At 38.6% G+C, this 97,028-nt stretch carries 91 protein-coding genes and 1 pseudogene (1 of these 92 only partly in view); 44 read left to right on the forward strand and 48 right to left on the reverse strand.

Annotated elements, in window-relative coordinates:
* Positions 1-1,681 carry the 5' portion of an autotransporter assembly complex protein TamA gene (locus MKL62_RS09295; protein ID WP_005128376.1) on the reverse strand. 1,040 nt of this gene lie to the left of the window's left edge, so only the first 1,681 of its 2,721 coding nucleotides appear in the window; its start codon is at positions 1,679-1,681; the stop codon falls past the left edge of the window.
* 165 nt (positions 1,682-1,846) lie between these two features.
* Between MKL62_RS09295 and MKL62_RS09300 the strand changes: the two genes are divergently transcribed.
* Together MKL62_RS09300 and coq7 are read left to right on the forward strand one after the other, a co-directional pair.
* The gene (locus tag MKL62_RS09300) at positions 1,847-3,169 is read left to right on the forward strand and encodes an MFS transporter (protein WP_005128373.1); all 1,323 of its coding nucleotides are present in this window, start codon (positions 1,847-1,849) and stop codon (positions 3,167-3,169) included.
* A gap of 3 nt (positions 3,170-3,172) precedes the next feature.
* Positions 3,173-3,808 carry a 2-polyprenyl-3-methyl-6-methoxy-1,4-benzoquinone monooxygenase gene (gene coq7, locus MKL62_RS09305; protein WP_001216787.1) on the forward strand — a complete coding sequence of 212 codons (636 nt, stop codon included), beginning with the start codon at positions 3,173-3,175 and terminating at the stop codon, positions 3,806-3,808.
* A gap of 47 nt (positions 3,809-3,855) precedes the next feature.
* Here coq7 and MKL62_RS09310 read toward each other — a convergent pair whose 3' ends face one another.
* Positions 3,856-4,404: a DUF2799 domain-containing protein gene (locus MKL62_RS09310; RefSeq protein ID WP_002132149.1), complete on the reverse strand. Its 549-nt coding sequence runs from the start codon at positions 4,402-4,404 to the stop codon at positions 3,856-3,858.
* Positions 4,405-4,813: 409 nt separating this feature from the next.
* On the opposite strand from MKL62_RS09310, the gene MKL62_RS09315 reads away from it, so the two are divergent.
* Positions 4,814-6,238 (forward strand): glutamine synthetase family protein, encoded by a 1,425-nt coding sequence (locus tag MKL62_RS09315; protein WP_005128371.1) that lies wholly within the window; start codon positions 4,814-4,816, stop codon positions 6,236-6,238.
* 75 nt (positions 6,239-6,313) lie between these two features.
* Here the strand turns inward: MKL62_RS09315 and MKL62_RS09320 are convergent, their stop codons facing one another.
* From MKL62_RS09320 to MKL62_RS09360, 9 genes are all read right to left on the reverse strand, one after another.
* Positions 6,314-7,030 (reverse strand): response regulator, encoded by a 717-nt coding sequence (locus MKL62_RS09320; RefSeq protein ID WP_005128364.1) that lies wholly within the window; start codon positions 7,028-7,030, stop codon positions 6,314-6,316.
* An 11-nt stretch (positions 7,031-7,041) separates the two neighbouring features.
* Positions 7,042-9,696: an ATP-binding protein gene (locus tag MKL62_RS09325; protein WP_005128363.1), complete on the reverse strand. Its 2,655-nt coding sequence runs from the start codon at positions 9,694-9,696 to the stop codon at positions 7,042-7,044.
* 38 nt (positions 9,697-9,734) lie between these two features.
* On the reverse strand, positions 9,735-10,340 hold the full coding sequence (kdpC, locus tag MKL62_RS09330; protein ID WP_005128362.1) for a potassium-transporting ATPase subunit KdpC: 606 nt from the start codon (positions 10,338-10,340) through the stop codon (positions 9,735-9,737).
* Between the two features lie 13 nt (positions 10,341-10,353).
* Positions 10,354-12,387 carry a potassium-transporting ATPase subunit KdpB gene (gene kdpB / locus MKL62_RS09335; protein ID WP_005128361.1) on the reverse strand — a complete coding sequence of 678 codons (2,034 nt, stop codon included), beginning with the start codon at positions 12,385-12,387 and terminating at the stop codon, positions 10,354-10,356.
* Positions 12,388-12,402: 15 nt separating this feature from the next.
* Positions 12,403-14,112: a potassium-transporting ATPase subunit KdpA gene (gene kdpA, locus MKL62_RS09340; RefSeq protein ID WP_005128360.1), complete on the reverse strand. Its 1,710-nt coding sequence runs from the start codon at positions 14,110-14,112 to the stop codon at positions 12,403-12,405.
* Between the two features lie 258 nt (positions 14,113-14,370).
* Positions 14,371-14,808, reverse strand: coding sequence for a 2-amino-4-hydroxy-6-hydroxymethyldihydropteridine diphosphokinase (locus MKL62_RS09345; RefSeq protein ID WP_005128359.1), 438 nt, complete (start codon positions 14,806-14,808; stop codon positions 14,371-14,373).
* The gene (gene folB, locus MKL62_RS09350; RefSeq protein ID WP_000338779.1) at positions 14,765-15,145 is read right to left on the reverse strand and encodes a dihydroneopterin aldolase; all 381 of its coding nucleotides are present in this window, start codon (positions 15,143-15,145) and stop codon (positions 14,765-14,767) included. The genes MKL62_RS09345 and folB overlap by 44 nt, the downstream gene beginning before the upstream one ends.
* A 15-nt stretch (positions 15,146-15,160) precedes the next feature.
* Positions 15,161-16,459 (reverse strand): ABC1 kinase family protein, encoded by a 1,299-nt coding sequence (locus MKL62_RS09355; protein WP_000739367.1) that lies wholly within the window; start codon positions 16,457-16,459, stop codon positions 15,161-15,163.
* A gap of 58 nt (positions 16,460-16,517) precedes the next feature.
* The gene (locus tag MKL62_RS09360) at positions 16,518-17,294 is read right to left on the reverse strand and encodes a HesA/MoeB/ThiF family protein (RefSeq protein ID WP_000137898.1); all 777 of its coding nucleotides are present in this window, start codon (positions 17,292-17,294) and stop codon (positions 16,518-16,520) included.
* 168 nt (positions 17,295-17,462) lie between these two features.
* Between MKL62_RS09360 and MKL62_RS09365 the strand changes: the two genes are divergently transcribed.
* Positions 17,463-18,041 (forward strand): flavin reductase family protein, encoded by a 579-nt coding sequence (locus MKL62_RS09365; protein WP_000083683.1) that lies wholly within the window; start codon positions 17,463-17,465, stop codon positions 18,039-18,041.
* 44 nt (positions 18,042-18,085) lie between these two features.
* On the opposite strand, the gene MKL62_RS09370 is transcribed toward MKL62_RS09365, so the two are convergent.
* The 3 genes from MKL62_RS09370 to MKL62_RS09380 all read right to left on the reverse strand — a co-directional run bounded on the left by MKL62_RS09370 (position 18,086) and on the right by MKL62_RS09380 (position 21,875).
* Complete coding sequence (locus MKL62_RS09370) at positions 18,086-19,729, reverse strand: AMP-binding protein (protein ID WP_005128357.1); 1,644 nt, start codon at positions 19,727-19,729, stop codon at positions 18,086-18,088.
* 220 nt (positions 19,730-19,949) lie between these two features.
* Positions 19,950-21,086, reverse strand: coding sequence for an acyl-CoA dehydrogenase family protein (locus MKL62_RS09375; protein WP_000602463.1), 1,137 nt, complete (start codon positions 21,084-21,086; stop codon positions 19,950-19,952).
* A gap of 18 nt (positions 21,087-21,104) precedes the next feature.
* Entirely contained in the window at positions 21,105-21,875 is a 771-nt protein-coding gene (locus MKL62_RS09380) for a 3-hydroxyacyl-CoA dehydrogenase (protein WP_005128356.1), read from the reverse strand.
* Positions 21,876-22,040: 165 nt separating this feature from the next.
* Between MKL62_RS09380 and MKL62_RS09385 the strand changes: the two genes are divergently transcribed.
* Positions 22,041-23,069: an AraC family transcriptional regulator gene (locus MKL62_RS09385; RefSeq protein WP_000261455.1), complete on the forward strand. Its 1,029-nt coding sequence runs from the start codon at positions 22,041-22,043 to the stop codon at positions 23,067-23,069.
* A 7-nt stretch (positions 23,070-23,076) separates the two neighbouring features.
* On the opposite strand, the gene prmC is transcribed toward MKL62_RS09385, so the two are convergent.
* The 3 genes from prmC to MKL62_RS09400 all read right to left on the reverse strand — a co-directional run bounded on the left by prmC (position 23,077) and on the right by MKL62_RS09400 (position 26,016).
* Positions 23,077-23,898, reverse strand: a complete 822-nt coding sequence (prmC, locus tag MKL62_RS09390) for a peptide chain release factor N(5)-glutamine methyltransferase (RefSeq protein WP_005128355.1) — start codon at positions 23,896-23,898, stop codon at positions 23,077-23,079.
* The gene (prfA, locus tag MKL62_RS09395) at positions 23,898-24,986 is read right to left on the reverse strand and encodes a peptide chain release factor 1 (RefSeq protein WP_000648005.1); all 1,089 of its coding nucleotides are present in this window, start codon (positions 24,984-24,986) and stop codon (positions 23,898-23,900) included. The genes prmC and prfA overlap by 1 nt, the downstream gene beginning before the upstream one ends.
* Before the next feature lie 190 nt (positions 24,987-25,176).
* Positions 25,177-26,016, reverse strand: a complete 840-nt coding sequence (locus MKL62_RS09400; protein ID WP_005128354.1) for a type 1 glutamine amidotransferase domain-containing protein — start codon at positions 26,014-26,016, stop codon at positions 25,177-25,179.
* Between the two features lie 119 nt (positions 26,017-26,135).
* Here MKL62_RS09400 and MKL62_RS09405 point away from each other — a divergent pair, with 119 nt between their 5' ends.
* The 5 genes from MKL62_RS09405 (at position 26,136) to MKL62_RS09425 (ending at position 30,246) form a co-directional block, all read left to right on the forward strand.
* A complete protein-coding gene (locus MKL62_RS09405; protein WP_005128353.1) occupies positions 26,136-27,038 on the forward strand; it encodes a LysR family transcriptional regulator in 903 nt (300 codons plus the stop codon).
* A 197-nt stretch (positions 27,039-27,235) separates the two neighbouring features.
* Positions 27,236-27,658 (forward strand): glycine zipper domain-containing protein, encoded by a 423-nt coding sequence (locus MKL62_RS09410; RefSeq protein WP_000772607.1) that lies wholly within the window; start codon positions 27,236-27,238, stop codon positions 27,656-27,658.
* Positions 27,659-27,892: 234 nt separating this feature from the next.
* The gene (locus MKL62_RS09415; protein WP_000783724.1) at positions 27,893-28,396 is read left to right on the forward strand and encodes a hypothetical protein; all 504 of its coding nucleotides are present in this window, start codon (positions 27,893-27,895) and stop codon (positions 28,394-28,396) included.
* Between the two features lie 134 nt (positions 28,397-28,530).
* Complete coding sequence (locus tag MKL62_RS09420) at positions 28,531-29,535, forward strand: LLM class flavin-dependent oxidoreductase (RefSeq protein WP_001257204.1); 1,005 nt, start codon at positions 28,531-28,533, stop codon at positions 29,533-29,535.
* Between the two features lie 147 nt (positions 29,536-29,682).
* Positions 29,683-30,246, forward strand: coding sequence for an NAD(P)/FAD-dependent oxidoreductase (locus MKL62_RS09425; RefSeq protein WP_000020764.1), 564 nt, complete (start codon positions 29,683-29,685; stop codon positions 30,244-30,246).
* Positions 30,247-30,288: 42 nt separating this feature from the next.
* On the opposite strand, the gene pgaD is transcribed toward MKL62_RS09425, so the two are convergent.
* From pgaD to ppsR, 5 genes are all read right to left on the reverse strand, one after another.
* Positions 30,289-30,753 (reverse strand): poly-beta-1,6-N-acetyl-D-glucosamine biosynthesis protein PgaD, encoded by a 465-nt coding sequence (pgaD, locus tag MKL62_RS09430; RefSeq protein ID WP_000786639.1) that lies wholly within the window; start codon positions 30,751-30,753, stop codon positions 30,289-30,291.
* A complete protein-coding gene (gene pgaC / locus MKL62_RS09435) occupies positions 30,750-31,997 on the reverse strand; it encodes a poly-beta-1,6-N-acetyl-D-glucosamine synthase (protein WP_005128352.1) in 1,248 nt (415 codons plus the stop codon). Before pgaC ends, pgaD begins: the two co-directional genes overlap by 4 nt.
* Entirely contained in the window at positions 31,997-33,826 is a 1,830-nt protein-coding gene (pgaB, locus tag MKL62_RS09440) for a poly-beta-1,6-N-acetyl-D-glucosamine N-deacetylase PgaB (protein ID WP_005128350.1), read from the reverse strand. The genes pgaC and pgaB overlap by 1 nt, the downstream gene beginning before the upstream one ends.
* Positions 33,826-36,264 (reverse strand): poly-beta-1,6 N-acetyl-D-glucosamine exporter porin PgaA, encoded by a 2,439-nt coding sequence (gene pgaA / locus MKL62_RS09445; RefSeq protein WP_005128348.1) that lies wholly within the window; start codon positions 36,262-36,264, stop codon positions 33,826-33,828. The genes pgaB and pgaA overlap by 1 nt, the downstream gene beginning before the upstream one ends.
* A 385-nt stretch (positions 36,265-36,649) precedes the next feature.
* Entirely contained in the window at positions 36,650-37,486 is an 837-nt protein-coding gene (ppsR, locus tag MKL62_RS09450; RefSeq protein ID WP_000004354.1) for a posphoenolpyruvate synthetase regulatory kinase/phosphorylase PpsR, read from the reverse strand.
* Between the two features lie 146 nt (positions 37,487-37,632).
* On the opposite strand from ppsR, the gene ppsA reads away from it, so the two are divergent.
* The 12 genes from ppsA (at position 37,633) to alr (ending at position 50,058) form a co-directional block, all read left to right on the forward strand.
* Positions 37,633-40,020, forward strand: coding sequence for a phosphoenolpyruvate synthase (gene ppsA, locus MKL62_RS09455; RefSeq protein WP_000853480.1), 2,388 nt, complete (start codon positions 37,633-37,635; stop codon positions 40,018-40,020).
* Positions 40,021-40,084: 64 nt separating this feature from the next.
* Entirely contained in the window at positions 40,085-40,840 is a 756-nt protein-coding gene (locus MKL62_RS09460) for an RDD family protein (RefSeq protein WP_001167811.1), read from the forward strand.
* A 316-nt stretch (positions 40,841-41,156) separates the two neighbouring features.
* Complete coding sequence (gene cyoA, locus MKL62_RS09465) at positions 41,157-42,209, forward strand: ubiquinol oxidase subunit II (protein WP_001250044.1); 1,053 nt, start codon at positions 41,157-41,159, stop codon at positions 42,207-42,209.
* Positions 42,210-42,212: 3 nt separating this feature from the next.
* Positions 42,213-44,204, forward strand: coding sequence for a cytochrome o ubiquinol oxidase subunit I (cyoB, locus tag MKL62_RS09470; protein WP_000367186.1), 1,992 nt, complete (start codon positions 42,213-42,215; stop codon positions 44,202-44,204).
* Positions 44,205-44,208: 4 nt separating this feature from the next.
* A complete protein-coding gene (gene cyoC / locus MKL62_RS09475) occupies positions 44,209-44,829 on the forward strand; it encodes a cytochrome o ubiquinol oxidase subunit III (RefSeq protein WP_000852577.1) in 621 nt (206 codons plus the stop codon).
* Entirely contained in the window at positions 44,829-45,158 is a 330-nt protein-coding gene (locus MKL62_RS09480) for a cytochrome o ubiquinol oxidase subunit IV (protein ID WP_000094534.1), read from the forward strand. The genes cyoC and MKL62_RS09480 overlap by 1 nt, the downstream gene beginning before the upstream one ends.
* A gap of 10 nt (positions 45,159-45,168) precedes the next feature.
* A complete protein-coding gene (gene cyoE / locus MKL62_RS09485) occupies positions 45,169-46,047 on the forward strand; it encodes a heme o synthase (protein WP_000915319.1) in 879 nt (292 codons plus the stop codon).
* Positions 46,048-46,231: 184 nt separating this feature from the next.
* Positions 46,232-46,615 (forward strand): 30S ribosomal protein S6, encoded by a 384-nt coding sequence (gene rpsF, locus MKL62_RS09490; RefSeq protein WP_001216679.1) that lies wholly within the window; start codon positions 46,232-46,234, stop codon positions 46,613-46,615.
* A gap of 11 nt (positions 46,616-46,626) precedes the next feature.
* Entirely contained in the window at positions 46,627-46,854 is a 228-nt protein-coding gene (gene rpsR, locus MKL62_RS09495; RefSeq protein WP_000090661.1) for a 30S ribosomal protein S18, read from the forward strand.
* An 8-nt stretch (positions 46,855-46,862) separates the two neighbouring features.
* Positions 46,863-47,309, forward strand: a complete 447-nt coding sequence (rplI, locus tag MKL62_RS09500) for a 50S ribosomal protein L9 (RefSeq protein WP_000382591.1) — start codon at positions 46,863-46,865, stop codon at positions 47,307-47,309.
* Positions 47,310-47,509: 200 nt separating this feature from the next.
* The gene (gene dnaB / locus MKL62_RS09505) at positions 47,510-48,955 is read left to right on the forward strand and encodes a replicative DNA helicase (RefSeq protein WP_000075891.1); all 1,446 of its coding nucleotides are present in this window, start codon (positions 47,510-47,512) and stop codon (positions 48,953-48,955) included.
* Between the two features lie 32 nt (positions 48,956-48,987).
* Positions 48,988-50,058 (forward strand): alanine racemase, encoded by a 1,071-nt coding sequence (gene alr / locus MKL62_RS09510; protein WP_002070008.1) that lies wholly within the window; start codon positions 48,988-48,990, stop codon positions 50,056-50,058.
* Between the two features lie 52 nt (positions 50,059-50,110).
* Here the strand turns inward: alr and MKL62_RS09515 are convergent, their stop codons facing one another.
* Genes MKL62_RS09515 through MKL62_RS09530 form a run of 4 tightly spaced genes read right to left on the reverse strand, consistent with a single transcriptional unit; the run spans position 50,111 to position 53,813 of the window.
* A complete protein-coding gene (locus MKL62_RS09515) occupies positions 50,111-50,845 on the reverse strand; it encodes a proteasome-type protease (protein ID WP_000220477.1) in 735 nt (244 codons plus the stop codon).
* A gap of 16 nt (positions 50,846-50,861) precedes the next feature.
* On the reverse strand, positions 50,862-51,641 hold the full coding sequence (locus MKL62_RS09520; protein ID WP_000772586.1) for a transglutaminase family protein: 780 nt from the start codon (positions 51,639-51,641) through the stop codon (positions 50,862-50,864).
* 2 nt (positions 51,642-51,643) lie between these two features.
* Positions 51,644-52,240, reverse strand: coding sequence for an alpha-E domain-containing protein (locus MKL62_RS09525; protein WP_005128341.1), 597 nt, complete (start codon positions 52,238-52,240; stop codon positions 51,644-51,646).
* 22 nt (positions 52,241-52,262) lie between these two features.
* On the reverse strand, positions 52,263-53,813 hold the full coding sequence (locus MKL62_RS09530; protein WP_005128339.1) for a circularly permuted type 2 ATP-grasp protein: 1,551 nt from the start codon (positions 53,811-53,813) through the stop codon (positions 52,263-52,265).
* Between the two features lie 225 nt (positions 53,814-54,038).
* On the opposite strand from MKL62_RS09530, the gene MKL62_RS09535 reads away from it, so the two are divergent.
* Positions 54,039-55,046 (forward strand): helix-turn-helix transcriptional regulator, encoded by a 1,008-nt coding sequence (locus tag MKL62_RS09535; RefSeq protein ID WP_000117146.1) that lies wholly within the window; start codon positions 54,039-54,041, stop codon positions 55,044-55,046.
* A 386-nt stretch (positions 55,047-55,432) separates the two neighbouring features.
* Here MKL62_RS09535 and mnmG read toward each other — a convergent pair whose 3' ends face one another.
* Positions 55,433-57,313, reverse strand: a complete 1,881-nt coding sequence (gene mnmG / locus MKL62_RS09540; RefSeq protein WP_005128338.1) for a tRNA uridine-5-carboxymethylaminomethyl(34) synthesis enzyme MnmG — start codon at positions 57,311-57,313, stop codon at positions 55,433-55,435.
* 232 nt (positions 57,314-57,545) lie between these two features.
* Between mnmG and MKL62_RS09545 the strand changes: the two genes are divergently transcribed.
* The 11 genes from MKL62_RS09545 to MKL62_RS09595 all read left to right on the forward strand — a co-directional run bounded on the left by MKL62_RS09545 (position 57,546) and on the right by MKL62_RS09595 (position 67,774).
* The gene (locus MKL62_RS09545) at positions 57,546-57,776 is read left to right on the forward strand and encodes a hypothetical protein (protein WP_000859008.1); all 231 of its coding nucleotides are present in this window, start codon (positions 57,546-57,548) and stop codon (positions 57,774-57,776) included.
* Positions 57,777-57,932: 156 nt separating this feature from the next.
* On the forward strand, positions 57,933-58,838 hold the full coding sequence (prmA, locus tag MKL62_RS09550) for a 50S ribosomal protein L11 methyltransferase (protein WP_000871703.1): 906 nt from the start codon (positions 57,933-57,935) through the stop codon (positions 58,836-58,838).
* A gap of 13 nt (positions 58,839-58,851) precedes the next feature.
* Complete coding sequence (locus tag MKL62_RS09555; RefSeq protein ID WP_005128337.1) at positions 58,852-59,697, forward strand: zinc-ribbon and DUF3426 domain-containing protein; 846 nt, start codon at positions 58,852-58,854, stop codon at positions 59,695-59,697.
* Between the two features lie 376 nt (positions 59,698-60,073).
* A complete protein-coding gene (fis, locus tag MKL62_RS09560) occupies positions 60,074-60,343 on the forward strand; it encodes a DNA-binding transcriptional regulator Fis (protein WP_001086304.1) in 270 nt (89 codons plus the stop codon).
* 89 nt (positions 60,344-60,432) lie between these two features.
* Positions 60,433-62,007: a bifunctional phosphoribosylaminoimidazolecarboxamide formyltransferase/IMP cyclohydrolase gene (purH, locus tag MKL62_RS09565; protein ID WP_000153210.1), complete on the forward strand. Its 1,575-nt coding sequence runs from the start codon at positions 60,433-60,435 to the stop codon at positions 62,005-62,007.
* 125 nt (positions 62,008-62,132) lie between these two features.
* Positions 62,133-63,419 carry a phosphoribosylamine--glycine ligase gene (purD, locus tag MKL62_RS09570; RefSeq protein WP_001024112.1) on the forward strand — a complete coding sequence of 429 codons (1,287 nt, stop codon included), beginning with the start codon at positions 62,133-62,135 and terminating at the stop codon, positions 63,417-63,419.
* A 248-nt stretch (positions 63,420-63,667) separates the two neighbouring features.
* Positions 63,668-64,534, forward strand: coding sequence for a MetQ/NlpA family ABC transporter substrate-binding protein (locus MKL62_RS09575; RefSeq protein ID WP_005128334.1), 867 nt, complete (start codon positions 63,668-63,670; stop codon positions 64,532-64,534).
* Between the two features lie 75 nt (positions 64,535-64,609).
* Positions 64,610-65,635 (forward strand): methionine ABC transporter ATP-binding protein, encoded by a 1,026-nt coding sequence (locus tag MKL62_RS09580; protein WP_000614025.1) that lies wholly within the window; start codon positions 64,610-64,612, stop codon positions 65,633-65,635.
* Positions 65,632-66,327 carry a methionine ABC transporter permease gene (locus tag MKL62_RS09585; protein ID WP_001205190.1) on the forward strand — a complete coding sequence of 232 codons (696 nt, stop codon included), beginning with the start codon at positions 65,632-65,634 and terminating at the stop codon, positions 66,325-66,327. The genes MKL62_RS09580 and MKL62_RS09585 overlap by 4 nt, the downstream gene beginning before the upstream one ends.
* 157 nt (positions 66,328-66,484) lie before the next feature.
* A complete protein-coding gene (gene gloB / locus MKL62_RS09590; protein WP_001270568.1) occupies positions 66,485-67,216 on the forward strand; it encodes a hydroxyacylglutathione hydrolase in 732 nt (243 codons plus the stop codon).
* Between the two features lie 354 nt (positions 67,217-67,570).
* Complete coding sequence (locus MKL62_RS09595) at positions 67,571-67,774, forward strand: hypothetical protein (protein WP_000758190.1); 204 nt, start codon at positions 67,571-67,573, stop codon at positions 67,772-67,774.
* A 234-nt stretch (positions 67,775-68,008) separates the two neighbouring features.
* Here MKL62_RS09595 and MKL62_RS09600 read toward each other — a convergent pair whose 3' ends face one another.
* Positions 68,009-69,307: a dicarboxylate/amino acid:cation symporter gene (locus MKL62_RS09600; RefSeq protein WP_000347180.1), complete on the reverse strand. Its 1,299-nt coding sequence runs from the start codon at positions 69,305-69,307 to the stop codon at positions 68,009-68,011.
* A 428-nt stretch (positions 69,308-69,735) separates the two neighbouring features.
* Positions 69,736-70,302 carry a TetR/AcrR family transcriptional regulator gene (locus MKL62_RS09605; protein WP_005128333.1) on the reverse strand — a complete coding sequence of 189 codons (567 nt, stop codon included), beginning with the start codon at positions 70,300-70,302 and terminating at the stop codon, positions 69,736-69,738.
* A gap of 138 nt (positions 70,303-70,440) precedes the next feature.
* On the opposite strand from MKL62_RS09605, the gene MKL62_RS09610 reads away from it, so the two are divergent.
* A complete protein-coding gene (locus tag MKL62_RS09610) occupies positions 70,441-71,643 on the forward strand; it encodes an MFS transporter (protein WP_005128332.1) in 1,203 nt (400 codons plus the stop codon).
* Between the two features lie 57 nt (positions 71,644-71,700).
* Here the strand turns inward: MKL62_RS09610 and MKL62_RS09615 are convergent, their stop codons facing one another.
* Together MKL62_RS09615 and MKL62_RS09620 are read right to left on the reverse strand one after the other, a co-directional pair.
* The gene (locus tag MKL62_RS09615; protein WP_005128331.1) at positions 71,701-72,153 is read right to left on the reverse strand and encodes a GNAT family N-acetyltransferase; all 453 of its coding nucleotides are present in this window, start codon (positions 72,151-72,153) and stop codon (positions 71,701-71,703) included.
* 27 nt (positions 72,154-72,180) lie between these two features.
* A complete protein-coding gene (locus tag MKL62_RS09620) occupies positions 72,181-73,548 on the reverse strand; it encodes a PQQ-dependent sugar dehydrogenase (RefSeq protein WP_000957805.1) in 1,368 nt (455 codons plus the stop codon).
* A gap of 350 nt (positions 73,549-73,898) precedes the next feature.
* Here MKL62_RS09620 and yddG point away from each other — a divergent pair.
* Positions 73,899-74,809 (forward strand): annotated as a pseudogene (gene yddG / locus MKL62_RS09625) (aromatic amino acid DMT transporter YddG).
* Between the two features lie 14 nt (positions 74,810-74,823).
* Here the strand turns inward: yddG and MKL62_RS09630 are convergent.
* Positions 74,824-75,552, reverse strand: a complete 729-nt coding sequence (locus MKL62_RS09630; protein WP_000848617.1) for an aspartate/glutamate racemase family protein — start codon at positions 75,550-75,552, stop codon at positions 74,824-74,826.
* A gap of 137 nt (positions 75,553-75,689) precedes the next feature.
* Here MKL62_RS09630 and MKL62_RS09635 point away from each other — a divergent pair, with 137 nt between their 5' ends.
* The 4 genes from MKL62_RS09635 (at position 75,690) to MKL62_RS09650 (ending at position 78,098) form a co-directional block, all read left to right on the forward strand.
* Positions 75,690-76,196, forward strand: a complete 507-nt coding sequence (locus MKL62_RS09635) for a GNAT family N-acetyltransferase (RefSeq protein ID WP_000894329.1) — start codon at positions 75,690-75,692, stop codon at positions 76,194-76,196.
* A 155-nt stretch (positions 76,197-76,351) separates the two neighbouring features.
* On the forward strand, positions 76,352-76,924 hold the full coding sequence (locus tag MKL62_RS09640) for a nuclear transport factor 2 family protein (RefSeq protein ID WP_000692365.1): 573 nt from the start codon (positions 76,352-76,354) through the stop codon (positions 76,922-76,924).
* Complete coding sequence (locus tag MKL62_RS09645) at positions 76,891-77,385, forward strand: chalcone isomerase family protein (protein ID WP_000350280.1); 495 nt, start codon at positions 76,891-76,893, stop codon at positions 77,383-77,385. The genes MKL62_RS09640 and MKL62_RS09645 overlap by 34 nt, the downstream gene beginning before the upstream one ends.
* Before the next feature lie 17 nt (positions 77,386-77,402).
* On the forward strand, positions 77,403-78,098 hold the full coding sequence (locus MKL62_RS09650; protein WP_000526534.1) for a response regulator transcription factor: 696 nt from the start codon (positions 77,403-77,405) through the stop codon (positions 78,096-78,098).
* On the opposite strand, the gene MKL62_RS09655 is transcribed toward MKL62_RS09650, so the two are convergent.
* From MKL62_RS09655 to MKL62_RS09700, 10 genes are all read right to left on the reverse strand, one after another.
* Positions 78,095-79,423 carry a sensor histidine kinase gene (locus MKL62_RS09655; RefSeq protein ID WP_005128326.1) on the reverse strand — a complete coding sequence of 443 codons (1,329 nt, stop codon included), beginning with the start codon at positions 79,421-79,423 and terminating at the stop codon, positions 78,095-78,097. The genes MKL62_RS09650 and MKL62_RS09655 overlap by 4 nt on opposite strands.
* A gap of 32 nt (positions 79,424-79,455) precedes the next feature.
* Complete coding sequence (locus MKL62_RS09660; RefSeq protein WP_005128325.1) at positions 79,456-80,502, reverse strand: SAM-dependent methyltransferase; 1,047 nt, start codon at positions 80,500-80,502, stop codon at positions 79,456-79,458.
* Positions 80,503-80,510: 8 nt separating this feature from the next.
* Positions 80,511-81,290: a DUF1295 domain-containing protein gene (locus MKL62_RS09665; protein WP_005128324.1), complete on the reverse strand. Its 780-nt coding sequence runs from the start codon at positions 81,288-81,290 to the stop codon at positions 80,511-80,513.
* Positions 81,291-81,319: 29 nt separating this feature from the next.
* Complete coding sequence (locus MKL62_RS09670; protein WP_005123685.1) at positions 81,320-82,519, reverse strand: SAM-dependent methyltransferase; 1,200 nt, start codon at positions 82,517-82,519, stop codon at positions 81,320-81,322.
* Entirely contained in the window at positions 82,516-83,307 is a 792-nt protein-coding gene (locus MKL62_RS09675; RefSeq protein ID WP_005128322.1) for a DUF1365 domain-containing protein, read from the reverse strand. The genes MKL62_RS09670 and MKL62_RS09675 overlap by 4 nt, the downstream gene beginning before the upstream one ends.
* A gap of 21 nt (positions 83,308-83,328) precedes the next feature.
* The gene (locus tag MKL62_RS09680) at positions 83,329-84,591 is read right to left on the reverse strand and encodes an NAD(P)/FAD-dependent oxidoreductase (protein WP_005128320.1); all 1,263 of its coding nucleotides are present in this window, start codon (positions 84,589-84,591) and stop codon (positions 83,329-83,331) included.
* On the reverse strand, positions 84,588-85,559 hold the full coding sequence (locus tag MKL62_RS09685; RefSeq protein WP_005128317.1) for an acyl-CoA desaturase: 972 nt from the start codon (positions 85,557-85,559) through the stop codon (positions 84,588-84,590). The genes MKL62_RS09680 and MKL62_RS09685 overlap by 4 nt, the downstream gene beginning before the upstream one ends.
* 119 nt (positions 85,560-85,678) lie before the next feature.
* A complete protein-coding gene (locus MKL62_RS09690; RefSeq protein WP_005128315.1) occupies positions 85,679-86,242 on the reverse strand; it encodes a lipocalin family protein in 564 nt (187 codons plus the stop codon).
* A 96-nt stretch (positions 86,243-86,338) separates the two neighbouring features.
* The gene (locus tag MKL62_RS09695) at positions 86,339-87,742 is read right to left on the reverse strand and encodes a heavy metal sensor histidine kinase (RefSeq protein WP_005128313.1); all 1,404 of its coding nucleotides are present in this window, start codon (positions 87,740-87,742) and stop codon (positions 86,339-86,341) included.
* A complete protein-coding gene (locus MKL62_RS09700) occupies positions 87,739-88,410 on the reverse strand; it encodes a heavy metal response regulator transcription factor (RefSeq protein ID WP_001221364.1) in 672 nt (223 codons plus the stop codon). The genes MKL62_RS09695 and MKL62_RS09700 overlap by 4 nt, the downstream gene beginning before the upstream one ends.
* A 125-nt stretch (positions 88,411-88,535) precedes the next feature.
* Here MKL62_RS09700 and MKL62_RS09705 point away from each other — a divergent pair, with 125 nt between their 5' ends.
* Positions 88,536-89,003 (forward strand): GlcG/HbpS family heme-binding protein, encoded by a 468-nt coding sequence (locus MKL62_RS09705; RefSeq protein ID WP_085941192.1) that lies wholly within the window; start codon positions 88,536-88,538, stop codon positions 89,001-89,003.
* 10 nt (positions 89,004-89,013) lie between these two features.
* On the forward strand, positions 89,014-89,415 hold the full coding sequence (gene uraH, locus MKL62_RS09710) for a hydroxyisourate hydrolase (RefSeq protein ID WP_000167347.1): 402 nt from the start codon (positions 89,014-89,016) through the stop codon (positions 89,413-89,415).
* 58 nt (positions 89,416-89,473) lie between these two features.
* Here uraH and MKL62_RS09715 read toward each other — a convergent pair whose 3' ends face one another.
* The 6 genes from MKL62_RS09715 to MKL62_RS09740 form a co-directional block, all read right to left on the reverse strand.
* Positions 89,474-90,181, reverse strand: a complete 708-nt coding sequence (locus MKL62_RS09715; protein ID WP_005128310.1) for a PqiC family protein — start codon at positions 90,179-90,181, stop codon at positions 89,474-89,476.
* Positions 90,171-91,838: a PqiB family protein gene (locus tag MKL62_RS09720; RefSeq protein ID WP_002016783.1), complete on the reverse strand. Its 1,668-nt coding sequence runs from the start codon at positions 91,836-91,838 to the stop codon at positions 90,171-90,173. The genes MKL62_RS09715 and MKL62_RS09720 overlap by 11 nt, the downstream gene beginning before the upstream one ends.
* A gap of 7 nt (positions 91,839-91,845) precedes the next feature.
* Positions 91,846-92,652 carry a paraquat-inducible protein A gene (locus MKL62_RS09725; RefSeq protein WP_001062704.1) on the reverse strand — a complete coding sequence of 269 codons (807 nt, stop codon included), beginning with the start codon at positions 92,650-92,652 and terminating at the stop codon, positions 91,846-91,848.
* A complete protein-coding gene (locus MKL62_RS09730; RefSeq protein WP_000768113.1) occupies positions 92,640-93,257 on the reverse strand; it encodes a paraquat-inducible protein A in 618 nt (205 codons plus the stop codon). Before MKL62_RS09730 ends, MKL62_RS09725 begins: the two co-directional genes overlap by 13 nt.
* Before the next feature lie 232 nt (positions 93,258-93,489).
* Positions 93,490-94,380, reverse strand: a complete 891-nt coding sequence (locus MKL62_RS09735) for a DMT family transporter (protein ID WP_000340903.1) — start codon at positions 94,378-94,380, stop codon at positions 93,490-93,492.
* A 234-nt stretch (positions 94,381-94,614) separates the two neighbouring features.
* On the reverse strand, positions 94,615-95,169 hold the full coding sequence (locus tag MKL62_RS09740; RefSeq protein ID WP_005128308.1) for a TetR/AcrR family transcriptional regulator: 555 nt from the start codon (positions 95,167-95,169) through the stop codon (positions 94,615-94,617).
* Between the two features lie 443 nt (positions 95,170-95,612).
* Here MKL62_RS09740 and MKL62_RS09745 point away from each other — a divergent pair, with 443 nt between their 5' ends.
* Together MKL62_RS09745 and MKL62_RS09750 are read left to right on the forward strand one after the other, a co-directional pair.
* Positions 95,613-96,122 (forward strand): helix-turn-helix domain-containing protein, encoded by a 510-nt coding sequence (locus MKL62_RS09745; protein WP_001122273.1) that lies wholly within the window; start codon positions 95,613-95,615, stop codon positions 96,120-96,122.
* Between the two features lie 32 nt (positions 96,123-96,154).
* Positions 96,155-96,997, forward strand: a complete 843-nt coding sequence (locus MKL62_RS09750; protein WP_223673390.1) for an IS3 family transposase — start codon at positions 96,155-96,157, stop codon at positions 96,995-96,997.
* Positions 96,998-97,028 lie beyond the last annotated feature (31 nt).

Raw genomic sequence — 97,028 nt, forward strand, 5'->3', positions numbered from 1 at the left:
CTTCCCGAGCTTGAGCCTGTAAACGGTCTTGTTCAGACTCTTGTTCTTCATGCTGTACAGTTGCAGCTTTTAAAGATGCGGGTGCGGCTTGTACACTTTCAGTTCCGGCAAATTGTTTTTCATCTACCACATTTTGTGTCACTTCTTTACTTGAGGAAGCCAACTGGCGTGCTTTGGCAAGTTGTTGTTGCTCTAAAGGAAGCAGCTTCGATTCGTCAATATCAACATTCTGCTGATCGACCAACGCTTGTAAATCGGGTGGTAACTCAAGTGGTTTTTCAATTGGGTCGGGTTTAATTGAATCAACCAAGGTATAGTTAAAATAGCGTGAGTTAGTCAGGTTATTTGCTAAAACATTTACACGCCAAAAAGCATAGTCATCACCCTCTTTCCACGGTGCCATGCTTTCAAGAATATTCATATTTAAAGGTAATGGTTTTGATGGATCGCTCATGCGAAACTCAACCTTACCAAGCTTATAACGCTCACCCGTCTCATACTTGAGGTTAATATCTGCTTTATTTTCAGGTTGGCTCACTTTTACGTCATGTAAACGCCAATACGCATCAAAATAACCATTATTTGATGCAGCATCGACAATTCGGCTTTTAGTGGTTTCGTAAAGGCCATGATTAAAAATATCACCTACATCTTGGTCAGGAACTAAACGTATGACCTGAAATTGTGGCTGTTTTGCACCAGCACCAGTAAATTCAATGTTTTGTTCATTAATCCGTACTGGTTCATTTGGCGTTACATTAACGCGTACGCGACTGGCACTTAACTTTTCAAAACGAAACTCGGCATTGTAATAGCCTACAGCTTGAGCAGCTTGGTTACTTAAGCTCCTAAGTTGCGGTAGCGCTGCATTAAAATCTTCAAATGATTCTTGGGTAAATGTAGATAATTTACCTTTGATATTTTTAGCTAAATCATCTGGCGCACCCGTAACCTCAGCAGTAATACGGGGTATCTGCTCCATTGGAATTACCCGCGGTGGACGGATTTTATTGAATATACGTCTAAAGAAGCCTTTTTCTTCGGGTGGCTCTTCAACGGCAGCAGTAAGCTCAGGTAAAGTTTTTCCTGTTTCATTGGCTTCAACCACAATCTTACTATCAGATTGAATCTCATGCATGAGCTGGTCAATATTTACAGGGGCCTGATTAATTTCATGTAATTCTGCTTGTGATGCGTCATTCACCACCATTTCTGGTTGTTTTTGCGTACCATTTTGGAAGTTTTGAGCCTCGTTTTTTGCCTCTTCTGCTACCCGATAAATTTCATTTGCCATATTCTGGTCAACAGGCATAACAGGTAAGTCTTCAAGATTATCAAGCGTAATTGGCTTAAATTCTTCAATCTGATTCGGAAATTGTTCTTGTTGTTGCAATATAGCCAAGCTATCTTGTTGTTGCTGTGCTTGAGTTACAAGAGTAGCGACATCGGTAATTGGAACATCACTTGGGTTATTTGTATTAGTTTGTTGTACCAATGAATCTGTTACCGTCTGGTTTGCTTCTGGTGTAACGGTCTCAGCCGAACTTTGAGCATAACAAGGAGTAACACATAAACTTAATAATAAGCTGCTACAAATAAGTTTAGGTATACTCTGCATTTTTAAGATTAAATGCATAGAGTGAGAAAGAGTTGACTGTTTAAACTTAATTTTAGAAGGCATGAAAAACTCTAAACTTATTTTTTAATAAACGCACCAATATGAGGACAAAACTCACTCAAAACCATTGATTTTTCATTTAATCAAGCGTTAAAAATATCATACATGGTTTTAGATGCAAATTAACACTCCGTCACATTTTTTTATAAAACTCAATGAAGCTTGCACATGATGAAACAAGATGAATCCCTGATGACATCACGTCGGTTTGTACCGATGTTTTTTACCCAGTTTTTTGGCGCATTAAATGACAATGTTTATAAGCAAGCTTTATTGTTAGTCATTACTTATGGTTGGATTCAGCAACAATCTGCCCCAGTAAGCACACTCAATAATTTAGCAGCATTGTTGTTTATTTTGCCATATTTCTTTTTTTCAGCAACTGCCGGACAAATTGCTGATAAGTATGAACGTTCACAACTTGTCCGTGGCATAAAAATTTTAGAAATCATTATTATGCTCATCGGTTCTGCCGGTTTTTTATTGGGGCATTTATGGTTGCTTCTTTTAGCCCTATTTTTGATGGGCACACATTCAACTTTCTTTGGTCCCATTAAATATGCCATTTTGCCAGAAATCTTAAAACCACATGAACTCATGTCTGGCAATGCCCTGTTTCAGTCTGGTACATCCATGGCCATCTTATTCGGAATGATCTTGGGTGGTGCCGTAATTGCATCATCAGATGGAAACTTATTGTGGATTAGTATTACTGTAGTAGCGATTGCTTGCATAGGTTATTTATTCAGCCGTTTCATCTTGCCACAAAAAGTTGCCGCACCTGATTTAGATATTGACTGGAACTTTATTCGTACAAGCTTTCAAACTATTAAATATGCCAAAAGCTTACCGTTAGTGTTTACAATTTTGTTAGGTAATTCATGGTACTGGTTTTATGGAGCAACTTATTTAACCCAAATTCCGCAGTTGACTCAGCAAAACCTTCATGCATCGGAAAATGTGGTTAGCCTATTACTCACTTTCTTTTCAGTCGGTATTGGTGTGGGTTCTCTTCTTTGCCGCAAAATCGGTGGTTCAGAAATTAATATTAAAATGGTACCAATCGGTGCAGTTGGTCTTACTGTTTTTGCGCTTTACCTTGCTGCCAGTTTAGCTTTTGTACCAGAAAGAACTGGAGCATTACTGACTTTAAAAGATGTTTTTACCCAAGGCTGGGTTTACTACCATGTCATGATTGCTGTGACTTTATTGGGTATTAGTGGCGGTTTTTATATTGTTCCTCTATATGCCATGATGCAGGCTTACTCACCACGTTCACATCGTGCCCGAGTGGTTGCAGCAAATAACATCTTAAATGCCGTTTTTATGGTTTCTTCTGCAATTTTCTCAATCTTAATCTTAAGTGTTTTAAAAATTGATATTAAAATACTATTTATTATTACAGCTGTACTTAGTGCAATCTTTAGTAAATGGCTTCTTGCCCGACTAAAACCAATGCTTGCCACAGCACATCTTTCTTTGGAGGACTAATTTATGCGCCACTATACTGGAATTGATCAACTTATTAACTCTTTTGATCAAGCATTACGTAGTCTTGTTCCGGGTGCAACAGCAGCACAGCGCCAAAATCCAGCTGAAACAGTAGAAGCAAAACTTGGTGTAGAAGATGCTCGCCATGTTGCAGGTTTAATGCGTGTTAACCATAGTGGTGAAGTGTGTGCTCAAGCACTTTATCATGGGCAAGCATTGACAGCGAAATTGCCAAATGTACGCCGCGAAATGCAACAGGCAGCGATTGAAGAACAAGATCATTTAGCTTGGTGTGAAGACCGTTTAAAAGAGCTAAATAGTCATACAAGTTTATTGAACCCGATTTGGTATGGCCTTTCATATGGTATGGGTGCTCTTGCCGGTATTGCAGGTGATAAATATAGCTTAGGTTTTGTTGCTGAAACTGAACGTCAGGTTAGTCTACATTTACAAGATCACTTAAATCAGTTACCAGCACAAGATGAACGCTCGCGCAAAATTCTAGAGCAAATGAATGAAGATGAATTGCATCACCGTCATACTGCACTTGAAGCAGGTGGTGTTGAATTACCCTATGCAGTAAAAATCACAATGACTGCTATTTCAAAGTTAATGACAAAAACGAGTTATTATCTTTAAAAAAAACAAAGGATTGATCTCATTCAGATCAATCCTTTTTTAAAATATTATTTTAATCCATGATCATATTTAAAACGTTCGATATCTCGAATTGAGTTCCAATAGTTTCTGTTAATACGGTCACGATCAATTTGTAATTCTCTTAAAAGCTTACGATAACGTTCACGCTCTTCTGGCTTTAATTTTTCGTTGTAAGCATTATCGGAATACTGCTTAAACTTTTCGTCATAACGATCATATTCAGCTTTTGCATTGTAGTAATCGGAAGCTGCTCGATAATAAGGTCTTAAACGATTACGCTGCTCAACTGGGCATACATTAATATTGCCGTTACCCTCTAAAGCGTTATAAAAAATATTTGATGGCTGGCAATAATAACCTAGGCCTTCTTTATACCCACGTTCATATGACTTTTGATCTGGAACAATATTGGCTTTTCCACATGCTTTGTAATATTGATCTAAACGTGGTGAAGAACCTTTCGAACCATCTTTCTCACCCACTAATGACCAATTTGCAGTCTTACATTCTTCTACGCTCATTGCAGCACAACCTGAAAGGCTGATTGCTAAAATGGCTAAACCGATATTTTTCATATTAAGAGAACTCAAAAATAAAAATTAAAAAAAACGCAAAAAATAAAATTCCAGTACATACACTATATAAGTCTTGCTCAATTCAAGATTTATACATAAATGTTTAACTGGATAAGATTTTAAGTTTAAAGCAGTTTGACCATCTCACCAAATTTAAGGATCACAATTCCTAATTATGTTTAATTTTAAAAGCGAAATCATGAACGATCAGACAACTCTTTGATGGCCCTTATACGTTAATTTTACTTTAAAACCTTACCACAAAAACAACAATTAACTTATTGATTATTAATATAAAAAACTAAATTCACTTATAAATAAACTATTTATTATTTTACTGTTTTTTTACGGGATTAACGCCAAAGGCTACGGTAGGATTTGAGCTAAATAACCACCAAGGTTTTTTATAATGAGTACGCTTATTTACCCAAATTTAAACTTAAAAGATCCTCACTTTAAGGCATTTAAAATATCAGATGATTTTATTCCACCGACACAAGATCATACTTTCAACGCAGATCTTTTTTTAAAAGAAGTTGATGAATATTTAAGTTTATATCCTCACACTCAGCACATTGATATTTGTCTACATGACTTAAACGGGCATATTCGTGGCAAACGTATTGATGTTAAGAGTTTGAAAAATCTATCTAATGGTTGTTATTTTCCTCTTTCTGTTTATGCCATGAGCCTTGATGGAAAAGTGATTGAAGAAACAGGACTGGGAAAATATATTGGTGAACCAGATAGACTTTGCCTGCCCATTTTAGGCAGCTTGCAACCCAGTGCCTTATCCCCAGAATTAAATGCTCAGCTTTACCTATCCATGCAAGAAGAAGATGGTTCTGGCTGTCGCTATGAACCACGTAATATATTAAAAAAACTATTAAATCAGTTACATGCTAATAATTATTTCCCTGTCATGGCTGCCGAGCTAGAGTTTTATCTTTTCTCACCTCAGCATCAATTCGAGACATGTTCAGAAAACCAATGTTTTGATATAGATGCGCCAAATAACTATCAACAAGTCCTAGATGAAGTTGAGAAAGCAGCCCTACTTCAATCTATTGAAATTACCGCTATTGTTGCAGAGTCATCGCCTGGACAATACGAATTAAATCTTCAACACAGCCATGATATTTTAAAGCTCTGCGATCAAATTAATGCTTTAAAAAGAATTGTAAAACAAGTCGCAAGAAAGCATGACTTAACCGCTTGTTTCATGGCGAAACCAAACTTGGCAAAGGCTGGTAGTGGCATGCATTTTCATATGAGCATACTTAATCAATACCATAAAAATATATTTAGTTCAGAAGTAAAAAAAGATGAGCTTTCAGCCAAATTATTGAGCGCGATTAGTGGACTCATTGAGTTAATGCCTGCATCTATGGCGATTTTAGCTCCTAATATTAATTCTTATAGACGTTTTAAAATTGGTCATCACGTGCCATTAGAAGCCAATTGGGATACCAATAATCGTAATGTCGCAATCCGAATTCCATGCTCAGATGTACAAAATCAACGCTTAGAATATCGTGTTGCTGGAGCGGACTGTAATCCCTATCTAGTTACAGCGACTATTTTAGCAGGCGCGTCTTATGGCTTATCTCATAAGTTACCGCTACCAAAACCTGCCCATCTTTTAAAATTTCCAGACGAGCACATTTTATTAGCCAACAACCAACCAGAAGCCTTAAAAATATTTAAAGGAAGCCTTATTTTAAAAGGATATTTAGGAACTGACTTTGTAGAGCATTGGTACACAGTTAAACAGGCTGAATATCAAAGCATTTACACCCAAATGACTGAAGCAGAACAACATTGGGATATATAAATAAAAAAGCAAAAAAACTATAAACCACTTTGCAAACCCTTAGGGAGAAATACCCTAAGGTTTTTTTATATTTCATTAATTATTTTTCTGCTTAGCTAAAAAACGTAACCCAACACCAGGCTCAGTAGCAATATAACGTGGCTGAATCGCGTTATCTCCCAGTTTGCTTCGCAACTTACCCACCAAAATACGTAAATAGTGAGTATCTTCCTGATGAGTTGGCCCCCATAGTTCTTTTAAGAGCTGTGGCTGTGTTAAAAGCTGTCCTTGGTAGCGCATTAATAGCGTCAAAAGTTGAAACTCTTTTCGAGTTAAAGTAATTGGCTGCTGCTCGACCCAAACCAAACGTTGTGTGACATCGACTTTAAGATAACCATCGTCATAAACATGTGCTTCTTGCTGGATTGGTTGATTTCTTAAGATGACACGTATGCGTGCCAAAAGCTCTTGAACACTAAAAGGCTTGGTCATGTAGTCATTTGCACCAGCATCGAGCAAAGCAACTTTTTCGTATTCATCAGCACGTACAGATAGGACTATAACCGGCACATTTGACCAGCTACGTAATTCTTGAAGGACTTCTTTCCCATCTAAATCGGGTAAACCTAAGTCTAGAATAACTAAGTCAGCCCCTTGGGTTGCCAAAGCCTCTAGGCCTTTGTAACCCGTTTCGCAGAGCGTGGTTTTATATTTTTGAGTTCTTAAAGCAATATCTAAAAATTTACGAATTTGAGGCTCATCATCAATAATCACAATGCGTGTTTCTACAGGTGATGTTTCGGAACTTATCATGAATTTACAACTTATTCTTTTACGGGGTGAATGGGTAATCTGATTTGAATTAAAGTACCTTTATTTTGGCGCCCTGAAAATGCTTCTATTGTACCCATATGAGCACCAATAATCGCTTTTACGATTGTAAGCCCTAAACCAGTACCAAACTTTCCACGGTCTCCTCGTTCCATCGTGTAAAACATATCGAAAATACGATGTCTTTCGTCTTCAGGAATTCCCGCACCTCTATCTTCAATTTCAATTTTTACTTCATCTTCTGACGAAAGTTGAGCAAGAATCATGACAGGTTCATCTGGAGGTGAAAAGTTTGCGGCATTTTCTAAAACATTAAAAATAGCTTGCTCTACCAGTGCTGGGTGAACATACAAACTAATTGGTTGCTCAGGTAACTGAACGACCACTTGCGTATCTGGTTTATAACGCTTTAAACGGCGGGTTGCCGAACCAATTAACTCATCTACCCCAATCCAGTCTCTTTTTAAAGTTAGACCTTCGTGTCCCAAACGGGTCATATCAAGCAAGTTTTGAATATAACGGTCTAAGCGCTCACCTTCTAAATGAATTGTTTGAAGCAGATCTTGTTGGTCTTGTTCTGTCATTTCAGCTTTAAAATTGGCAAGTGTGTCTGCTGCCCCAATAATAGAAGCGAGTGGCGAGCGTAAATCATGCGATACCGAAGATAATAAAGCAGAACGTAAGCGCTCTGTTTCACTGGTGACTTTTGCTTGTTCAAGCTCATTTACCAATTGGGTTCGAAGTGCTGCCTGTGCAATGTACTCAATTACACTTTCAGTCAATTTTTTTTGCTCAAAATTTAAGGAAACCACTTCATCCTTAAAGTAAATTCCCACTATACCTAGGCTATTTTTCTGCTCTAAAAGAGGTAAAAACCACCAGTTTGATTGACTAAGTGTATCGGTAAAACGCCCGCACGGTTGTTGATGTTTTAAACACCATTCTGCGGCTACTTTTTCTTTATCGTTTAGCTCAATATCAGATGAAATTATTTTATCTCGAATAGAAATCCACACTTTAGTTTGAAGTTGTGTTTCTAAAGTCATACATCCTGTTTGCATGACTTCTTCAAGATTCACTGCACTAGAAAGCTTACGTGCCAAGTCTTGCATTACCGTAGTGTAGGCATTGGCAGCTTTTAAAGATAAAACTTGCTGGCGTAACTGAGAAGCCAAACGCCCAGCAATTAAAGCTGCTGCAAAAAAAGCAACAACGGTGACCACCCCTTGGTGTGCTGAAATCTGAAAGGTATAACGCGGGGCAATAAAGAAAAAATTATAGGCCAAGAAACATATTAAGGCTGCCACTACGGCAGCTAACATTCGGGTTTTCGTTGCAACAATTAAAACAGAAATAATAAAAATGACAGAGAAGTCTTCAATACCAAATAGAACTTCGGCGAAGTGAGCTATAAAAATGCTACCGCACGTCACAGCTAAAACAAAAATGCTTTCTTTTAATGATAAAAATGATGGCTTTTCAAGTTGAGTTGTCTTTTTAGTGCCTTGTTCTGGATGCAATATTGTTAAAGCAATCGAGTTTTCTTGATTTAATAATTGCTGAGCTAAATTTTTCTTAAATAACTTTAACCACCACGGTGAAATACTTTTGCCAATAACCAGATTTGAAATACCTCGATCAACGGCGGCATCCATTAACACTGATGCAACTCGCGGCCCATATAAAACTTCAGTTCGACCACCTAGTTGTCGAGCCAACTCAAACGCACGGTCAATCTCAATATATTCTTTTTTATAAGAACTCACTGAACTCTGTCCAAAGTCCAAACTTTTAGCAACATTTACTACAGTCCATGTAGCACCATTACGTTCTGCTAAACGACAGCCTGCTCGCACTAAATATTCAGAAGAGCCTTGCCCATCTATCGCAATCATCAATTCATTTTGCAACGAGATAGACTTCAAACCTTTAGAGGCATAGCTCTCTTTTAAATCTGAATCGACATGTTCAGCAACGCATTGCATTGCCAGTTCACGTAATGCCGTTAAATTTGAAATGCTAAAAAAGCCTTGTAATGCCAGATTTGCTTGCTCTGGCACATAGACTTTTCCTTGGTGGAGCCTTTCAATGAGCTCACTGACGGGTAAATCAATTAAGCGGATGTCTCGAATACGATCAAATACCCGATCTGGTACCGTTTCATTTACTCGAATGCCCGTAATCTGGTACACCACATCATTCAGGCTTTCTAAATGTTGAATATTTATGGTCGTAAATACATCAATACCTGCGTCTAGCAATTCATTGACGTCTTGCCACCGTCGTTCATGACGACTATTTGGGACGTTGCGATGAGCCAACTCATCAACCAAAACGATTTGCGGATGCCTAAGTAAAATAGCATCCAAGTCCATTTCTTCTAAAGTATGCCCCTGATATTGCATTTCCTTTCTAGCAATCTGAGGCAACCCTTCCAAAATTTTTAGAGTTTCGATTCTTCCGTGGGTTTCAACAATACCAACAACGACATCTGTGCCCTGTTGAAATAATTCTTTGGCGCGGGCGAGCATGGCATAAGTTTTTCCTACACCAGGTGCCGCACCAAGAAAGACCGTTAGTCGACCGGCTTGATATCTGTTGACATGATTTAATAAGGCCTCAGCCTGATTTTCGCGATTGCTTTGCACTTGATATCATCCGGTAAACTAACAACTTTATTTTTAAGTTAATGTGTAGATTGTAATTGATCTAAGGCAATATTTAGCTCTAATACATTAACACGAGCTTGCCCCAATACACCAAACTGCTTCGGTTCAACATACTTTTGCAAAAGCTCTTCCACAACCTTAGGGTCTAAATGACGCGCTTGAGCCACTCTAGCAACCTGTAACTGAGCAGATTCAGGACTAATATGCGGATCAATACCACTACCAGATTTAGTCACCAAATCACTTGGTATAGGTGTATTGCCCGTGTGATCTTGTTTTTTCACAGCAAGAATCTGAGCATCAATTTGTTGCTGTAGCTCAGGATTAGTACGCGCTAAGTTTGTACCTGCCATCGCCATCGGGTCATAAGCGACTGCTGAAGGACGTGGATGAAAATAAGCCTCTCCAACAAATGGCTGAGCAACTAATTTTGACCCTAAAACTTTATGGTCTATTTCAATCAAACTACCATTTGCTTGATTTTTGAATAACACCTGTCCCGCACCTGTAGCGATCGCACTATAAATAGCACCGCAACCCACCAGAGTAAAAATTAATAATCCCAAAGATGCTCTTAAGGTCTGACCCAAATTTGCTTCTGAATTTTGTGCATAAGTTTTCATTTCAAACTCCAGATTACAAACCAAATAATTGAACAATCACTACATCAATCGCTTTGATGGCAATAAATGGTAGAACCACACCACCCACTCCATAAATCAACATATTTCGACGTAGTAACTGAGTTGCAGTTGAAGGTTTAAATTTGACGCCTCGGAGTGCGATTGGAATTAATAGCGGGATAATAATCGCGTTAAAAATTAATGCAGATAAAATCGCGCTGTTTGGACTTGCTAAGTGCATCACATTCAATACTTGCATTTGTGGAATCGCAGCAGCGAACAATGCAGGCAAGATGGCAAAGTATTTAGAGACGTCGTTTGCTAACGAAAATGTTGTTAAAGCACCACGGGTAATCAGCTGTTGTTTCCCAATCTCAATGACAGCGAGTAGTTTGGTTGGATCTGAGTCTAAATCAACCATGTTGCCGGCTTCTTTTGCAGCTTGTGTACCCGAGTTCATGGCTAGACCAATATCAGCTTGTGCTAATGCCGGCGCATCGTTGGTTCCGTCACCGACCATTGCAACTAAACGACCTCGTTGTTGTTCGGTGCGAATACAAGCCAATTTGTCTTCTGGTTTTGCTTCGGCAATATAGTCATCTACCCCTGCTTCAGCAGCAATCGCGGCCGCAGTTAATGGGTTATCACCTGTAACCATGACAGTTTTAATACCCATTTCTCTTAAACGAGCAAAACGTTCTTTAATACCGTGTTTAATCACATCTGAAAGCTCAATCACACCCAACACATGATGTTGATTAGCGACGACTAAAGGTGTTGCTCCTTTTTTGGCAACTTGTTCAACACGTGCTTTTAACTCTAAATCTTGAGAATAATCTTCATCTACAAATTTCAAGATTGCATCTAAAGCACCTTTACGAATTTGGTCGCCATTCGGTAAATTCACGCCAGAAATTCGAGTCGAAGCACTAAAAGAGATAAATTCGGCTTGCTCTGGTTCTTGCTGTTTTAAGCCTTGCTCTTTTGCCAACTTAACAATTGATTTCCCTTCTGGTGTTGGGTCGGCAAGTGAACTTACCCAAGCAGCAGCTCTCAACTCTGACTCGGTTACCGAAGTTAAGGGATAAAATGAAGTCGCTTGACGGTCACCATGAGTAATGGTTCCTGTTTTATCGAGTAAAAGCACATCAATGTCACCCGCGACTTCTACAGCTTTACCTGATTTCGCCAAAACATTGGCCTTGAGTGCACGGTTCATCCCCGCAATACCAATCGCAGGTAACAAGCCCCCAATGGTTGTAGGAATCAAGCAGACCAATAACGCCACGAGCACAACTGGATCAAGTTCAATATGCAAATACTTGGCAATAAATGGCAAGCTAATCACGACAATTAAAAACGTGATTGTCATCACCATTAACAAGAAGCCAAGCGCAATCTCATTCGGAGTTTTCTGGCGATTTGAGCCTTCAACCAAAGCAATCATACGGTCTAAGAAACTTTGACCAGATTCAGCAGTCACTTGCACAACAATACAATCTGTAAGTACTTTGGTTCCACCAATAACACCTGAACGGTCTGTTCCAGCTTCACGTAGCACAGGTGCTGACTCACCTGTAACAGCCGATTCATTAATAGTTGCAAAGCCTTCTACAATCTCACCGTCGGCTGGAACAAGCTCACCTGCATGTACTTCAATAAAATCATTTAAATGAAGTTCGGTCGCTGCAACTTGAGTCGCTTGACGGTCTGTCAAAGAGTTGAGTCTTCGAGCTGTTAAATTTTCTCTTGCTGCACGTAGTGAAGATGCCTGCCCACGGCCTCTAGCCTCTGCAACTGCTTCGGCATAGTTAGCAAATAAAATGGTAATAAACAAAATTGCTGTAACCACTAAACCAAATAACAGCGTGGTGTAACCTAAGATTGTACTAATGCCTGTAACCACTGTTCCAAGCCATACAATTGCCATCACAGGGTTTTTAATTGCGTGCTGCGGTAGCAGTTTCACAAATGCATTTTTCCAAACTTCAAAATTTGGCACTGCCATGGTTTTTTTATGGCTATTTACATGAGTTTGTGTATTCATTTTTCACTCGCCTCCTTAGCCTTTAACCAACAAAAGTTGATCGGCAATTGGCCCAAGGACAAGAACTGGCATAAATTGTAATAAGGTAAGCAACACAACAATCGTAATCAGCGTTAAAGCAAAGGTTGGAGTTTCAACCTGAAGACTACCTGCTGTTTCGGGTGCTTTTCTTTTTGCTGCTAAACGTGTTGCGACCATTAATGGCAAAATTAAGGTCGGAAAACGTCCTAACAGTAGAGCAATACTACAAGTGACATTCCACCATACAGTGTTGTCTCCAAGACCTTCGAAACCTGAACCATTGTTGGCAAATGCAGAAACATATTCATAGAACACTTGGCTAATACCATGTGGTCCTGGATTACTAATTCCAGATATGCCTGGAACGCTGAGGCTTAATGCGGTAAATGCAAGAATAACAAGAGGTTGAATCAAGATAATAATCGCGAGCAACTTAATTTCTGCTGCTTCAATCTTGCGTCCAAACAACTCTGGAGTACGACCTGTCATTAAACCTGCAATAAATACTGCGAGTAACAGATAAATCATAAACTGTTGCAGACCACAGCCCACACCACCCCAAATGGCATTAATCAGCATGTTAATGAGTTCGACTAAACCGGTAAGCGGCGCAGAAGAATCATGCATCATATTGACCGAGCCGTTATTCACCTGTGTAGTGATAGCTGCCCAAACTGCTGATGCAGCTGGTCCAAATCGTTGTTCTTTACCTTCCATTACGGCAAGCTGAGATGCTGTCGATGACATACTCTCAGACCAGACAGCCGCTGCACCTGAAATAATCGACATGAAAAGCATGCTGCCAAACACAAAGTAGGCAAATTTTTTACGCTGAGTAAAATGCCCTACCATAAAAATGACTGTAATTGGAATAAGTAAGATCGCAATCATTTCTAGTAAATTAGAAAGTGGTGTTGGATTTTCTAAAGGCACAGAACTATTTGGACCGTACCAACCACCACCGTTACTACCTAATTGCTTAATCGCCACCATTGGCGCAACTGGCCCTAAAGGAATTTTTTGAGTTTCAACGCTATTGGCTTTATCAATAAGCTGTACTTCTGGCCCGCCTTGGAAAGTTGCTGGCACGCCTTGGCTGTTAAGCAATAATGACCAGACAAAACAGAGTGGAAGCAAAAAGCGAACTGTAGGACGAATTACATCTGCCCAATAATTACCAATTAAAATTTGATCTGGCTGCTCGGCAACATCGGCCGCAATATGACTTGGACGCTGATAAAAGAAAGCTCTTAATGTTGCAACAACCAAAGCCAGCCCCATCATGGGCGTAATGACTTGCAAACCTACAATACCTGTCATTTGCGATAAATAAGATAACTGAGCTTGCCCAGAATAATGCTGTTGATTGGTATTAGTTAAAAATGAAATAACCGTGTGTAACGCTAAATCCCAACTCATATTTGGTGCATGGTTAGGGTTTAATGGTAGCCATGCTTGCGTCATAAAAATAGCAAAAACGGCTACAGCTAAAAAAATACAGCTAACAACAAATGCTAAAGAATATTGTTTCCAGTTCATTTGTTGTTGGGGAGATATACCTAACAAGCGATATACAGGATTTTCAATCCAGCGAAATAATCCATCACCCCACATCGGCTGATTTGCCATCACTTTGGATAGATATTTACTGAGGCACCATGCTAGAAAAATAGCAATAAATAAAACAAGTATAAGTTCTAACATGGCTATTCTCCTCTATACCCCTTGGCTTGATTTGCCAAACTGGAAATAAGGAGAGATGGAGAAATATCATTTGTTTTAAGTCCGCATAAGACAATGCCAGACTGATGCAAGATGCGCATTTGAGAATTTATAAGCATCTTTATTGTCCTGAAATAACACTAATTTAGTGAATTTCAGTATCGATAAAATGCCCGTAAATTCTCTATTGAAGAAGTCAAAACCCGCGTAAAGTTTGCGTAAAATTTAGTTTGAAAGGCATTAAACTTTAAAATTAACGACTGGATAAAGCGGACTATCAACCTTTAAGGTTTCACAATCCCAAAGTTCATATAAAGGAATTTTTACATCGAGTGCTAACGGCAATTTTTTAGAATTAAATTGCATATGGTCCAGATCACTTCCCCATGCAATCAAATCTACATCTAAAGAAATATGATGCGACGGACGAACACGCCCAGAATCTGACTCAAGTTTCTTTAAAAAAGATTCAATTTGATCACACGATAAAGTGCTTTTTAATAGACATGCTGAATTCCAATAATCATCTCCAATACCATCTCGGCATGGAATTTGATAAACAGATGAAAACTGCACTTTCCCCAAAGTTGCCAATTGCGTATAAGCAAAAGTAAAGTGCTGATCTGCGTCTAAATTACTCGCTAGGGCGAGCGCAAAAATTGTTTCTGGTGCGTTCAAGACGAATTCCTACAGCATTTGCTTCTGCAATGATGGCTGGCTTACGGATGGTTATGGTAATTTTTTCAATTGTTGGAAAGGTTTCAAACAGACATTGCAGAACGAGATGTGCTGCATGCTCAATTAATTCAGGCTTGGCTTTCTGAATGGTTTGAGCCGATAATTCACAAATCTGGGCATAGTTGAGTGTGTCCTCAAGCTTGTCAGACGCTGCAGCTCGGCTCAAATCATTATGGATGGTTAAATCCAACATCAAAGGTTGAATGATTTGTCTTTCCCAGTTGAAACAGCCAATCACTGTCTCAACCTTCAAGCCTTCAATAATAATGGCATCCATAAATTTAAACTGACCTTAGTGCTTTAACAACGAAGCAGGTTCCATATTTTGAACCATTTTCAAACGTTGGTCTGCATAAATATCAGTATAAGGTGCGAGTACGCGCATAAAACGATCGAAATAAAGCATTTGCTTAAATAATAAGGCAAAATCTCGAGGGAATTTAATACCATGACGCTCACCAACAGCTACCATATCCATCATGATGTCGTTTAAATCGGCTGGATTAGAAGCCAAAATCTGCTGTGGATCGGCCATTAACACACCATTAAATAAACGCTCTAGGTCTTGTGCTAAAACCTGAACGTCAATTTTATTATGGGTCATACCCATTTTGAGCATGTTTTCAGCCATTGCCTGATAATCAGTTTTTTGTAAAGCATCCATAAAGGCAATACATGCTGTCCAAACTTCCGGCTTTAACTGCCCTACAATACCGAAATCAATAAAACCAACACGGCCATCTTCAAGCAGCATTAGATTTCCAGCATGTAAGTCCGCATGGAAGCTCTTGCATAGCATTAAGCTACCAAACCATGTGTTCATGGCAGTAATGAGTACTTGCGATGGATCTTTAGCATATTGTTTAACAACGCTAAAGTCTGTCAAAGGGACCCCATATAAACGCTGCATGGTCAAAACACGGCGCGTAGAAAACTGATGATAAACTTTAGGTGCAGTAGCAGCTTGGTTTTGAGAAATATTTAAATATTCCACAAAGTCATCTAAATTTTGTGCTTCTTCAATGAAATCGACTTCACGAACCATACGTGTTTTAATTTCATCAACAATGTCAGAAAGAGCGGCAAATTTAATTTTAGGTACCGCACGTTCAAGCAATTTAGCAGCCCAATGCACCACATTTAGGTCAGTGTACAAAATGGTTTCAACACCCGGTTTCTGTACTTTAATAACGACATCTTCACCAGTAGTTAATTTAGCCGCATGAACCTGAGCAATTGAGGCAGAAGCTAGTGGTGTTTCATCGATATAACTAAAAATCTGGCTTAAATCACGCCCTTCAAACTCAGACGCAAGTACACCTTGAATATAGCTAAAAGGTAAAGTTGGGGTCTGGTCTAAACAGCCTTGGAATTCTTCTACATACTCACGTGGGAATAGCGATGGGGTACTCGCGATAAACTGACCAAGCTTAATATATGTTGAACCAAGCGACTCAAAAGTCTCACGCATGAGTTTGGCATTACTTGGCTTATCAGTTGCATACTTAATACCGGCTTTAGCCGCAACTACTGCGGTTTCACCGATGCGGGCAACGGAGCGCAATCCATCAAATAAAATATTTTTTTTCATATTTCTTTAAAACCAGAATATTCAAATCAAGTGTAGCAAATTTTGGTTTATTTGCTGATTAGCTTGCCTGACAAAGTGGACAATTTATGTCTTTATCAAAATTAACAATACGTTGCATCATATTTAACCCATCCCAAAGTAACAGTTTTTGTTTTAGCGGCGTTCTGTTTAGTCCTAAATACAATAAAGTGTGATGTGCTTGTAATGACGCAATCATTACAGGTGTAGTCGCAAGCACACCAGATTCCGCACATCGCAGCCCTTCATTGGCATGTTGTTCTTTCGGGAACAAACATTCATAACAAGCTGAATCACCTTCAACCATAAACATTTGCGCCTGAAAACCAATTGCAGAAGCGCTGATTAATGCGACTTGATGCTTTTTACAAGCTGCATTCACTAAATAACGCGTTGTAAAGTTATCACAGCCATCTAAAACGACGTCTTGATGTTCAACTAGTTTATCAATGTTATGTTCGTCTAAACGTTCGTTAAAGTATTCAACACAGATATAAGGGTTAATTTTCTGTAACCGTTTAGCTAAAACTTCAGCTTTATAACGTCCAATATCTTCATGACCAAATGCGATTTGACGTTGTAAATTACTTATCTCAATGGTATCTGCATCAATGAGGGTAATTTTCCCGACTCCTGCTCGTGCAAGTAGTTCCGCGCTACTACAGCCTATTCCGCCAGCACCGACAATCAATACATTGGCCAGTTTAAGTTTTTCCTGAGCTTCAATATCCCATCCATCAAGTAAAATCTGACGGCTATAGAGATGCATTTCTTCATCACTTAACTCTACAAAATCGATATCTTGAAGCTCGGTCACACGTTAATCCTTTCACTTAGAAGCCAAATGATTTTATGACTAAGTCAATCATTATGAAAGCTATAAAATGGAAACAACTTTTTATTCGGTTAATACCCTATCACATTACTTCTCTCACACTTTCTGCAACAATAAAGCTATCTGTTTTCTGTATTACTTAGGCTAAATATGTCCCAATCATATATTGCACCAGTAGAGTTAGAAAAAGCTTATCGTTTGTTAAATCATGGTCCAACTGTACTAGTCTCTGCTCAGCATGGTGATGACCGTAACGTGATGGCTGCCGCATGGGCATGTGCCTTAGAGTTTAAACCTGCTAAAGTGACCGTCGTTTTAGATAAAAGTACTAAAACCCGACAGCTGGTTGAGCAAAGTGGTTATTTCACACTACAAGTTCCTTGCTATGCACAGCTCAATATGACCAAGCAACTTGGTACCATTAGCAAATTAGATGACCCACAAAAACTTGAACACTGCGGGGTTGAACTGTTTTATCAAAAAGATCTGACCAGTCCGCTTGTATCAGGTTGTATCGCATGGCTGGTATGTAAACTTATTCCTGAACCACATAATCAGTCAGCTCATGACCTATTTATTGGTTCTGTTGTAGGTGCATGGGCAGATAGTCGCGTTTTTAGAGATGGGCACTGGCATTTTCAGGATGCACCAAAAGAACTTCGTAGTCTGCACTATATTGCTGGTGGCACATTTTATTTAATTGGCGAGGAAGTGAAAGCCGATCTTTAATATAAAGAATAAAGGGAAATTCTAAATATTTCCCTTTGTTCAAATTAGCTTGCGTAGGCTTGCTGCATTTTTGCAATTTCTTGCTGCTTCAACAGTCCTCTTTGAATTTTTCCGCTCGTGGTTTTCGGTAGACTGTCCACAAACTCAATCTCTTTTGGATAAGCATGACGAGATAAACGGTTACGAACATATTGCTGTAACTTATCTTTTAATGTTTCACACGCTTGATAAGCAGGCTTAAGTACCACAAAAGCTTTGACTATTTCGGTTCGTTCCGGATCTGGCTTACCAATTACTGCTGACTCTAATACGGCCTCACACTCTAATAAAGTACTTTCAACATCAAATGGTCCAACTCGATAACCCGAAGTTGTAATGACATCGTCAGCACGACCCACAAAATCAATGCCCCCATGTTCATTTAAAGTGACCGTGTCACCAGTTAAATAATACTTACCAACAAACGATTTTCGATTATTGCCACCATAGCCTTTAAACCACATTAATGGCGATTGCTCCGAGTCCATTGCCAAAATACCAATACCACCAGTTGGCAATTCTTGATAATTTTGGTCTAACACCGCAAAACGATGCCCAGGAATTGCAAAACCAGCTGAACCTACTTTTAATGGATGCTCAAGCGCATGATGATTTGCAATCACCATCCCTAGCTCAGTTTGGCCATATTGATCAAAAATATTGACCTCTAAATCCTGCTTAAACCAGTTTACAACCTCAGGAGTTAATGGCTCACCTGCACTGCTCACTACGCGTAAATGTTGTTTAATTGAAGGGTCAAATTTTTCCTTAAAACCAAAGAACATGCGAAATGCTGTTGGAGATCCTGTTAAATTACTTACTTTATATTTTTTAATTAACTCAATTGCCTGATCTACATTAAATGAACGCTCATCCATAATAATGCCATGACCCAAGCTTAAAGGCCCGGTAATGCCATAATACAAACCATATGCCCAGCCCGGATCTGCCAGATTCCAGAACATATCCTCTTCACGCAAATCAACGGCATGGGTCATATAACCTTTAAATGCTAAAATTGCTTTTAGTGGAACAGGTACAGACTTCGCAAGTCCAGTTGTGCCTGAGGTAAACATCATTAAAAAGTCATCATCAAAGCTACGATTTACTGGCTCACATTGCTCAGAATATCGTTGTAAAGATTGCCAAAAATCAAAGTCATGCTCAGATAAAAGACCTGTTTGATGAACAGTGACAATAACCGGAACATTCAAGGTATTCAGTTTAGGGCGCTGTTCATCATTGGTCACAATCAATTTAGTTTGAGCAGTCGTAATTCGGTGATCAATCGATTTTGCTTCAAAGGCAGTAAATAAAGGCTGATAAATAGCGCCTATACGCCACGTTGCCAAAATTGTAATTAATAACTCAGGCGTTCTTGGTAGAAGTCCTGCAATACAATCTCCAGCTTGAATTCCTTGTGCTTTAAAGAAGTTAGCAAGTTTTCCAGAAAGTTCAGCAAGTTGTTCGAACGTATAGTGCTCTGCCTGCCCGTTTTTTCCTTCCCAGATAAGCGCTGTTTTATTTTTTCCTACATAACGCTCACAGCACTCAACATAAGCATTTATTGCTTGGGGATGCCCAACAAGTTGCTCTTCGATGAGCCTTGTAAGATCAAATTGCTGATAAGCTTCTGCCAAAGTTTTCATGATGCTCACCTTCATTCCGTTTGATGATTGATTTTGTGTAAGGCCACAAAATCTGTCCTGACTGTTATTGTTTTAGCTAAAGCTTGAAGAATATTTCTTCAACTTTTCCATCTATTTCAAACAAAACTAATAGCAAAAATGCATCATTTCAATTGCAAGAAACCGCACATAGTGTGCGGCTTCTTGCAGTTTTAAGTTTAAAAACTCAATACTTTATGATCTAAACTTGAGCCACTTCACGAGCAATCACCAAGCGCTGAATATCAGAAGCACCTTCATAAATCTGGCTTACACGAACATCCCGATAAATTCTCTCAACAGGGAAATCACTGACGTATCCATAACCGCCATGAATCTGGATTGCATCCGAACATACTCGCTCAGCCATAGTTGATGCAAAGAGTTTCGCCATTGAGGCCTCTTTTAAACAAGGTAGTCCCGCATCTTTTAAAGTTGCAGCATGCAAAACTAGCTGATGTGCCGCTTCAATCTGAGTCGCCATATCAGCTAAGCGAAAACCAACCGCCTGATGCTGAACCAGCTCTACACCGAAGGCCTTACGTTCATTTGCGTATTGGACAGCAGCATCAAAAGCAGCTCTTGCCATACCAACAGACTGAGCAGCAATACCAATACGTCCAGCCGCTAAATTAGATAACGCAATTTTATAACCCTCACCCTCTTGCCCTACCAAATTTTCTAAAGGAATTCGGCAGTCCTCTAACGTAATGGTTGCGGTGTCCGAAGCATGTTGACCCATTTTGTCTTCAATACGAGTCACCAAGTAACCTGGTGTATTGGTCGGTACAAGAAAGCACGAAATGCCTTTTTTGCCAGCCTGTTTATCTGTAACCGCAAATACCAAAGCCACTTGAGCATTTTTACCACTGGTAATAAATTGCTTTACGCCATTGAGAACCCAATGGTCGCCATCTCGCTCGGCTTTACATAAAATCGCGCTCGCATCGGAACCGACATGTGGCTCAGTTAAACAAAAGCATCCTAGCCATTCACCAGAGGCAAATTTTGGCAAATAGGTTTGTTTTTGCTGCTCTGAACCGTATGCCAGTGTAATACCGCAAATCAAAGAGTTTTGTACGCTTACGATTGTCGAAATAGCACCATCGCCTGCGGCAATTTCCTCAATTGCGAGTACCAAAGATACATAATCCATTCCGGCACCGCCCCATTCATCGGGCACAGTCATCCCCATAGCGCCTAGGGCGCCTAAGTCTTTTAATTCCTGAGCCGGAAATTCATGGGTCTTATCGCGATGTGCAGCAGTTGGTTTTAACTGATTTTGCGCATAGTTACGCATCATCTCCTGAACCATACTTTGTTCAGCATTTAGAATCATTTCAACATCCTTATTTTATTATTTTGCTGCCATGCGAATTGCACCATCTAGACGGATGACTTCACCATTTAAGTAAGAGTTTTCAGCAATATGGGCAACCAAACGAGCAAACTCTTCTGGTTTTCCTAAACGAGATGGGTACGGCACCATTTGCCCCAAAGCATCTTGTACATTTTGTGGCATACCCTTAAGCATTGGAGTTTCCATAATTCCCGGTGCAATGGTCATAATACGAATGGCATGTCGTGCTAGCTCACGAGCAATCGGCAAAGTCATCGCCACAATAGCGCCTTTTGATGCAGAATAAGCTGCCTGTCCAATTTGACCGTCAAATGCCGCAACAGAAGCAGTGTTCACAATGATGCCACGGTCTTCTTCCCCTTCTTCAACCGTGTTTTTGCTCATTGCATCTGCTGCAAAACGCAACATGTTAAATGTACCTGTGACATTAATATTTAAAGTCTTTGCAAATAACCCCAAGTCATGAACGCCCTCACGGCCAACTACTTTTGCAGAAGGGCCAATACCGGCACAGTTCACCAAACCATGCAAATAACCATGTTTAACCAACACATCTTTAAAGAACTGCTCAGCAGCTGCTTCATCGGTTACATCAAGTTTTACAAAGTCAGCTTTTGGTCCTAGTTGTTTCGCCTGCTGCTCACCTGCTTCTACATTCATGTCTACTAATGTGACTGAGGCACCCTGCTTTACCAAATACTCAGCAGTTGCAGCCCCTAAGCCAGAGCCACCACCTGTAATCACAAAATGTTTTCCTTGAATTTTCATTATGTAACGTCCTATAGAAATGTTCTTTAACCTTAGTAGTGAGAGTAAAAGTTGTTTTTTTCCGATACAATTTCAAAAAACCTCAAAATGCTTGCAGCTTTTGATCAATCCAAATTTTGAATATGAAATATTTCACTTGAAATACGTAAAAAATGAGTCTTTGACATGGTTGTCCAATCTTCTTTAAGTAAAGGAACAATTTCGATTGCACTGGTACATGAAGCATTAAGTGCGGCTTATGCCAAAGGGCTCAATACTCAAATTATTTTGAATAAAGCTGGCATTCCTGCTGAATTACTTATGACACCTAAAGCGCGTGTTCCGGTAGCAACGTATGCACAATTATGGATAGAACTTGCCAATGCCATGGATGACGAGTTTTTTGGCATGGATAGTCACCCTATGCGCCGTGGTAGTTATAAATTACTTACAAAACTCGTCAGTACGGCTGAAACTTTAGAAAAAGCACTCTACGATATTTTGAAGTTTTTTAATTTTGTGCTTGACGATATACGAGGAGAACTCATTCGAGAACAAGAAAAAGCTTATTTGGTGATTCATGATCAAGAACAACCCAAACGTATGTTTACCTACGCAACCTTTTTAATGTTGGTACATGGGCTTATGTGTTGGTTAGTTGATCAAAGAATTAGTTTAAACAGTATTGCGGTACGTTGTCCAAAACCGAACGATATTCAAGATTATTTGGTACGCTTTTGTGAAGATATAGACTTTAATGCCGAGATAAATCAGATTGAATTTGATGCACACTATTTAGATATAAAAATTAAAAAAGATAAAAAAGCGCTTTACGATTTTTTAGAGCAAACTCCACAAAATCTTTTAGTTCGCTTTAAAAATGAAAATGCATTGAGTGTTGTTATTCGGCGTCATTTATTAAAACTTCACCCAGCCGAATGGCCTGAACTCAAAGATGTCGCACAGCAGCTCAATATTTCAGAAGCTACCGTTCAACGCCGACTCAAACATGAAGGAGTGAGTTATCAACAAATTAAAAATGAAATTCGCTGTGATATTGCAATTGAACGTTTAAGCAAAAGCAATGATTCAATACAAGATATTAGTGAAGACTTAAATTTCCATGACCCGAGTGCATTTCACCGTGCTTTTAAAAAATGGACAGGTGTTAGCCCCGGCGCTTATCGGGAAGCAACCCTTAACTCTACAGCTTAAGTTTTTCTTATTTTATTAATAATGATGCCAAAGTGACTCGATCATTTCGGCCATAGTCTTGAATAGTTTTTATCTCACTAAAACCATGCTCAGCAAATACATTTCGCACAGCTTGCCCCTGATCATAACCATGTTCCAGTGCAATCCAGCCTTGTGGTTTTAACCAGTTTTTGCCTTGGGCAATAATAATTTCAATATCGGCTAACCCATGATGGTCTGCAACCAACGCACGGCGCGGCTCTGTTGCCAAAGCTTGCATGTGTTCATCTTCAGGGTCAATGTAAGGCGGATTAGAAACAATTAAATCAAATTGTTGGGATTCCAGTGCTTCAAACCAAGCGCCACAAGCAAATCTCACATGATGCAAGCCATGTGCTCGTGCATTTTCTTTTGCGACTTCTAAAGTAGGCGCGTAAATATCAGTTGCTGTGACGAACCAGTCTGGACGTTCACTCGCTAATGCAAGCGCAATTGCACCTGTCCCCGTTCCCAAATCCACGATATTTGCATTCTTTGGCAAATTTAGATTTAAAACAGTTTCGACCAAAACTTCAGTATCTGGTCGTGGCACCAAAGTATCAGACGTTACTTTTAAATCGAGCGTCCAAAATGGTTGTGAACCTGTCACGTAAGCTAAAGGTTCACCATTTTGGATACGCTCAAGACCAGCCAAGTAGTCTTGCTCTTGTTGGGCTGTTAACTCTTGCTCAAGTCTGAACTTTAATTCGAGTGAATTGATTTTTAGAAAATGCTCAAGTAACCAAGCATTTTCCTGCCGTTCATAACTGTCAGGCTCACCACGAATTGCAAGCGCTTGAGCAATATTCATTAACCGCCATTTTCCTGTGCAAGCATCGCAAGCTGATCTGCCTGATATTCACGATGTAAACTATCGAGCAATTCCGTTAGATCACCTTCCATAATGGCATCCAACTTATATAAAGTTAGGTTAATACGGTGATCCGTCATGCGTCCTTGCGGGTAGTTATAAGTACGGATACGTTCAGAGCGGTCACCAGAACCGACCAAATCACGGCGCATTTCAGAAGTTGCCGCATCGGCTGCTGCACGTTTAGCATTTTCAAGACGTGATACTAACAATGCCATCGCCTTAGCTTTGTTTTTATGCTGTGAACGTTCTTCTTGGCACTCAACGACTGTACCGGTTGGAATGTGAGTAATACGCACTGCCGAATCGGTTTTGTTAATATGCTGACCACCCGCACCCGAAGCACGGTAAGTATCAATACGCAAATCTGCCGGGTTAATTTCAACGTTAGTATCAACGTCAATTTCAGGCAAGATTGCTACTGTACAAGCTGACGTATGCACACGACCTTGTGATTCAGTTGCTGGAACACGTTGTACACGATGCGCGCCACTTTCAAACTTTAAGCGGCCATACACACCATCACCATCTACACGGCAAATGACTTCTTTAAAACCACCATGCTCGCCTTCATTTTCAGAAAGGACTTCAATACGCCAACCTTGCGATTCGGCATATTTGCTATACATACGGAATAAATCGCCTGAGAAAATTGCAGCTTCATCACCGCCCGTCCCAGCACGAATTTCTAAATATGCAGCATTAGAGTCATTTGGATCTTTTGGAATCATCAAAATATTAAGCTGGCTTTCTAATTCTTCAAGCAATGCTTTATTTGCTTGAATTTCTTCTTCTGCCATATCTTTAAAGTCAGGGTCCGACTTCATCATTTCAGCAGTTTCAATATCTTCTTCTGCTTGACGGTATTTGCCCCAAACTTCGGTAATTTCAGTTAAATCACTATGTTCACGAGACAGTTTACGGAAACGTTTGTTATCGGAAATCACTTCTGCATCTGCAAGCAATGCAGTAAGTTCTTCATGACGATCACAGAGTTGATCAAGACGTAAACGGAGTGACGCTTTCATAAGAGGAAATATCTCAAAAGTCCAAAAAACTTATCTAGATAAATATAAGAAGATAAGCCAAATCATAAAAATAGCGCATAGTTTACAGTTTATGCCGATTAAATAACATATGTAATCCTTTAAAACGTTAACTTTCCAAATCCATATAATAAAAGAGACTTTATTTATAAAGTCTCTTTAACCTTTATAGTTATTTTAATTTTTCTAATAAAGTTTTACCGACAAGAACAGCCGAAGCTGGATTTTGTCCAGTAATAAGTTCACGATCCACCACTACATTTGGCGACCAAGCTTTCGTATTGCTTTGATATTTTGCTCCAAGTGACTCTAATGCAGTTTGTGGATAGAACTTCATCTCACCGCCTTTTAATAAGCCCTTCGCTTGCTCTTCTTCTTGATTGCTAATTACTGTCATCTGATAATTTTTATAAATCCATTCTCCAGTTTTAACTTTTTTACCTTGTTCAAGTTGCTTAACGGCTTCCGCAGCATGAGGTAAAGTTGACATCAGGGCTATAGGACCATGACAAACCAAAGCTGTAGGCTTTCCTGCATTATGAAAAGCCGTGAGAACTTTACCAAGCTGTTTATCTTTTAATAGGTCTTGCATAGGCGCGTGTCCGCCCGGAATATAAATAGCATCAAATTGATCTATACCAATTTGCTCAATACGCGCCAGACTTACAACAGGAGAATCTTGAGCAGAAGTTAACTTTAGATCATGTAATAAACCAGCATACTGCTTTAATGCTTTTTCATCTTGATTAAAATACATCACATTATTTGATGACTCATCTAACGTTGGAGCTTTCCCCTTTGGAGTGGCAAATGTTACGGTATGCCCTGCATCTAAAAGCATCTTTGTAGGCTGCATCAACTCATTAAGATAAAAACCCGTTTTAAAAACCTGCTTATTCTTTAGCTCTAACTGTCCTTCATCAGACAATACAACCAATACATGAGCGGCATTTGCACTTAATGCTGCCGAAGCTGCAATCATTGCAAACATTATTTGATTTAACTTCTTCATTATTCGACCTTCATTCCAAGCATTTGCTGGATTTATAACTGGGATGGATATATTCTATTTTTACCCCAGAGGTAGAAAAACAACTCATTTCACAAATCTTTTTTGCGTTTGAGGACAAAATGTCTCGCCAATTTGATCATCTTGCCGATGTTGAAGTGTTTTTAATTGTGGCCGAAAAGCTTTCTATTAGTGCAGCTGCAATTTATTTAGCAACAACTCCTTCAGTCATTAGTAGAACAATTACGCGGCTAGAGAAAAAACTTGGCATTCAGTTTTTTAGAAGAACAACTCGTCATTTGAGCCTGACTGAAGCTGGTCAACTTTATTATGAAAAGATGCAACATGCATTTCAGTTAATTGATCATGCAGAGCGTGCTATTCAAGGTAAGCAACTGCAAATTTCCGGCAAAATTAAATTAAGTGTGCCTACGACTTATGGGCACTATCGTCTACCACCCTTATTAGAAAAATTTCTTTTGAAATATCCGGACATTCAAATTGAAATTAGTATTTCTAATCGAAACGTTGACTTAATTGCTGAGGGTTTTGATTTAGCCATCCGTCAAGGACAACTTCCTAACAGCGCCCTTATTGCTAGACCTTTAGAGCAAGCACCTTTAAAACTTGTTGCCTCACCTGCTTATTTGAAACGCATGGGTATTCCAAAAAATTTGGAAGAATTAAAATATCATCAATGTATTGCCTTTGAATTGCCCAGTAGCGGCAAAATAACTCCATGGTTTTTAAAAAATGATAATGAGGAAATTCAATGGATACCAACAAATCGAATTTTAGTAAAAGAGGATATTGTTGGTCTGGTAACTCTTGCTGAAAGCGGGCTAGGTATATGTCAAAGTTACGACTTTATTGTTAATGAAAAAATTCAACAAGGAAAACTACAACCTATACTTACTACATATGCAGGTCATACACGTCCTTTTTCTTTGTTATATGCGCAGCATAAACACATGTCCTCTGCTACCCGAGCTTTAATTGATTTCTTATGTTCAAATGATGACTAGCTAAACTGAATATATGTAAATGGTATTTAATTTTTCTAGGTGAATAGTAAATATTCTATTTTAATAGAAAGCATACAAAGAAGACACTAAACTCCAATAATCGAGTGAAGGTTCTCCACATTTAAAGAGAAGTGTTTTGTTACATTTGCCGTAACGAAAGATATTAAGGTCCTGTAACTTGGGACACGGAGTAAATGATGAAATTAAATGCTTTATTATGTAGTGCTGTTTTAGCTACTTCTATGGTAACTGTAGCACATGCTGACAACACAACTCATGTAGCAGCAGCTTCTGCTTTAGGTAGTGTTGCTGGTACTGCAATTGGTAAAAGCATGGGTGGTACATCTGGCGCAACAATTGGTGCTGCTTTAGGTGGTGCTGGTGGTGCAGCAGTTGCAAGTGACCGTCGTCACCGTACAGAATCTGCAATTGGCGGTGGTTTAGGTGGCGGTGCAGGTTATACTGTTGGTAAAAGCATGGGTGGTACAAACGGTGGTTACATCGGTGCTGCTTTAGGTGCAGCAGGTGGTTCTGCTTTAGGTAATAAAATTTCTAAAGACCGTGATGCAGATCGTTCTTCTAAATATTGGAAGAAAAAACACCGTCATCATCGTCACTAATTACCGTGATGAAATCGGCTTAAAAACACCTTCGGGTGTTTTTTTATAACTAAAAATTTTGGTTTCCAAGATAGTTGCTCATAGTTTATCCATATATTAATAGAAACAATACAAAGCAGACACAAAACTATCGTATCCGCATGTGCCTTCTTCATAATTTTCTCGAAATTTTTAATTACATTTAGCTCAAGACATAAAGATTGCTCGTTATTGAAAAGAGCATGGAGTTCCACAATGAAAATGAATGTTTGGTTAGCAAGTGCATTAATCGCAACAACATCTATGGTTACAGTTGCTCATGCAGATAATGGTACCCGTGTAGCGGCAACTTCTGCTCTAGGTAGTGTAGTAGGAACAGCAATCGGTAAAAGTATCGGCGGTACATCAGGTGCAACAATTGGTGCAGCTTTAGGTGGTGCTGGTGGTGCTGCTGCAGCAAGCGACCGTCGTAACCGTACAGAAGCGGCTATTGGTGGTGCTTTAGGCGGTGGCGCAGGTTACACCGTTGGTAAAAACATGGGCGGTACAAATGGCGGATATATCGGTGCAGCAGTTGGTGCCGCTGGTGGTTCTGCTCTAGGTCGTAAAGTTGCCCAAGATCGTAACTATGATGACCGTTATGACCGTCGTTATGATCGTGATGACCGTAGATATTATGATGGTGATCGCCGCTATTACAGAGGTGGTAACTACCGTCATGACAACGGTTTACACCGTGGTTGGTACAAACATCGTTAATTTATATATCAATCTAAAAAAGCACCCTAGTGGTGCTTTTTTATTTTAGGAAGAAAGCCATATCGAAAAAAAACGATATACAATGGCTTCTTTATATCGTATTATTTCGATATAACGTTTTCCGAGAATATCGCATGCGATCACTTCAAGATACTAAATTTTCAATTTTGGAGCTTGCCCCTATACGTGATGATAAAACTATAGAGTTTTCATTACGTCATGCATTAGAGCTTGCCCAACATGCAGAAAAGTTAGGTTATGACCGTTTTTGGCTTGCAGAACATCATAATATGGATGGAATTGCGAGTTCGGCAACAGCTGTTTTACTTGGTTTTATCGCGGCTCATACCCAGCGCATTCGTTTAGGTTCAGGCGGGATCATGCTGCCAAACCATGCTCCGTTAGTGGTTGCAGAACAATTCGGTACATTAGCTACTTTATATCCAGACCGTATTGAGTTAGGTTTAGGCCGCGCTCCAGGTACAGATCAGGTCACTATGCGTGCCTTACGCCGCGGACATCAGGAAACAGAAGATCAATTCCCGAGAGATGTTGTAGAAATCTTGCAATATTTCAAAGCACCTCAAGTGGGCCAAAAGATTATTGCGACACCTGGACAAAATACTCATGTACCTGTCTGGTTGTTAGGTTCAAGCTTATTTAGTGCCCAGTTGGCTGCAAAACTTGGCTTACCCTACTCATTTGCATCACATTTTGCACCACGTATGCTTGGTCAAGCCATTGAACTTTATCGTGAGAATTTTGAGCCTTCTGAATATCTAGATAAACCTTACGTTTCAATGGGTGTTCCAGTTGTCGTTGCTAATACAGATGAAGAAGCACAGTTCTTGGCAACAAGTGCTTATCAACGTGTATTAGGATTAATTCGTGGGGAAAGTCTCAAACTGAAGCCACCAGTTACATCTATGCAGGGATTATGGAACACGGCAGAACAACTTTCTGTTGAAAACTTCTATACGATGGCACAAATCGGTTCAGTTGAAACAGTACGTTCGGGTCTGCAAAAACTTCTGGACACTTATGAAGTCGATGAGTTTATTTTTACTTGTGATGTATACGACACAGCTAAACGCTTAGATAGCTTCACCCAATTAATGCAAGTAAAATCAGGAAATTAATATATATGCAACATCTCATGTTTGAATCTATATCAAGCATGAGATAACCACCTATCTGAAAATACTTTACCCAGACTCCTTGCTTGGTTATTTATATTAAAACGATAAAAAATCATCATAAATGAAAACCAAAAGGACTTTTGGAAAATGAGTATTGACCTTAAAAATAATGTCGCTAAATCAGCTATTTTTCAAAATACAGTTGAGGATTTTGAAGCCTTCACTGGTCAAATTCTGCCATCAAATAAACTTAAAGAATTTGATTTTTCTCATTTAAATGTAGCCATTATTGGAACGGATCAGGAGACCGTAACGCATTTAGAAAAAATCTGCCAACAGGCAAAATTTGTAACGGTATTTCAAATTACGCCTCACTTTATTTTACCTCACAGTCAAATCGGTATACATCGATTAATTACCCATCCACTTATTGCCAAGAACCGGAGGTTATTTAACAATCGTGTTAAAAGCATCTTAGCTCTACGTTTTCTTGAAACCCAAGTAAATGAAACATGGCTTAAACGACTTTTGACGCCCAATACCGCACGGGCAAATAAAACATTTTTTAAATCGGATAGCTACTATACTGCACTGCAAAGAGCAAATTGCAAACTACAAACTTGGCCGATTGTAAAAGTTACCGATACAGCCATTTATAGTATGGATGGCACTCAACGACCCGTTGATATCATTATCAGAACCACACCTTAAAAATAAAAAAGCATGGTTGATAGACCATGCTTTTTTTCTCACTCATTTCAAATCATATCGAGTTAAATACCCCTGCTCATCATAATGTAAGATGATGCGCTGGGACTTTTGTAATTCTGATAATGATTCGGTACTGACCATAAATTGTGAGGCCAGCAACTCAACAGAGCTATTCGGGGCCTTGCTGCGACGATCATCTCCATGAAATCTAAGCCAGTTATAACTTGCCCATAAAATTAAAATGAGTGCGCTCAGACCTATTAACAGAAGTAAATGCAATAAAGTTTTCACTTCTGAAACATGATCTACCCACACATAGTCATAAATGAGGTGCCCTTCAAAAATCCATAAAAATAATGAAACGAGTGGAAAAAGCAGCCACATTAAACAAAACCAACCTATTGTTTGTAACGTATAGTTTGCGGTTTTATTTTTCACATATTCAGGCTGATCAATATATTCAGGTATATCTAAAACTTCTACGTCGATATTTGCATCATTTTTCATGAGTGATCTCCACGGAAGCCTCGATCAGGGCTTACCCAACGAGCACGTTTTTTTGTATTAAATATAGTCTTAGGTACAGCAACAACACTGGTAAATAATGTCAGTAACCAGAAAAATAATGGATACCAAATTACCCAAAAATAATTTCTAAAAAGCCGACCACGATCATAACGATGGTCTATCCATAAACTTACTAGAAATTGAACAAGACATGTTCCACCTAATATCACGCCATACCACTGCGGCATGAGTGAATTAATTTGAAATTGTTGCGGTAAATCCACAAATAATCCCACAAAAAATAGAATAAAAATCATAATCATCACATATGACCAAATAATACTGACTAACGCTTCGAGCATTACCGGCCACATACGGCGCAAGCGGAGTTTGAACATTTTAGGAATATATTCTAATAATACCTCTACCCCACCTTGTGCCCAGCGTAAACGCTGTTTCCAAAGGCCTTTAAAGGTTTCCGGCATATAGATATAACAAAGTGCTTGAGGAATATATTGAATGTCCCAATGGTCCATTTGGAGCTTCCAAGAGATATCAATATCTTCCGTAATTTTGTCATCAGACCAAAAGCCCACGCGAACCAAAGCGGTCTTTCTAAAAGCTGCAATAACGCCTGATACTGTAAAAATACGGCCATATGTTCTTTGTGCGCGCTTAATCAAGCCAATAATTGAAGAGAACTCGCCAACTTGTAATTTACCTAAAATACTTGAGCGATTTAAAATTCTAGGATTACCGGTTACAGCACCAATTCTTGGAAAATTTAAAAAAGGCTGCATAAGCCAAAGTACTGCATGAGGATGTAATAAAGCGTCTCCGTCAATACACACTAGATATTCGTATTTACTTACTAACACTCCCGATCTTAAAGCCACTGCCTTACCTTGGTTTTCTGCCAGGTGCACAACTCTTAATCGGGCGTCTTGAGCTGCCAGTTCATCAAGAATTTCTGCAGTGCTGTCACTACTTCCGTCATTTACAGCAATGACTTCAAAATTCGGATATTTTGTCTGTAAGGCATAACGAATCGTTTGTCGGACCTGAGCTTCTTCATTAAAGCAAGGAATAATAATACTGCACCCTTCACTTGATGGCTCAAGCAGTTGCTGCTCATGATATTCCCTTTTAAAGAAAAACCAGAGACCTCCTACCATCCATGTCCAAGCCATCAACAACGGATATAAAAAGGCAAAAGCAAATAATATATCGAGTAATACTTTCATTACTTTTTCCCCTCAGTCGCGAGACCTGCAAAGGGCTGATACATAACCGAACTCGAATTCAAGCTAATCGGGTTATATAAATATTCATGAACATTTTTTGAGTTTTCATTGGTATAGCCATCAATACCAAATTTCTGAATACCTATGCGCTGAATATTGAAAAGACCTTGTTTCACTTCTTGCCAGGCATTTTGCTGACTATTTTCGGGTAATGATAAAGTCAGCATAATGCGCTGTTTATATTTCGCATCAAGCGTATTTAAAATTGCTAATACGTGATTAAACTGTTTTTGCTTACCCACTATATTGAACTTAAGATTTACTAAATCATGTTGGGATAACAGCGTTTTTAAAAGCGTTGGTAAATTTTCAATATGTTCAAAATCAGGTGTAAGCAATAAACTAAACTGAGCCTGATTACTCATGTTTAAATAAGGCTTCACAGCCTTTTGAGTAAGCTGGCTCACATATGTAAGCTGTTTTAATTGGTCAGCACAGGCATTTTCTTTTATTGTTGTGCTTTGCATAGCACAATTTAAAGTGGTTCCAGCATTAAGTTGAATACCACTTAAATTACTATTGAAACGTGCGATATCCTTCGCTAAATCTGCCACCAAAAACGGTTTATTTTTTTGGGGATATACAGGCAACTCTAAAATAACCGACTGTCCGGCACGAGTTTGTGCCTGCCATAAAGTTCGGTTCAAAATATCTTGCTGGACGCTTAGTTGATTTGTTGGCAAATAAGCAATGTCATACTGCCCATCGCCATCTTGATCATCTAAAGGTTTCAATATCAATGTGTTATTTTTTAAGCTATAAAGCTTGGATAACAATAACCCTAGTTTCTCATCTGACTGAGTATTAGTTGAAGCAGCTAACTGTTTTAAGTCCATACTCACAAAGTGGCGAGGTTGCTTAAATAAATCTAATTCTTCAAAGTTGAGAATATTGATCATACCCTCTGTTAATTGCTCAGCTGTAGGATTATTAGTGACCAAACTACGTTTAAAAGTCGAGTCACTCACCCTATTCATTCCATCACGTCCTAAACTGAAAGAAAAAATAAAGCCGGCTTCTTGAGACAATTTTTCTAATTGCTCATTCACAGCGCCATAAGGCCAAATAATTGCCTTAGGTTCAACACCCACTTCTTTCTTTAAAACGGCGTATGATTTTTTTAAGTCCTGCAAAATACGTTGTTGATATTCTGCATCCGTTTCATAACGCTTTTGTGATTTTAAATACGCGTAAGAAGTCGCAGCAGGCTGTTCATTCCCTTGAGGATTAGCCAATACTCCATGATGCAAATCATCACTATGACTTGCAAACTCGGCTAAGCCCGAAGCTTGCATTTCTCGCACTTGCTTCCAATTGACTAGATTTCCTTGCCCATAAGCTTCATAGCCAGCTTGTGTATTCCCATTTAGCCAGCTGGTCGGAAGTGCAAATACTGCCGGAATCTGATATTGCTTAAGTAATGGAAATACACGGCTATAACTACTTAAAGCACCATCATCGAAAGTTAACAAAATAGAATTATGAGGTAATTCCTTACCTTGTTTACGCGCTTCTTCAATATCTTTTAAGCGAATGGGCTTCCAATCAGATTGACTTAACCAGTCAAAGAACTGTGCTAAATTTTTCGTTTGGATTGCATAAATATCCCGATCCCCTTCTTTTAAGACATCATCCCTGACATCATGAAAGGTTAAAGAAACCGTATGATTTTTTGGTAAATCTTTTTCTATCTGGGCATATGCAAATTGCAGAGGCAACAATGTTGAGACCAAGGCACAGCCCAACATTTTCGACAATAAATTATTCATTAAAAACGCCCTTCAAATCCAAAAATACCGTAGGTATGTTGTTCATCATGTCCATCGTAAGGATGGTATTGCCAACCAATTCCATAATTGAGCTGCCATGTCCGTGATAGCTGCCATTGATGTTGATATTGCAAAGAGTAAGTGGGTTTAGCAGAGTAATCGGCCTGTTTATAAAGGCCTACACCCGCTTCAAAATGCTGTTTAAATGAACGCTCATATTCACGCCAAGTCACCCAATCATGACTTAAGTTCATCTCAGCGCTGTAATGTGAACTTGGACTAAAATAAGCTGTTTGATCTTGGCTGTTAGTACCGTAGAAACCTCGAACAGTGCCATAAGTAATATGATGAGGTGCGTCGAATAGCCTTTCACGCCAAAATGTTGAAAATTCTTGTTGTTTGTTACCATCACTAATATCAGTTAAACCGTAACTCGCGCCAATCTGGCGAGATTCATCTTTTTGCCATGTAACAGCAGCTCGGTAAGATTGACCATCTTCCCCTGCATCAAGGGCTTGTAGAGGAATGTCAGCCTGACTGTTATATTGCAATTGATACTGCCAGTGGTCATTTAGCCATTGGGACCAATCAAGACGGACTCCTGCTTGTCCACCATCCGTACTTTGCGACACAATTGCCGCCAACGCCTTACGGTTCGCCTGCCATTCTGCTCCGACCCCATAACGCTGGTCATGCACATCGCCAAAACGGTACTCACCATAACGATCTTGATGCCAAGCGAATAAACGATAATTATCCTTAATCCAAGGGCTATTAAGACGCGTTTCCATTTCACGGTCTTTTAAACCATTCTGCCCACTTACAGTATCGCGACCGTCGGCCTTACTTTGCCCCCAAGTGGTTGAGTGTGAAATTGTGGCTCTATTACGATCTTCTAATTCTTTTCGACTTTTAATGACCCCACTATCATCAGGGTAATATTGCACTAAGTTTTGTGTGGTTTTTCGCCATGTCGGAATATCACCTAAAGCTTGAGCATTTTGCATTTCATTAATGCGGGTGTCTTTAGCAATCGGATCTATACCATTTAACCGGGAAATTGTTTTTTTTGCCTCTAGCGGTTTTTCTCTCCAACGTTCTACACGCGCAAGATTATTAATCAGGCTCTCATTCGCAGGCGCCTGCTCTACTTTTTTTTGAAAATGCTTTTCAGCTTGATCCAGATGATTAGCGTAGGCTAAATGCATTCCTTGTAAAGCAATATAATCATCACGATCAGGATGGCTGATTTTATCTACACCCTTAGCCTGACTATATTTATAAGTTGGAATAAGCCGATCAACTTCAGCGAGAAGTTGTTCAGCTTCCTTATATTTTTCTTGTTCAATATAAGAATAATACAGTCCCGTATAAACGGTCATATCCGGATAATTCTTTTCGGTTAAAAGCGTTTTATAAGCAAACTCGGCCTTTTTCGGTTTTTGCTCCGCCAAATAACTATCCGCAATTGCATGACGTACATATGCCGGTAATTTTTCGAGTGGAATATTCAACTGGGTGAAATTCTCTATAACTGCTTTTGAACGCCCTCTAAAATCTAATCCATATAAATAATCGTAATAAAATCGTAAGTAATTAGGATCGGAAGGATTCATTTGCTGATGCATTTTTTGTCCTTGCTCCAGCACTTTATCTAATTCAGCAAAGCTTTCGGCATCGGATAGACCTTCGCGATTTAAATATTTATATCGAGCAATTGCATTGTTGATATGTTGAGAAAACTCACTAACTTGTAAAGTCTGCAGCATTTGCACTGTTTGTTCAGTTTTTTCGCTCGCTTGCAGCAATTGCTGTGCCTTCTTATATGAGCCAATAGCAATTAGATCATAAACATATTCTTGTAAAACGGATGAAGATTTTGGTTGTTGTTGATAAGCATGCTCAACTGTAGCTAAAGCATCTACTGGTAAATTTATTAAACGATAAGCATATGCAACCCGTACCAACTGATCAGCAGTTAAACCTTTAATATCGATCTTCGACAACTGATCTTTAGCATTCGCCACATCTTGAGCTTCAGCATACAAAACCGATAATAAAATACGCCCATCAACTGACTTTTGAATATTGAACTTATTTGACCAGTCAATTGCAGTTTTAAAATGCTTAAAATCACGGAAATTTTGAATTAAAGGTAACTTTGCATATTCTGGAAAGTCTACATAATTAATATTTACCAAAAACCGTGAAAAATTCGTAAGATCCCTTTTTTCACTTGACATAATAAACAGATAATCAGCAAGCAGCTTTTGATCATGCGGGTATTTATTTAGCAATTGATCTAGTTGAGATACAGCTTGTTGAGTTTGTCCTGCTCTATAATTTTGAATAGCTTGCTCACGCAATACATCAACCTGAGCAGCGTATAAATGAATTGGCAAGAGATAGACCAATGAAAAAACACATTTCTTTAGCATTTTGAGAATCGAATAGTCCCATATCGAGATGGGAAAGTATAGTTAAAAATGTGACATACATCACAATAATCAAATAACTAGCACCTTTAATCACAAATAATAAATATGGAGAAAAAAAGTATTTGTTTTTTTAAAAGCCACCTAAAAACAAACATTTATAAAAATATAGATTATTCTTTTATATACATTTCTTTTCAAAATTATTCTTTTTGAATATATTTAATTTGCACAAAACACACTTAACATTAACCAATCAAAAACATTTTTATATAAATGGTTTTATATTTAAAACTTTTATTTTTAATTTGTTTTATATTTAAAACCATTCAATTTAATCATATTAATAAAGTTTAAATTGAATGGTTAAAATAAATAATTGACTTAATTAACCAATACGACGTTTTAAGCCTGTCATTTGTAAAATACGAGTAGAAATTTCTTCAATCGACATTTCGGTAACATTTAAGTATTTAATTCCCTCAGAAATATAAATACCTTCAATAGCTCGCAACTCCATCTGACACTGGCTAAAACTTGCATATCGGCTATTCGCTTTACGTTCACTTCGAATGGCAACCAAGCGCTCTGCATCAATCATCAAACCAAATAATTTACTGCGGTGCTCTCTTAAAACTGCCGGTAAACGATTATCATCTAAATCTTCTTCGGTTAAAGGATAGTTAGCAACACGGATACCAAATTGCAAAGATAGATAAATAGAAGTCGGTGTTTTACCGGAACGAGACACCCCAATTAAAATTAAATCAGCTTTGTCATAATGGCGGGTACGTGCTCCATCATCATTATCAAGCGCAAAATGAACAGCATCAATCCGGGCTTTGTAATACTCCGAATCGGTCACGGCATGAGTCTGTCCTACTAAAGTTGTAGGCGGGGTTCCAAGCTCCTGTTCCAGCTTACTAATTAACCCTTCAAACACATCCAGATTAACCGCTTTAGCCGTATTAATAATTTCTCGCACATGCGGATCGACCAAAGTATCAAATACTAATGGCAGGCAACCATCTCTGGTCTGACACTTGTTAATCTCGACCACCACTGCCATTGCGGCCTCTTCAGTGGTGATATAAGGCATGATGTGAATATCAAAATCTACGTTAGGAAATTGGGCTAATAACGAATGTCCAAGGGTCTCGGCAGTAATCGCAGTTCCATCAGAAATAAAAAAAACACTCCGCTTAAATTGTTTACTTTCTGACATTAAAATTCTCCTTAAACATTTGTCTTAGTGCTATATAATCTTTATAGTAAACTGATCTTACATGACTGTCGCTTAGTAAAATTCTCAACTAAGCACTTTATTTTTTAATTTCATGCCAAGATAGACATTAATACTGCAAAAGTGGAGTGAAAACTTTGGAAGCGCGCGTAATCGGTCTAGAAAAATTAGGGAAACACGATGTCGAACTCGTAGGTGGGAAAAACTCATCTTTGGGTGAAATGATCAGCCATTTATCAAATGCTGGTGTATCGGTACCTGGTGGTTTTGCAACAACTGCTGATGCCTATCGTGAGTTCTTAGACCAAAGCGGTCTTAACGCTCGAATTCAAGCAGAACTTGCAGAGCTTAACGTTGACGATGTAAATGCCTTAGCAGAAACTGGCGCTAAAATTCGTCAATGGATTGTAGAGACTCCACTTACACCTGGCTTAGAACAAGAAATTCGTGAAGCATTTGCTGCACTTTCAAATGGTAACCCAGATATTGCTGTTGCTGTTCGTTCGTCTGCTACTGCAGAAGACTTACCGGATGCATCGTTCGCCGGTCAGCAAGAAACTTTCTTGAATATTCGCGGTATTGATAACGTATTAATTGCTGTAAAAGAAGTATTTGCATCATTATTTAATGACCGTGCTATTGCATATCGCGTTCACCAAGGTTTTGAACACAGTCTAGTTGCGCTTTCTGCTGGTGTTCAACGTATGGTTCGCTCTGAAACTGGCGCTGCAGGCGTAATGTTTACCCTTGATACTGAGTCTGGCTTCCGTGATGTTGTATTTATTACTGCATCTTACGGTTTAGGTGAAATGGTTGTACAAGGTGCCGTTAACCCGGATGAATTCTATCTTTCTAAACCATTATTAAATGCAGGTAAACACGCGGTATTACGCCGTAACCTTGGTTCTAAGCACCAGAAAATGATTTATGGTGAAGAAGGTTCAGCGGGTAAATCTGTTGTAGTTGTAGACGTTGAAAAACAAGAACGTCAACAATTCGCGTTAAATGATCACGAGTTACAAGAGTTAGCGAAACAAGCGCTTATTATCGAAAAGCACTATGGCGCTCCAATGGATATCGAGTGGGCAAAAGATGGTGACGATGGTCAAATCTATATTGTTCAAGCTCGTCCTGAAACTGTAAAGAGCCGTCAAAATGTCGGCACAATGGAACGCTACCTACTCAAGCAAAAAGGTACTGTACTTTGTGAAGGCCGTTCAATCGGTCAACGTATTGGTTCTGGTAAAGTCCGTATTGTTAACTCAATTAAAGAAATGGACAAAGTACAAGACGGTGACGTACTTGTATCAGACATGACTGACCCAGATTGGGAACCAGTAATGAAACGTGCTGCTGCCATCATTACTAACCGTGGTGGCCGTACTTGTCACGCGGCAATTATTGCCCGTGAACTTGGCGTACCAGCAATCGTAGGTTGTGGTAACGCAACTGAAGTATTGACTGATGGTCAAGAAGTTACTGTTTCTTGTGCTGAAGGCGACACTGGTTTCATCTACGAAGGCGCGTTAGATTTTGAAGTTCAACGTAACTCTATCGAATCTATGCCTAAACTTTCATTCAAAATCATGATGAACGTAGGTAACCCTGACCGTGCCTTTGACTTTGCTCAAATTCCAAACGAAGGTATTGGACTTGCTCGTCTAGAGTTCATTATTAACCGTATGATCGGTGTTCACCCTAAAGCTCTTCTGAACATTGAAAGCTTGCCTCGCGAAACTCGTGCTGCGGTAATGACCCGTACAGCTGGTTATGCATCACCTGTAGAATTCTATGTTGAAAAACTAGTTGAAGGTATTGCTACACTTGCAGCAGCATTTGCTGATAAACCAGTTATTGTTCGTATGTCTGACTTTAAGTCAAATGAATATGCGAATCTTATTGGCGGTAAGTTATACGAGCCAGAAGAAGAAAACCCAATGCTTGGCTTCCGTGGCGCAAGCCGTTATGTTTCGGACAATTTCCGTGACTGTTTCGAACTTGAATGTCGCGCACTTAAAAAAGTTCGTGATGAAATGGGTTTAACTAACATCCAAATCATGATCCCATTCGTACGTACAGTGTCTGAAGCGAAACGCGTTATTGAGTTATTAGCTCAAAATGGCTTGAAGCGTGGTGAGAATGGCTTAAAAGTCATCATGATGTGTGAATTACCAACTAATGCATTGTTAGCTGAACAATTCCTTGAACACTTCGATGGCTTCTCTATCGGTTCTAACGACTTAACTCAGTTAACACTTGGTCTTGACCGTGACTCTGGTATTGTTTCTCACTTGTTCGATGAGCGTGATGCTGCTGTAAAAGCTCTCCTTTCTATGGCAATTCATGCTTGTCGTAAAGCGGGTAAATATGTCGGTATCTGTGGTCAAGGACCATCAGACCACCCAGACCTTGCAAAATGGTTAATGGAGCAAGGTATTGAATCAGTATCTCTTAACCCTGACTCGGTTTTAGACACATGGTTCTTCCTTGCTGAAGAAAAAATCAAGCAAATCTAATTTGTTATAAAAAAAGACCCATCCGTGGGTCTTTTTTCATCTTTAGAATAGAGAATTTTTACTTATGCAAATTTACTTGGCACGTAATAATCAACAAGCTGGGCCTTATACCTTAGAACAACTAAATCAAATGTTGGCAAGTCAACAAGTTTTGCTTACTGATTTAGCTTGGCATGAAGGCATGACAGAATGGAAAGCTTTAGGAGAATTAACCCAAGGTAAACTTGTATATCAACCTACTGGTTATTCTGCTTTTTCAGCAAATACAAATACGCCTTATAATGAGACCATTCAACACATTCGTGTAGAAACTAAAACACACGAGCTTGCTTCAATTTCGTCTCGTGCTCTTGCAAAAATTATTGACTTATTACTTTGGCTACCTATTGCAGCTATTCCGTCTTTTTTCTTTAATGAAGCTCAATATAAACAACTTTTTGAGTTACAAAAACAGATGCAATCTGCAGAAGTTGCATCAACTAAAGCAGCTGAACTTCAACAGCAGCTTTTTACCCTTATTCCTATAGAAGCTTGGCACACAATGCTACTTTATGTCGTGATAATGCTCGCTATTCAAGCATTTTTATTGACTAAGTTTGGGCAAAGTATTGGTAAAAAAATTGTCGGAATTAGAATTGTCGATGCCGAAACCAATGGTAAAGTTAATTTAACGCGTATCTTCCTTCTAAGAAGTGTCGTTTTCATTATATTAAACTTACTATTTATGCCTATTAGTACAATTATTGACTATGCTTTTGCATTAGGACAAAAGCGACAAGCTCTACATGACAAAATTGCAAGAACAAAAGTGATCAAATGATAGTAAATGACTCATTCATTTAATGTCTAAAAAAAAGGAGGCACCTCGCCTCCTTTTTTTCCATAGAGAGTTGATATTTAAATAAAAGCTCTGTTGAAATTAGATACCCTACAAAAAAAATCGGGTTTTAAAACAATTATTTCAGACGACTTTATGTGTAGCTTAGTTTGTCGATATGAGGCATAATGCCCTACAACGTAGCGGTGTCACATCATTGAGAAGTCTAATTTTTAAGACTAGCGTTCTCAATCATGCGACACTTTAATCGCTATCCCATATTTAATTAGGGAATGGGACTCTTCACCGAGGTTGTAAAATGAGACAAACGATTTTAGCTGTATTGTCTTTATCAACGCTTGCCGCACTTTTGACTGGGTGTGGTGGTGATATGGTACTTCTAAACTCTAAAGGTCCAGTTGGTCAAGGTCAAAGTGACCTTATGATGACTGCGATCTATTTAATGTTACTTGTGGTGATTCCTTCAATCATCATGGCATTATGGTTTGGTTGGAAATATCGTGCGTCAAATAAAGATGCAGACTATAAACCTACATGGGCACACTCAACTGCAATTGAAGTTGTAGTATGGGGTATTCCTGTCATTATTATTGGTATTTTAGCTTGGTTAACTTGGTGGGGTTCCCACAAGTATGACCCATACCGTCCTTTAGAATCAGATAAAGCACCTTTAACTATTCAGGTTATTGCTGAACAGTTCAAGTGGATTTTTATTTATCCTGAACAAAACATTGCGACTGTTAACGAAGTACGTTTCCCAGAGAAAACTCCGTTAAGTTTCAAAATCACTTCTAACTTCACGATGAACTCATTCTTCATTCCACAGTTAGGCGGTCAGATTTATGCAATGGCAGGTATGCAAACTCACCTTCATTTGTTAGCAAATGAAACTGGTGTATATCGTGGTTTCTCTTCTAACTACTCAGGCTATGGTTTCTCTCAAATGCGTTTCAAAGCGCATAGCGTTACAGAGCAACAATTCAACGAATGGGTAGCGGCTGTTAAAGCAGGTAATGGTACAACTATTAACCCAGAAGCAGTTCAAAAAACTACGCTTGACCAAGCTGAATTGGCAACCTTACGTGATGGCGATCGTTCTAAGCACCAAATCGAGCATTTAGTAAATCGTGCTAAAGCTGCTGGTGACCAAGAAGCGCTTGCTAAAGCAGAAGCGATGAAACCGTTCCCGACTAAGCCACACCCTGTGACTTATTACTCTTCAGTTGAACCAAAATTGTTTGAAACAATTATCAACCACTATATGAGTAACTATCATGGTGCTGACCACTCTGCTGCACATACAACAGCAGAAACTCATGTTGCAGCTGAACACGCTGCTCAAGGGGAATAAGACATGGATATGATTTTTGGTAAATTGGGTTGGGACTCTATCCCGACAGAGCCAATCGTACTTGTCACCATGGTCTTTATGGCACTTGGTGCAATTGCTGTGCTTGGCGGTATCACCTATTTCAAAAAATGGGGATATTTGTGGAAAGAATGGTTTACAACTGTAGACCATAAAAAGATTGGTATCATGTATATCATCGTATCTGTTGTCATGCTTTTGCGTGGTTTCGCCGATGCGATCATGATGCGTTTACAACTTTTCCTCGCTAAAGGCGGTGGTGAAGGTTATTTACATCCTGACCATTACGACCAGATCTTCACCGCTCACGGTGTAATCATGATCTTCTTCGTAGCAATGGGTCTAGTTGTAGGTATGATGAACATCTCTGTACCTTTACAGATCGGTGCTCGTGACGTTGCTTTCCCATTATTAAACTCTTTAAGCTTCTGGTTATTCGCTGGTGCTGCTGGTTTAATGATGCTTTCACTTGTATTAGGTGAATTTGCTGCGACTGGTTGGATGGCTTACCCTCCTCTGTCTGGTATTCAATATTCTCCTGGTGTAGGTGTTGACTACTATATCTGGGCACTTCAGGTTTCTGGTCTAGGTACGCTTTTATCTGGTGTTAACTTCTTCGTTACCATCATCAAAATGCGTGCGCCTGGCATGAAATTGATGGATATGCCTATTTTCACGTGGACTTCACTTTGTACGGCTGTATTAATCATTGCATCTTTCCCTGTATTAACAGGTACTCTTGCGATGCTTACATTAGACCGTTACTTCGGTTTCCATTTCTTCACAAATGAGCTTGGCGGTAGCCCAATGCTTTATGTGAACTTGATCTGGACATGGGGTCACCCTGAAGTATATATCTTGGTATTACCAGCATTTGGTTTATACTCAGAAATCGTTGCAACCTTCTCTCGTAAAGCGTTGTTCGGTTACAAGTCTATGGTATATGCAACAATTGCAATTACTGTATTAGCATTTGTTGTATGGCTTCACCACTTCTTCACCATGGGTGCTGGTGCGAACGTTAACGCGTTCTTCGGTATCATGACCATGGTTATTGCGATTCCTACTGGTGTGAAAATCTTCTCTTGGTTATTCACCATGTATAAAGGTCGCATCACCTTTACTACTCCAATGTTATGGACGCTTGGCTTCCTTGTAACATTCGGTATTGGTGGTTTAACTGGTGTACTTATGGCTGTTCCACCTGCGGACTTCCTTGTACACAACTCATTATTCTTGATCGCTCACTTCCATAACGTAATTATCGGTGGTGTGGTGTTTGGTATGTTTGCCGGCATCATTTACTACTGGCCAAAAATGTTTGGTTGGAAGCTCAATGAAGCATGGGGTAAAGCTGCATTCTGGTTCTGGTTCTTCGGTTTCTATTTTGCATTCATGCCACTTTATATCCTTGGTTTCATGGGTATGACTCGTCGTTTGAATACATATGACAACCCTGAATGGGACCCATACCTTGCGATTGCATTATTCGGTGCTGTTCTTGTTGCAATTGGTATTGCATGTTTCTTAATGCAAATCATCGTTGGTTTCTTACAACGTCACCAAAACATGGACTACACAGGCGATCCATGGGATGCTCGTACACTTGAATGGGCTACTTCTTCCCCTGCTCCATTCTATAACTTTGCTCATGAACCAGATGCAAGCGGTATTGACCGTTTCTGGACTGACAAAGAGAACGGTGTAGCATACGCACGTAATACTAAATATGAAGACATCCACATGCCGACTGACCGTGCTGCTGGTTTTGTCATTGCAATGTTCATTACTCTTCTTGGCTTTGCACTCATCTGGCATATTTGGTGGCTCGTTGTTGTTTCATTCGTTGCAGCTGTTGTTAGCTTGATCGTAAGCTCATTCACTAAGAATGTTGATTACTATGTTCCAGCTGCAGAAGTTGAGCGTATTGAAAACGAACGCTATGCTTTACTTGAAAAACACTTGAAGAAGGACTAAGGAAATGGCTGAAGTACTTCATCACGACAACCACGGCCATGATGGTCATCATGAACATGATGATACTGACTTAACGGTCTTTGGTTTCTGGACATACTTGATGAGTGACTTGATTCTTTTCGGATCACTCTTCATTGCGTTCGCTGTATTAAGCAGTCATGTTCCACCAGGAACTCCAAGTGCATATGACCTGTTCCATGAATCATTAGGCTACGTGTTAACTGAAACATTTGCCTTATTGATTTCATCGGTGACTTTCGGTTTTGCGGTACTTGCATCTTATAAAAAGAATGTAAATCAAGTGATCACTTGGTTATTTATTACATTCCTTTTTGGTGCAACCTTCATCGGGATGGAACTCTATGAATTCCATCACCTTGTAGAAGAAGGTCATGGTCCAACTCACAGTGCTTTCTTATCATCGTTCTTTACTTTGGTAGGTACGCACGGTATCCACGTAACTTCTGGTTTAGTGTGGATGTTGGTACTGATGTATCAAATCAAAACTAAAGGTTTGACTTTACCGAATACACGTCGTCTTGCTTGCTTAAGCTTGTTCTGGCACTTCCTTGACATCGTTTGGATCTGTGTATTCAGCGTCGTTTACTTACTGGGAGTTCTCTAATGAGTAGTCATGAGCATAATGCTGCTGGTGCGTCACACGGTAACTTTAAGCAATACACTGTTGGCTTTATTCTTTCTGTCATCCTTACCATCATCCCATTCGGGATGGTGATGGCGGGTGGTTTCAGCCGCGGTCTTTTGGTTACAGTGATTGCAATCACTGCCGTTGCTCAGGTTCTTGTACAACTTGTGTACTTCTTACACATGAATACATCATCTGAACAACGTTGGAATATGATTGCATTTATCTACACAATCCTATGTATCGCTGTACTTTTAATCGGTTCTGTGTGGATTATGAATTACCTTCACTACAATATGATGATCTAAACTGATTGTCATGTTGAAAAAGTATTTATTCCTGACTAAACCAGGAATTCTCTTCGGTAATTTCATTACCACCTTGGGCGGCTTCTTCTTAGCCGCCCAAGGCTCTATAGACATCTTATTATTATTGCTCACTCTCATTGGAACAACATTAGTTGTTGCTTCAGGTTGTGTGGTTAATAATGTTATAGATCAAGATATTGATACAAAGATGCAGCGCACTCAAAACCGTGCACTCGTTAAAAAAACCATCTCTCCTACTGTTGCGCTTGTATATGCTTTCGTACTCGGAGTAATGGGTTTTAGCATTTTGTGGTTTGGTGTAAATGGTTACGCATTTTTGTTTGCAATGATTGGTTTTATTGTCTATGTCGGTTTTTACAGTTTGTGGACTAAACGTACCTCAATCCATCAAACCGTCATTGGTAGTATCTCCGGAGCGAGCCCTCCTGTTATTGGTTATACAGCAGTAACTCATCAATTTGATGTGGCAGCCTTGCTTTTGTTTTTAGCATACGCTTTATGGCAAATGCCTCACTCTTGGGCAATTGCAATTTATCGTTTTGATGATTACAAAAATGCGGGAATTCCTATCTTGCCTGTAGCACGTTCCATTTATCGCACGAAAATTGAATGTGTAATCTATATCCTGTTGTTTGCAGCTGTTTTGAATGGGTTATATTGTTTTGGCTACACCAATGTATTTTTCTTGATTACCTTTAATGCTTTGACCGCATACTGGTTTTATTTATCAATTATTGGATTTAAAGCCGAAAACGACCAACTTTGGGCTAAACGCTTTTTCCTTTACTCAGTAATCTTAATTACTTTGCTAAGTTTAAGTTTTAGCTTTACCTATCAATCCCCTGCTCCAAATCTTCCTCTCTTTTAATTAAGGGAGGATTTCCTCCTCTCTCAAATAACTTTTATATTTCTCATCAAAAGATTTGTTTTTAGTCTAATTTTTACCTATAATTCAGCCTTCGCATTTTTTGCGACGTAGCTATTTATATTTTTAGCTATGACTCCTTGCTTCTAATTTTATTAGGGGCTGTTTAAACCGTAAGGAGCTGACAATGCGTCATTACGAAATCGTACTTTTGGTACACCCAGACCAAAGCGATCAAGTTGTAGGTATGGTTGAACGCTATATCTCTCAGATCAAAGAAGCTGATGGTCAAATTCACCGTTTAGAAGATTGGGGCCGTCGTCAATTGGCTTACCCAATTAACAAAATTCACAAAGCGCATTACATTCTTATGAATGTTGAATGTGGTCAATCTACGCTTGATGAGTTAGAAGAATTATTCCGTTATAACGACGCGATCATTCGTAACCTTATCATCCGTCGTGAACACGCAATCACTGAAGAGTCATTGCTTGCTAAGAGTGCTGAAGAAAAGCGTGCGCGTAAAGCTCAACGTGAAGAAGCACAGCAAGTTGCTCAAGAAGCTGAATAAGGAGAACATCAATGGCACGTTTTTACCGTCGTCGCAAGTTCTGCCGCTTTACAGCTGAGAATGTTGCGTACATCGACTACAAAGATATCGATACTTTAAAACAGTACATCACTGAAAACGGCAAGATTGTTCCTAGCCGTATCACTGGTACTAAAGCTCGTTATCAACGTCAATTAGCGCTTGCTATCAAACAAGCTCGCTACTTGTCTTTGATTCCGTACACTGACAACCATAAGTGAGGTGATCTGTGGACGTTATCTTATTACAACGCATTAAGAACCTTGGTAAATTAGGCGATAAAGTATCAGTTAAAGCTGGTTACGGCCGTAACTTCCTTATCCCTCAAGGTAAAGCAGTTGCAGCTACTGAAGCTAACACTGCTGCTTTCGAAGCTCGTCGTGCTGAACTTGAGAAGCAAGAAGCTGAAGTATTAGCTGCTGCTCAAGCACGTGCTGAACAATTGAACGAAGTTAACATCGTTATCACTGCTAAAGCTGGTGACGAAGGTAAACTCTTCGGTTCTATCGGTACTCGTGACATCGCTGACGCGTTAACGAATGCTGGTCTTACAGTTGACCGTGCAGAAGTTCGTTTACCAAACGGTGCGCTTCGTCACACTGGTGAATTCAACATCGCAATTCAATTGCACCATGATGTTGTTGCAGAAGTTCTCGTTACTATCGTATCTGAGTAATTTCTCATCAAAAAAAGAGCATGCTTACGCATGCTCTTTTTTTATCTCTTAAATTTAAGCAATAAAATTAGATATATTAATTCCTGATCAGTTCTTCAGTTTAATTGGTTTTTTAATTAGGTAGTTTATTTAGTTTTGTTTTAAGATAGTTCTCGGCTTAAAACCCTTTTTGTGTACACATTTTATCATCAGGTCTAATTATGTCTCAGGCGAATGCCACTTCTTTAACCCTTTCATCTCCAACAGAAAATAAGACGAGTGAATCAGGCCAACTTAAAGAGTTTCGCACTCCCCCACACAATTTAGCCATTGAGCAAGCTGTACTTGCTGCGCTGATGACCGTTGCTGAATCTTTTGAACAAGTCAGTGACTTACTCAAAGAAAATGATTTTTATGCTACTCGTCATAAATATATTTATCGTGCAATTGAAAAATTAGCACAGGAAAACTCACCGTATGATGCGGTTTTGGTCAACGACTGGCTTTTAAAACAAAATTTACTCGATGCGATTGGCGGTGAAGAATATTTGATGCAGCTTATGGCTGACTCACCTTCGAGTTTCTATAATCTTGAAACTTATGCGACTAAAATTAAAGAATTTTCTACACTACGCAGTATGATTAAGGTAAGTACTGAAATTTTACAAAATGCTTACGACACAAAAGGTCGAGGTGTAAGTGAAATTTTAGATTTAGCCGAAACGAGTATTTTCTCTTTAGCAGAACAACATAACAACAATAAAAAAGATTCTGGACCTAAAGCAATTAGTTCTGTAACTGCCGATGTAATTAGTAAACTTGATGAACTTTCAAAATTAGACGGAAATATTACTGGTTTAACGACTGGCTTCTTAGAGCTCGATAATAAAACTTCTGGTATGCAACCGGGTGATTTGATTATTGTCGCAGCACGTCCATCTATGGGTAAAACTACTTTCGCCATGAACTTGGTTGAAAGTGTTTTGCAATACAATAAACTCCCAGCTCTCGTATTCTCTATGGAGATGCCAGCAGACTCTATTGCGATGCGTCTAATTTCAGCTATGGGTAAAGTGCATCAAGGGCATTTACGTTCAGGTAATTTGGATGCTGATGAATGGACTAAAGTAACGGGTACCATTCTGCAACTTCAACAAATGCATTTGTATATTGATGATTCCTCTGCCCTACCACCTACTGAAGTTCGTGCCCGAGCTAGACGTATCGCAAAAATGCATGATGGTAAAATCGGCTGTATCATGGTCGACTATTTACAGTTGATGAAAGTTCCGGGCATGGGTGACAACCGTGTTGGTGAGATCTCGGAAATTTCACGTAGCTTAAAAGCTTTAGCTAAAGAAATGAACTGTCCTGTGATTGCACTATCTCAGCTTAACCGAAGTCTGGAAAACCGACCGAATAAACGCCCAGTAATGTCTGACTTACGTGAATCTGGTGCGATTGAGCAGGATGCCGACTTAATCATGTTTATTTACCGTGATGAAGTCTATAACAAAGAATCGAAAGAAGCAGGCACTGCAGAAATTATCATCGGTAAACAGCGTAATGGTCCAATTGGTACTGTTCGCCTTGCCTTTGAAGGCCAATATACTCGTTTTAGTAATCTCTCTCCTGAGTATTACAGCCAATATGATGATGAAGAATAAACTCTATCTCTAGCCCAAAGGAGTAAATGAGGGTGCGTCAAGCAACAGTTTATATTGATCGCCAAGCGCTTCAATATAATTTAAACCGTGTCAAACAACTCGCAGCAAATTCAAAAATCGTAAGTATGGTAAAGGCCAATGCATACGGACATGGAGTCAAAGACTGTTTAGCAGCCTTAAATGCCTCAGATGCCTTTGGTGTAGCCTGCCTACAAGAAGGATTAGAAATCCGTGAACTTGGTTTCGAGCAACCAGTTACTTTAATTGAAGGGGTATTTTCTGAAGATGAAATGCCCGTCGCAATTGAACAAAAATTTGAATGCGTCATTCACCATCAACAACAGTTTGAATGGTTAATTAAACACAAACAAGCATATATTGCCCAAGGCTTAAAAGCATGGGTTAAATTAAATAGCGGTATGAACCGTTTAGGTTTTAAAAACCCAGAAATTATTGAAGTGATTAAGACATTAAAGTCTGAAGGTTTTACATGTGTACTTGCTATGCATTTTGCAAATGCAGATGTAGACCACCCTTTAAATGAACAACAAAAACAGCAATTTTTGCATATTAAAGAAACTTGCGATCCAATTTTAGCATCATGCTGTAATTCAGCTGCCATCTTTAAATGGCCAGAACTAAATTTTGACTATGTACGTCCTGGTATTATGCTCTACGGCGCTTCACCTTTTGCAGATAAAACAGTGCATGATCTTGATTTGAAACCTGTCATGACTTTTACTGCAGAAATAATAGCGTTAAACCATATTGAAGCTGGTGAACACGTAGGTTATGGCTCTACTTTTTGTGCTCAACAGGCTATGGATATCGCCATTGTTTCTATTGGCTATGGTGATGGTTATCCAAGAGCTTATGTTAAGCAAAATTTTGTCGCTATTGATGGTAAACTTTGCCCAGTTGTGGGCCGTGTAAGTATGGATATGATTGCGATTGATGTGACAAATACTCAAGTAAAACTTGGCACCCAAGTTGAACTTTGGGGAAATTACCGTTTAGTTGATGATGTGGCTGAAGCAAATGGCACAATCGGCTATGAATTACTTTGCCGTCTAAGTTCTCGCCCAGTCCGTCAGGGTACTTAAAGTTCACTAAATAAAAAATCCAAGCACTGCTTGGATTTTTTTTGAATAAATTTTAGCGCCAATAATCATCTGTAGGTTTTGGCATTTCCTGTAAACCACGGCGTAACGTATCTGACCATTGACGACTAATTTGTGAAAAATATGGATCATCTTCAGTAATTCGCTTACCCATAGGGATCACAAAACTATCTTTACTATAAACCAATGCATCTAACGGCAAACCAACAGAGACATTAGAACGCAATGTAGAATCAAATGAAATTAAACTACAACGAAGAGCATCATCTAATGGCATCGCATAATATAAAGCTCGATCTAAAATAGGTTTGCCATATTTACTTTCGCCAATTTGAAAGTAAGGCGTATCTGTGGTGGCACAAATAAAATTGCCTTGCGGATAAACATTATAAAGCTGCATATCTCCGCCTTTGATTTGCCCACCCACTAAAATACTACAGGCATAATTCATTTGTTCTTGGGTATCTGAACTGATATCTTCTAAAACGCTTTTCAAGGTTTTACCGACTAGATCAGCCACCTCAAACATAGTATTAATGCTATATAAATTAGGCTCTTGTTGCAAAATAAGTGCATTTTGCAAATGCCCGATAACCGCTTGTGTAGTTGCTAAATTGCCTGCTGTTTGCAAGGCAATAAACCGCTCTCCCGTTACTCCAAAAGTATGCAGTTTACGGAACACAGAAATATGATCGACCCCGGCATTAGTTCGAGTGTCACTTATAAACACCAAACCCTGTTCCAATCTCAGCGCACAACAATAGGTCATTTCGTTCTCTTTACATTCAACAAGCCAGCACTTGAACCACAGACATCATATTTTCAGTACCACCTTTTTCTCGCACTCCCCTAATGGGCGCAACATCAAGATAGTCCCGACCAACAGCAAGATAAATATGATGCTTTGGTGTAAACAATTGATTGCTCACATCAAAACAATACCACTGATTATCTAAAAATACCTCCGCCCAAGCGTGACTGGCAAGGTGTGGAGAATTTTGATCAAATAGATAACCAGAGACATAACGTGCTGGTAATTGTAACGCACGGCACATAGCGATTAAAACATGTGCATGATCTTGACACACCCCCTGACCTGCCTGAAAGGCTTGCGTAGCCGTTGTATGAACAGATGTACTATCCGGTTGATATGGCATCTTTTGCAGAATATTTTCACTGAGCAAAGCAATATGTTGTCGGTCTTTGACAGTTACAATTCTCTGGGCAAAATCCAACATTTCAGCATCATATTTAGTGGCCTCTGTACTTTGGAGAAATAGATTTATTGGTATAGATACATCTACTCCTCCTATTTCTGTATTTAGAAGCTCTACAATGCCTTGTGCCATAAAAGTAAGGTGCTGATACTCATAACGCTGGCTAGCCGTTATCCAAATATTATTAAAAATATCTCTTTTGAGCGTCTTGTCACCAGGTACACTGATTGCCCAATTAATAACATGTTGATGCAGCGATGTTTGAGGCATCATCTTGATATACTGAATACTGTTTTTAGCAGTTTCAGTATAGTTATAATGCGTTTGATGATTAACCATCAATTTCATAATTATGCCTCGAACATATATTCCAACTGCTGGGTAAAATTATAATAAGCTTCCCAATTTGGATGATCTTTTAATAATTGCCATGGTTGAGTTAATTTATTCCACCCTAAGTCATTCAGCTGTTGAAGTAATTGTTCTAACTCCTGCAAGAGCTGTGTAAGGTCTTGCTGAAAACGTAGTTGTATATCAAATAATTCTATCTTTTGTCCTAAATGCAGAAATAACGCTATATCTTCATGTTCAGCATCAAGTATATGATTACATTTCGCTAAAGCCTGCTTTAATGAGTCAGGATGAGCTTGAACTCCCTTAATCGCATGATTTAATTCTGCATAGGCATTTGAAGATAATATTCCTCTTAACTCTTGAATATTATCTTTGGCAATAGCGAACTGATTCAGTAACGAATATGTTTGTTTCGTATCCAACATATAGCAATTCAGTAATTCTGCTTGATCAATGACTAGCCCAAATGCTGCTGCAAATTGGGCTGCTTTAGCATCATCTGTAAATGGCAAATGTGATACAGCAAATTGAATTCGCATTAAATAACGACCCAACCAATAAATGTGGTGCGCACTCGAATTGAGTAAAACCATAAATTTCCTCTTTAACCAACCATTAAGAATGTAGCGTTTCAACGACCCATGTATCTTTAATACCTCCTCCTTGTGAGGAGTTAACGACTAAAGAACCTGCCTGCATAGCTACTCGTGTTAAACCTCCGGGCACAATTTCGGTCCGATAAGGAGAACTGAGTACAAACGGGCGTAGGTCGATGTGGCGCTCAGCCACCCCTGCTGTAGTTAAAGTCGGTGCAACCGATAAAGCCAATGTTGGCTGGGCAATATATTCATGCGGTGTAGCAATCAGTTTTTGTCTAAATTCATCAATTTCACATGAGCTTGCTTTAGGACCAATTAACATGCCATATCCACCCGATCCTTGAGCTTCTTTAATGACCAATTGATCTAAATTAGCCAGTACATAGTCCAGATGTTCTTTCTCACGGCACTGGTAAGTAGGTACATTCTTCAAAATTGGTGTTTCACCCAAATAATATTGGATCATCTGATCAACATATGGATAAATCGATTTATCGTCAGCTACTCCAGTGCCGGGTGCATTGGCAATCACTACATTTTTCTGTAAATAAGCAGACATTAAACCTGCCACACCTAAAGCACTATCAGGTCTAAATGCAAGTGGGTCTAAAAAATCATCATCTAAACGGCGATAAATCACATCAACCTTTTGACGGCCGCGAATCGTTTTTACAAATACTTGATCATTTTCTACAAATAAATCTCGATTGGTGACCAGTGGCACATCCATTTCACGTGCTAAAAAAGCGTGTTCATAATAAGCACTGTTAAAACGTCCTGGCGTTAAGACCACAATAAAAGGCTGATCAATCTCAGAGTTTTCTTGAAGTATTTCTTTTAATAAGCTTGGATAGTGTTCAATACCTTGCAGATTGTTAGCAGCGCAGAGCTCAGGCATGAGTTGCTGACTAATATTCCTGCATTCAATCATATAAGATACGCCAGATGGTGTTCTTAAATTATCTTCAAGTACAAAAAACTCGCCTTCACTGTCACGAATAATATCTATTCCGCTAATTTGAGAATAAATTTTGCCTTTGAGTGTGTGTTTAAGCATATGGGGCTGAAAAGCCTCATGACAAATAATCTGACTTTCCGGAATTAATTGCTCTTTTAAAATATGTTGCCCATGATAGATGTCATCTAAAAAATAATTGAGCGCTTTAACTCGCTGTGCGCAGCCAGCTGCGATTTTTTCCCACTGTTTTTTTTCAATAACCCTTGGAATGAGATCAAAAGGTATCGTTCTCTCCACTCCTTCCTTATCACCGTATACGTTAAATGTAATGCCGTGATAGAGAAAATGTTGCTTAGCCTCCGCATTTAATTGTTTCAACTCATTCAAAGTACGAATGCTCAGCCATTGTTCAATTTTTTTAGAGGCCACACCGTTAGATGTTGCATCATCTAACATCTCATTAAAAAACTGTGATTTTAGTTGTTCAAATAGGTTCGTCTGTACGGAAAGATTTTCTATAAACGAAGTTTGGTTAAGTAATGCGTTGGTCGCCTGTTCCTGTAAAAAATAATCAATATCGGCTTGTAGGTCTTTCTCTTGTTCTGACATAGCAACCTCGTCTTATCATTTATCTATATTTCATTTTTAAATAAGCAATTTCAGTGCCACTTATATATCTATAATGCTTATTGAGTATCATTGTTATAACTTTCTTCTAAATTTTAGCATTGATTGTAAAAGCTGCTATAAACCGAATCTGACAAACTTGCTAAATCTGTAAAGTTTTTTTATTGTGTTGACACCAAAGCAATTGGATATAGATGTATTACGCTTATGTCTGTAACAGAAAAAGAAACTTCAAATAGTTTATATCGCCAATGGCAGATTCTATCTCGCCTTCCTACCGGTAAATGGATCGGAACTCGAGAATTGCAAGAAATGCTTGAGCGTGAAGGTATTGAAATCAGTTTAAGGACAATTCAGCGTGATTTAAACCAAATTGCTCAGCGTTTTCCAATTGAAAGTAATAAAGCTGTACCTCAAGGCTGGCGTTGGCAATCAGATGCACCAATTCAAAGCTTACCGCATATGACAAGCTCTCAGGCTGTAACCTTTATGATGGTTGAGGAACATCTCAAACATTTACTTCCACCCAGTCTACTTGATGAGATGGGGCCTTGGTTCGATTTGGCAAAACGTAGTCTATCTACACAAAATAATGTAAGACAGTGGATTAATCGTGTCCGTATTGTGCCAGCAAGCCAACCTCTTATTCCACCTGTAGTGGACCGTGCCGCTCAGCAGGCAATTTATGAAGGTCTACTACAAGACAAACAGATTGAGTGTGTCTATCGGGCCCGTGTAAATCAAGGCGAAGATAAAACTTATATTTTAAATCCTCTTGCTTTGGTCCAAAAAGGTGCTGTGATTTACTTAATTTGTACGCGCCATGATAAAACTGAAGTACAAACATTTGCCTTGCACCGATTCAAATCTGCTAAAGTTTTAGAAAGTCGGGCTTTACACCCTGTCAATTTCGATATTGACCATTATATTGACTCAGGGGCTTTAGGTTTCAGAGTAGATTACAACCAACCCACTGAATCTATTCAGCTTACTTTAACCATGACCGAGCAAACTGCTAAAACTTTTTATGAAAGTCAGTTAAGTAAAGATCAGACCATTACCCCAATTGAAGAAAATATTGTCGAAGTTACGGCGACCGTTCCATTTACGTCCCAACTCGTATGGTGGTTACGGAGTTTTGGTAAAAAACTGCTTCATATTGAGCCAGCCCAAGTACACAATGCTGTGCGAGAAATTGAGCCTGATAGCAAATAATCAGTAGATATAAAAAAGAGAACCATATGGTTCTCTTTAGATTTTGAATTGTAATTTTCTTAATTTTATATTGGCATTTATACTTTTATTTATTTTCAGATCAATATGTTTTCCCCCACCAAAAATGATCTGCTCTTTCTTTTGCGCTATGTTGAACATGAGCATTGGCATGCCATTTCATATCCATTGTAGCGAATTGATTTCATTGTCATGTTTAAAGCCCTCTTGTTTGAACGTGAATTTAATATAACTTTCGCTTTAAAACTTGTGAAATAAGAAAAAAAGGATGCAAAATCTCTTTTGATGCTTAGGAAAATTCCAGATATTTTTTGATCAGAAAATAAAAAAGCCCAGTCTTAACCGGGCTTTTTTACACGCTTAAATAATTAAGCCGTTTTTTTCGTCATATTATTTTTACGAATCGTGATCATTACAAGCTGAACAGCAGCTGGGGTAACACCAGGAATACGGCTCGCTTGAGCTAATGTTTCCGGGCGAACTGTTTTCAACTTCTGAGTAATTTCGCGAGATAAACCTGAAACGACGTCATAATCAAAATCAGCAGGAATTTTAGTTTCTTCAAGACGTTTTAATTGAGCCACATCTTCATGCTGACGGTTGATATAACCTTCATATTTAACAGCAATTTCAATTTGCTCACCGACTTGCTGTGATACTTCAGAACCTGTAAGTTCCGCAATTTGGCCAAAATTAATATTAGGACGTTTAAGCAAGTCAATCGCACTACATTCTTTACTTAAATCAACACCTGTCATTTCAACAAACTTTTTACCCATTGGGTTGTTAGGTGCCGCCCATAAATGTTGTAGACGAGATGTTTCGCGCTCAACAGCTTCCATTTTTTCGCAATAAGCTGCCCAACGAACATCATCAACCAAACCAAGCTCACGACCAATAGTTGTTAAACGTTGATCGGCATTATCTTCACGTAACATCAAACGATATTCCGCACGTGAAGTGAACATACGGTATGGCTCTTTCGTACCTAGGGTAATCAAGTCGTCAACCAATACACCCATATAAGCTTGGTCACGTTTAGGTGTCCATTCTTCTTGTTCCCATGCACGGCGTGCAGCATTCAAGCCTGCAAGTAAACCTTGGGCACCAGCTTCTTCATAACCGGTAGTACCATTAATTTGCCCTGCAAAATACAAGCCGTTAATTGCTTTAGTTTCTAGGGTAAATTTCAAAGCTTGCGGGTTGAAATAGTCATATTCGATTGCATAACCCGGACGTAAGATATGGGCATTTTCCATACCGCGAATCGAGCGCACAAGTTCAAACTGAACATCAAATGGTAATGAAGTCGAAATACCATTTGGATAAAGCTCATGTGTATCAAGGCCTTCTGGCTCTAAGAATACCTGATGCGAGTCTTTATCAGAGAAACGATGAATCTTATCTTCAATTGAAGGACAGTAACGTGGACCTACCCCTTCAATAACACCGGTATACATTGGTGAACGGTCTAAGCCACCACGAATAATGTCATGAGTTTTTTCGTTAGTATGCGTGATATAGCAATTCACTTGTTCTGGGTGCATAGACACATCACCCATGAACGACATTACCGGAGACGGGAAGTCGCCTGGTTGTGGTGTCATAACTGAAAAATCAACTGAACGTGCATCAATACGTGGAGGTGTACCTGTTTTTAAACGGCCTACCGGTAATTTCAATTCACGAAGACGCTGAGCAAGAGCAATAGAAGGAGGATCACCAGCACGACCGCCGCTTGATTTCTCTAAACCAACGTGAATAACACCGCCCAAGAATGTACCAGTAGTTAACACAACAGTTTTTGCATCAAAGCGGATACCCATTTGGGTCACAACACCCTTAACTGTATCGCCTTCAACAATCAGGTCATCAGCCGCTTGTTGGAAAATATCAAGATTTGCTTGGTTTTCTAAGGTCTCACGAATCGCAGCTTTATAGCGAACACGGTCAGCCTGAGCACGCGTTGCACGTACTGCTGCACCTTTACGCGAGTTTAAAATACGGAATTGAATACCGCCTTTATCGGCAGCTAAAGCCATTGCACCGCCAAGCGCATCAATTTCACGAACTAAGTGCGACTTACCAATGCCACCAATTGCTGGGTTACAGCTCATCTGACCCAAAGTCTCAATGTTATGGGTCAAAAGCAAAGTCTGTCGTCCCATACGCGCAGCAGCAAGCGCCGCTTCCGTACCTGCGTGACCGCCACCGATAACGATAACATCATAAACTTTAGGATAGTGCATGAGTACAAAAACACCAGAAAAAAAAGACGGAACATTATAGCAAAATTATCTGCTTATAGATGTACATAATTACAAAATTGTCGTGACATGATTTACGGTAAGCCACATGTTTTGACATTTTGTTTCATGAATTCAATACAAAGTGAATGTTTTTAAAACTTTTTCATTTTAGAATAAAAAACGTACAGCACTTCTATGACTTTAAAATTAACGCAACTAGAAGGAACACAAAATGAAAACGACCATGTTGAAAATCTTAACAGCATCTCTAATTTGTTTTTCAGGCGTAACTTTTACACACGCTGCTGACACGAGCAAAGCCGAAACTCAAAAACAAATTCGAGTGTGTGCAAAAAAACAGCAAGGTGAATGGGTTTCTTACAATCACAACGGTGTAACCTTTAATGGTACTTGCCAGCCGAACGAAAATGGCAAATTACAATTCAAGGCCCCTGCTCCTTAATACAGTTTTGACTTAAGATATAGAGAAATCGTTTTATATTCTCCTATATCACATCATCATTTTTTAAAAGCGGTCCATTAAAGATGGGCCGTTTTCTTTTTTAAACTACTCTAGTCGGCTACAATATGCCTTTAAATAAAATTTTAGGTCCTTTTCGTGAAGTGGTTACAAATACACATTACCGTTGATCAAGAACAAGTTGAATTCACAGAAACACTTTTAATGTCTCTAGGTGCGGTAAGCGTAACTTTGGATGATGCCGAAGATCAGGCTTTACTGGAACCATTACCAGGTGAAACACCACTCTGGAACAAAGTCATTGTTACTGGTATTTACCAACAAGACGAACAAGACCCAATTGATGTTGATACTTTAGAAGCTTTCTTAAAAGCACAACTTCCAGATGTGCCAATGCGTCATGAAGAACTTGAAGATCAAGTTTGGGAACGCGCATGGATGGATTATTATGAACCAATTCAGATTGGGGAAAAATTCTGGATTGTTCCTGAATGGTTAGAGCCACCAGAAGCAGATGCTACAAATATTAAGCTTGATCCAGGCCTTGCTTTTGGTACAGGTAATCATGCAAGTACTTTCTTATGCTTACAATGGTTAGGTAAAACTGATGTTAAAGATAAGATCGTGATTGATTATGGCTGTGGCTCAGGCATTTTAGGTGTTGCAGCTTTATTATTAGGCGCTAAGAAAGTCTATGCGACAGACATCGACCCACAAGCAGTTTTAGCAACTAAACAAAATGCAGAACTCAATGGTGTATTAGACCGTTTATATGTAGGTCTTCCTGAAGAGTTTGATCAAGAATTCAAACCTCAACAAGCAGATGTTTTAGTCGCAAATATTTTAGCGGGTCCTTTAATGGCACTTGCGCCAGAGTTTGCAAAATTACTTAAATCTGATGGTGATTTCGCACTTGCTGGTGTAATCGAAGAGCAAGTTGCTGATGTTTCAGGTGTTTATTCTGAATTTTTTGATATATTAGATGTCGAAAAGCGCGAAGAAAACTGGTGCCGCATTTCAGGAAAACGTAAAACAACAAATTGAGATGTTTTAACTCATGAATGAAAAACAAACCCGCTGCCCTAAGTGTCTAACAGTTTATAAAGTTTCTCTTACTCAGTTAACTGTTGCTCAGGGTATGGTTTGTTGCCCTAAATGTAATTTAAATTTTAATGCTCTGACTAATTTAGTAAATGTTGAGCAGCCGGAAACGGTAAACTCATCTGCTTTAGCTCATGGCTCTATGCAAACACGATATATGACCCATTCTCATGTGTTAGATATCTTTGATCAAAAGGTTGAAAACTCTAATATTGATCTTTTGACTTATTTGAATAATTTAAATTACTTCCATAATGAACCTATTAATGCTCTTCCTAATCTTAATTTGGCTGAGCAAGCAACCTCCTCTCCTGAGCAAGATAACGGTAAAAAGCATAGCTGGTTGTACTATACGCTTTGGAGTTCTGCAAATCTGATTCTGATTTTGGTTTTTACTTTTCAGATTCTTTGGTTTAACCCTAAACTCATGCAACAAAGCCCTGCGATTAGCCATGCATTTAATTATGTTTGTCAAATATTGCATTGCAACAAGTCAGCTGAACAATATCAACTTCTTTATATAGAAAAGGTAAAGCTACGTAAAATTGGTACAGAGCATACTCAACTTTCAGGTGTTCTTATAAATCAGAATAATAAAAGTATTGAGTTGCCCAACCTAAAACTCAGCTTTGGCAAAGAAACCGATCAAGAAGAAATCATTTTTACCCCTCAACAATACTTGGTCGAAAATTTACGTGGTATTCAACGCATTCCGACCAATACACCTTTTAGATTCCAAGTTGAACTAAATAAAAGCAAAAAAAGCCTAGTAAATTATCGATTAGAAATTGTCCACCCCTAATTTGTAAAAAAAGTGAAAAAAAATTAAAAAAAAATGCAGTTAATTTGCTCACTTTTTCCTAGACAATGGTATGATACGCGCCACGAAAGCTTTGACTCATATACTCCTCGCTCTCAATTCAAAAAATATACTGTTAAGCATGTGTGCTTTTCTACATTAAGCGCATAGCCTAACTTTTTTTGTTTTTGAGGGGGCTGTAACAAATATTTAATTATTGTTACGCTTATTTTTTACTCAATACGAAGAAATATGGCAAGCTAATTGTTCTTATGTTTTAGAGTCACTGTTTTAGGATCTAAAACAGGACTCCGTATTTTTAGACCACATTTATATACTACTTTACCCAAGCTAGTATTTGATTTTCGGATTAACTCGCATGAATAGCAAATCTCCTATTTTTACTGCACAATCTGATGTTGCTCTTCGCATCCACGTGGATCGCGCAGTTCGCCATTATTTTGCACAATTGCAAGGTGAGCAACCATCTCAGGTATATGACATGGTGCTAGCAGAAATGGAGAAACCTCTTTTATCTGTAGTTCTAGAATATACTCGTGGTAACCAAACACGTGCCGCAGAAATTCTTGGACTCAACCGTGGCACTTTACGTAAAAAGTTAAAAGCTCACGGTTTAATGAGTGAATAAATGATAAAATGCTCACGGCTTCGTGGGCATTTTTTTTGTGCTTCTAATTGGTTTTAATCCGTAGACTTGAAATTGTTGACTTGAACATCATGACTATTAAACGTGCTTTGATTTCTGTATCAGACAAAACAGGAATTGTCGAATTTGCTCAAAACCTTGCAGCTTTAGGGGTAGAATTATTATCTACAGGCGGCACATACAAGTTGCTTAAAGATAATAATATTGCTGTTGTTGAAGTATCTGAACATACCGGTTTCCCGGAAATGATGGATGGCCGTGTTAAAACACTACATCCAAAAATTCATGGCGGTATTTTGGCTCGTCGTGGTCTAGACGAAGCTGTTATGCAAGAACACAACATCGATCCAATCGATTTAGTTGTCGTTAACCTTTACCCATTTGCGGCTACAGTAGCTAAACCTAACTGTTCTCTTGCTGATGCTATCGAAAATATCGACATCGGTGGTCCAACAATGGTACGTGCTGCTGCTAAGAACCATGCATCTGTCGGTATTGTGGTAAATGCTTCAGATTACGATACAGTTATTAGCGAATTAAAAGCTTCTGGTTCACTTTCTTACGAAACACGCTTCGATTTAGCGGTTAAAGCATTTGAACATACAGCTCAATATGACGGCATGATTGCTTCTTACTTAGGCGCTCGCGTTGGTAAGGCCGAAGGTGAAGCAGATTTATTCCCTCGTACGTTCAATACCCAATTAAACAAAGCACAAGATTTACGTTACGGTGAAAATCCACACCAATCTGCTGCTTTCTATGTTGAAGCAAATGCAAAAGAAGCTTCTGTTTCTACTGCAAAACAATTACAAGGCAAAGAATTGTCTTATAACAACATTGCTGATACTGATGCTGCCCTTGAGTGCGTAAAATCATTTGCAAAACCAGCTTGTGTCATCGTAAAACATGCTAACCCTTGTGGTGTTGCCGTTTCTTTAGACGGTATTAAAGCTGCTTATGATTTAGCTTACGCAACAGATCCAGAATCTGCTTTCGGCGGTATTATTGCATTTAACCGTGAGTTAGATGTTGCTACTGCTCAAGCAATTGTAGATCGTCAATTCGTTGAAGTAATTATTGCTCCAAGTATTGCTGATGGTGTACTTGAAGTTACTGGAGCGAAGAAAAATGTTCGTGTTTTAGTATGTGGTGAATTACCTGCAATTGATGCACGTGCTCCACAACTTGACTATAAACGCGTTAACGGCGGTTTACTTGTTCAAGACCAAGACTTGGGCATGATTACTAAAGATGATCTTAAAGTTGTGACTAAACGTGCACCAACCGAACAAGAAATTGATGATCTTATTTTTGCATGGAAAGTTGCGAAATACGTAAAATCAAACGCTATTGTTTATGCGAAAAACCGTCAAACTATTGGTGTAGGTGCAGGCCAAATGAGCCGTGTTAACTCAGCACGTATCGCAGCAATTAAAGCTGAGCATGCTGGTCTGGTTGTTGAAGGCGCAGTTATGGCATCTGATGCATTCTTCCCGTTCCGTGACGGTATTGATAATGCAGCAAAAGCTGGCATTAAATGCATTATTCAACCGGGTGGTTCTATGCGCGATGAAGAAGTTATTGCAGCTGCTGATGAAGCAGGCATTGCAATGGTCTTCACTGGTATGCGCCATTTCCGCCACTAATTTAAATTTAGTCCTCCCTAACCCTCCTTTTATTCAGGAGGGTTTTCCACAATAATGGAACTATCTCTCCACCTTGAGAAATAGAGGGGGATGAAAAAGGATTAAAGTTAAGGAACAAATTAAAAATGAATATTTTAGTTTTAGGTAGTGGTGGTCGTGAGCATGCTTTAGCATGGAAAATCGCGCAAGATGCCAAAGTTACTCAAGTTTTCGTTGCGCCTGGTAACGCAGGAACTGCAACAGAACCAAAATGCGTTAACGTTCAGCTCGATATTTTAGACAACCCGGCAATTATTGCTTTTGCTAAAGAAAATAATGTTGAACTGATTGTTGTTGGCCCAGAAGCGCCATTAGTAAATGGTGTTGTTGATGCTGCGCGTGAAGCAGGCGTAAAAATTTGGGGACCTACTCAATATGCAGCACAGCTTGAAGGCTCAAAAGCATTTGCTAAGCACTTTTTAAAACGCCACAACATCCCAACTGCTTTTTATGAAGTATTTACGGAAGTTGATGCAGCAAAAGCTTATGTTGAAAAAAATGGTGCACCAATTGTAATTAAAGCTGACGGTCTTGCGGCTGGTAAAGGCGTTATCGTTGCAATGACCAATGAAGAAGCTTTTGCAGCAATTGATGACATGCTTGCAGGCAACAAATTTGGTGATGCAGGCTCACGTGTTGTAATTGAACAGTTCCTTGCTGGTGAAGAAGCTTCTTTCATTTGTATGATTGACGGTAAAAACATTTTACCAATGGCAACTTCACAAGATCACAAACGTATTTTTGAAGGTGACCAAGGTCCTAACACAGGTGGTATGGGTGCCTACTCTCCTGCTCCAGTTGTGACTCCAGACGTTTTTGAGCGTGTAATGAATGAAATTATGCGCCCAACTGTTGATGGTATGGCTGCTGATGGACATGTTTATACTGGCTTCTTATATGCTGGTTTAATGATTGATGAACAAGGTCAACCACGCGTAATTGAGTTTAACTGCCGTTTCGGTGATCCGGAAACTCAACCGATCATGATGCGTTTGAAGTCATCTCTTGTTGATTTGGTTGAAGCAGGTATCGCAGGTAACTTACCAAGCGAAGCAGAATGGGATGAGCGTAAGTCAATCGGTATTGTACTTGCAGCAGAAGGTTACCCAGACAGCGTGCGTAAAGGTGACGTTATCTCAGGTATCGGTCAATCACCAGAAGATACTAAAATCTTCCATGCAGGTACTGCTACTCGTGAAGACGGCCATATCGTTACTTCTGGCGGACGTGTACTTTGCGTGACTGCTCTAGGTGATAGCGTTCTTGAAGCACAAATCAATGCTTTAGAAGTATGTGGGCAAGTAACCTTCACAGGTATGCAATACCGCAGTGACATCGGTTACCGTGCTATTGCTCGTGAAAAAGCTGAATAAAAATTTAAATAATAAAAAAGCTCTCTTATGAGGGCTTTTTTATTTTGCTTATTCACTTATCACAAATATTCATATTAATCTTAATTTTTATTCAATTCTGATTAATAAGATCGAAACATGTCCACTATATTGAATATGTTTTTATTGTTATGATTGGTTAAACCGTTGGAACTTTCAACATCACCAATTTTCCCAGCTGAGAGCCAACCCGAATGGTTGAGATCTCTCATAATCAGGACTTTTTTTACATGAAAAAGCTGATCAGTCTTTTTTTAAGCGTGTCTGTAGTATTACTTGCAGCTTGCGGCAAACAGCAAAATGAACCACAAAATGGCAAAGACTCTGCTCAGTTACAAACTGTAGTCATTGCTTCAACTGGTTCTGACGCTGATATTTGGCGCTATATTGCAACTTTACCGGAAACTAAAGCTGCCGGTCTTAAACTTGAGGTGAAAAACTTCACTGATTATGTTGCAATGAATACAGCTACTGCAAACAAAGAAGTTGACCTAAATGCATTCCAATCTTATGCCTACCTTGTTGCATTTAATGCTTCAAATAAAGATAAGATTGCTCCTGTTGCTACAACTTATCTTGAACCAATGGGTATTTACTCGAGTAAATACAAAAAAGTTGATGAGTTCCCTCAAGGTGCAAGCATTGCTATTCCTAATGATGCAGCGAACGAAGCTCGTGCATTGTTATTGTTACAAAGCGCAGGTCTAATCAAGCTTAAAGCTGACTTTGATCCAGCGAAAGGCACTCCAAGCGATATTACTGACAACAGCAAGAAAATTGACATTAAACCAATTCAAATGGCAACTGCTGTTCGTGTAAAAGACGAAGTTGATGCAATTGTTTTAGGTAATACTTTAGCAATCGAAGGTGGTTTAAATGTGCTTAAAGATTCTATCTATTATGAGCCAGTTGACCAAAGTACAAAGTTGAATGTAAATATTCTTGCAACTGCTGAATCACGTAAAGATGACCCTGTTCTTCAGAAAGTTGGTCAGCTTTACCACACCGAAGCTGTTAAAAAATACGTTGAACAACACTTTGGTGGTACAAAAGTTGACGTGAATCAGCCAATCAGCTACCTCACGCAAGCTAAATAGTAATATAATAGCTGCAACGCGAAACAGGCAAAGACTCTTTGCCTGTTTTTTCTTTTTAGCATAGTTTTTGACGACATGATTCAATTTAAAAACATTTCAAAGCACTATCAGCTTAAAGGCCAAACTATACGTGCACTGGACCAAATTAATTTGGAAATTCCTGAAGGCAGTATTTTCGGCATTATTGGCTATAGTGGTGCAGGTAAAAGTACTTTAATCCGCCTGATTAACTTACTTGAACGACCAAATGAAGGTCAGGTTATCATTAATCAAAAGGACTTCACTGCTTTGGATGCGCGTTCATTACGTCAGGAACGTGCAAATATTGGTATGATTTTCCAGCACTTCAATTTGCTTCAAACCAAAACAGTTGCTGAAAATATTGAAATGCCAATGCGTCTGCTAAATTACAGCAAAGCAGAACGTGAAAAGCGTTTAAATGAGTTACTTGAGTTCATTGATCTTAAGCATAAAAAAGATGCTTATCCAGATGAATTATCTGGCGGTCAGAAACAACGTGTTGGTATCGCTCGTGCTTTAGCCAACCACCCTAAAATTCTTTTGTGTGATGAGGCCACCTCTGCCCTCGACCCACAAACGACAAAGTCGGTTTTAGAATTATTAAAGAAAATTAACCAAGAACAAAAAATCACAATCGTCATGGTAACTCATGAAATGGATGTGATTGAGACTGTATGTGACCATGTTGCTGTCATGGAAGCTGGTAAAGTGATTGAGCAAGGCTCAACCATTGATATCTTTAGTAATCCACAACATCCGACAACTAAAAACTTTATACAAACTGTTTTACATCAGCAGTTGCCTGTAAATATTTTAAATCAACTGGAAAACCAGCATCATCACAGCATTTATTGCTTACAGTTCTTAGGGCGTTCAGCACAAGAGCCTGTGATTCAGTCGCTTATTAAACAATTTGATATTAGTTTAAATATCTTATTTGCCAATATGACTGAAATTAACGGCACCGTCATTGGTCAGATGTTTGTACAGCTTTTAGGTGATCCACAGTTGATTCGTCAGGCGATTGAGTTTTTAGAGAAAAATGAAGTGAGTGTAGTTCAATCAGGAGATCAAGTATGAGAGATTTAATCGTACAGTGGTTAACTGAACTTACTCAACCTTTCTGGCACAGTTCTCTTTCAATTGACCAGTTTGTAACTGCGTTACAAGAAACCTTCCATATGGTGTTCTTTGCGCTTTTATTTGGTGGTATTTGGGGTTTTATCCAAGGGATTATTCTACTTGTAACCCGCCCAGAAGGCATTTTGCCAAATAAATTCATTTATCATTTACTCAACCCAATTGTAAATGCTTTACGTTCTCTGCCATTTATTATTTTACTTATTGCAGTTATTCCACTGACCAAATTATTGGTAGGAACTTCAATTGGTACATGGGCAGCGATCGTTCCTTTAACAATTTACGTTGGACCATATATGGGACGTCTTATTGAGACTTCCCTGCTTGAAGTAAATGAAGGAATTATCGAATCTGCTCAAGCTATGGGTGCAACTCCTTGGCAGATTATTTCGCGCTTTATCTTACCTGAAGCTCGTAGTTCGCTTATTTTGAACTTGACGACTGCTACGATTAGCCTTATTGGTGCAACCGCTATGGCTGGTGCAGTTGGTGCTGGTGGTATTGGTGACTTGGCAATTTCTTATGGCTATCAACGTTTTGATACAAGCGTCGTTATTTTAACGGTTATTGTATTATTACTTTTGGTACAAATCGTTCAAATGCTAGGAAATTGGCTCGCAAAAATGCGCTAATTGAACTCCTAAAAAAGCCCTCTTCCATGAGGGCTTTTTTATTTTAGAGAGTCTAATTTATAGAGCATTTTATTAGACAGGTTACTCAAGGTAATTTCTGTTATTATCAAAATTAGCCCGTAGATACTGCTTTTGGATTTAGTTTCAGGATAAAAAAATGCGTTATAGAATTCATTATATTGATGTGCAAAATGCCCTACAAAACTATATCTGGATTTTAGAAGATACTGAGACTCATGAAGCTGTTGCAGTTGATCCAACAGAGGCTGAGTTAGTCACCCACTTTTGCCAAGAACATCAATTAACTCTAAAACAGATTTGGCTTACCCATTGGCATAAAGACCATATCGGCGGTGTTGCTGATTTAACGGCTAACACGCCTATGGCGGTATATGGCCCAAGAGATGAACTAAGTAAAATCCCTGGCATTACTCATCCCTTACAACACGATGATCATCTAAAATTTAATGATTTAAAAGTAGAGATTATTGCAACACCAGGCCATACCTTAGGTCATATTGTATATTTTATTGAAGAGCTTAATACCCTCTTTTGTGGAGATACCTTATTTGCAATGGGATGCGGGCGACTATTTGAAGGTACAGCAGAACAGATGTACCACTCACTAAATCGTCTTGCTGCACTACCCACTGCAACAAAAGTGTATTGCACACATGAATATACACTTTCTAATGCGGAATTTGCCTTAAGTGTAGAACCTGAAAACCATGCACTGCAAGAACGTGCTGAACAAGTCCGCATGCTTCGTCAAGAAGGTAAAATTACCTTGCCAAGTAGTATTGAACTTGAACTAGCAACAAATCCCTTTTTACGTGCTGAAAGTGTAGATGAATTCGCTCACTTACGTAGCTTAAAAGACAATTTTTAAAATTATAAGCTTTCAACCAAGATACAGTTTAATTTTAAGAACTGTATCTTTTTGAATAAAGCATGTTGCATGAAATTATTTTTTACATTTATTGATTTTAGATTAATTTAAATTGATTAAATTTTAACCCAATATCATTATTTTAAAATCTATATAAAAAACAAAAACTTAAAATTTATAAATATCCAGATTAATTACATAAAAACTTAATAAATTTATAAAATGAAGGATATTGCTTTATCTATTTTACTTTTTTTACAAGATGCAAAATAAAACAAAGTTTTCCCCCTTTAAAAAATTCGAGTAAATCCCTATTAATAAATAGTGTAAGACACGGATAGAAGGAGTTCTCACGTGAAAAAGGTTGTTAAAGCGAAAAATTTAATTGCGTTCCGTATTTGGTTAGAAAAATTAGGGTATTCGGTTAAAAACCTTGCTGATGGAAAAGGTTTTACTTTCAGTTTTAAAAAAGAATATGGCTTAGTGACCTGTGATTTGGCAGGTAATGCTTTAGCAATGCAGTTAGGTGAAGAATTTGAGGATCACTTAAAAGCATAAACCTAAGCTAGTTTATATACTATTTTTATAGTGTAGATAACTCAAAAGTTCTGCTTTTTAAAAAGTAGTTCTATACGAAAATTTGCGAAATTTTTATAGTGGCTTTCCTTAATAACTATTAATGAGTAGATAGTTTTTAAATTATATTTTTTTGATCATTAAATAATAAAACCTGTAGCACAGCACCTCTCCCGATTTGCCAGTTGCTACAGGTTTTTATTTCGAATTAAAAAATTAATTCGTTTTCGATTTGCGTAAAGCTTTATCTAGAACGTCCTTGTCCAGAGCTTTGTCCCAACGGGCAACCACAATGGTTGCACATGCATTACCAATTAAATTGGTTAATGCACGACACTCCGACATAAAACGGTCAATACCTAAAATAAGCGCCATACCTGCCACTGGTACAGCAGGTACTACCGATAAAGTAGCTGCGAGTGTAATAAAGCCTGCGCCCGTTACCCCTGCCGCACCTTTAGAACTCACCATTGCCACTAAAAGCAATGCAACCTGCTCACCAATTGATAAATCAACATTACATGCTTGTGCAATAAATAAAGCCGCCATAGTCATATAGATGTTAGTTCCATCAAGGTTAAATGAGTAACCTGTCGGAATGACTAGACCTACTACAGATTTTTCACAACCTGCTTTTTGCATTTTATCCATTAAAGATGGTAAAGCAGCTTCAGAAGAGCTTGTACCTAAAACTAACCAGAGTTCGTCTTTGATGTAACGAATTAAATCAATAATTGAAAAGCCATTGTAGCGTGCTACAGCCCCTAAAATGATTAATACGAACAGCACTGCCGTGATATAGAAAGTCATAATCAATAGTAATAAATTACCGATTGATTCGATTCCATACGCACCGATAGTAAATGCCATAGCACCAAAAGCTCCAATTGGTGCAAGTTTCATTAACATGCCAACCAAATAGAAAACCGGAGCCGTGAGGTTATTTAAAAAATCAGTAATTGGACGTGCACGGTCACCCAAGGCAGCTAAAGAAATACCAAATAGGACTGCTACAAATAGAACCTGCAAAATTTCACCACCAGCAAGCGGACTCACTAATGTTTGCGGGATAATATTCATGAAAAAGTCAGTGATATTTGTAGCATGAGCCTTTTCAACGTAACTATTTACTTTATCGTTGACTAAGGTTGCCGGGTCAATATTTAGGCCTTTACCAGGTTGAATGATATTAGCCACAATCATACCAACCACAAGCGCAAGGCTAGAGAAAGTAAGGAAATATAGCATTGCCTTACCTGTCACTCGCCCAACTCGACTCATGTTTGTCATGCTGGCAATACCAGTAACCACTGTCAAAAAGATTACGGGAGCAATAATCATTTTGACGATTTTGATGAATGCATCACCAAGCGGTTTTAAGCTCTCGCCAAGTTCTGGGTAAAAATGACCAATTAAAATGCCCAAAATAATTGCAAAGATGACCTGTACATACAAAATTTGATGAAACTTTTGTTTTTTCTGTACCGTTTCTTGGTCAAGGGTATTGAAATCCATTATCTAAATACCTTTTCGATGGGGATAAAAAAATAAAATATAAAGCGTGCACCACAAGCTGCTTTAAATGAAGTGGAGCCATTGTAAAGAATAAAAAACACCCTGTGTCATAAATTTAAAAAATGTAAAATTTAAAAACCATGCATATTTTTGTATAGAAAATATTTATCTCAATAAGTTTCATAAAACTCAAAGTCTTTAAAAATTTACATAAATGCATGTTTATAAAATAATTTAATTAATTACATCATGCATTATCTATGTTTATTTTTGATTTTTAAATGAGCAGAACAAGTATTTCAAAAATAAATGATTAACTCATCCTCATATCAATCTTAAATTATGAGAATTTATTTTTTAAATAATAAGAAAGATTGATATATATTTATTTAATAAAAACAACGGACTAGTCTTTTTATAGATTTTATCTACTTATTTTTTATAAAAAGACGGTTTAAAAGGTCATATACATACTCAAGACTAAGATCATGATTGGTAAATAAAATTCGAAATAACATAGGTGCAATTACTGCCTCGATGATTTCCTGATTAGGTATAGTAAGCTCATTACGTAATTTTGCCCTGTTTTGAATAATATCGAGTTGCTGGATAATTAAAGTCTCACATTTACGGGCATTAGAATCCGAGTTTGATATATAGAGTACATCTCGCAATAAGTCTTGCCCAACCTCTGAAGCATATTCTTCAAAATATTGCTCAACCCATGCTGTAATATCTTGTTGGAACGAACCTAAATCTTTGGGTTCCATGTCAGGTTTGAGTTCATTTAAAGCTACATCTGAAAATAATTGATTGATGTCACCCCATCGACGGTAAATGGTTGAAGGCGTAACCCCTGCCTGCGCTGCAATCATAGGAATAGTAATTTGGCTCTGCTCAAAATCTTTTTGTAGTTCTTTTACAGCTTGATGTACCGCAGTTTGTATTCTTTCGCTGCGTCCACCAGGGCGTAATCCAGTAACAACTTTTGCCATTTATAAACTCTGTAAAGGGATCAAAAAAATTTATAAATATTTATAACTATATACAAAATACACTAAAGCTAAGGATTTGCTTTAGTGGAAAAATAATGTATAAAAGCTAAATATTTGCTTTTATGTTATTCATCTTATATGAACAATTCAAGTTCAAAACGGTCAAGAGCTGTTTTTCAATTAGATGCGGCAAGTGCTTTGACACTTAATACCATCACGCTCATGACATTCATGGCTGCATCTAGTGCGCCGACACCACTCTACCGTCTATACCAACAGCTTTGGCAATTTTCACCGGTTACATTGACTTTGATTTTTGCCACCTATGCTTTTACGCTGCTTGGCTCATTACTCATTATTGGTTCTTTGTCTGACTATATTGGACGCCGCCCAGTCATTATTGCAGCTATTTCTCTGCAAATTATTTCAATGAGCTTTTTCTTATTTGCTTCAGATGTTTCGATGTTATTCATTGCACGAGGCTTACAAGGAGTCGCAACAGGGCTTGCTGTTTCAGCTATAGGCGCAGCAATTTTAGATTTTAGTAAGCTTCATGGCTCACTGATTAATAGTATTGCACCAATGATAGGTATGGCTGTTGGGATTTTTCTGACTTGTTCTATTTTGCAATTCTCTGCCCACCCCTTACAGCTTGTTTTTGAGTTCTTATGCTTTCTTCTTATTTGTGAACTCATTTTAAGTTTTCTTACTCCAGAAACCACACAAAGAAGATCCGGTGCACTTGCTTCATTAAAACCCAATATGGCTATTCCCCCACAGACAAAAAGCGCTTTATTGAGTATTAGCCCGATTAACATTGCACTTTGGATGGTCAGTGGTTTCTTTCTATCGCTTATGCCATCTTTACTGGCAAAAATTTTCCACACGTCATCGGCATGGCTAAACGGGATTATGTTTATGGCGCTCGCCCTTTCCGGTGCGGTAGGTATATTAACGCTTAGGAAGTCGACAAATTTCCGTATTTTATTAACCGGTACGCTCTCGATTGCTATTGGTGCCATTGTCTTATTCATCGCCATTAACCTAACCAATGCAGTAGTTCTATTTTTAGGTTCTATTATTACTGGCGTTGGTTTTGGTACAGCATTTATGGGGGCCATTCGTAGTGTAATGCCATTGGCACTTCCCGAAGAACGTGCGGGTCTTATGGCTGCTTTTTTTGTTGAAAGCTATTTGGCTTTTAGTATTCCTGCAATTTTAGCTGGCTATTTTGTAGGTAAAATTGGGCTGATGAGTACGGCAAATAGTTATATTGGTTTTATTATCTTATTGTCACTGGTCGCCCTTCTAATGATTATTAAAAATTTTAAAAATAAATAAGCCATAAAAATAGCCTCACTAGAGGCTATTTTTTTAATAGATGCTCTTTAAGTTCTATTAAAAAGTATCTGCTACATACATACGTACCATCTCGCCTTCCTCATCCTTTACCGACGTTAAAAACCGCCAACCACATTTTTCATAAAACTCGGTATGGTCTGTTATTAAATAAAGTGTTTGGATGCCCTGATTACTCAAGTCTTCACGTACAAAATCTAAAATGTGTTTTGCAATGTTTTGGTTTCGATAGTTCTCTTCTACAAATAAAGCACATAAGTTTGGTGTTAAATCTTTACGCTCATGGAAGTCATTATCAATGACTCCTGCTCCAGCAATTAAATGCTTATCTTTATTTAAAACAATATACCACTGTGGAATAGCATGCTTTTGATCAATGGAAATCTGAATACTCTCAAGATAGGCTTCCACAGGGATTTGCCATTTTTCAGAAAACCACTGTGCAGCCATTTCTTTGTATTGAGGGTAATCAGATAACCGTAATATTTGCATAAAATAAACCTATTTTTTCCAACCTTTTTAAGGTTGAGTCACTGAACTACGAATGGATTGCTGGGTTGGACTCTCATAAGTTGTTTCAGCAACTGGTGAAACACGCCATATTGTATTACCAACATCATCTGCGACTAATACTGCACCCGAAAAATCAATTGCTACCCCGACAGGACGCCCATACGCTTTCCCTTTTTCACTTAAAAATCCTGTCAAAATATCTTGCGGTGGACCAGAGGGCTGACCACTTCTAAATGGCACAAAAATGACTTTATATCCACTATGTGGTTTACGGTTCCAAGAACCGTGCTGTCCAATAAATGCTCCGCCTCTAAATTGTGGCATGAGTTCGGCTGTATAAAATGCAAGACCTAACGAAGCAGTGTGGTTACCTAGAGCATAGTCTGGTTTAATTGCACGAGCCACCATGTCAGGATTTTGTGGTTTGACTCGTACATCTACATGTTGACCATAGTAACTATAAGGCCAGCCATAAAAAGCGCCATCTTGTACCGATGTCATATAGTCGGGCACTAAATCACTACCAATTTCATCGCGCTCATTTACAACTGTCCAAAGTTTGCCACTTTGAGGCTGCCAAGCCATACCATTTGGATTACGCAGTCCTGTTGCAAATGGACGTGACTGACCACTTGCAATATCAAACTCCATAATTTGTGCACGGCCTTTTTCTTGATCTAGACCATTTTCGGCCACATTACTATTGGAGCCAACGGTAATGTAGAGCTTTGTACCTTCACGATTGGCAATAACATTTTTGGTCCAATGATGGTTTAGAGGCCCACCCGGTAAGTCCAATACTTTAGTACCGGTTGAAGTAATATGGGTTTCACCTTCTTGGTAAGGAAAACGCATGAGTGAATCCGTATTGGCAACGTATAAATGATTACCTACCAGTGCCATACCAAACGGTGAGTTTAGGTTTTTAAGGAATACTGTTTTTTGGTCAGCTATACCATCGCCATTCGTATCACGGAGTAAACTAATTCGGTTTGCACTTGGATGAGATGACCCTGCCCGTCTCATTACGAAGGTCATAATCTTGCCTTTAATCCCTTTGCTGTCTTCAGGTTTAGGCGGAGCATCCGTTTCAGCCACCAGCACATCACCATTTGGTAACACATAAAGCCAACGTGGGTGCTCAAGTCCTTTAGCAAATGCTTTTACTTTTAAACCTTCTGCCGGAGTCGGCATAACACCACTTGGCCAACCTTGTGCCGGTGCTATATTTACGGTTGGAAATAAGCTTGTTTTCGGTTCAGGCAACTTTGGTTCCGGACCATAACTCTCGTTAATCGGATATTGAGAGGAAGAAGCACAGCCTGTAACTAAAACGGTAGTGCCCAAAATCGGCAGTAAAAAACGTGTAAGCATCTTTTATCTCCATTTATTATTTTTTCGCAATAAACACAGGGTAATGCTTTAGAAGAGAGACTTATAGTTGATTTATTTAACTGTACTGAGCATTACAGTCTATATTTTTAAAATTTTAATACATAACTGGGTGTTTTCTAGAGGTTTAGCTTACCCTAATGCTTAGCTATAAATTAATACCTGACATTTAGTTTAATTACCCAAAGTATTTATGTTGGCTGATAATACTTATTAAGTAATTTGGTTTATTGTGCCTATTTTTTAATTAAAAATTCCATTACCCTGACTTACCTTAATTATTTTTAACTTTCACTGTAGCTCAGGTGTTCAATTAAGTTCATTTATTTCTTATGTCAAAAAATTTAGCAACTTTGATTGGTTTAAGTGCCATCCTAATGTGGGCCTCTATGGTGGGTTTTGTAAAACATATTACGACCGCAATCGGTCCAGATGTTGGCATTACGCTGATCTATTCCTTAAGTGCTTTACTCCTGCTCATTATTTTTAGGGTGCCAAATTTTAAATTAATTTCTAAAAATACTTAATTTTAGGGGCAATTTTATTTATTGCTTATGAGCTTTGCTTTTCGTTTGCACTTGCCTATTCAAAGACGGCGCAACAAGCGATTGAAGTAAGTATTGTGAACTACCTTTGGCCAAGCCTGACTGTTTTAGCTTTTGTTATTTTTAGAGAGTTAAAATTTAATGTGTTTATTATTTTAGGATTACTCATTTCAATTTCCGGTATCATTTTTATTCAGACCGGGAACGGAGATTTTAGTTTAGGTCGTGTTGTCGATAATTTTCATAGTAATCCTTTAAGTTATGTTTTGGCCTTTATAGGTGCCATTATTTGGGCTTTTTACTGTGTGTTGACCAAGAAAATGGGTAAAGGACAAAACCCTATTTCTATTTTCTTTCTTGGTGTTGCCATAACCTTATGGCTAAAATTGCTTTTTAGCGGCCAAGTGAGTTTGCCTTCACTCGATTTAAATACAATTTTATCTTTAATCGTTGCTTCTGCTGCAATTGGCCTCGGTTATGCAGCATGGAATATTGGCATTATTCATGGCAACATTACCATGCTGGTGGTTGCTTCTTATTTTACCCCAATCATTTCATCTTTACTTGCCATGCTGGTTTTACAGACAGAGTTATCAATCAGTTTTTGGCAAGGTACAGCCATGGTCACGGCGGGTTCACTTATCTGCTGGCTTTCAACAAATTGGGCTGTGATACGTTCCTATTTCAGAATAAATTAAAAGCTGATGAGTATTTATACCGAACTAGCAGCAATAGAACGGGCTGCCGTTTTTTGCTCTAATGCAAAATTTACAGCTTCTTTCGCATGAATGGTGGTGGTATCAAATAGAGGCACAGAAAATTTGATATCACCAATCAACATACAAATTTCGGTACACCCCAAAATAATCCCCTCGGCACCCTGCTCAATCAACTCTTCAACAATGGTCATATACTTGTTTTGCGAATCGGGGTTGATCACACCTAAACAAAGCTCGTCATAGATAATGCTATGTACTATTTTCCGATTTGCATCATTTGGAATAATCACCTCAATTCCATGATCTTGTAATCTGGCTTTATAGAAGTCTTGCTCCATGGTGAAAGCGGTTCCCAACAGTGCAACTTTTCGGATATTTTGACTTAAAATTTCTTTTGCTGTGGCATCAGCAATATGTATAAATGGAACCGTAATGGCATCTTCAATTTGAGGTGCTACCTTATGCATGGTATTAGTACAGACTAAAATACAGTCTGCCCCTGCTTTTTCTAAATTTTGTGCTTGCTCAGCTAAGTAGGCTCCAGCTTCTTGCCACAAACCTTTCGATTGTAATACTGCTATTTCTTCAAAATCGACACTATTTAGAATGATTTTGGCTGAATGTAGTTTCCCTAACTTGTTCTGAACCATTCTATTAATTTGTTGATAGTAAAGTGCTGTAGACTCCCAGCTCATGCCGCCTAATAAGCCGATTGTTTTCATTATTGAATCCTTCTATTTATGCAAAACTTATCTATATCTCTTATGGGTAAAGCGCAGCTAGAATAAAATTGCTTTCTTTATTGAATTATTATTCATCTTATAAGCTATAATTTTTTAAACTATTTAATAAGAACTCTATGTTAGAAACAGAACGTTTAATTTTACGGCCATTCCTTGAAGAAAACTTACCTATTATGTTGGAGATGTTTCAAGACAAAGATTTTATGGCTTTTTCACCTCATGGTGCCTTATCAACTGAGGCAGCAACTGATCGTTTTTTAGAAATTTTGGAGCACTATAAAAATCATAATTTTGGCAAGATGGCTATCGTTTTAAAAGATACCCATAAAATTATTGGTTATTGTGGTTTTGAAACTTGTGAGGTTGATAGCAAGACAGAAGCTGAACTAGGTTTTAGACTTATTAAAACTGAGCGAAATAAAGGTTATATTGTTGAAGCTTCACTTAAGTTACTAGAAGACATGCAAAGTCGAAACTTTAAGCATGTGATCGCTTTTTCAGAAAAAGATAATTTACCTGCCCACAACCTATTAAATAAACTTGGTTTTGAAAAAACAAATTCATCTAGTTACATGAATATGGATGTTATCTTTTTCAAAAAAGACCTGTCATTTCTTCGATAAAAATAACGTATTACCTTAAAAAAACTTTAAGTGAATGAAGATCTATTGGTTTCAAGAAAACCACTATTAAACCCAAATCATAAAACATAAGAATTCACGCAAAATTCACGACCAGCTCTTTAATTTAATCTTATAAAGTTGGCTCGGATATAGACATGAAAATTATAACTACAGCCCTAGGGCTGATTACCTTGGCAGGTTTAACGGCGTGTAAAAGTGTGCCTAGCTACTCAGGTGACTATGGCAAAGCTGAACAAAAAATTACTGGTATAGAATTAGATGACCAACAGGCGCTAGATGTGGGCAATCGTTTTGTCGCTGCATTTAATACGCTCGGTACTCCTTCTTTTGTTAATAATGCTAGCAATCTTTACGCTGATCAGCTCTATATCAACGATACACTCTCGCAGTTCTCTCAAAAGAAAGATCTGATTAAGCATTTTGAAGGCATGAATGCCCGAGTGAATAATGTCACGGTAAAACTCATTAGTGCAACTCATCACCAAGATACAGCCTACATTCATTGGTACATGACCTATGACTTTAAAATGCTAGGTCGTTCAAAAACGATGGCTTCTTATGGAATTAGTCAAATTAAGATTAATGACCAACAAAAAATTATTTTCCAGCAAGATTATTGGGATCCAGCGAATGGCCTCTACCGTTCTTTACCCATATTTGGAGGAGTATATAAATGGATATTGCCGTTCAAAAAAGTCGAATCTTGATATTTCTAGGAATCTTAATCGTATCTCAAGCCAATGCGGCTGAATTGAAAAAATGCAGTTCAGCACCTTTAATGGTTACGAGTAAAAAGGTGGGAAATGTCAGTTACTTTGCTGAAGATTGCCAAAAAAATTGGCAAAGCCAAAGCATCAAAATGGACTTTAGCTATAACCGCGATATTCCCGAATGGGCATTTAAACGCGCAGCCACGCACTTTTTGAAGAAAAATGTTAGCGGCTTTGATGCTAAATCTCCGCTTAATCATATTAATGAACTATATAGGCCAATTAAGAGTGGAGATCTTTATAGTCTCTATTATCAACATGAAAATCAAAAACTAGAACTGAAATTAAACCAGAAGCTACTCGGTTCTTTGAACAATCCGAATGCAAATCAATATTTTAAAATCTGGTTTGGTAGTGAACCGTTTAATGCTAAATTAAAACAACAATTATTAAATTAATGGCTTAATAAAATCTCATGGGTAATCACTTTATCCTCATGGTTGAGGACCATTTTGAACTTGCAGCAACGGTCTGCGAATTTCTTGAAGTGCATGGTTATGTTGTCGATCATGCACGTAATTTAGAGGCTGCACGGACTTTTCTCAAATCTCAGCATTATCATCTTTTGTTGCTAGATATAAATTTGCCCGATGGCTCGGGTTATGACCTATGCAACTGGCTACGCACCGAACAAGGCGTTGATATTCCTGTTCTTATGCTCACAGCAAGAGATACTTTAGATGACAAACTTAAAGGTTTTACCGCTGGAACAGATGATTATTTGGTAAAACCTTTTGATTTTAATGAACTAGTGATGCGGATTCGTGCATTAATAAAAAGAGCAGCTGGCGAAGTCACTCACCATAAAATTCAAATTCACGACTTAATTCTTGATAGCGCAACTCAAACCGTGGTTCGTGCTGGAAATAATATCGAGTTACCCCCTATTCAATTCAAACTATTAAAAATTTTGATGCGCCAGTCTCCAAAAGTGGTGACCAAGCAAGAACTGATGATGGAATTATGGGGCGACGAAGAGCCTGAAAGTGATGCGTTACGCAGTCATATCTATAACTTAAGAAAAATGGTTGATAAACCTTTTGACCCAAAGCTATTACATACAGTGGCAGGTGTTGGTTTAAAAATTGCTTTGGAAGATTCCGCGACTTAACTTAAATAGACCACAACAATTAAGCCTGTGGTTGGCTCCAAATCGAGTTCAGGATGAGTGGTTAAATAATATTGTCGATCAAACAGCTCCACTCTCCATCCTAGTTGTTTGCAAAGCTTTTGTACCAATTGCAAACCAATGCCATGACCTTTAGCCTTTAAGGAAAGTTGCGAATCGCTGAGCTCTTGCACTTTCACATCGTTAGGTAAAGAAATTCCAATTCCATTATCAGCAATAATCAGGCTGTTTTTTTGTTGAATAATGTCGATTTGTGAGCTTTGAGAATAGTTCAGCGCATTACGTAAAATATTACCTAAAACCATTTGAGTCATAGAAGGATATAACCAACGCGGCTGTTCAGAAACATCAGGTTGAATATTAATCTGTATCCCTTTACCCGCGCTCACCGCTTCTAAACTTTCAACAAGATCTTTTACCGTTTTGGATAATAAATTTTTCTCAGATGGCAAGCTTTTTACCGTATTCCGAGCAATCGCCAGTAAGGTATCGACGAGCAACTGCATATCTTCAATTGTGTTATGAAGACGGACTAAAGATTTATCGTCTCCGAATTTCGCCTGACACAGTTGTACATTACCTTTCAAAATGGTGAGTGGAGTGCGTAACTCATGGCTCACATCTCCAGTAAATTCTCTTTCACGTCGAATAAAATCACTTAAAACCTGATGATATTTTTCTAAAGCTTGTTTGAGATATTCGGCTTCCATATTGCCATTGGTATTAATATCTCTAAAAGGAGATGCCTGAGTGTCTTGATGTGCCCAATCAATATTTTCTAAAGCATTTGCTAAACGCGTAATTGGGGAAAAATAGCGTCTTGCTCTTCGGTTTGACCACCACAAAAAACTATATAGAACAGATAAGCTGAACATGAGTGGAGCAAGACCAAATAACCAGATCAGCTTATTAACATTGCTTTCGCCAAATACCAATAGAACATGTTGACCATTACGCTCACCATAGACCGTCATTCGTTCTTTACCATCAACGAATACTCGGTGCACGCCACTTTCTAAATGCATGCCCCGAAAAGGTTGAGGCGCGACCTGTGTATTCCACCGATATCCATATAAATTTTTAGTATCTGGTAAATCAGCATTTGGGTTACGTTCTATACGTAACCAGTAATGCTCCATTTCCTGTTCTAAAGCGGTTTTAAGTAAAGAACCCTTAATCACCCAAGCACTACAAGCCAACCCGACCACGATCGATAATGCAATCAGACCAATTTGCAACCAGTAATATCGATTGAACATTTGGGCTAATGGATGACTCGTTTTGCCATCATGTCGAGTTCTAATCATATCTTTATCGTCGGGATAGGCTATAGAAATTACTATGATCGCTTTTTAAATAAAAAGTGACCAATGACCCATTCTTGTCCTTGCTCAAAACCGAATAGCTCAGCACAAGCCATGAAGAAAATACGCCAGCGTTGCCACCAAATATTGGCATCTTTTCCATAGATTTTTTTAAACAGTGGTTTCAGTTCGACTTCTTGGTTATCCATATTCTCAAGCCAAGCATTTGCCGTTCTCATATAGTGCTCACCCGACCATTGCCACTGTTGGGTCAACTCTAAATGCTCTTGAAAATGCAAAAAAGTCGAAGTCGAAGGCATTAAACCACCAGTAAAGAAATACTTGGACATCCAATCATAATCTGATTTCACTTCAAAAGGATAATGTAAAAAGCGATGGCAAAAAATATGACACCAAAGTAAGCCGTCTGCCTTTAACCAGCCCTGAATTTTTTCAAAAAGAAGTTGGTAATTACGAACATGTTCAAACATTTCGACCGATACAACACGATCAAACTTGTCTTGGTCCAAGTCGAGTACATTCACATCACAGGTAAGCACTTCAACATTGGTTAAACCTCTCAATTCTGCTTGCCGAAGAATATGCTTTTTCTGCGTTGCAGAATTTGAAACAGCAGTAATCTGTGAGCGTGGATAGTTTTCTGCCATCCACAAAGTTAAAGAACCCCAGCCACAGCCTAACTCTAAAATCTGTTGACCGTTTTTAAGTTGTGCTCTTTCACAATAAATCTGAAGAGCCAACTCTTCTGCCTGATCTAAAGTTGTCGTTTTAGTCGGGAAATAGCACGCACTATATTTGAGTCTTTTTCCAAGCACCGCCTGAAAAAACTCGGTCGGCAATTCATAGTGCTGCTCATTTGCCTTATCCGTTTCAACCGCGATTTCGCTCTTCTTCAGCATATTAAGCACATCCATGTAGCGCTGCGCCCCTTGTTCAGGGTCATAACGGCCTTCTTGGATTAAGCGCTTTTTACTTAAAGCACGAATTGCAGCTCGAATTGCATGATCTGGAATCACACCACTTTCAACAATTTTCAAAGACTGATGAACAATAAAATCCATATGCGCACCTATTTTTTGGGTTTTCGCGGAATAAACATTGACGTTTTTTGTTGATAATCAAGATAATTTTGACCGCGACTTTTAATTGCTTGTTTTTCACTAAATGGAATACCCGTGACGTAATATAAAAATAGCCACATCAGTAACGGATAAATCCACAATACATATTGGCCTGCTGCTAAACCAATAATTGGGTAGGCAAACCAATGTAACCATTCAAAAAAATAATTGGGGTGACGTGAATAACGCCATAAACCCTGATCCATCGTTTTGCCATGATGATCTGGATTTAATTTAAATCGGTATAACTGCTGATCAGCGAGCTGCTCTCCAATGAAAGCAATTGCCATGATGACAGCTGCAATTACTAAAGCAACTTTATATCCTCTACTCCATTCAGTTGCCTCTACATTGAGGAGCATCCACATCGGCAAAAAGAACAAAAGCACTAAAAGTGTTTGAAAGATAAAAAAGAATAAAAAGCCAATATGCTGAAACTTACCCATCGCTTTACGCATGCTCGCGTAACGGCCATCTTCTTTTTGTTCAGATTGATAACGTCTTAAAAGGTGCCAAAATAATCTTAAAAACCATAAGCCGCTAAAAATACCGATAAAAAGACGCACTTCAACTGGGGCAACTGAAATGAGTAAAGAAGACACAATAATGTTTACTGCCAGACAGAAACTCCATGCAGCATCTACTATTCCAGCTCGGCCATTTAGAGTGGCAAGTAGCCAGCTCAGCAACATGATCATTAAATCTAGAATCAGTAAATTCCAAAACATGAGCAGTCTCCTTACTTGAGCTGTTTGAGCTAGTAACTGGTACTTTCAAACAACAAGTGAACATTGCTTATCACGCCTTCTTTAAAACCGCCTTCGCAATAACATAAATAGAAATCCCACATCCGAATGAAGTTTTCATCGAAACCTAGAGCCAATACTTGTTCCCGCGCTGCTAAAAAACGCGCTCGCCAGTGATGAAGTGTTTGTGCATAACTTAAACCAATATCATTTAAATGCTTCAACCTTAAACCACTCTCAGAGGCGGTTTGAGTCAATACACTTATGCTAGGGATAAAGCTACCAGGAAAAATATAGCGCTTAATATAATCAACTGTATTTAGTGCTTTTTTATATCGGAAATCTTCAATGGTAATGGCTTGAATAAATGCCAAACCTTTCGGTTTTAAGAGTGCTTTACATTGATCAAAGTATGTCGATAAATATTGCGCACCAACCGCCTCAACCATTTCAATTGAAACCAGCTTATCGAACTTACCTTCGAGCAAACGGTAGTCTTTAAGTTGCACATCAATTCGATGTGCCAAGCCAGCTTCATTTACACGAGTAACGGCTTCATCATATTGAGCTTGTGAAATGGTAATGGTGGTTACTCTACAGCCATAATGTTGAGCTGCATAAATTGCAAAACCACCCCACCCACTTCCAATTTCAACCAAATGATCTAGTGGTTTTAAATCTAACTTTTTACAAATGATCTCTTTTTTTAAATCAGATGCTTCTTCGAGAGTCATGTTTTCATTTTCAAAAACAGCGCTCGAATACATTAAAGATGGATCTAAAAATAATTTAAAAAAGTCGTTGCTTAAGTCGTAGTGCTCGGCAATATTTTTACGGCTACCACTTATAGAGTTCTTTCGATTTTGATACCACGCTTTAAGAAAAAACTGGCTCGCTTGAGCAATAACATTCTGGTTGATTTGGTCCAATACAGCTCGATTACGTGCCAAGATCTGAATCAACTCGACAAGGTGCTCGCTGCTCCAGTCACCACGGATGTAGCCTTCTGCTGCTCCCAAAACACCATTTTTTAAAATCAGATCCATCAATAAAGGATTGTGAACTTCAATCACAGCATGTAAGTCTGAAACTTCACCGACCGTCCCATTCCATGCGCCCTGAAAAGTGATCTGTCCATGACGTAGTTTGAGAAGACTCTTGAGCAATAACGGTAGTGAGTCATCTTCACCATATAGAAATGTTTTTATCATGTCTTATCTACCTTGATCTTTTTAGGATGACGATAAAATGGAACTTTTTTTCGCCACAACTTAAATGCCTCTAAATATATTGAAAACAACATTTTAAAAGGTGCTAAGCTGTTCATAAGAGCATATCGATATTGCTGTGAAGGAAATGTGATGGGCACAAGCTCAAAGCGCATAGTGGCATCAAAGACTTGTTTTTGCTCTTCAAAAAGCTGCATGTGAATGACATTCTGCTGATCTGAAAAACTAAATCGCCAACGGTAAGTCAACTGCATGGGCATGAACGGCGAAACATGAAATGATTTTTCAAAGTTAAAATCAAAACTCTGATAATCACCCACCTGACTTTGTTGTTTTATACAGTCATGTGTATAGACTTTTCGTTCATTCCACGGGGTGTTGGTAATTTCACTAAGAATAAATAACGGTTTTCCGGCTTTATTTAAAACAAAATAAAATACGACCGAATTAAACCGAAAACCTAAACAACGAGGCAAAGCCAAGACTCGAATTTGCCAGTCTGGCCGAAGATGTAAGTGATTATTTTGCAGTATCGCTTTCTCTACTCTATCCCTTATAGAACCGTGATACATGTTTAAAAAATCATTTTTAGATAGCTTTAATACATTCCAATGATCCGTCGACCAGAGTGAACAATCTTTTGTGATATCAACTAATTGATCTGGATCGAACCATAAATAATTTAAGGTCGATCTAAACTCATGTGGTTTAGGGCTATAACGCCGATGACGAATAAGCGCAGGAGCGATAGCAAGTTTATTTAATAACATTTGAAAGCTCCTTATTTATTCTTATAACACTAAGAGTTGCTCAACAACACGTGCTGCACTACGGGCACCATCTTCATGAAAGCCCCAGCCCCAATATGCTCCACAAAATGAAGTACGATTTTGCCCATTAATTTCGTGCCAACGAGATTGAGCTTGAATCGCTTTTGCATCAAATACGGGATGTCGGTATTGCCGCTCAACCAAAATGTCTTCGGCTTTGATTTTCATATTCGGATTTAAAGTGCAAAAAACCTGAGTAGCGCAAGGTAAATTCTGCAAATTGTTCATCCAGTAGGTAAAACCATAATGTATGTCGGACTCATCGTTTTGAACTTGAGAAGTTGGTGTTACATGTACATGCCAGCTTGCCCACTGCAAACGGCTTTTAGGCATAATTGAAAGATCACGATGGACGACCATTCGATTATCTTGATAACCAAATTGGCTTAATATTTGTCGTTCAAGTTCTGACGCATCTTTAATTAAACTTAGGCTATCGTCAGCATGGCTTGCAAAAATTACCCAATCATATTGCGCCTGCCCTTCAACGGTTTCGATTAAAACTGTTTCTAGTGAACGACTCACAGCTTTTACTTCTGCAAATTTCCACTCAATGGATTGGCAATTCTTTTGAATAGCACGAATATAGCTTGCTGAACCGTGTTTAACCGTTTGCCATTGCGGCCGCTCTTTTAACTGCAACATGCGGTGATGCTGAAAAAAGCTCACCACAAATCGATATGGAATTTGGCCTACCTGCTCAACGGGTGCCGACCATAAGGCACCGCACATCGGATAAAGATGCTCATAACGAAACTCATGACTATATTTGTGAAGGTCCAAATACTCTTCAATCGATAAATTAGGATCGATATCCGCCACCTCTATATCTTTATTATCATCATAAAAACGCAGCAAATCTGAGAGCATTTGCAGAAATTTTCGGTTTAAAAAGTTCTGCGGACGGGCAAATAGCGACCATTTTTTTGAAGGATTATATTGAAGTCCACTCACCAGATTATTCACCGAAAAACTCATATCGCTGCTTTGAGTTTCTACGCCTAATTTTTTAAGCATGTCGGTAAATAACGGATAGTTATAGTCATTAAACACAATAAAACCACTATCTACCGCGACTTTAGTGCCTTCTATCTCTAGCTCGTGAGTGTCAGTATGACCGCCAAAATAGTTATTTTTTTCATACACAGTGACTTGATGTTGTTCTGACAATCTCCAAGCCGCGTAAAGTCCAGATATACCTGAACCAATAATGGCAATTTTCATAACACTTCACCGTTTTCAATTTTTTCTATCGATAAATTTTTAATCTTTTTGTATTGATAAACCTTGTCTGGTACTGGCTTTAGCCCCCACACCAAACCAAATATAGACATCAGTTTGAGCACATAAAAAGTGATATCAATCTGCCACCAATAAAAACCTTGTCGCACACTGCCTGCGTAAAAGTGATGGTTGTTGTGCCATCCTTCACCCAAGGTAATTAAAGAAAGTAGAAAATTATTACGGCTATCATCTGGGGTGTTAAACTCACGTGAGCCATAACGATGAGCCAGTGAATTAATACACAAGGTTGCATGTGTTAATAGAACAGTGGAAATCACAAATCCCCACACTAAAAGTTGTGAGCCATTGGTACCCAACTCAGGGAAATGTTGTGCAAGCCACGAACCTAAACCATAAATTGCTAAGGCCGTCAAAATCACAATAGGCAAACTAAATCGGTCTAGCCAAATCAGCTCTGGATATTTCAACCAGTCTTTAATGACTTTTTTTCGAGTAGCAAAATTTTGCTCATTTAAAAACCAGCCTACATGCGAATACCAAAAGCCTGCTTTTGCTGAATGCGGGTCCTGATCGGTGTCGGTAAAGTGATGGTGATAACGGTGATGTGCTGCCCACCATAAAGGTCCGCGCTGCGCACTCATGGTTCCGATCAGTATAAAAATGAATTGAACAATACGTGATGTCTGAAAAGTTTTATGCGAAAGATAGCGGTGGAAAAAAGCAGTAATTGCAAACATGCGAAGAAAATAAAATCCCAGCATGAAGATCACAGCAAACCAAGATACGCCCACCCAAAATGCAGCTAAGCAAGCGATATGTAATAAAATAAAAGGAATAATTCTTAACCATTGAATTTTCTTTTCAATGACATATTCGCTAGAAGCACCCACTTGCGCATTTTCTGAATCTGACCAGCTATCGATCCAGCGCAGAAAAAATTTAGACATTGATTCTTCCTGATCTAAAGCATTTCTTTTGGTTCTAATTTAGAAAATGCGCAATGAATTTTATGTGAAGTTCACTCGGTTACGAGATCAATATAAGCATCTACGCAACCAGCATTTCACTATTTTGACTGTGTTGTTTTAACGAGTTTAGAAACGTCGTAGCCATAGCTTTTTGCGGTTTGCAGATAAGACTGATATGTCGCCTCATCGAGTTGAGGGTTACGAGAAAGAATCCATAAATATTTATGGCTTGGGCCACCCACTAAAGCGACCTGATAATTTGGGTCAACTCTTAAAACCCAGTAATCGCCTTTTGTAAAAGGAATCCATCTAAGACCAGAAGGTAAAAAGCTCACCTTCAATTTACTGTTGCCTTCATTTTGCGGATAAGCAACTCCTTCAGATGAGATCATTTCGCCTTTTTTTGTCGTACAGCTATTTAAAACACCAACGGTTTTGTCCGCGTTAATAGAATAGTTTGCAGTTGTATTGGCTACACAATTACGCTGAAAAAACATCGGTAAATGCGCAATTTCATACCACTTACCTGCGTATTTATTAATATCGATAGAATCAACAGCGACAGGTTTAGTATTGGTGTCTGCAAAGGTGCTCAAAGGAAGCATTAAGCTCACCGCTGCAAGGCTACTGCTAATGACAAGTGATTTAAATAATAATTTCATGATTGCCCTCTTCTGTTTATTTCATACGTTTAAACATACGTCAGAGGGCTGTGAACAAAGTGTGAATTTTAAAAATTAAGCAACATTAATAAGGATTTAATTGTATTTCTTTGCAGCATCGGCAACTGGAAAATCAAGCTCAAAGCACACACCCTCAACCGTGTTATAAACTCGATAAAGGCCATGGTGTAGATCCATAATTGAAGCAACAATCGATAAGCCTAATCCACCTGTTTGATTCTCATCACTTCGACTTGAGTGGCATTGGTAAAATCTTTCAAAAAGATGCTCAAGTTGATGTTCAGCAATTGAAATACCACCCGTGACCACAGTCAGACTCACCCATTGCTTATGCTCAATCATCTTATGTTTTGTTGCGATATAAATAGTTCGCTTGTCACCACCGTGAACCAACGCATTTAAAATCAGGTTATAAACGGCTCTTTGAAAAAGCTCAGGATCTGCAAATAACGTTTGAGCTTCTAAGTTAAAACTAAAATGACAGTCTTGTTCCTCGGCCTGATATTCAAAAATCTGGCATAACCTATCCATAACATCTTGGAGGTTTATTTCTTGTTTATTTACAAGCACCATTTTCTGATCGGCTCTTGCCAAGAAAAGCATGCTATCAATCATGCGTTTTAATCTGTGATAATCATCTAAATGAGAAACCAGTAAATCTTCATATTGTTCAACCGAACGTTCACCAGTTAAAGCAATCTCGGTTTGCCCAATCAGATTATTTAAAGGTGTGCGGAACTCATGTGCGATATCTTCAGAAAAACGGTTGAGCTGCGTATAGCCCTTTTCAATACGCTCAAGCATGTGGTTTATATCTTTTGAAAGCAGATCAACTTCTAAAGGTGAATTTGGGAGGTTTAACCGTTTTTGTAGCTGATTTACGTTAATAGAATGAGTTTGCTTGCGAAGCTGTTGTAGCGACTTTAAACCTAAATGACACACTAAAATGCAAAGCACAAAGATCGCAAACACGCCCCCGACCACATAGATCAAGAGACTTTCTTGAAAAGGTAAAAGAATATTAATGCGTTCCGACCATTGTTTACCTGCAATGAGCAGATAAGGTTCGTTATTAATTTTTATGGTTTTCCACGCAATTCTCGTTGGATATGAGTTGTTAGCTAAATCTTGAAATTGAAGACTGTCGCGCTGTGCAAGCGGAGGTAGTTGAATGTGAAGCGGATTGATATTAATTAAAGTTTTGTCTTTATGGATGAGCAGAAACAAGTTGTCTTGATTGCCAAGCATGTTTTGATACAGCTTAGGCCGCGCAATGATTTGCTCTACATTTTCGCTATCTTGCAGCAAAATTTCCAAACGGTTAATTCTGTCTGCTAAAGCTTTATCTTGCTGCTTTAACAAAATCTGGTTAATACCCAAATAGGTCATAAAGCCGACTGAACATAAAATTAAGGCAGAACAAAGCGTGACCAGTAATGTAATACGGACTTCAAGAGAACGCACAAATTTAAAGTTCATAAACTAACCGAAATTTTATAGCCCAAGCCACGTATGGTATGAATAAGTTTTAATTCATATCCCTCATCAATTTTGCTTCGTAAACGGCGTACTGCGACGTCAATAAAGTTGGTATCGGTGTCAAAGTTAATATTCCAAACTTCGGAACCAATTTGTCTGCGCGTCACAATTTGCTCTTTGTTGAGCAACAAATAACGCAACAAATTAAATTCGGTTTTACTCAGCTCAATTAAGTTGCCACTACGCCATACTTTATGACCAACCATATCCATTTTTAGATCACTAATAGACAACTCATTTTCTTGCAGATATTGCTGTCGTCTTAACAGACTTTTAATGCGTGCCAACAGTTCAATATAGGAAAAGGGTTTAGCCAAGTAATCATCTGCTCCCAACTCCAAACCTTTCACTCTATCCATCACCTGATCTTTCGCCGTTAAAAAAATCACCGGAATTTTTGAAAACTGGCGTAGGACTTGTAATACGCTCCAGCCGTCTATGTCTGGCAGCATGACATCAAGAATAAGCAAGTCATATTGATCTCTCTTTAGCATTTCCAAACCTTGCAGCCCTAAGTGAACACACTCCGCTTGATATCCAGACTCTTTTAATCCTTTGACCAAATAAGTGGCGATCTTGATCTCGTCTTCAATAATAAGGATACGCATTTTGTAGAGACTCATTTGAAAGATGACAACTTTGTAATGTGATTGTCATGCTTGAAATTAAGCAATTTGTTTAAGATTTTCAAAGCGACATAGAGGCAATCATCATGAAAAAATTGAACTGGCTGATGTTAGCAGCCATGCTATTCGGTAGTAGTACTTTTGCACAGCCCCCTGCTTTGAATCAAGTTTATTCGTTAGATCTTCAAACTGCCCACCTGCTAGCCGACAGTGCAAAAGAGGCATGCAAAAAATTAAATCAAAACATTGCGGTTGTTGTTGTAGATCGCGGTGGTAATCCATTAACTGCCGAACGGCATGAGTTGGTGGGCCCGCATAACTTAATGGCTGCCGAGAAAAAAGCCTATACCGCGTTATCTACCAAAACATCGACCTTAGTTTTAAGCCAAAATAGTAACCAAAACCCCGATGCAAAAAATTTAACTACCGTAGCAAATTTACTTTTGTTAGGCGGTGGCGTACCTGTCCGTTTTGAGAACCAAGTGATCGGAGCCATTGGGGTTGCAGGTGCTGGCGGCGCACAAAATGACAATCAATGCGCAAGCAAAGCCATTGAAACCGTTTTTCGTTCATAAGGAGTTCATCATGACTAAATCATTTATTGCTTTATCTTCATTATTTATAGCTTCAGCTACATTTGCACAAACTAATCCACTAAGTGTTCATGTGTTAAACCTAGAGACGGGTTTGCCCTCTTCTCAGGTTGAAGTGGTTTTAGAAAAAAATACCAATAACCAGTGGGTTAAACTCAACCAGCAAGTGACCGATTCAAATGGTCGTATTACTGCGCTCTATCCAGAAAATAAAAAACTAGAGCAAGGAGTTTATAAAGTTACCTTTAAAACTGAAGACTGGTTTAAGAAGAACAAACAACAAACTTTTTTTGCCGAGGTTCCAGTAATTTTTAAAGTCGATGGAAGCGTAAATCACTACCATATTCCGTTACTACTTAGCCCTTACGGTTATTCAACCTATAGAGGCAACTAAAATAAAAACCCCCTTTATCTGTTGTACAAATAAAGGGGTTGATTAAAAACGATGCGTTTTACGAACAGACACCATTGCTAATAATCGATTTTTTATTTGAATCTAGCGCCACAATTGAAGAAGATATGGTATTAATAATTTGACTCATCGCTTCATTTGAAGCACTTACAATTGCTTCCATTTTTTTAGCTTTTTGATCAATCGGCTGTTTAAACGCAATTCTACAATTGAGCTGCGCTCCTCTATTCGAGATTACTTTAGGATTCGTTGATTCTAGTTGAGTAGGCGGTATTTGACGCTTCACTACCCAAGATACGGTAACGTTGATATTGCTATTATCTACAATATCAAAATGAGAAAAGTCAGTAGAAACTCGATATAAAGGCTGATTGTTTCCAGAAAGTCCACTGCTATAACTGTCAATTGCTCCAAGTTTTTGTTGCAAACCAGCCGATAAGGTATCGCGTAATTGTGTACCCAAAGTCGATGTCCAGCGCTCATTATCAAGTACAGTCGACTTACCATTACTGTCTTGTAGCACCAGTGGCGCACGGTCTAAGCGATCTGGAATCCCGACCGGCAAGACCTCAATCACCTGCACGGTCGAGTTCGAGACCGGAGTCACTTTAGGTGTAAGCGTATAATAGTTTGGTGTTGGTGAACTAGAACATGCTGTCATGGCTATCGCTGTCAAAAGCACTCCACTCCCAAGCAGCCATTTGGCTACTTTAGAGTGTTGCAATGATCGGTTCTTTTTATTTTTCATCGTTGGCCTCTGGTCTCTTACCACGAATAATAGATTCAGGATGTTGTTCAATATAGTCTGCCATTAACTGTAATGACGCAGCCGCACGAGTCATTTGTTGTAGTGCTTTACGTACGTCTTGTTGTAACGGCGCATCGCTCGACAAAATAGACTCGGAAGATCTTACAGTTTTACGAACATCGTCTAAGGTTGCTTGTAAACCAGGAGCAACTTTACCATCTAACTGTTTAACCAGCTTGTCGGTAGACTCAATGGCTGTATTCATATTTTTAAGCGTTTTGCGAACATCCTGCCCAATTTCGACTAGTGGGAATTTCGTTAATTTATCAGCAATTTGGGAAACCTGTGCCTGTAAACCACTTAACTCTGTTGCAGTGGTTGGAATTACCACACGGCCATCATTCAAGATTTGTAGAGTGGCAGGTTTTGCTTTAGGGAACTTATCTAAAGCAATATAGTTTTGACCCGTTAAGAGGTTGCCGGTTCTCATTTGGGCACGCCATCCATGCTCAACAAAATCTTTAAAAATGTCGCTGTTTGGATTAAGTGCTTGGCCGTTTTCAACGCGTGAAGGATAAATCACTGCCTCAACACGCATGCGAATCTGCTTATAGTTGTTATAAAACTCTGCATTAATTGATTTAATGCTACCAATTTCAATTCCCATGAAGTCGATTGGCGCACCCACAGCCAAACCACGTAATGAGTGATCAAAGTACATAATCACGCCACGCGGTAGACCATCCGGCTCTTTTAATGCTTCAGCTTTTGAGTCCCAAAGATTAAAACGGCTCTTGTTGGCAGCAACAGTCGCATTTGAGTTTTCAGGGAAACCAAACGCAATACCACCAGCCACAATACTTGCAAGCGATTGAGTATCTAAGTTAAAGCCTGAAGCATTTAACGTCACATCAATACCACTTGCCTGCCAGAAACGTGTGTCAGTCGTTACAAATTTATCGTACGGCGCACGAATAAACGTCTGAAGTTCTACGCTTTTACCGTCATCAGATAGCTTATAAGCTGTAATTTGTCCTACGTTAATTCTTCGGTAATAAATTGGCGAACCAATATCTAAAGATCCCAAATCATCGGCTTTCAAGAAAAACTCTTTACCCGGCACATCGGAGGTAATTACTGGCGGTATTTCCAGACCTGTGAATTCAAGTTTTTTCTCGGGTGATTTCCCGCCATCTACTTCAATATATGAACCCGACAATAAAGTATCGATGCCTGAAACCCCACTTGTCCCAATCCGTGGACGCACTACCCAGAACCGTGAATCTTGAGCAGCAAAATTACTTGCATCCTTACGTAAATCAATGCGTGCAATAATGTGAGATCGGTCTTCTGCAAGATCGATTTGCCGTACCACCCCAATGTCTACCTGCTTATAGCGTACTGTTGTTTTACCTGCGACTAAACCTTCGGCAGTACGAAAAGATACTTCAATGGTTGGTCCATTAGAAAGTAATGCTTTCACCGCCAAAGAAAGCGCAATCAGCAGCGCAATAAGTGGAATAATCCAGATTAGTAGAGGCTTCCACCGATTTTTCTTTTCTTGGGGTTCTGGTAAATCATTCATGTTTTCCAGTTCAACATCTGTTTCATGATGATCTGAGGTCTCACTGGTTGTTTTGTTTTCAGACATACTCATTGTTCTTTTATTGACTGGGATTAATGGAATCATTATTCAAAGGCGAATGTTCTGCCTGAATAATTGTGTTTTTTTCCGAAGAAACACGGTTAGGTTTATTTGTATTTTGAGATGCATAAAAATTATCCCAAATAATACGTGGGTCAAAACTTAAAGATGCAAACATGGTTAAAACCACAACCGCACCAAAAGCAATTGAACCCGGTCCCGCTAAAATAGTTGCAAGTGATTGAATTTGAATAAGAGCAGTAAGTAAGGCTACCACAAACACATCAATCATGGACCAGCGCCCTACAAACTCAACAATTCGGTAGAGTTTAATGCATTGCTCCGGTGCAAACTTCCACGCCGCGGATGACTGTATATATACAACCAACAACAGGAAATACAAAATAAGAAGCTTTAGCATCGGAATAAAAATACTCGCCATAAAAATGACCACCGACACCAAATAGTCTCCACTTTGCCAAAAGTAAATTACTCCACTCATGATGGTATCTTGCTGACGGCCCAAAAGAGAGTCAGTTACGGTCATAGGAAGGACATTTGCAGGAATATAGAGAATGGTCGCAGCCACCACTAAAGCGAAGGTACGATTTAAACTTCCCGGCTTACGCTCGTGCAAAACGCTATGGCATCTAACACAGCGGAGAATTTGATTTTTATGAGCATCAGTTTTATTTACTTTTGAGGAATTCAATAAGCCACAGCAATGACACAATATCAGTGAAAGATCTTTGGCTCTTGGATATTGTTTTAAAATCATATTGGTATTTGTGATTTTTTCAGAAGTCACATTTTTTATTTTTGCCATGGCTGTGACCTATCAATTTCATTCCATATATCACTCACCTTTACGGAAGTAATATAAACCATCAATAGACTCAAGACCGCAAATGCCCATAGAGCAATTTCCGGAATAACAAGAACCATGCCCATTAGCTTTACAAGCGTGACCAGAATTCCAATCAGGAACACCTCAACCATTCCCCAGACTCTCATAAAATAAAGTGTTCGCAAGGCACCGACTAAAAATTGGGGGCGTTTCTTTAATATACTGACCGTACCGAGTACATAGCCCATCAATAATAAATACGTAAGTGGCACAATGAATGTAGTAATTAAAATAAGAACACCGACAAATGCCCTATCGTAATGAAACATTACCCACACGGCGCCCAGTAAAGTGGTTTCGGATATGTTGCCTTGCAGTTCAATTTTGACAATGGGAAAGCTATTGGCAATAACAAATACAATGAGGGCCGTTAAAATTAGAGCTAACAATGTAGTAAAAGGCTTGGTATGCCGATAAAGCTCTGCACCACAGCAGACACAATAAGCTCTTTTTCCGTAAGCAAGCGGGACTCTACGATAGACGGTATCGCACTCCTCACAACCTGCTAATTCTTTAAGCTTCATAGTTATACTCTAAGATTTATCGTTTTACTGTGCTAATAATTGCTTGCTATAACGCTTGCCTAAAATAGTATTTATAAGCAATGTGCCAAACTAATCTCATTTCTTCAAGAAAAAATTAGTGACCGCATCAATGAATTCTTTTATTAAATAAAAGAAAAAGAACTAAAAGCCCCTTTTCTCAAAGGAGCTTTTAACACGTTTAAAATTAAATGGATATTGTATTTGAATAAAATTAGGCGCTCTTCAACGCAAAAATATTCCAATGCAACTTCACACCCAGTACGCCTAATAAAATTAAACCTGCACCTAAAACTTGAGTACTCGTCAACACATGATCAAAGAAGAAATAATCAATCACTATGGTCGATATTGGATAAATAAAAGATAAGATCGCAATATTATTTAAAGGTATTTTCTTAATCGCCGAATACATTAAATAGTAGAGAAATGCAGTATGCAAAACTCCCAATCCGACCACAAACAGCCATTGTTGACCGATCGGCGGGTTTTCAAAAACCGACATAAACGGAGCCATGACAATCGCCCCGCTCAGAGTTTGTATAAATACAATTAATAAAGGCGGTGTATTACTTAATTTTTTAGTGATTAATACCGATATGGAATAAAGTGTTGTGGCAATAAGAACCAGCCCCAAGCCGACTAACTCATTAGAGTTCACCGAAGCACTGCCTAAGCCTATAATCACGATTAGCCCTATAAAAGCAACGATGGTCCATAGCACATCATTTTTATTGAGCTTTTCGTGAAAGACCAAAGCCCCTAAAAATGAAATGACAAACGGGTTCACGTGATAAACAATCGTCGCTAAAGAAATAGAAGTTTTAGGAAAAGCGGCAAACAATAGAACCCAGTTAAAAATAATTAGAAGGCCCGAAGTCACCATTAAAAACAGTTCTTTTTTACCGAAGTATACTTTTCTAAAATGACCATAGAAGTAACAAATCGGTATTAAACACAATGCTGAAATAAGGCAACGGAAAAATACAATATTAACGGGTGATTGACCTGACTTAATCACAAATAGACCAATACTCCCTGAAAGCAGCATGGCTACGACCATTTCAAGCGTGCCGACTTTTCTTTTTAAATGATGATCATCCACGAATTTCTCCAAAAATTTATATTGTTAAGTCTTCATCTATTTTTATTTCAGATTTTATAAACTCACTCTTTCTTAGTATTTCGTGAGTTTTCAGTCTAAATAACTTGTCCTTTTTAAAATCTAGAACAATAAAATAAAAGATAAATCATGTTAATTTTTAATTAAGAAATCATTATTTCAAAATAAAAAGATAGTTAATTCATTCTAAAATAGTGAATCTTTAGCTAAATCAATTTAGTCAACCCTCACTAAAAAGTAATCTAACAACTTGGTTTGTTCTTCGACTCTGTCTGAAGTCAAAAGTCCTAAAACTGCCCCATCTATCATAAATATAAAAATTTCCGCTTCGGCATATGAAACGGCTTTTTTAGTTTCCATAAGCAGGCAGAAAATTTCATTTTTAATCCATCGTCTATAGCGTATTGCCGTTTGGTAAGCTGTAGGATAACTCGTTTTAATTTCAAAAATTGCTTTAAACAACAGATAATAAGCGCTCTTTAAATTGGCATGTAAGAGATAAATTTGCCTGAGTTTATGAGCGAAAGTTGAATAGTGAGTCGTTTCTATCTCCACTCTTACTTTTTCCATTAATGTGTCTTTTTGAAGTAAGAGGCACATTTCAATCAGACGTTCTTTTGAATGAAAGTAGTTATAAAAAGTAGCTTTGGAAATTTTAGTTTCGCTAATAATTCGGTCTACCCCAACCTTATGAAACCCGTATTGTTTAAATAAATCCGATGCTATGTAGAGCACGTGTAATGCTCTAAATGAAGTGCCTAAATTTTTCATGTATACCGCTTAAAATAATTTTTTGTTGTATATAAAAGAGATAAAAATGCCGTCACTCTTAAAATGAGTGCTAAATACAGGCATGCGAAAACCGCACAAAGTGGTGTGCTCGCCTATCTCGGGTTTATTGTTGCTATGATTTTGAGTCGTAACGATGCTTAAGGCGTAGAAAACCTACGATCTACTGAGCCGTTTTAATGACTGTTTAGGCGGTATAAATAGAGAGAATTTGGCAAAGGCCAATAAATAAGAAGAAATAGTACGCATGTGCGAACTCCTTTGGGTATAAAGAAGCTTCACCACATTACTGTCAAATAATGGTGGCGAAACGAGAGAAGGTTGACAGACTGATACCCAAAAGATCAGCACACCCGAAGGTGTCCCCCTCCCGTTCTGAACTGCACCCCATAAGTTAGACTTTTTAAACTTATGAGGTGTGCCCTATGCCAATTCCGAAGCATTCAAAAGAGTTAAAATTAAAAGTCATTCAAGCTTATTTAGATGGAAGTAAAGGATATAAAATCCTTTCACAAGAATTTAATGTTGATCTCCAAACCATCCGCTTATGGATTGAAAACTATAAGGCACAAGGTGAAGATGGCCTGAATGTTAAAACTAAAAAAACCTACTACTCTTCCGAATTTAAAATCAAGGCTGTACAAATGCTTCTTGATAAGATACCGGTAAGAGAAGTTAGAAGACGGTTAAATCTGAGCGGGACGTCAATTTTAAGAAGGTGGCTCGCTCAGTATCATAAAGAAGGGATTGCCGGGTTTAATACTACGAGGATTTATACCAATATGGTTAAACAAGATAAAACCAAAATAACTAAGCCTATAAAAGAAGACAAAGATAAATCTCAACAGGAACTCATTGATGAAGTGACCGCTTTACGAGCGGAGGTTGCCTTTTTAAAAAAGCTAAAAGCCTTAAAACTGAAGCAACGTACTTAAATACACTTTGTACTGCAGACACTGTTCAGGTTATTTCAGAATTAAGGCAAATTTATCCATTAAAACTCTTACTCAGTATTGCAAAGATTGCTCGTAGTACTTATTTCTATCACATGAAAGCTGTACGCTCTAATGACAAATATACTGAGTTAAAACAGCAGATTAAGTCCATATATCACAAGCATAAGGGATGCTATGGCTATCGTAGAATTACTCTTGCCCTGAAAAGTACAGGAATAATAATCAACCATAAATGTGTATATCGCCTTATGAAAACCATGGGAATTAAATCACGTATCAGAGCATTGAAATATCGCTCATATAAAAGTGGTTGTGTCGGGACGGTGGCTGATAACATTATGCAACGGCAATTTAAAGCGAACCATCCCAACCAGAAATGGGCAACTGATGTGACGGAATTTAATGTTAACGGTGAAAAACTTTATTTATCACCAATTATAGATTTGTTTAATGGGGAAATTATTACCTTCCGAATCCAACGTAAACTCAATTATGAGTTAGTGAAAGATATGCTCATTCATGCTTTAGCTAAACTTAAGCGACATGAGAAACCAATTCTCCATTCAGATCAAGGATGGCAATATCAAATGGCTCATTACCAACAGCAATTAAAGCAACATGGTTTAATTCAAAGTATGTCTCGTAAAGGAAATTGCTTAGATAATGCTGTAATAGAAAGCTTCTTTGGAATATTAAAATCGGAATGCTTTCATGGAGAAAAATTTCAATCAATTGATGAATTAGAGAAAACGATACGAGAATACATTCATTATTATAATCATGAGAGAATCAAGGTGAAGCTACAAGGTTTATCCCCTGTACAATATAGAAACCAGTTTATAAAAACTGCTTAACTAACTGTCCAACTTTATGGGGGCAGATCAT

Source organism: Acinetobacter sp. AOR01_HL (assembly GCF_027855455.1).
In the GTDB taxonomy this organism is placed as follows: domain Bacteria; phylum Pseudomonadota; class Gammaproteobacteria; order Pseudomonadales; family Moraxellaceae; genus Acinetobacter; species Acinetobacter baumannii.

What these genes read in the sequence shown, in the direction of transcription:
- MKL62_RS09300 (WP_005128373.1), top strand. Translation starts at nt 1,847, where the DNA reads ATGATGAAACAAGATGAATCCCTGATGACATCACGTCGGTTTGTACCG.
- coq7 (WP_001216787.1), top strand. Translation starts at nt 3,173, where the DNA reads ATGCGCCACTATACTGGAATTGATCAACTTATTAACTCTTTTGATCAA.
- MKL62_RS09310 (WP_002132149.1), bottom strand. Translation starts at nt 4,404, where the DNA reads ATGAAAAATATCGGTTTAGCCATTTTAGCAATCAGCCTTTCAGGTTGT.
- MKL62_RS09315 (WP_005128371.1), top strand. Translation starts at nt 4,814, where the DNA reads ATGAGTACGCTTATTTACCCAAATTTAAACTTAAAAGATCCTCACTTT.
- MKL62_RS09320 (WP_005128364.1), bottom strand. Translation starts at nt 7,030, where the DNA reads ATGATAAGTTCCGAAACATCACCTGTAGAAACACGCATTGTGATTATT.
- kdpC (WP_005128362.1), bottom strand. Translation starts at nt 10,340, where the DNA reads ATGAAAACTTATGCACAAAATTCAGAAGCAAATTTGGGTCAGACCTTA.
- kdpB (WP_005128361.1), bottom strand. Translation starts at nt 12,387, where the DNA reads ATGAATACACAAACTCATGTAAATAGCCATAAAAAAACCATGGCAGTG.
- kdpA (WP_005128360.1), bottom strand. Translation starts at nt 14,112, where the DNA reads ATGTTAGAACTTATACTTGTTTTATTTATTGCTATTTTTCTAGCATGG.
- folB (WP_000338779.1), bottom strand. Translation starts at nt 15,145, where the DNA reads ATGGATGCCATTATTATTGAAGGCTTGAAGGTTGAGACAGTGATTGGC.
- MKL62_RS09355 (WP_000739367.1), bottom strand. Translation starts at nt 16,459, where the DNA reads ATGAAAAAAAATATTTTATTTGATGGATTGCGCTCCGTTGCCCGCATC.
- MKL62_RS09365 (WP_000083683.1), top strand. Translation starts at nt 17,463, where the DNA reads ATGTCCCAATCATATATTGCACCAGTAGAGTTAGAAAAAGCTTATCGT.
- MKL62_RS09370 (WP_005128357.1), bottom strand. Translation starts at nt 19,729, where the DNA reads ATGAAAACTTTGGCAGAAGCTTATCAGCAATTTGATCTTACAAGGCTC.
- MKL62_RS09375 (WP_000602463.1), bottom strand. Translation starts at nt 21,086, where the DNA reads ATGATTCTAAATGCTGAACAAAGTATGGTTCAGGAGATGATGCGTAAC.
- MKL62_RS09380 (WP_005128356.1), bottom strand. Translation starts at nt 21,875, where the DNA reads ATGAAAATTCAAGGAAAACATTTTGTGATTACAGGTGGTGGCTCTGGC.
- MKL62_RS09385 (WP_000261455.1), top strand. Translation starts at nt 22,041, where the DNA reads ATGGTTGTCCAATCTTCTTTAAGTAAAGGAACAATTTCGATTGCACTG.
- prmC (WP_005128355.1), bottom strand. Translation starts at nt 23,898, where the DNA reads ATGAATATTGCTCAAGCGCTTGCAATTCGTGGTGAGCCTGACAGTTAT.
- prfA (WP_000648005.1), bottom strand. Translation starts at nt 24,986, where the DNA reads ATGAAAGCGTCACTCCGTTTACGTCTTGATCAACTCTGTGATCGTCAT.
- MKL62_RS09400 (WP_005128354.1), bottom strand. Translation starts at nt 26,016, where the DNA reads ATGAAGAAGTTAAATCAAATAATGTTTGCAATGATTGCAGCTTCGGCA.
- MKL62_RS09405 (WP_005128353.1), top strand. Translation starts at nt 26,136, where the DNA reads ATGTCTCGCCAATTTGATCATCTTGCCGATGTTGAAGTGTTTTTAATT.
- MKL62_RS09410 (WP_000772607.1), top strand. Translation starts at nt 27,236, where the DNA reads ATGAAATTAAATGCTTTATTATGTAGTGCTGTTTTAGCTACTTCTATG.
- MKL62_RS09415 (WP_000783724.1), top strand. Translation starts at nt 27,893, where the DNA reads ATGAAAATGAATGTTTGGTTAGCAAGTGCATTAATCGCAACAACATCT.
- MKL62_RS09420 (WP_001257204.1), top strand. Translation starts at nt 28,531, where the DNA reads ATGCGATCACTTCAAGATACTAAATTTTCAATTTTGGAGCTTGCCCCT.
- MKL62_RS09425 (WP_000020764.1), top strand. Translation starts at nt 29,683, where the DNA reads ATGAGTATTGACCTTAAAAATAATGTCGCTAAATCAGCTATTTTTCAA.
- pgaD (WP_000786639.1), bottom strand. Translation starts at nt 30,753, where the DNA reads ATGAAAAATGATGCAAATATCGACGTAGAAGTTTTAGATATACCTGAA.
- pgaC (WP_005128352.1), bottom strand. Translation starts at nt 31,997, where the DNA reads ATGAAAGTATTACTCGATATATTATTTGCTTTTGCCTTTTTATATCCG.
- pgaB (WP_005128350.1), bottom strand. Translation starts at nt 33,826, where the DNA reads ATGAATAATTTATTGTCGAAAATGTTGGGCTGTGCCTTGGTCTCAACA.
- pgaA (WP_005128348.1), bottom strand. Translation starts at nt 36,264, where the DNA reads ATGCTAAAGAAATGTGTTTTTTCATTGGTCTATCTCTTGCCAATTCAT.
- ppsR (WP_000004354.1), bottom strand. Translation starts at nt 37,486, where the DNA reads ATGTCAGAAAGTAAACAATTTAAGCGGAGTGTTTTTTTTATTTCTGAT.
- MKL62_RS09460 (WP_001167811.1), top strand. Translation starts at nt 40,085, where the DNA reads ATGCAAATTTACTTGGCACGTAATAATCAACAAGCTGGGCCTTATACC.
- cyoA (WP_001250044.1), top strand. Translation starts at nt 41,157, where the DNA reads ATGAGACAAACGATTTTAGCTGTATTGTCTTTATCAACGCTTGCCGCA.
- cyoB (WP_000367186.1), top strand. Translation starts at nt 42,213, where the DNA reads ATGGATATGATTTTTGGTAAATTGGGTTGGGACTCTATCCCGACAGAG.
- cyoC (WP_000852577.1), top strand. Translation starts at nt 44,209, where the DNA reads ATGGCTGAAGTACTTCATCACGACAACCACGGCCATGATGGTCATCAT.
- MKL62_RS09480 (WP_000094534.1), top strand. Translation starts at nt 44,829, where the DNA reads ATGAGTAGTCATGAGCATAATGCTGCTGGTGCGTCACACGGTAACTTT.
- cyoE (WP_000915319.1), top strand. Translation starts at nt 45,169, where the DNA reads ATGTTGAAAAAGTATTTATTCCTGACTAAACCAGGAATTCTCTTCGGT.
- rpsF (WP_001216679.1), top strand. Translation starts at nt 46,232, where the DNA reads ATGCGTCATTACGAAATCGTACTTTTGGTACACCCAGACCAAAGCGAT.
- rpsR (WP_000090661.1), top strand. Translation starts at nt 46,627, where the DNA reads ATGGCACGTTTTTACCGTCGTCGCAAGTTCTGCCGCTTTACAGCTGAG.
- dnaB (WP_000075891.1), top strand. Translation starts at nt 47,510, where the DNA reads ATGTCTCAGGCGAATGCCACTTCTTTAACCCTTTCATCTCCAACAGAA.
- MKL62_RS09515 (WP_000220477.1), bottom strand. Translation starts at nt 50,845, where the DNA reads ATGACCTATTGTTGTGCGCTGAGATTGGAACAGGGTTTGGTGTTTATA.
- MKL62_RS09520 (WP_000772586.1), bottom strand. Translation starts at nt 51,641, where the DNA reads ATGAAATTGATGGTTAATCATCAAACGCATTATAACTATACTGAAACT.
- MKL62_RS09525 (WP_005128341.1), bottom strand. Translation starts at nt 52,240, where the DNA reads ATGGTTTTACTCAATTCGAGTGCGCACCACATTTATTGGTTGGGTCGT.
- MKL62_RS09530 (WP_005128339.1), bottom strand. Translation starts at nt 53,813, where the DNA reads ATGTCAGAACAAGAGAAAGACCTACAAGCCGATATTGATTATTTTTTA.
- MKL62_RS09535 (WP_000117146.1), top strand. Translation starts at nt 54,039, where the DNA reads ATGTCTGTAACAGAAAAAGAAACTTCAAATAGTTTATATCGCCAATGG.
- mnmG (WP_005128338.1), bottom strand. Translation starts at nt 57,313, where the DNA reads ATGCACTATCCTAAAGTTTATGATGTTATCGTTATCGGTGGCGGTCAC.
- MKL62_RS09545 (WP_000859008.1), top strand. Translation starts at nt 57,546, where the DNA reads ATGAAAACGACCATGTTGAAAATCTTAACAGCATCTCTAATTTGTTTT.
- MKL62_RS09555 (WP_005128337.1), top strand. Translation starts at nt 58,852, where the DNA reads ATGAATGAAAAACAAACCCGCTGCCCTAAGTGTCTAACAGTTTATAAA.
- fis (WP_001086304.1), top strand. Translation starts at nt 60,074, where the DNA reads ATGAATAGCAAATCTCCTATTTTTACTGCACAATCTGATGTTGCTCTT.
- purH (WP_000153210.1), top strand. Translation starts at nt 60,433, where the DNA reads ATGACTATTAAACGTGCTTTGATTTCTGTATCAGACAAAACAGGAATT.
- purD (WP_001024112.1), top strand. Translation starts at nt 62,133, where the DNA reads ATGAATATTTTAGTTTTAGGTAGTGGTGGTCGTGAGCATGCTTTAGCA.
- MKL62_RS09575 (WP_005128334.1), top strand. Translation starts at nt 63,668, where the DNA reads ATGAAAAAGCTGATCAGTCTTTTTTTAAGCGTGTCTGTAGTATTACTT.
- MKL62_RS09580 (WP_000614025.1), top strand. Translation starts at nt 64,610, where the DNA reads ATGATTCAATTTAAAAACATTTCAAAGCACTATCAGCTTAAAGGCCAA.
- MKL62_RS09585 (WP_001205190.1), top strand. Translation starts at nt 65,632, where the DNA reads ATGAGAGATTTAATCGTACAGTGGTTAACTGAACTTACTCAACCTTTC.
- gloB (WP_001270568.1), top strand. Translation starts at nt 66,485, where the DNA reads ATGCGTTATAGAATTCATTATATTGATGTGCAAAATGCCCTACAAAAC.
- MKL62_RS09600 (WP_000347180.1), bottom strand. Translation starts at nt 69,307, where the DNA reads ATGGATTTCAATACCCTTGACCAAGAAACGGTACAGAAAAAACAAAAG.
- MKL62_RS09605 (WP_005128333.1), bottom strand. Translation starts at nt 70,302, where the DNA reads ATGGCAAAAGTTGTTACTGGATTACGCCCTGGTGGACGCAGCGAAAGA.
- MKL62_RS09610 (WP_005128332.1), top strand. Translation starts at nt 70,441, where the DNA reads ATGAACAATTCAAGTTCAAAACGGTCAAGAGCTGTTTTTCAATTAGAT.
- MKL62_RS09615 (WP_005128331.1), bottom strand. Translation starts at nt 72,153, where the DNA reads ATGCAAATATTACGGTTATCTGATTACCCTCAATACAAAGAAATGGCT.
- MKL62_RS09620 (WP_000957805.1), bottom strand. Translation starts at nt 73,548, where the DNA reads ATGCTTACACGTTTTTTACTGCCGATTTTGGGCACTACCGTTTTAGTT.
- MKL62_RS09630 (WP_000848617.1), bottom strand. Translation starts at nt 75,552, where the DNA reads ATGAAAACAATCGGCTTATTAGGCGGCATGAGCTGGGAGTCTACAGCA.
- MKL62_RS09635 (WP_000894329.1), top strand. Translation starts at nt 75,690, where the DNA reads ATGTTAGAAACAGAACGTTTAATTTTACGGCCATTCCTTGAAGAAAAC.
- MKL62_RS09640 (WP_000692365.1), top strand. Translation starts at nt 76,352, where the DNA reads ATGAAAATTATAACTACAGCCCTAGGGCTGATTACCTTGGCAGGTTTA.
- MKL62_RS09645 (WP_000350280.1), top strand. Translation starts at nt 76,891, where the DNA reads ATGGATATTGCCGTTCAAAAAAGTCGAATCTTGATATTTCTAGGAATC.
- MKL62_RS09650 (WP_000526534.1), top strand. Translation starts at nt 77,403, where the DNA reads ATGGGTAATCACTTTATCCTCATGGTTGAGGACCATTTTGAACTTGCA.
- MKL62_RS09655 (WP_005128326.1), bottom strand. Translation starts at nt 79,423, where the DNA reads ATGATTAGAACTCGACATGATGGCAAAACGAGTCATCCATTAGCCCAA.
- MKL62_RS09660 (WP_005128325.1), bottom strand. Translation starts at nt 80,502, where the DNA reads ATGGATTTTATTGTTCATCAGTCTTTGAAAATTGTTGAAAGTGGTGTG.
- MKL62_RS09665 (WP_005128324.1), bottom strand. Translation starts at nt 81,290, where the DNA reads ATGTTTTGGAATTTACTGATTCTAGATTTAATGATCATGTTGCTGAGC.
- MKL62_RS09670 (WP_005123685.1), bottom strand. Translation starts at nt 82,519, where the DNA reads ATGATAAAAACATTTCTATATGGTGAAGATGACTCACTACCGTTATTG.
- MKL62_RS09675 (WP_005128322.1), bottom strand. Translation starts at nt 83,307, where the DNA reads ATGTTATTAAATAAACTTGCTATCGCTCCTGCGCTTATTCGTCATCGG.
- MKL62_RS09680 (WP_005128320.1), bottom strand. Translation starts at nt 84,591, where the DNA reads ATGAAAATTGCCATTATTGGTTCAGGTATATCTGGACTTTACGCGGCT.
- MKL62_RS09685 (WP_005128317.1), bottom strand. Translation starts at nt 85,559, where the DNA reads ATGTCTAAATTTTTTCTGCGCTGGATCGATAGCTGGTCAGATTCAGAA.
- MKL62_RS09690 (WP_005128315.1), bottom strand. Translation starts at nt 86,242, where the DNA reads ATGAAATTATTATTTAAATCACTTGTCATTAGCAGTAGCCTTGCAGCG.
- MKL62_RS09695 (WP_005128313.1), bottom strand. Translation starts at nt 87,742, where the DNA reads ATGAACTTTAAATTTGTGCGTTCTCTTGAAGTCCGTATTACATTACTG.
- MKL62_RS09700 (WP_001221364.1), bottom strand. Translation starts at nt 88,410, where the DNA reads ATGCGTATCCTTATTATTGAAGACGAGATCAAGATCGCCACTTATTTG.
- MKL62_RS09705 (WP_085941192.1), top strand. Translation starts at nt 88,536, where the DNA reads ATGTTAGCAGCCATGCTATTCGGTAGTAGTACTTTTGCACAGCCCCCT.
- uraH (WP_000167347.1), top strand. Translation starts at nt 89,014, where the DNA reads ATGACTAAATCATTTATTGCTTTATCTTCATTATTTATAGCTTCAGCT.
- MKL62_RS09715 (WP_005128310.1), bottom strand. Translation starts at nt 90,181, where the DNA reads ATGAAAAATAAAAAGAACCGATCATTGCAACACTCTAAAGTAGCCAAA.
- MKL62_RS09720 (WP_002016783.1), bottom strand. Translation starts at nt 91,838, where the DNA reads ATGAGTATGTCTGAAAACAAAACAACCAGTGAGACCTCAGATCATCAT.
- MKL62_RS09725 (WP_001062704.1), bottom strand. Translation starts at nt 92,652, where the DNA reads ATGGCAAAAATAAAAAATGTGACTTCTGAAAAAATCACAAATACCAAT.
- MKL62_RS09730 (WP_000768113.1), bottom strand. Translation starts at nt 93,257, where the DNA reads ATGAAGCTTAAAGAATTAGCAGGTTGTGAGGAGTGCGATACCGTCTAT.
- MKL62_RS09740 (WP_005128308.1), bottom strand. Translation starts at nt 95,169, where the DNA reads ATGAAAAATTTAGGCACTTCATTTAGAGCATTACACGTGCTCTACATA.
- MKL62_RS09745 (WP_001122273.1), top strand. Translation starts at nt 95,613, where the DNA reads ATGCCAATTCCGAAGCATTCAAAAGAGTTAAAATTAAAAGTCATTCAA.